Genomic DNA, 97,179 nt, shown 5'->3' on the forward strand with positions numbered 1-97,179 from the left:
ACATTCGCTCTCCTCGCTCGCTGTATTCGCAGCTGGGTGGCTCAAGGCGGAAATGTGCGCCAGCGCACTTGGGTCACCCCCAGCGCAATAGTATGATGTCAGTCCGTCGTTTTTGTTACGCTTGGCGGCCAGTGTGGTCAATTCGTCTGGTGCTGGCCAGAAAGAAAAAAGAATGGCGTTATCATGGGGGTAACGCTTGGCCATAAGCCAGAACGACGGAAGAACAACAAATTAACGGTGTTCACGGTGCCCAACAAGCATCTTGCTACACCAGTGAAGGGGTACGGGGTTCAATGCGGGTTTTATTGACCAAATCCTGGCTGTCGGGGGCTTTTGCGGCTGGCTGTATGCTAGTCGCCAGCAACAACGTACAGGCAGACAATATCTACAAGTACCGCGCTGCGGATGGCACCATCCTGTTCACCGATCAAGCTCAAGAACAGGTGGGCCAACAATACACCCTGCTATCCGTTCGCAAAGGCTGGAGTTACACTCCGCGCGCCCTGTCCAACGCCCAGCGTGACCAGTACGACACCATCATTACCCAGGCGGCTACCCGTTTCCGTGTAGACCCTGCACTGGTCAAAGCCGTTATTCATGCGGAATCGCTGTTCAACCACAACGCCATTTCACGCGTGGGTGCCCAAGGGCTTATGCAGCTGATGCCCGAAACCGCGGCCTACCTGAAAGTCAGTAACCCTTTCGATCCGCGTGCCAATATCACCGGCGGCACGCAGTTCATTGCCTACCTGAAGAACAAGTTTTCTGATCTCGACCATATTCTCGCCGCCTACAATGCCGGCGAAGGCAATGTGCGACGCTATGGCGGCATTCCGCCTTTCAAGGAAACCCAGGCTTACGTGAAGAAAGTGAAACAACTGCGCCAGCGCTATGCACACCAGTTCGTGGCTGAGTTGGGGGAAGAAACGGTGTTTGCGTCACGGTAAGCCGTCCCCACCCCTTCAGTCAGGTCCGTCAACACCAGTGTTGGATTACGCCTTTCAGGCTAATTCAACCTACAAAATACAAAACCAGCGTTTGATCATTGCTGCGTAGGTCTGATTAGCCTAAAGGCGTAATCAGACAACAAACCCAACGCCCATCAAATCTCCACACCCAGCCACTGCCCATCATAATCAATTCGAAACTGCTCGAGCTGATAACTTGATGTCTGGCATTTACCGCTGCGCAGCGAAAACGTTAGCCCATGCCCCGGGCAACGCAATTGATCATTCATGACCGTACAACGGTCGAGCGGAAAGTCCGCATGGGGACAGCGTCGCTGCATCAGCCAGGTGCGACCGTCTTCATGAATCAATAGCAACTCCTTGCGCCCCACGGTAACAGGCAGCCGCAGGCCGTCGTAAAGATCCATGATGCGGATAAGTCGATGAAACATTTGCCCCTCACCGGATTCCGTAACGTAAAAAGCCCGCAGAAGCGGGCTTTTTACTGTGCTGCGAAGCAGCCGGTCGGTCAAGCCGGCATTAGTTGCCGTGCTTTTCCGCCAGATAGAACCAGGTATCCAGCACCGAATCCGGGTTAAGGGAAACAGACGAGATGCCCTGTTCCATCAGCCACTTGGCAAGATCCGGATGGTCTGACGGGCCCTGACCACAAATACCGATGTACTTGCCTTGAGCATTACAGGCGTCGATGGCCATCTTCAGCAGCTTTTTCACCGCCGGATCACGCTCATCGAACAGGTGGCTGACAATACCGGAATCCCGATCCAGGCCCAGCGTCAGCTGAGTCAAATCGTTAGAACCGATGGAGAAGCCGTCGAAGTGCTGCAGGAACTCATCCGCCAGCAAGGCGTTGGTTGGCAGTTCGCACATCATGATGACACGCAGACCGTTCTCGCCTCGCTTAAGACCGTTTTTGCCAAGCAGATCAATAACCTGCTCTGCTTCACCCACCGTGCGTACGAATGGCACCATGAGTTCCACGTTAGTGAAGCCCATCTCATCGCGGACTTTCTTCATGGCACGACATTCGAGTTCAAAGCAGTCGCGGAAGTTTTCGCTGATGTAACGGCTGGCGCCACGGAAGCCCAGCATCGGGTTCTCTTCTTCAGGCTCGTACAGCTTGCCGCCGATCAGGTTGGCGTATTCGTTGGACTTGAAGTCCGACAGACGCACAATCACTTTCTCAGGATGGAAGGCCGCTGCCAGGGTGGAAACGCCCTCAACCAGCTTCTCAACGTAGAAATCGACCGGATCGCCGTAACCGGCAGTCCGCTTGTCTACGTTCTGCTTCACGTCTTTGGGCATGGAGTCGTAGTTCAGCAGCGCCTTGGGGTGCACGCCAATCATACGGTTGATGATGAACTCCAGACGGGCCAAGCCCACACCCTGGTTCGGCAAGCCAGCGAAATCAAAGGCCCGGTCCGGATTACCCACGTTCATCATGATCTTGAACGGCAGTTTGGGCATGGACTGAATGGAGTTACGCTGAATATCAAACTCCAGCTGACCTTCGTAGATCTTGCCGGTGTCGCCCTCTGCACAGGAGGCGGTCACTTCCTGGCCATCTTTAAGAATATCAGTGGCGTCACCGCAGCCAACGATGGCCGGCACACCCAGTTCGCGAGCAATAATAGCCGCGTGACAGGTACGGCCGCCACGGTTGGTAATAATGGCCGCAGCACGCTTCATAACCGGTTCCCAATCCGGGTCGGTCATGTCGGTTACCAGTACGTCTCCAGGCTGAACCTTGTCCATTTCCTTGATGCTGGTTACCACGCGCACCTTACCCGCACCGATGCGTTGGCCTATAGAGCGCCCTTCTACCAGCACCTTACCGGTCTGCTTGAGCAGGTAGCGTTCCATCACGTTCACGTCGGAACGGCTCTTCACGGTCTCCGGGCGAGCCTGAACGATGTACAACTTGCCATCGTCGCCATCCAGCGCCCATTCGATATCCATGGGCATACCGTAGTGTTTCTCGATTTCAATCGCCTGGCGTGACAGGTTTTCGATCTGCTCATCCGTCAGGCAGAAGCGAATGCGCTCATCCTTGTCCACGTCAACGATTTCAACAGACTTGCCCGCGCTGCCTTCAGCGCCATAGATCATTTTCTGCATCTTGCTGCCCAAATTGCGACGCAACACAGCAGGCTTCTTGTTCAGCAGCGTTTTCTTGTGAACGTAGAATTCGTCCGGGTTAACCGCACCCTGTACGACCATCTCGCCCAACCCGTAGGAAGCAGTAATGAAGACTACGTCCTTGAAACCGGATTCAGTATCCATGGAGAACATCACGCCAGCAGCGCCCGTCTCGGAGCGCACCATGCGCTGAACACCGGCGGAGAGAGCTACCAGTTTGTGGTCAAAGCCCTGGTGAACGCGATAGCTGATGGCGCGGTCGTTAAACAGGGAGGCGAATACCTCTTTAACCGCAATCATGACACTATCAACGCCACGGATATTCAGGAAGGTTTCCTGCTGACCGGCGAAAGACGCATCAGGGAGGTCTTCTGCCGTTGCGGAAGAGCGCACGGCCACGGGCAGGTCTGCGTTGCCTTCGCCGATCTGGGCGTATGCATCACGGATAGCCTTGTCCAGCTCAGGCTGGAACGGCGCATCAACCACCCACTGACGGATCTCTTCGCCAGTCTTCGCCAGCGCTACCACATCTTCAACGTCCAGCGCAGACAGCGCTTCGTTGATCTTTTGGGTCAGGTTGTTGTGCTCAAGGAATTCACGGAAGGCTTCAGCGGTAGTAGCAAAACCGCCCGGAACGGAGACACCCGCTGCCGACAGATTGCTGATCATTTCGCCCAGGGATGCGTTCTTGCCGCCTACGTGCTCAACGTCATCTTTACCCAGGTCCTGAAACCAGACTACATATTCCGCCAAGGTCATCTCCTTTTACGTGTTACTGGTTGGTTTGTTGGCCAAAGCAGTGTCGGCACACCTTGTGCCGATAGCGCCATAATGAGTGGCTGCACAAGGTGCCGGATCAAATCGAGCCGACATTCTACTCAAAACCGAAACAGTTTGCCTGCCCCCTCTTTCAGATTTGGCCGGTATTTGGGCATCACTTTGGTCAACACCTTGTACCGCCTCACTCTACTGGCGGACATCACGAGCTATCTCATTGAAAATGAAGAGGTATTCTATCAGGGTAGAATTATTGAGCGCAGTGTAGTGCCTGTGTCTTGCCCGGACAATGCAAGGCATCTCAAACTGCCCGACGGACCGGCCAATGCCGTCAGATAGCACTGGCTGCATAACGACACACCGTCTAGACTGGCTCCATTCAAAACAACGACTTACCGCAGGAGCGGCACTCGAGCCATGAATCACCTGCTCCAGCGCTCATCCAAAGGGCGCAATGAGCGGCACTCCAGCGACCGAGCAATGGGCAAACGTAATGAAACGAAGCGCTTTTTACCTTTCAGACGGCACCGGGATTACCGCAGAGACTCTTGGTCACAGCATGCTGAGCCAGTTTGGGGATATCGAATTTGTGCAAATCACCCTGCCCTTCGTTCAATCCGATGAGCAGACCCGCGAAGCCGTTGCCCGCATCAATAAAGCAGCAGCAGAAGATGGCGCCAAACCTGTCGTCTTCTCAACGCTGGTCAACACCGATCACCGCGCTATTCTGCACAGCTGTGATGCCCTGATCCTCGACCTGTTCGGCGCCTTTCTTCGCCCACTGGAAGACGAGCTCGGCGTGCGCTCCAATCACAAGATTAACCAAAGTCACGCCATCCGCGACGCCGAGTCCTACCGCATTCGTATCAATGCGGTGCATTTTGCCCTGGATAACGATGACGGCGCCCGAACTCGACACTATGATCAAGCCGACATCATTTTGATTGGCGTCTCCCGCTCCGGCAAAACGCCCACCTGCCTCTATCTGGCGCTGCAGTTCGGGCTATTCACCGCCAACTACCCGCTCACCGAAGACGATTTCGACGACCTGCGTCTACCCAAAGCTTTGGTCGAACACAAACACAAACTCTTCGGCCTCACCATCGACGCCGACCGCCTCAGCGCCATTCGCAGTGAGCGCAAAGCCGGCAGCAAATACGCCTCCCCTCGACAATGCGACATGGAATTACGGGCCCTTGAAGCCATGTACAACAAACACAATATTCCGTATTTGGATGCGACAGAGCTGTCTATTGAGGAGATCAGTACGCGAGTTCTGGCCATGAAGGGGTTGCAGCGGCGGTTACAGTAGCGACCAGCATATAAGTTTGTGCCTGAATAAAGCCATAGTTAATCTGACCTAAAGGCTTTAATGTTATGTAGTCAACAAAAATCAAGAAGCCAAGCTGGCAGGAAAACAGGTAAATTGAAGCGCCCTTTCACCACAATATAACGTAGCACATAGAAAAGGCAGCATTGATGTCTTTCAGGGAAAATACCACGACTCCGACGTGAGCTATGGATGAGGGGAGCGCTAAGCACTGCCCCCAAAAGCTCAAATTGCCAATCAAGCCAGCAGGCTTTTAGTTTTCTTTGGCTCTAACAGAAGCGCGAGCTTCCCCAGCAGTTCCTCAAGGGCGCCTCCAAGCCCACAATATTTCCGTTCCTCGCATTTGCATTGCCTGCGATATTACTAACAAAAGCCGTTGTTCTATCACTAATATCAAGTGTAAATGCATCAGGGGCATACATTGCCCAGCCTACGGGGACAGCGTTTGAATAGCCAGGGTACCGTACATCTTCTTTCTGAAAGGACAAACCAAAAAGTGAAGAAGACACGTCAAGCTGATGAACATTAGATAAATTATAAGGCAGTTGATAAGTATTGTTATCCAAAGATGCAACAGAAGTATTCAAGCCAGCGGCAAGCTGGTTAATGATCTTTTGCTCCATCTGACCTTGAATTAACCCTTTGATCAGATTAATTAGCCCAGACGGTAGGCCACTCGAGCGTTCAATCGATAAGGAGTCCACAATTGCTGCCACGGCACCTTCAACGCCACCATGAGTATTACGACCAAGATTCAAATTGGAAATTAATGCCTGACTCCTTCTGTTCCCAAGCACGGATACCGGCGAATTTCTTGTCACTCCATCGAAACTAACTGTGAGATTGCGAAACTCCTCACATATAAAAAGCACGCACGCCTCATCATTATCAAGTCCTAAAGACCTATCAGGCTCATTAAGGCCAAAAACGTTAACGCCTGACCCTCCTAAGCTACCAGGACATGGACCCGTTAAAGGCCCACAGGTAACAGCCACATCCTGAGGGTTTCTTCCCCGCCCCTGTTCCTGTAGGTCAAGTTGAGCATTACCGCTCATAAAACCACTAAAAACATTCAGTGACCCAAAAGACATCGGCCCAGAAACCTGCTCCCCCCCCATGCGAACGCCAACAACTTCACGCAGCGTTGTGCTGCCATCATTCTTAATTGCAAACTGGAAAAAGGGTCTATTGATGATGAAATCTTTTAGTTGATCTTGAATGCTTTTATCAATATTCGTGCCTACGCAAGTTCCATTTCCGCAGTCCCTCAAAAGACCCGGCTTCTGAATGCTCCCTAAAACGGGATTTTGCGTAATGCATTGCCCACTGCTATTTGCGACACACCCCAGAGAAAAATTATCTATATCTAGATCGCAACCATCTGTACCGTTAACACCCCCACAACCAAGCTGAAGCTTGTCAATGTTCATATTGAGCCTCAACTCTGCATCTAATCCCGCCTTATAAAAAGTATATCCATTTGTGAACTCTTTATTCATTTGCAACAGAGCTTGCCCGGTCACGTCAGCCAACTGTTCATCTTTAAGCTCAACCATAGCCTGCACGGCTTGCGAGAACAGCAAAAAAACAAGTGCAAAAAAGCAACCAGAGGAATTTATCGGCAATAATCGGAAGCTGGATTTTATTTTAATTCTCATTAGCAATACCCGAAGATGTTATTCTTAAAGGCCTTAGCCGATATTCGTACTTATTGTTGTTCCAGTGTCAGTGAAGTATAAACTTTCGCTGATGGAATAATCATGGAGCCCAGATTTTTACCGCCGAATTCGAGTCTTCCAATCTCAAGAGGATCACCAGCACCACCACCAGGCTTAGTTGCCAATGCCCCAATATTCAGATTGTTCTCAATGCGCAGTTTTGGTTTACCATCAGCTTCACCAGAAGCCGACAGGAGATCGATTTTCCCGCCACCACCAGCAAGAATGGAGTTAGAAGGAATTTCGATATCGCCTGTAATATCCGCTAAGCGCACATCTACATTCAATTTATTCAAATTGGGTTCGGCAAAGGAAATATAGGTTCCGTCATCATGTCCATGACCGCTACCGGTGTCATTGGAAAAACCATTATTAAGGTTTGCCAAGCTGAGGAAGCCGCCGAAGTTAATCGCATCTCCATTCAATGAAGGGAAAATCTTGAAAACGAATTCGTCCATTTCCAGGTTCATATCAATGTAGCTACCGTAAACCGGAGACTCCATGCGAGGCACATCGCCTCCACCGAACATCCCGCGAAGCTGCAACCGTACTTCATTGGAAGAAAGATTCAGACCGTCCCCAAGGGACACACCGACGCCCATATCATTGGTGGCAAACAGCAAGTCAGCCCCCATCAAACCAATGGCTAGGCCATCAGCGGTTGGGTTGCTCGGGTCGTGATAACTGGTTTGGAAGTCCGTATCGCCGATCATCAGGTGGGTACCATTTTCCCAGCGGGAGCGATCCGGTCTCCCGTTGGCGTCGGCCCCACCCTCTGTCTGGATGGCAGCAACCACATCCATGGTAAATCCGGGGGATCCCGGCGTGGCACCATCTCCTGACTGTGGGTAGAGGTACCAGTTGGTACTAATATCGCCAAGGGTATAGATTAGAGCCCACCCTTCATCAATATTGTTTGCAGCTGAAACACCGTCGCGATAGACGACCTTGGAAGAATAGGCATGAAGACCCCATTCACGATTTATAATCGCAAGCCCTGTGTCTGAAGGCGCAATATCCAGGAGTTCAGTGGGAAGTACCCCGCCCGTTGAGGTGGCGCAAGCCGATGGGGTGCTACCATAGGTGTTGGCACCACCAAAACAGATGCCCCCAACACTTTGATGAGCCGCTGAAACGGTATCCAGTGTTAGATAGCCGAACTCAATATCCTTTCGATTCTGCCCCAAGGTCGTCGGCATACTGATGGGTTGCGTAAATTCCAGATATGATTGCCCCTCATTACCACTATCTTCATATCTGGCTTCGCCAAGAACAAATTGGAAATTATCGGCTAGATCAAAACCCAGTGAAGCCGTCAGGCCTTGTGTGAATGTACCGTCATCCGGTAACCAAGCACCCTGAGGGCGCAGCTGCAAATCAAAGTCCTCGATGCCACCGCGCCAGCCAAACAGGAGCATGGGAATGGATTGCTCATTGAACTGAAACGCCGTCGACGCTCCATTGGCAACATTGGCAAAAACATCAAAAGTGAGATTCAAGTCAGTCCGCGACCCCGGAGCGCTACTCACAACGATTCCGTCAGAGTTTACTCCCACCGTTCCCTGGTGCATGTCAAACAGGAAACCGAAGTTGTCCAATTGCACCTCCGTACTCCCTGCCGGCCCCATTCGATAAAACAGACGACCGGGCTGCCCCATGGTCCATGTATTCGGATCCGGGTCGGTGTTATCAATATCCCCGATGTTAACAATCACACGTGCCTGATCTGCACTGAGTGATGAGTTGGCGAACCCGCCGTCACCAAAAACGGCAAAACGCCCACCCGCATCCAGGGCTACGGCCCCGAATGAACGTGATGTGTCTGTGACAGACAAGCTATCCATCTGCACACGCATCCGGTTCCAGGTCGCATCAAGGCCCAGGCCAGAACGGCCCTCGTTATTGGTGTAGGAATCGATGGCCAATGCAAAATCCAACGCCTGGCTTGCAGCTGTGCCATCCAGATCAATCGGTTTGATCGCAAACTGGTTTGCGTCGACGGCTGTACCACCAATGATCAGATGGTTCTGAAGTGAGTTGCTGTTTGCATCAACTTCACCGTTATCCACTTCCCAGCGGATTTGTTCAGCTGTGATCTCGCCCCCTTGCGGTACTTCCAAGCCGATAGTCACACCATCACGGCCTTGCACAGCGCCCATTTCTTGCTCAGAAAGAACTTCCAATGCGTGAACGTTAGAAGAGATAAACAGCATTGCTGCAAAAACCGCAGGCGGCACGTGCGGCAGGTTGTTATTTTTTTCTGTCTTTAAACACATAGCAATCACCGTGTGGAAAGCAGCTGCCGCCTTAATAACCGTAAAGATAAAAATCGCCACCAAACGCAATTCCCGCTTGGTGACCATTGTTATCCGCAATATTCAGGCCCATAAAGGAGCCATTATTGTTGCCTTCCCAACCATTGCCGCTTGGAACAAGCGCATTGGGTTCTACAGCCAGCCCCTCGAAGTACAGCCCGAAACGCACGTCATTGAACTCAAGCCCATCAGCCGCACCCTCTGGATAGCTCAAGCGAAGACCTGGCATCTCAGCCAATCCTGATGCTGCTGCTCCGGAACAATCCCCGCTGGGCAGTAAACAAGTAGAGCCATCCTGGTCGGTAAATTTAGCCTCATTGAAGTAACCATGATAAGCGGCAGTGCCACCGTGGGAATCACCCAACAAGGATGCGTCAATTGCCAAACGCCGTAGATCAATTGACGCGTGACCGTTTTTAAAGACCAACCACTCGCTCTCGCGATTTTTCAATTGAAGGCCGAAGCGGCAATTCATATTTGCCAGGCTGCTACCACCATTAGGAGTATCACAAATAGACAGGGGGGCACCGAGATCGGCTTCCGCGGGACTACTGTTGTAGTAGTACTGAAAGCTCGCGAGAATCCCTTTCTGCCCTGTAACTGTACCCATCTCTGTGTCATCCATGGCTTCGAGGGCCTGGGCGGGATTCGTGTGCAGGCACAACACCACGGCAAGGACAGCAAAAGCTGGGGGGGCTTTTTCAGGAAAAAGCTCACTCATGCGGAGGAAAAATGAACTGGTCATTAATTAGCCCCCAATGTGGTAATTTTCATGTGGTGAATGCGCATACCTTCGATGCGGGAGATCCCCAGATTGGTGACTGGGGTTGCGGCTGAAGGATTCACAAAATAAATGCCGTTATCGGTTGCTGTAGCAGATGGAAGCCCAGCCCCTGTCGCAATATTGACACTATCAAAATCGCCCCAGCGCACGTAGCCACGGGTATCTTCGTTGGGGCTAGCGATGCTGCCATCTGAATTCAGAGCGCAATCCCCTGTGTTACCGACATCGCCACAATAGAAATTGTTATAAATCTCGGGAATGTCAGGAATTCGAGTTAATTCAATAACGAAATCGCCAGTAGCATCGCCTGAACCATTCCTGACAGCATCCAACGTAAGAGCCTGGTAATGCAAAACGCCAAGAGGCAAGAAGGCATCTACATTTTTGAAATACATGCCTTCAGCATCATCAAAATCCGGAACATTATGAAGCGTATCAGCTAACGCGCCGGTATCTTTTTGTCGAACGGAGAAACGGAAGTCACCGGAAAGCGCGCTTTGGTAGGTAATACCCAAGGTATTATCGGCCGTATTTTCCGTTTGCATGAGCCGCAGAATGGCAGGCTTGCCATCAGCTGTTGTGGGTTTACCATGAATGATCGTTTGGCTTTGCAGGAAATCGGCACAGTCCGCCCCTCCCGACGAGCAGTTTGCTGCACCGATAGCTGCGCTAGGGTCACCGGCTACACGGTCTACCTCCAGCTCGCCCCAGAAACTCCAGCGCCAATCTTCTGTTTGGCTGGGGCCAATCAACTCAAGAATCGTTGGCTTTTCATTGCCTGCAGATCCGTCCAGGTAATTGCCTTGAAAATCGTACCCCTCGTAATCAAAAACACGCAGCACGTAAGGGTCATAGATTGAAGCCATGGCACCGATGCCGTATTGGTTTGGCGTCACACCCGCCCCAAGACTATTGCCGTTACCTAGAGGGCAAGCAAGAAAGGTATTGCCATAGGCGCTGCTTCCACCGCAAGCGCTGGAACCTCCATTAAGCGTGGCATACCAGTCCGTGCCGCCGGGCTGGGCCCCATTTGTCATGGACAACCCATAATAACGTGCGTCGCCTCGCTGCCAGCCAACACCATTCACCCCCGCACCGGTCAATTCAATAAAACTTTCCGGCGCAAATCGCATGCTGAAATTATCAAGTGCAAAGGCAAAGCCCGCCCCCTGCACATCTGACAGAGAGTCATCACTGAGTTCAGTAAGGGCTTGCGCTTGAGCGGCGCCCAAGGTGAGGGTCGCAGCCAACAGCAGGTTGGTCGATTGGAGTCTTGGGCGCACTGTGACCTCGTTTTCTTGTTATTCCAGCCTGATTCTTTCATTGAGTACTTTGGTCAGGTCTGATGATCTTTAGTCACAAGGCTACACAGCGTCAAACCGTATAGCAACACTTGTTAACACAAACGCCACGCAGCGTCGGCATTGTTAATCTATAAATATCAGTAGGTTATATGACGTAAACAAAGCGTCTACCAGCCATATGCATACTTGTACTCTATACCTAGAAAACGCCTTGTTACCAAAGTGCACATATAGTGCCGGAATATCTCGATTGGTTATGTTTCATTCAGCTTGACGGTCAAGGCTGATGGTCCCTGCTCACGGGCAACTGGATAAGGAGCCAGGGCTGCCGGTTTGGTGCAAGGACCCAAGGTGGCCATAGCCCAAGCGTGAAAGTGTCGTATCGCGCCGCGAGGGACGTCATTCGCTACGCTCACCCTACGGTCCGACCTTCTGTCGCTGCTCCGCTGCGCTGCAACAGGCCCGGGTTTATTGCACCAGCATGTGCATAAATTCATGCACTGGCATGGAGGCTAGGGACTGGGGATTATTGCAGGCGCCGAGGATCCGTTCCGCTTTGGCTGGGGGGAAGCAGGTCAGCAAATTCTGATGGAACTTGCTCTTCAGCACGGGCATGCCCTCCTCCCTGCGACGTCGATGCCCTATCGGGTACTCCACCTCTGCCGTATCCGTCTTTGTGCCGTCGCTGAAAAATACCTGTATCGCATTAGCGATGGAGCGCTTTTCCGGGTCCAGGTAATCGCGGGTGTACTCTGCGCTTTCCACGATCTCCATTTTATTCCGCAGCGTGTCGATCATTGAATTCTTGGCGTGGAAGTTGTCTTCGTAGTGGTCGGCACTGAGGCCTCCCATGATCAAGGGCACGGCAATCATGTACTGCAGGCAATGGTCCCTGTCCGCCGGGTTGGCGAGCGGTCCCTCTTTGGAAATGATGCGGATGGCAGATTCATGGGTGGTTACGACAATTTTGTCGATCTCATCCAGGCGATTTTTTACCTCCGGATGCAGCAGTACCGCAGCCTCGCACGCCGTTTGCGCGTGAAACTCGGCCGGGAAGCGAATTTTGAAAAGGATGTTTTCCATCACGTAAGAGCCATAACCGCGCTGGAAGCTGAATTGGCGTTTCTCATCCGGCTTGATGGCCTGGTCCTTGTTAGTCTTGCTGAACAGCACATCGTAGAAGCCCCACTGCGGGGCGGTGAGCGCTCCTGGAATTCCCATTTCGCCACGCAGAGCGATATCGGCGAGGCGTACAGCCCGGCTGGTGGCATCCCCCGCTGCCCAGGATTTTCGTGAGCCGGCATTGGGGGCATGGCGATAAGTACGCAGTGCCTGGCCATCAACCCAGGCATGGGAAACCGCAGACAGCATTTGCTCCCGATTGCCACCCATGAGGTGTGAAACCACCGCGGTGGACGCAACCTTGACCAGCAACACATGATCCAGCCCAACGCGGTTGAAGGAGTTTTCCAGCGCCAGCACGCCCTGAATTTCGTGGGCCTTGATCATCGCTTCCAGAACAGCCTTCATGGTCAATGGCGGCTCACCGTTTGCTACCCGTTTTTGCGAGAGATAATCGGCTACCGCCAGAATGCCGCCCAGGTTATCCGATGGATGCCCCCACTCTGCAGCAAGCCAGGTATCGTTGTAATCCAGCCAGCGGATCATGCAGCCGATGTCCCAGGCCGCTTTTACGGGATCCAAACGATACGGGGTGCCGGGAACCCGAGCGCCATGAGGCACCATGGTGCCCTCCACTATTGGACCAAGGTGTTTGGTGCATTCAGGAAAACGCAGGGCAAGGAGCCCGCAACCGAGGGTGTCGAGCAAGCAATAGTGCGCGGTTTGCCAGGCCTCTTCCGATTCGATGCGGTAATCGCGAACGTAGTCGACAATGTCCTGAATGACTTGGTCGTAATCGGGTCGCAGATTCTGGTCGGCATTGCTGGCCATGGTAGAAGCCTCCCTGGATAGGTTGGCTTTCAGGGTCTCCCCCGGGATGGCAGAGGGTCAAGCATTGAAGGAGGTTAATTGAGCGGCTTTTACAGTTGTAGGCCGGGCTCACCCAAGCGTACAGAGAGGAAAGCCATAACCCAACAGTGGATTTGTCGGATTACGGCTTCAGGCTATACATGAAGTGGCGTTAGCTGTGATGAGGCACGCCTACATCAGATGCTGTCCCCGGGAATGCGAACATTGCCTTCCATCAAAACACGGGCGCTACGGCTCATGCTGGCTTTGGTGGCCGTCCACTGTCCATCGACCTGTTTGGCGCCCGCGCCAACCCGCAGCGTACCCGACGGGTGACCGAAGGTAACGCTGTCGCGCTCGCCACCGCCGGCCGCCAGATTGACCAGGGTGCCCGGCACTGCCGAGGCACTGGCGATGGCAACGGCAGCGGTGCCCATCATGGCGTGGTGCAGCTTGCCCATGGACAGCGCTCGCACCAACAGGTCCACATCCTCTTCACCAATTTGCTTGCCACTGGAGGCGGCGTAGCTCTTGGGCTTGGAGACGAAGGCAATCTTCGGGGTGTGCTGTCGCGCTTCCGCTTCTTCGATGTTGTCGATCAATCCCATGTGCTTGGCACCGTAGGCACGGATCGTTTCAAACCTCTGAAGCGCTTCCTCGTTTTCGTTGATGTCACCCTGCAGCTCGGTACCGGTGTAACCGATATCTTCTGCGTTGACGAAAACGGTAGGAATACCGGCATTGATCATGGTGGCCGGGAAAGAGCCGACGCCCGGGACTTCAAGCTCATCAACTACATTACCGGTGGGGAACATGGCGCCCTCCCCGTCTGCCGGGTCCATAAAGTCCACTTTTACCTCGGCGGCCGGAAAGGTTACGCCGTCCAGTTCAAAATCACCGGTTTCCTGGACTTCACTGTTGGTGATGGGAACATGGGCAATGATGGTTTTCTGGATATTGACCTGCCAGATGCGCACAACGGCAATGCCGTTATCGGGGATACGGTCAGCAGACACCAGGCCGTTATTGATGGCAAAGGCCCCGACGGCGGCGGTCAGGTTGCCACAGTTGCCGCTCCAGTCTACGAAAGGCTTATCGATGGAAACCTGCCCAAACAGATAATCCACATCGTGATCGGCCTTTTCGCTTTTTGCCAGGATCACTGACTTGCTGGTGCTGGACGTGGCGCCCCCCATGCCATCAGTGTGCTTGCCATAAGGATCAGGGCTACCAATCACCCGGAGCAAAATCTTGTCGCGGGCTTCGCCGGGAACCTGTGCCGCTTCAGGCAGATCCGTCAGGCTGAAGAAAACGCCTTTGCTGGTCCCGCCGCGCATGTAGGTGGCGGGAATTTTAATTTGTGGTGCGTGAGCCATGGTATTGCTCCTTAAAAAACCCCGGCGGGATCGCCCGGCGGGGTTGGATGTTCGCGTGCTAGCACACTCCTACAGAAAGTCTGGCTGTGGGAGCTCTCTGTGTCCTTTGGGTATGCCTGCAAGCGAAAAGATCGCCTACAGGCAGGTTTCCACAGGGACTTCGGCCTTAACCCGCTTCCGCCATGAACTCGTTGGCGAATTTTTGCAGGATGCCGCCAGCGGAATACACGGACACTTCTTCCGCCGTATCCAGGCGACACAGCACCGGGATGCGCTCTACGTCACCGTTGGCACGGTGCATTATCAGTGTCAGCTCAGCTCGCGGCGCTGGAGTGCCTTCCACATCAAACGTTTCCGTACCGTCGATGTTCAAGGTGTTGCGCGTTGTCCCTTCCTCGAACTGCAAAGGCATCACGCCCATGCCGATCAGGTTGGTGCGGTGGATCCGTTCGAAACCTTCAGCCACGATGGTTTCCACCCCGGCCAAAGCCACGCCTTTCGCCGCCCAGTCACGGGACGAGCCCTGACCATAATCCGCGCCGGCGATGATGATCAGCGGCTGCTTGCGCTCCATGTAGGTTTCGATAGCTTCCCACATGCGCTTCACTTCACCTTCCGGCTCGACCCGGGCCAGAGACCCCTGAATCACATTGCCATCTTCATCCTTGACCATTTCGTTGAACAGTTTCGGGTTGGCCAGAGTGGCGCGCTGTGCCGTCAGGTGATCGCCACGGTGGGTGGCGTAGGAATTGAAGTCCGCTTCCGGCAGCCCCATTTTATCAAGGTAAGCGCCGGCGGCACTGTCTAGCAGGATCGCGTTGGACGGTGACAGGTGATCCGTGGTGATGTTGTCCGGCAGTACCGCCAGTGGGCGCATGCCTTTCAGTGCACGGGCTTCTGCCATAGTGCCTTCCCAATAAGGGGGCCGACGAATATAAGTAGACTGTGGACGCCAATCGTACAACGGGCTCGCTGCACGCACGCCATCGCCCTTCTTCTCGAACATGGGAATGTAGGTCTTGCGGAACTGTTCCGGCTTCACCGCCGACTTCACGATCGCGTCGATCTCTTCATCAGACGGCCAGATATCCTTGAGCATGATCGGGTTGCCGTCCTGATCGTGACCCAACACATCCTTTTCGATGTCGAAGCGAATGGTGCCAGCGATAGCGTAAGCCACCACCAATGGCGGCGATGCCAGGAACGCCTGTTTGGCGTAAGGGTGAATACGGCCGTCGAAGTTACGGTTGCCAGACAACACCGCAGTGGAATACAGATCCCGTTCGATCACTTCTTTCTGGATTTCAGGATCCAGTGCACCAGACATACCATTACAAGTGGTACAGGCAAAGGCCACCACATCAAAGCCTTGCTGTTGCAGTTCTGGCAGCAACCCGGATTCTTCCAGGTACATTTTTACCGTCTTGGAACCGGGAGCCAGAGAGCTTTTCACCCAAGGCTTGCGCACCAGACCCAGCTTGTTCGCATTACGGGCCAATAAACCCGCCCCAATGATGTTGCGCGGGTTCGAGGTGTTGGTACAGCTGGTGATAGCAGCGATGATGACTGCCCCATCCGGCATCAGGCCCTCTTCCTGCTTCCATTCCTTGGCAATGCCACGGCTGCCCAGCTCGGAGACCGGCAGCAAAGAGTGAGGATTGGAAGGACCGGCCAGGTTACGACCAACGGATGACAGATCGAACGACAGCACGCGTTCGTATTCCACTTCTCTCAAACTGTCAGCCCACAGGCCGGTTTCCCTGGCAAATTTTTCCACCAGTGCAACCTGATCATCTTCACGGCCAGTAAGGCGCAGGTACTCAATGGTCTGATCATCGATAAAGAACATGCCAGCGGTAGCACCGTATTCCGGTGTCATGTTGGCAATAGTGGCGCGATCACCTACGGACAGGCTGTCGGCACCTTCGCCGAAGAATTCCAGGTAGGCACCAACAACACGTTCTTTACGCAGGAACTCGGTCAATGCCAGCACCAGGTCGGTACCGGTGATGCCCGGATGCAGCTTGCCGGTCATCTCAACACCAACGATATCCGGCAGACGCATCATGGACGGGTTACCGAGCATGACGTTTTCAGCTTCCAGACCACCCACGCCTACAGAGATGACGCCAAGCGCATCCACCATGGGGGTGTGGCTGTCAGTGCCCACACAGGTATCCGGGAAGGCCACACCATCGCGCACCTGTACCACAGGAGACATCTTTTCCAGGTTGATCTGGTGCATGATGCCGTTACCCGGCGGGATCACGTCCACGTTATCGAACGCTGTCTTGGTCCAGTTGATAAAGTGAAAACGGTCTTCGTTACGGCGCTCTTCCACCGCGCGGTTCTTCTCGAACGCGCCCTCTTCAAAGCCGGGATGCTCTACCGCGAGGGAGTGATCCACAATCAGCTGCGTTGGCACGACCGGATTGACCTGCGAAGGATCACCGCCTTTTTCAGCAATGGCATCACGCAGGCCTGCCAAATCCACCAACGCGGTCTGGCCAAGAATGTCATGGCAAACCACTCGGGCCGGATACCAGGGGAAATCCAGGTCGCGTTTGCGTTCGATCAGCTGCTTGAGCGCATCGGTCAAATCCTGTGGCGCACAGCGGCGTACCAGCTGTTCTGCCAGAATTCGGGAAGTGTATGGAAGTTTTGCATAGGCCCCAGGCTGGATCGAATCGACCGCCGCACGGGTGTCGAAATAGTCCAGCTCGGTGCCGGGAAGGGTTTTGCGGTATTCGGTGTTCATAGCCTGGGACTCTTTTTGACTGTGCTTTCAGAATGGGCTTGGGATTAGATGAAACTGTGGGAGTCTGCCTGCAAACGAAATCTTTCGTCTGCAGGCAGACTGCCACAAAAGGCTATCAACCTCGCTCTGCGATCGGGGTAACGGCACGCAGTTCTTCACCGGTGTAATCCGCGCTTGGGCGAATAATGCGGTTGTCTGCACGCTGCTCCATTACGTGGCCAGCCCAGCCGGTCAAGCGGCTCATCACAAAGATCGGTGTGAACAGCTTGGTCGGGATGCCCATAAAGAAGTAAGCGGAAGCATGGAAGAAATCGGCGTTACAGAACAGTTTCTTCTCGCGCCACATGACTTCTTCACAACGCACAGAAACCGGATACAGCACGGTATCGCCCACATCCTTGCCCAGCTTTTCCGCCCACTGCTTGATGATGGCGTTACGCGGATCGGACTCGGTGTAGATCGCGTGACCGAAGCCCATGATCTTCTCCTTCCGTTCCAGCATGCCCATCATTTCTTTTTCGGCATGATCCGCATCGGTGAACTTCTCGATCATGTCCATGGCCGCTTCGTTGGCGCCACCGTGCAGCGGGCCGCGCAAAGTACCAATGGCACCTGTGATGCAGCTGTGGATATCAGACAGTGTGGAAGCGCAAACACGGGCAGTGAACGTAGAGGCATTGAACTCATGCTCTGCGTACAGAATCAGCGAAACGTTCATCACACGCTCATGCAGCTCGTTGGGCTTCTCGCCACGCAGCATGTGCAGGAAGTGCGCACCGATAGAGGCATCGCCAGTGTTTTCGTCAATACGCACACCATCGTGGCTGAAGCGATACCAGTAACAGATGATGGACGGGAAACAGGCCAGCATGCGATCGACACAAGCTTCCTGGGTCGGGAAGACACCCATCGTGCTAGTGTCTTCCTGTTCCAGATTGCCCAGCATGGAACAACCCGTCCGGATCACGTCCATGGGGTGAGCCTCTTTCGGGATCTGCTCCAGGACGGTTTTCAGCTCCGCCGGCAGGCTGCGCAGACCTTGCAGCTTGGTCTTGTAGGCATCCAGTTCGGCCTGGGTCGGCAGCGCGCCCTTGAGGATCAGGTGTGCGACTTCTTCAAATTCGCAATTTTCCGCCAAATCCTTAACGTCGTAACCGCGGTAGGTCAGGCCAGAGCCAGAAACACCTACAGTGGAAAGTGCGGTTTTACCGGCTACCTGGCCACGCAGGCCCGCGCCGCCGAGTTTTTTTGCTTCTGCCATGATCTATCTCCTTTTGAATCTTTTGTTCAACCGCCGTGGCGGAATCTTTTCTGTAGGAGCGGCGCTTGGGCCGCGAAGGGCTGGCAACGTTGGTCGCTGGTTCGCGGCTCAAGCGCCGCTCCTACAATGATCGTGTTCGCTTAGCCCTTGCCCTTGGCGAAGAGTGCGTCCAGTTTCTGCTCGTAGTCGTGGTAGTTCAGGAAATCATACAGCTCCATACGTGTCTGCATGATGTCTACCACGTCTTTCTGGTGGCCCTGCTCACGAATGCTCTGATAAACCTGCAAAGCGGCCTTGTTCATGGCCCGGAAGGCGCTCAGCGGGTACAGCACCATATCGGCGCCCGCTTCGGCCAGCTCTTCGCGGCTGAACAGCGGCGTCGCGCCAAATTCGGTTATGTTTGCCAGCAACGGCGCATCGCCCAGGCCTTTCTTGAAGGCTTTATAATCTTCCAGGGTATGTACCGCTTCTGCGAAAATGCCGTCAGCGCCCGCGTCGATACACGCGCGTGCACGCTCAATCGCTGCCTCCAGACCGTCTTTCTGGAATGCATCAGTACGGGCAATGATGAAGAAATCATCGTCCGTCTTGCCATCAACAGCAGCTTTCACCCGGTCGACCATTTCATCCTGGGAAACGATTTCCTTGTTCGGACGGTGACCGCAACGCTTCTGGGCCACCTGGTCTTCCAGATGCACCGCGCCAGCGCCAGCCTTGATCATTTCTTTCACTGTGCGGGAAATGTTGAACGCCCCACCCCAGCCAGTATCAATATCAACCAACAGCGGCGTTTCCACAGCACTGGAGATACGGCGCACGTCTTCCAGCACATCATTCATGCTGGTCATGCCCAGGTCCGGCATACCGTAACTGGCATTGGCCACACCGCCACCGGACAGGTAGATGGCACGATAGCCAACCTGTTCCGCCATCATTGCCGCATAGGCGTTGATGGTTCCCATGATTTGCAGGGGCTTTTCTTCCGCGAGCGCTTTACGGAAGCGGCCGCCGGCGGTCAGGTTTGCTGACATGGCGTTCTCCTAGTTATCCGATTTCAGGTTTTCCGCCTTGTGAGCGGCATATTGGGTTTCGATGTTCTTGCGGGCACTACTGATATGGCGGCGCATCAACAGCTCCGCCATCTCACCATCGCGGGCTTCAATGGCTTCCACGATACGGCGATGTTCGTTAAGGGCTTTTTGCGGGCGATTGGCCACCGAGCTGAACTGATAACGGTACATGCGCACCAGATGGTAAAGCTCACCAATCAGCATCTGGCTGAGGGTCCCGTTATGGCTGCCCTGGATAATGCGGTAGTGAAAATCCAGGTCACCCTCGCGCTGGAAATAGGCGGTGTCCTGTTGCAAATCCTGCTGTTGCTCATGCTGGGCCAGCACGTCATAGAGGCCGCTGACTTCCTCCGCTGACATTTGCTCAGCGGCCAATCGCGCCGCCATGCCTTCGAGCGCTTCGCGTACATGGTAGATTTCGATCAGATCATCAAAACTCAGCGAAGCAACACGGGTACCCACATGGACAACACGCTCAAGCAGCTTGCGGGACTCAAGACGTCGAATGGCCTCGCGGAGTGGGCCACGGCTGACACCGTAACGACCGGCCAGCTCGGTTTCGCTGACTTTGGAACCGGGCGGAATCTCGCCACGCACAATATCGTCCTGCAGGCGGGCAAAAACCCGGTCCGCCAGGGTACGTGCAGATTCTGGTGCAGTAACAGACATAAAACAGCCCGATTGTTGACAATTTCAACGACCGGGCTGGACTTTACGCCCTCACGATAGGGACTTCAAGGGCAATTGTTGACAATGACTGACTTAAACCATCAAGGCGCCAGAGGATCGCAACCACCGCCGGGGGCACCAGCGAAGAACTGGACGGCCCCCTGGGAAATGGCCACCAGCATCTCCTGCTGGTCTTCGGTGAGATCGTTCACATTATTGGTCTCGTCAGGCCCTGGTGCAGGCAAGGCATCAATCCACTCTTTCTGCTGGATATAGGGATAATAGCCATCGACCCAAAGGGCGCGAAGACCAGCATCAAAATTGTCATCCCCGGTACGATACATTGGCGTGCAGGCATCATCGAGATCAACACGCCCCTCGATAGTCACCCCAAAGTTCGCAGTGACATCCGGCTGAGCCGCATCCGGCGCCAACAACAGCGAGATGTTGGCAGAGTTTGAATCAGTCAGCGTGCGGGTAACAAAACCCACCGCCCAGCTGTTGGCTGCACTGGTCGGGCAAGTGCCATCCGCTGGGCCAGCCATGACCACACCGTAATCCGGGCTGGAGATATCGCTAATCACATCCAGGCAGAAAACGGCGCTGCCATAGTAGTCCGCACGAGGCTGTTCGTCCGTTACGCTTTTTGCGTTGATTTCGGCGCGATAGTTACCGCTACCATCCTCCGCTGCCTCAATGTCTAGATTGGCAATTTCGGTACAGTCAGCAGGATCGTCCTGGGACAGACAGGCACGCATCAGGCGTACAGTAAAGGGGCCTGCCAGCGCCAGATCATCGATCACGGTCTCATCTGGCTCAGCCTGGGGCGCGGCTTCCAGCTCACCGGACAACGGCAGATCAACGGCATCGCCAACCAGTGTCCCGGTCAGATTCCCTTCGTCATTACTGGCCAAAGAAGAGGCCTGGCTCGGGTAGTTCAACTCGATATCCGTCTTCCCAACCCCGTTTTCTGGCAAGAAATTATTGTAAACAATCTTGTTGAGAAAACGCCCCTGAACCGCCAGGTCGGTATCACCACCGGGCTCAATAGAAACCACCGAGGCATTTTCGAACTGCAGCTTTTCGTTCACTGCCGTAGACGCAGTAAACGCCACTAGCTCCTGCTTGAAATCCGCCTGAGTAGAGCCTCGTGCGGCCAAACCAAGCCCCATGACTTTACCGTTTGGCAAGATCAGCGGTGGCTGCCCCAAAGCTGTGTCATTGGTCAGGCGACCCGGCAAGTTAATGGTAACGATATCTTCACTTGCGGAAGAGGACGGGTTGTCATCCCGGCAGGTGATAATGAGACAAGATCGAAAGCTGTAGTTACCGGCAGCAGTATAACCATTGGCTCGCTCTACCTTGGCCAGTGGCACATTAGGATCCGGATCCATCCCGGCCAACGAGCCGGAGGTCAATTGTGCATTAACCGCAACAAAGAAGGGATCCCAGTCACTGCGAAAATCGGCGTAAACAGCAGTATCAAGAGGTTGCTCATAGGTCTCGGGGTTATTGTCATAAACCTCATGAGCCGCAGTCGGAATTTCCACGACGTCGGGTGTCGCCGGATCCACATCCAGGCCCTGGATCAACGCAGCCACATTGCGACTCTGAGCGTCAGAGGCGGGTTCCCGGAATGGCGAGTTTTTCAAATCGGCCACCGTGACGGCATAACGGGTATAGGCCTCTTGGCTAGGGAATTCGATGCTGCCCAGAGACAAGTAGTTACCTTCAAACAAGGCGTTACCAATCAGGAACTCCACTCCCTGAGCACCATCAGGACACAACGCATTGAACGCCGGTACGGTGACCACATTCCCGTCGGAATCCACCGACTGCTGGTCCGTCGCCGAGGTAAAGAACACCACATTGGTGCCGGTACAGGTATATCCCAGATTGCTCACATGGGGGCCCGCCAGCTCAATCAGCACATCCCCGCGCGAAGAGGGATCACACCCTGCTCCAGCCGGACATCCCGGCACAGTTGCGTCGGAAAAGTCTTCACCGCCATTACACCCGGCTAGCGCCAGAGAGAGCGTGGTCAGGACAAAAAGAAATCGCATATCGGTTTCCTGTGCATTGCGTGGGGTTCGTTACGCTCTTTAAGGGGCCGTCAGAACCAACTCACCAGCCGTCACCTGTTTCAACCCGTCGGTGCCAGGGCGGTTTTCAAAATAAGGAAGAAAAACAACCAGATAGTATTGACCCGGTTCCCTTTCAACGGTTCCCTGCAAGTAGCCATAGCGGTACCAGGTTTCCGGGTACTTACGGCTGAACGGCTGGTCTACGAGCATGACCGGCAAGCCGTTCTTGTCCAGCCAGAGCAACTCAACAGCGAGATACCCCTGCTTGCGAATAAACGCCATCAGCGATACGCGGCTTACCTCATCAGGGAATGAATAAATTCTGGCCCGGTAAGCGGATTCCCCCACCAGAACGGGAGTGTCTGACCCAAAAGCCAGTAGCGCCTCCTTACCGGATTCCAGACTTTGCGCCTCTTCAAGCAAATGCTGGCAACAATCAGCGCGCAGGGCACGATAAGTTTCCAGGTAGTCACCTGAATCCAGGGTTTCATAAGGCGCCGGCGCCGAGCTGGCGGCCTCTCGTTCAGCCCCCATGTCCAGAGGACGACTCACCAGCTGACCTGTTTCATCCACATAACTGATGAAACGGTCGTTCTCGCGGGCCTCCAGCTCCTGGTCCACCTCGGCGCTGGGGCGGTAGTCTTCCACAGACTCACGATCAGAAGAACCCCTGCTCGGTGTTTTCTGACTGGTGGCAGAATCAGCAGCCACAGCAGAGTCGCTTGATGTACCGGTCTTGCCTGACGTGGTCGGACGCTCGAGAGTAACCAGATTTCCCTGTGCATCCGTGTAGACGTACAGCCCGCCCCCTCCGGGTGCGCGCTGGGGCTCACTTTGACTGATGCTTTGCCCCTGACTCTGGCAGCCGGTCGCCAGCGCCACGAGCAGCAAGATCGGCAGGCGCATCAAAACTTGGTTCTGAATGCCAGGCCGACCATCATGATCCTGGCCTCGGTTTTGATATCCAGCCCGGCATAGGGGTTGTACACCACATTGTCGATACCGGTACAGTTGGCTGCACAGCTGGTATCCGCAGGAATTTCATCCTTGCTGTGAAGCATGCCAATACCCAAGTCGATATCGGTATCCGTGTCCCATTTGTACCCCATCCCCAAGCTGTAATAGCGCGCCTCGTTGATCGGCACCATGGGGCTACGGCGCTCTTCAGGAATCGCCGACGCACGGGGTTCATAGCCTGCACGCAGCTGGATACGGCCAGTCAGGTCATAGGCGGCACCAAAGGCCAGATTCCAGGTGGACTGGAAATTCAGCGGATAACTTAATTGTGTAGACGTGGATCCGGGCGAAAACAAACGCGCCAGACTCAGCACCGCAGAACTGCGGTCGAAGACGATATTAAACGCATCCCACTCCTTGTAGTCTGCCCAAACCGCGTCCACATTGAACTGCAAGCGCTCAGTGGGCTTGATCTTGATACCGGTCTGGAAGGTAGCGGGCATGGTCAAGTCCATACTCACCGAGCCAACTTCTTCACTGCCGATCCGTGAGGGAATCCCCAATACCGCCAACGCCAGTGCGCCTGTAGCAGAACTACCGATACCATTAACGGTTTCCTGGGTCGCATTGGAATAGGAAATCTTGTAATCCCCTTTCATGTGCGTCTTCGCTTCAGAGCGCCACACCGCCCCCCAGGCAAACCGATCGTTCGGCTCCCACAACACACCCAGGTTATAGGAGGGACTGAATCGCTGATCCATGGAGACTTCCAGTGACGCCAGGTTCTTGAAAGGCCCCAGCCCTTCATCCGGATTACAGATCCCGAACAAAATCAGATCCAGTGCGATATTGGACTCACCAGCAAAGGGCGCACAAATACTTTCATCAATCACCCGGGCAAAGCCCAATAATTCATTGGGCGCGCGGAAATCCTGCTCCAGCGCAATGGCCTGGTAACTCATGCCGATGGATGCACCAATAGAGAGTTCGTCATTGACCTGGTAGGCCACTGAAGGAGACAAGTAGGTAATACGCTCAAGCGCCACACGCTCGCCCATATAGTTACCGACATCATCTTCATCACGGTAGAAACCGGCCGCCATCGGCAAATATGTAGCCGTACCGAAAGTGAACTTGGACCCTGCCGGGCGAATGGAAAATGCCGGTAGCGGCCCGGCGATCAGTGGCCCGGGGGGCAAATCCACCGTATCGTTAATAAACGGAACATACAGCGATATCCCCTCTACCGAGCTGGTGGCCGTCTTGAAGCTACGGCAATAGTCCACGCCATCGTCCGGCACATCATCACAGACCACGGGATCATCGGAGAAGCCAAAGACATTGTAATCTGGTGGCGCAGAGAATTCAGATTCCAGAGAGAAATCGGCGCCGACAAACTGCAGATCCACACGCCGACCGTCCAGCCGAGCCAGGCCCGCAGGATTAAAATGGATAGACATGACCCCAGGCGGATCCGCGGTGACAGCATGCCCCATACTCATTGCCTTCACATCAATAGCAATGTTGTTGGCTAACTGCGCATGAGCAGAAACGGCCAAAAAACCTGCCACCAGGACGAGAATACGCACGCCGAGCCCTTTATTCTTGTTGTTCATGGCTAGCCCCTTCCAACTGCTTATCACGGCTTATGCCCCGGGTTTCAGGCCTGAAAAATCAATCGGCAAAGAAAGTCCAAGCAGCACATCAGGGGAATCTTCCGTCAAGCCGAAGCCGAAACTGAGGTTGACGATGCGGTTGCTGGAAGTTCGAAGCCCCAACGAGGTATTGATAACACTGGAGGTGGAGTCTTCCGATGCCGCCGTATAATCCTCGAAGAGAAAATTGGTTTCGAAGTTATACGACTGCTGATAACTCGCACTCAGCGACACCTCATAGGACAGCGAATACGCCAGACCCATGGAAAAGTTAACGCTGTCGCCAGGTTGCACTTCATTGAGAATCTCGCCACCCCGAACCTGGTTTAGCCCGGTCGCATCAAACGCATAGGTATAACCGAGCGAACCGAACAGCACGACCGGATCGATCACCTTGCTGGCGCTGACCCCTGCCCCCACAGAATAATAACCAGAGCCGCTGGACACCTCTTCATTCACGTTGATGTCATAGGGGCTATCGCCAGTAGGCGTGCTCAGCGTCGTATACAGAGTGGTATTCATGGCCCCCGGTTTCACCGGGAAGGGCTGATAACGCAGACTGAAAGACACATCCCCCAGTGCAGCCTGGGAGACATCTTTCTGCGTGTCATATTTGTAGGATACGGGCAGACGGGTGTTGAACGTCAGGTTATTCCAGATACCGTAATCCAGCGACAGCGCTGAAGAAAATGCATGCTGCGCATCCTGCTCAATACGAAAACGGCTGATGTCGCCGGTATTTTCGTCAATGGCAATGTCGATTCGGTCATCACGGTAGTAGTTGTAATTGGCCGAAAAATTCAGCGACATTTCGCCACTGGGAAGCAGTGAGTATTGCTTCTCGGCCGCCTGGAAGACCTCTTCCAGGTTTTTTTCCTGGGTCACGTCCTCGTCAGTGGTCTGCAGGGCTTCTCGGGCTTCGTCAACCTCAGCGGCCCAGGCAACATGGTGCGCCAACAAGAGTGCGGCCATGGCTGCCACCTTCCCAGACATCATTTTCATGCAAGCCTTCCTTTATTATGTTTGTTATACGCCACTGCAGGCTGTTGTTATTGGCGGAAGTAGGTTCGTGTCGGCACGTTGATGACCCTCTTCTCCCCGTCATCCTCTGTGATCTGAACCCGGGTTAGTGTGCTGGCCTTATCTGCCCAATTCTCAATCGGTGCGGTAAACACCGGAAACACATCAAACGCCAAACGATTAATGGTGCGCTCATCAAGCAAGCGCAGATCATAATCGGTGAGCTCCAGGCCATCCTGGGGCTCAAAACCGTTCGGGAACACGATGAACAACACGTTTTGGTCCCAGACTTCCTGGAATTTCGTTTCCGTAAAACTGATATTTCCCAGCGCCGGATCCGCCACATAAATATGACCATCCTGGTACTTTTTGAGCACGACGAAGTGTTTGAATCCGCCGTAGGCAATCGGAACAATAGCGGGGTGATCCAGAGACTGAATGTCGGACATTTCCGCCCGAAAACCACCACTGGGGTGGCCCAGTGCCGTGGCCAGACGCTTCATGTCGAGCAGAGAGAAACCGCGGCGCTCCACAATCTTGTCGGTTTCACCAAAGCGCAGCAGGCCTTCCATAATCTGGCGCTCCTGGAACTGCCGTCCCAGATACTGGTTGAGCACGGTGGTCAACGCTGCCGAGCCACAGGAATAGTCATACGCCTGTCGCGTCACGTTGTGGTAGCGGAACTCGGATACCGGTTTCACCACGAGATCACGCTCGCGTAAGGACACCGGTTGAGTCGGGTGTTCATAGTAGATTTCGCCCTTCTGCGGGGGCTTGATCACTACAGCCTCATTGGCGGCGAAGTAAATAAGCGCCACACCCAGCATGGAAGTCAGCATCTATGCAATCCAGCGTTATTGTTATTGTTTGTTTCTTATAGTGGCAGACATGTTAACCACGTCACCCAAGACTGGCAACCATGTTGATTCGCCCGAGGGGCAGACGGCTGGGCTAAACTGTCACCCTCCTGTATACATTAGTCGTGATTAATCGCTCCGCACGAAAAAGCACTCACCTGCCAAGCAAAAAAGCAGGCAACAACAGAGATTAACCTTAATCACTTCCACCCAAAGCTCGAAAAGTGCGTGCAGGACAGGCACCCACTCTTTGCATCTCACTGTTTTGCTGTTCCACGAAGCGGCGAAACTCCAGATTCACCGTGCGTTATCTACAAAAAAAATATGCCCAGGTTTTCACCTGGGCATATTTCATTTATGCAAAAAACACAGTTCTGACTGGCTTGTTACTTGCCGCCGATGCGCAAAGTAGTGCCATTCAGGTTCAGCCCTACAATCTCGATATCACCCAATGGGTTGGTAGATTCAGCACCCAGGCGTTGATTTTCGATACGCATATCAACACCACCTGCGTCACCCAGGGTGGTAAGAGCAACGACTAGGCCATCGTTTACTACATCCACATTGGCAGCGACCGTCAGATCTGCATTACCATTATTTTTAATTGCCAAGCTGTCAAAGAGAATACCGACATCCTCACCGGGTGTAGTTGGCACCGCATTAGCATCAAGAAGACCGCCATTAGTGACAGTAATACCATTGGTAATCGTGGTATCCAGCGCGATCATGGCGCCTTGAACTTCATTACCCAACTGGATGTTTAGGTTAGTTGCGCCAAGAGTAATGGTGCTGCTCTTGAGAATAGTGTTCGACTGAGTCCCGGCGACAATACCCCAAGCGCCAGTATCACGATCAGAGTCGGCAACAGAAAGATCGCCAGTTACGATTTCAATGTTGTTAGGCAGGCTTACACCTACGTTCAATACGCCAGCGCCGCTGTTACCGTCAGCATCGATTTCGATCCCAATTTCACCGCCATTGGTGTTGATCGCCATACCCTCAATAACGATCGCGCCAGAGTCGCCAGTCAGGCTAGAGCCAGTCAAACCATCTTTATCGTGAACGTAAACATCCAAGTTAAGGTTATTGGTGGTGATACCGATATTGATACCATCCTGACCGGTCACACCGGACAGTGCCTCATCCTGCATCGGCTCGAGAGCCAGGGCGCTCATCGGCGCGACGGCTACAGCGGCAGCCAGAGCAAGTTTCTTGAAATTCATATTGTTCTCCTCGTGTGCACAACGTTTTTTGTAATGCTTATGTGCGCCCCAGTCTTCGCAGAGCACACAGTTACGTTAACACAACAGTTACAAAAACAAATATGCCCGTTACAAAACGTTCGCGGCGCCAAAGCCAAAGCCAAGTCACTGTAATTATTCATCTTTCTTCTTTTCTAGAACAAGCGTAACAGGTTGGCCTGACTGGGACTGGCAGCCCCTTTTGTTACAACTGTTACCCTCAGTAACAGGAATGGGCATCGTTGCGTTACAGGGTTAGACTAGCCGCCTCACTTGATTCTGGCAGCCCATGACATACCGTTGCGTTTTTCAATCTGAAGGCGGCTTACGCTGGCTTGGCGAACCTGATGCGATACTGACAGCCCGGTCACTGGCAGAGCTTCAGCACTTGCGGGTCCGCGTGGAGCAAGCGTTGGCGGGAGAATATCGCTTCGCCGCAGGCGTGTTGCCCTATGAAGTCGGCTCCGTATTACAAGGGCTACCTGCCGCTCCTTTCACCGCCTGGGCATACCTGTATAAGGAAGCACCTGCGACACAACCTGACGGCACACTCACTGATACCGACGATTTTTCCCTCGCCGCGCCCTTTCAGGCTGAGCAAGACAGGCAGGCATACCTGAGCAACCTTGCCCGGATTCAGTCGTACCTTCAGGCCGGTGATTGTTACCAGGTGAACCTGGCGCAACGCTTTTCTGCTGTTTTCAGTGGTTCGCCCCTCAGCGCCTGGCTGGCATTACAACAGGCCCACCCTGCCCCGCACAGCTGCTATTTCGACACGGGCAACGGACACAGCGTGTTTGGTGTTTCACCGGAACGCTTTCTCTCTATTAAGGGCAGGAAAGTGGTGACTGAACCCATCAAAGGCTCACGCCCGCGCGGGCACTCACCCGATGAGGATGACCGGTTCGCGGCCGAGCTGCAGGCCAACCCCAAGGATCAGGCTGAAAATTTGATGATTGTGGACCTGCTCCGTAATGATCTGGGCATTAGCTGTGAATCCGGCAGCATCCAGGCATCCCCGCTTTTCGAACTTCGCCGGTTCAGTAATGTGCAGCACCTGGTGAGCACGATCACCGGCACACTAAAAGCCGATGTCACCCCTTTGCAGGCCCTGTTCAGTGCTTTTCCGGGCGGCTCGATCACCGGGGCGCCCAAGAAACGGGCCATGGAGATTATTGCCGAGCTGGAGCCCGTACCCCGCGGGGCTTATTGCGGCAGCTTCTTCTGGATGGATGACCTGGGCAATCTGGACAGCAATATACTGATTCGCACGCTACAAACCGAGGGCGACAGGCTCTATTGTCACGGCGGAGGAGGCATTGTGTTCGACTCGATACCCGAGGCGGAGTACGAAGAGAGCCGCTTCAAGGTTGCCAAGCTGATGGGCGCCCTGGAGGACAGGTTTCTGTAGCGGCCACAACAAGCAGTCAACACGCCAAACAGCCCCGCCTCACCAACGGAAAAGCCGCACCCAAAACTGGGGGCGGCTTTTCATTTTCAGGACTAACACACTCACTTCGCGTTGCTGCATGAAGCGTGTTGCGTGCAGCGTGCCCTAAAGCGGAATATCCCGCTCGCTGGCTTTGATGATCTCTTTCTTGAGGTCATCATAGCTGTGTACCGCCGGGAACTGCGGAAATTCGGCGATCACATTATCCGGGGCGTGGAACAGGATGCCCTGCTCGGCTTCACCCAGCATCGTGGTGTCGTTGTAGGAATCACCGGCGGAAATCACCCGGTAGTTCAGGCTGTGGAACGCAATAACCGAGGCCCGCTTCGGGTCCTTCTGGCGCAGTTTGTAGTCGGTGATCCGGCCTTTCTCGTCCACTTCCAGGCGGTGGCAGAACAGGGTCGGCCAGCCCAGCTTCTTCATCAACGGCTTGGCGAACTCATAGAAAGTGTCCGAAAGGATGATCAGCTGGAAGTTTTCGCGGGCCCATTCGACGAATTCCTTGGCGCCCTCCATCGGGTCCAGCGTATCGATCACTGCCTGGATGTCGGGCAGGCCGTAGCCATGCTCATCCAGAATCTTCAGGCGCATACGCATGAGTTCGTCGTAGTCCGGAATATCCCGGGTGGTGGCACGCAGTTCATCGATGCCGGTTTTTTCAGCGAAGTTGATCCAGATTTCAGGGATCAGCACCCCTTCCAGGTCCAGGCACAACAATTCCACGGTGTTTCCCCTTTGGGTTGATAAGGCGCGCACAATGTAGCCGCGCCCCGGGGGCTTTGCAACGGGGGAGCTAGGGCATACACATTGTGAACGGGAGGGGTTTACGGGAGGCGGTGCATATTGGGGAGCATCTAAAACGCCTCACCCACTCTGATTTCTGCGGGATGTTAGCGTCGAAATATTAGCGGATAGGTAGCTCTATGCCCTCGAACAAGGCCTCTCTTTCCTCCCGGTTGGGGGCCTTTATGGCAGCTTCTACCAACTCTCTGCTCAGATGAGGGGCGAATGCTTCCAGGAAATCGTACATGAAGCCCCGCAGGAAGGTGCCCTTGCGGAAACCGATACGTGTGGTGCTGGACTCAAACAGGTGGCTGGCATCCAGTGCCACCAGCCCTTTGTCTTCCACCGCATCCACCGCCATGTGAGCGATAATCCCCACGCCCATCCCCAGGCGGACATAGGTTTTGATCACGTCGGCATCTGCCGCAGTGAACACCACCTTCGGGTCCAGGCCTTTATCCACGAAGGCATCATCCAGTTTGCTGCGCCCGGTGAAGCCGAATACGTAGGTCACAATCGGGTATTCGGCCAGCGCTTCCAGCGTCAGCGGGTGCACGTCGGTGAGTGGATGCCCTTCCGGTACCACCACAGTCCGGTTCCAGCGATAACAGGGCATCATGATCAGATCGGAAAACAGATCCAGAGCCTCGGTGGCAATGGCAAAATCCACACTACCGTTGGCCGCCATCTCGGAGATCTGCATGGGCGTACCCTGATGCATATGTAACGACACATCCGGAAAAAGCCCGGTGAACTGGTGGATAACAGGCGGTAAGGCATAGCGCGCCTGGGTGTGGGTGGTGGCGATGCTGAGTTCACCACGGGATTCGTCACGAAACTCCTGGGAGACACGACGAATGGATTCCGTTTGCTGCAGGATTTCACCGGCAATCTGCAGGATCGCCTGCCCGGCTGGGGTAATATGGGTAAGGTGCTTGCCGCTACGGGCGAAGACCTCTACGCCCAGCTCGTCTTCGAGCATGCGAATTTGTTTGCTGATACCGGGCTGCGAGGTGTAAAGCGCCGCTGCGGTGGCTGACACATTCAGGTCGTGGCGGGCCACTTCCCAGATGTAGCGTAGTTGCTGCAGTTTCATCCCTGCCTCCGCATTGAAACCGTAATCGGTTATAAGAATATAATCGATTATTCATTCAACGCATAGATAACCGCGTTTACTGCTGTGCCGTCAAGTCTGTCTCAGCCTGTGAACCAGGTACAGCCTTTACTGTTCCCCCGCTTTCTTTTGATTGGAAATACCATGGGGCACGTGGCCTGCCGCCACATGTTCGGCCGCAGACTCACAGTGGCCCTGTTGGTCATCAAAGAACACATCCGCCCCAAAGGCACGCAAGAACTCCCCTTTGGATAACCCGCCCAGGAACAGGCTTTCATCCAGGCGAATATCCCAGTCCCGCAAGGTGCGCACCACTCGCTCATGGGCGGGGGCCCCCCGGGCCGTCACCAGGGCGGTACGGATTGGGCACTCTTCCACCGGAAAGCTGTTTTGTAACTGATGCAGTGCCGCCAGAAACGGCTTGAAGGGTCCGCCATTCATTGGCTTTCTGGCGGACTGGCGCTCATTCTCTGTAAAAGCTTCAAGCCCGGCGTTCTGAAAAATCTGTTCCGACTCATCGGAAAACAACACCGCATCACCATCGAAGGCGATACGTAAAATGCCATCCGGGCGCTGGCATTGGCCGCCGGACAGGATCGTCGCCGCCGCATAGCCTGCTTCCAGTACCTGCTGCACATCACCTGGGTCCGTGGACAAAAACAGATGGGCTCCGAAGGCCGAGACATAGCGGTGTGGACTCTCGCCACTGGCAAACGCCGCACGGGTAATCGGCAGCCCATAGTGGGCAATGGAATTGAACACCCGCAGCCCGGTATCGGAGCTGTTGCGCGACAAAAGTATGACTTCGACCCGCCCCTTGCCCTTCTCCAAATCATTAATGGCCAGGAGCTTTTGAACCAAGGGAAAGGCATCGCCCGGTTCCAGCAAATCATCTTCGTGCTGTACCTGGTAATCCTGAAAGGCTTCCAGGCCCTCCTCCAGATAAACCCGGTGACTGTCAGAAAGATTGAACAAGGCCCGTGAGCTGATCGCGATGACTAACTTGCCATCGAAGGTTACTGGCATAATTCCTATCTCAACCGGTGAGTATGTAAGCCAGTATCCTGTCCTGCTGCTGAAACCGCAACGGCATGGAGGTATAGCGGATGCTTCACCTGACCTGTTGGAACATTGCGGGACCGACAAGTGCCAGGAACACCTGGTGAAACCGGCTCCCCTCTCCTCTTTCGTTCAGAGATATTTACCCATACAGCTTTGCTTCAAGCATCCCGCGTGGAACCTGCCGCTACCCGATAATTGATCAATGGTTGTTCAACGTTCATATGTGGCATAAAGTTGCAACGGCAAGTGCGTTGATCTGGGCCATCGCTCATCCCGAGCCGGTTGGCCATTAACGAAATAATCCGTAGGGGAAAGGGAGTCATCCATGGCTGCTAGCAAGGTGAAAGATACCGTCGAGGAACTTCAGGCTCAGATTCGCAAGCTGGCTGAGCGCTTCGACAAGGAACGTGAGAAGCAGATCGCACAGTTGGAAAAGCAACTGGATAAAGTGCGTGACAGCCTCAATCAGCAACTGAAGCGCCAGCGCGAATATTTCGCCAAGCTGGAAAAGCTCCAGGCCGAATACCGTGAAAAGGCCACTACCACCGTCAAGCGTCAGCTCGACCGCGCCCGCAAAACGGCAGACGACACCCGCAAGCAAGTGGATGATTCAGAAGCTCGCAAGCGTATTCTGGAAACCGAAGTCAAGGTTCTCAAAGCCACCGCCAAGCAGGCCCACAGCCTGGCCCGCGTGATTGGCCAATATGAAAAAGACCTGGAAAAGCGCGCCAAGGAAATCGAGCGCAAGGTAGCGCCCAAGAAAGCAGCGAGCAAAAAAGCCCCTGCCAAGAAAAAGGCCGCAGCCAAGAAAGCGCCCGCAAAAAAGGCGGCTACCAAGAAAGCACCGGCCAAAAAGAAAGCCACTGCCAAGAAAGCAGCGGTAAAGAAGGCCCCCGCTAAGAAGGCAGCGGCCAGGAAGGCTCCAGCCAAAAAGGCGCCCGGAGCATCCTGATTTTGGCACCATAAAAAAACCGCCTACATGGCGGTTTTTTTATGGCTATTCGCTGGAAAAGAAGCATTCACTCCATTGATTGCTACCGGGAGCCAGCCGTACCGAGCAATGGCTCCATACCCGCCAGATAACGGATTTGATGCTGATCCGTATCACCGACCAGTTCACGCAAATTCGAATAGGTGCGCAACCCGATACGGTAAGCCTGCCCCGCTCGCTGGCAACTCACCACTTCAGCGGAAACACGCCGCAGGATCATGCCTGGAGAATAAAGATCAAGCTGCAAAACCCTGCCATTGCTGAACTTGATTGGGGAAGTGAGGCCGATACCGTAGCGGTTATAGTCCAACGCCTTGGCCCGGGTCATGAAACGCCACCCTCCGAACAGCCGATGGCGATAAATGTCGATACGCATTTGCGTGTTGATTCGTGCCAGCTTGCGGCGGTTTGCGCCGCGCGTTTCCCTGCTATCCATCATCGAACCGTATAAGCATGTTGTCGAAGTAATTGACCACCGCCTTCCTGGCGTTGGTATCCATCGCTGTCAGCCCCTTGTATGTCGCCGAGGCCGCAGCTTTACATATTGTAACACGAGCAGCAGACACAAGGGCACGATTTACCCGACCCAGTCGTAAACAAGAAACCGAGTTATCCATAAAATGCACCACGGCACCGTCATTAATGCTTTGCATCACACTCAATAATGGCTCTATCTGCCCCTCACCTTGCTGATACTCAAGAAACACCATGGACGCCTTTTCCGCCACCGCCGGTTCCAGTGGATATGCCGCGTAAACCCTACCGTTGAGGGTTTTTCTCAGCCTCTGGAAATAACCGGCCAGCGCTTGCTGCTCCGCCACCGTGGTATTACGAATCAGGCGCCCGACCAGACTATCAGCAGCCCGGTTAATAACCTTCATTGCCCCCAGAATCAGACGCGCAGCCGCTCCCTGAGCATTCGCGGCTTCGATGGGGCCCTTGAAGTAAACGGTTAACACAACATCAACAAACCGAGAGACCAACACCTCCAGCTCCACCACATGGGAGACTGCCGGCTCGCTCTCACATTTCACCAGATATGCATCAATGGCATCGCGCAGAGGAGCCGGGGCGGGAAAGGCGACGTGCAGGGTATTTTCATCCATACTTGAGAGACCGTATTAATAAAGGAGCCTCTGAATAACTCCTTGCGTACTCAGTCTTTCAGAGGCTCATACAAACATCGGGGCAGATGAACAGGCCTTTGTATCTGGCCATCCTGAAACACAACTGTCAGCAATGACGTGCACAGTTATGTCATGTGGCCCATCTTGGCTTGCCAGGAAGACACCGGAAAGCACATGGCGGTTTCACCGCCCCCAACAGAGCAGGAACACAGGGAAAGTGGCGAATCATACTGGAATATTCACGCCGGGACGGCTGCTCTACTGCCTGGCTTTCATGGCGTACCAGCCATTGGCTGCCCAGCAGCCCTTTCCCCTCGAATTGCGCCCCGCAGAGGGCACCTACCGGGTAGTGGTAAATGGCATTCCTGTGGGCCTTAACGCCACCATTCGCCTGGAAAAAGCCGAACCCGGCTACCGGCTGCATTTCACCGCCCAGAACCGGCTGTTCAGCCACGAAGAAAGCGCCCATTTCGACTGGCATAACTGCGAAGCCACCCCCTACCACTATGAACATGCCAGTGCCGGCTTCGGTATGCAGCGAGGCGGTGAAATCCGTTTCGACTGGGAAACAGGCCAAGCCCTGGGCAGTAAAGCCACCTACGCACTGGCAACGGACACTCTGGATGCGCTCAGTGTCGCCATGGTGGCACGCTGCCACATGGCCAACGGCGATGCTGCCTTCAGTTATGCCGTCGCCGAGCCGGATGGGATGACCGACTACCACTATGCATCATTGGGCACGGATTCACTGGAAACGCCAGCGGGCACCTGGCAGGCAACAGGTCTGGAGCGGGATTACGCAGAGCGGGGCCGCCATTCCGAATTCTGGGCCGCCCGGGAACTGGATTATTTCATGGTACGAATGGATCACCGGGAAAACCCTTTCATCCGCGGCCGTATCGAACTGACCGATTTTCGCTACCTGGATGAGCCTGACAGCAACACCGAACGCCAGGACGGCAACACCGTTACCAGCCGCTGAACGGCCTCGCCAACAACCGCAGCCTGCTCCTCTTCCAGCTGCCAACGGTAATTGTCCTGATTATAACGGGCCCGAGCGGTCAGCCCCTGGCGAACCTCTCCCCGATCAAACTGCTGGCAGGTCTCTGCAAACTGATGGACTGCCGCCACATCCACTTTCGGGGAAATATCCGCCGGCAGGCTGTCCAGCAAGGCACTGATGCGAATGGCCGCCTCACTCAGCTCGACCTGCTTCTGATCAATCGCGCGGCAGAGCACCTCAAGGCTATCGAGTATCTGCGTATATTGCGCTGCATTGCGATCCTGCTCCGCCAGCATGAGGGCCTTGCGATGACGAACCATCCAGCCCTTCCAGATCAGCAAACCAAGCACGGAGCCAATCAACAGTCCGATCACGATTGCCAGTACTATCTGCCCGGCCATGGTCATATCGGGTTCTCCTGGAAGACACTATCGGGCCGCTCGGGACCGCGCGCCTCCATCAATAATTTACGTTGCCATCAGGCCGGCGGTCACCTTTCTGATGCACAGTATGGAAATGACAAAATATACTTCATGAACAACGCATCTGCGCAGCGTCATCATGATTGAAAATTGCCGGTCATCACGCCATTGTACGTTCCACTGAGCGAACGTTCACACTATTCTCCGGAGGCCGATTGAACGCTGACCTGCCCGGGTGGCTCGCGCCACTGGCCCAACAACTGGAACCCTGGCTGCCGGCCCTGACCATCACCGGGGTGATCATGGCCGCGGCCTCACTGGTGGCCTTGCCCTGGTTCCTCGTGCGAATACCGGAAAACTATTTTACCCAGGCCTATTCGCCGCACCAAAACCGGGGAGTGGTTGCCTGGCTGGTGTGGCTGTTGCGCAACCTGTTGGCGATTTTATTACTGGTCGCCGGCATCCTCATGCTGATCCTTCCCGGGCAGGGCCTGCTAACCATTTTGATCGCCATCATGACAAGCACTTTTCCGGGGAAATACCGTTTGGAACGCGCTATTATGCGCCGCCCCGGGGTCTTCCGGGCCGCAAACTGGATCAGGGCCCGGTACCATCGCCGCCCGCTGGAACACCCGGACGCATTCAAGGAGTCCTCCCATGGCCATTACCCCAACGGTTAATAGCGCCGCCATTCGCTGGCACGGCGATCGCCTGCAGTTACTGGATCAACGCCACCTGCCAACGGAAACCCTGTGGCTGGATATTCTCGACAGCCAGCAAGCGGCAGACGCCATTCGCGATATGGTTGTGCGAGGTGCTCCGGCCATCGGCATCACCGCCGCCTACGGGCTCGCGCTGGAAGCCCAACGGTTGGGCGAGAGCGCTACCTTGGCCTCGCTACAGAATGCCATTGCCTGCCTGGCAGCCAGCCGCCCAACAGCCGTCAACCTGTTCTGGGCACTGGAACGATTGCAACGTGTGGCCGGCGACCTTCAGGGCAACGCCTTGTGCCAGGCGTTAACGGACGACGCGGAGAGCATTCACCGCGAAGACCTGGCCGCCAACCAGGCCATGGGCGAATTTGGGGCCGACCTGCTCCCTGATGGCGCCACCGTTTACACCCACTGCAACACCGGCGCCCTGGCCACCGGCGGGCATGGCACCGCCTTGGGCATCATTCGTAGCGCCTGGGCCCGTCAGCAGCTCTCCGGCGTCTATGCCGGCGAAACCCGGCCCTGGTTGCAAGGCAGCCGCCTGACCAGCTGGGAACTGCTCAATGACGGCATTCCCGTGACGCTGGTTGCCGATAGCTGCGCTGGCCAACTTATGCAACAAGGAAAAGTGCAGGCGGTTATCGTCGGTGCCGACCGCATCACCGCCAACGGTGATACCGCCAACAAGATCGGCACCTATAACCTGGCCGTACTGGCGCAGCACCACCAGATTCCTTTCATTGTTGCTGCCCCCGTTTCCACACTGGACTCTGCCCTGCCCGATGGCAGTCACATCGTGATTGAACAGCGTGATGGCAGCGAAGTGCGTGCCATTCAAGGCAAGCCGGTGGCCCCGGATAACTGCCCGGTGTACAACCCCGCTTTCGATGTCACCCCGGCGGCGCTGATCACCGCCATCGTCACCGAACAGGGCGTCATCCATCACCCGAATACTGAAAAGCTCAAGGCCCACCTGAGCCAGGTCAAGGATCGCCGCCATGACTGATCGCCCCTACTCCACCAGCGCATTCCGTGACGCCGCCCGCGCCCTGGCCGCCACCGGGCAACGCATTTATGCCAATGGCTGGTCCCCGGCCACCAGCAGTAATTACTCCCAGCGCCTGAATCCAGACTTTGCCGCCGTAACGCAATCCGGCAAGGACAAGGGCCTGCTCCGCGAAACCGACATCATGGCCGTAAACATGAATGGCCAACCGGCTTCCGTCGGCAAACCCTCGGCCGAAACCCTGCTGCATACCCAGCTTTACCGCTTTGATGCCGATATTCAGGCAGTGCTGCATACGCACAGTCATGCCTCCACCGTGCTGACCATGCACTGGCCCGCCAACAGCATTACGCTGGAAGGCTATGAGCTGCTCAAAGCCCTGGAAGGAATCACCACCCATGACAGCCGGCTGACCATTCCCGTCTTTGAGAACACCCAGGATATCGCCGCCCTTGCCGCCCAGGTGGACAAGGAAATGCGCGCCGGTCATATCAGCCATGCCTATCTGATCCGTGGTCATGGCCTGTACACCTGGGCGCAGGACCTGCCGGCCTGCTACCGTCAACTGGAAGCACTGGAAACCCTGCTGGCCATTGAGCTGGAGTGCCGTCGCCTGCGAGGTTGCTGACGCAGCCGGCAAGACGATCTGACAGAACGCGCAAAAGAGAACTGATAGAGAGAAGATGCCATGCACAGCGAACTGAAAGTCTTTTCTGACCAGGCACCTGAGGTGCTGGAACAACACCACAGCGACAAGGCTGCCATGGCCCGGGTGCTGGCCAGCGCCGGTGTCCGCTACGAACAATGGCAAGCCAACCAGCCGTTATCCGAAAGCCCTCAGCAGAGCGAAGTAATTCAGGCGTATCAGGCAGACATTGACCGACTGATCGCCGATGAAGGCTACCAGACGGTGGATGTGGTCAGCATGGTTCCGGACCACCCCGACAAAGCCGCCTTCCGGCAAAAGTTTCTGGAAGAACATCGACACAGCGAAGATGAAGTGCGCTTTTTCGTGGAAGGCCAGGGACTGTTCACCTTGCACATCAATGGCAAGGTCTACGAAGTGTTGTGCACCAAAGGTGACCTGATCAGTGTCCCCGCCAACACCCCGCACTGGTTTGACATGGGCCCCGCCCCCCGTTTTGTTGCCATTCGTCTGTTCAATAACCCGGATGGCTGGGTGGCCAACTTTACCGGCAGCGACATTGCCCAGCGCTTCAACCGGCTGGATTGAGCAACACCGTCCCACCCACAGCAGGGTCAATATTTATGATCAACGCCATCATCACTGACATCGAAGGCACCACCAGTAGTATCGCGTTTGTGAAAGACGTGCTGTTCCCCTACGCCGCCAAACAGTTTCCTGCCTTTCTGGATACCAACTGGAACGAAGAGGCCGTGCAGAAACAGATTCTGGCCGCCGAAGCCGAAGCTGGCGAAGCCCTTGGCAGCCCGGCGCAAGCCAGCGACTTGTTCTGCCGCTGGATAGAAGAAGACCGCAAGGCCACACCCTTAAAAGCCCTGCAGGGCATGATCTGGAAAGCGGGTTACGAGAACGGTGACTACACTGCCCACATGTACCCGGACACCGCCCCTGCCCTGAAAAAATGGCACGACAGCGGTCTGGCCCTGTATGTGTATTCCTCCGGCTCCATTGCTGCCCAGAAACTGTTCTTCGGCTACAGTGATGCCGGCGACCTTACTGGTCTGCTATCCGGCTATTTCGATACCACCACTGGCCCCAAACAGTCCGCAGACAGTTATCGGAAGATTCAGCAAGCCATTGGCCATCCTGCCAACACCCTGCTGTTCTTGTCCGATATCGAAGCCGAGCTGGATGCCGCCGCCAAAGCGGGTTTACACACCTGCCTGCTGGACCGCGAACAAGCCGGGCTGCAAAGCCGCCACCCGGTGGTCAGTGATTTCAATCACATCAACCTGCCTTAGCCCCTGATTGGACAGGATCCTGGCAACGCCACACCACAAACTTGGCGTTGCTGCCCAATACCGTCACCGACCCGAACCGGCGCGACAACACCTTGTGATACCCCAGATGGCGATTACCGATAACCCGTAATTCGCCACCCGGAGCCAAGGCACGCGCCGCCTGATTGAACAAGCGCCGGGCCACATGATCACCGACCACGTGTCCGTCATGAAAAGGCGGGTTCAACAGGATGCAGTCGAAATCATTCTCCAGACCCAGCAAGCCATCACCATGGTGAAACTGGCATTGCGCTTCTGGAAAATAACGCGACACATTGTCACGGGCGCTTTCCAGTGCCAGCCAGGATTCATCACAAAACGTCATTTCAGCGCTGGGGCTGGCCTGCAATGCGGCCAGGCCGATCACCCCGTTGCCGCACCCCAAATCCACCACTCGGGAACCTGCCGCCAACGACTGTGGCAGATGATCCAGGAAGAACCGCGCACCAATATCCAGTTGCTGCTGGGCGAACACGCCGGCATGCACGGTTAATTGCCAGTCCCCTGCTTCCACTTTGCTGGGGTAGCTGGTGTCAGCCAGAACCTGTCCCGGGGTCTGTGCACTGAACAAACGGGCTTTCTTCCAGCCGTACTCGGCACGACCGTTACCCAGATAACGTTGCAGCAATGACACCAGCTGCCGCGGCAAGTGCTTGTCCATGCCCGCCAACCACACAGGGACACCCTGTGGAAGATGTTGGCTCAGCCAGTGCAGCTGCCACTCCAGCAGCGCAACCGACTTGGGGACACGCATAATCACTTGATCTGGAGTCTGGCCCAGCGCGTCAAAAGGCCACAGAAACCGGATTCCCTGCAGGCTGTTATCCTCGCCATTGGCCAGAGCGGCCGCCTGGGCCATGAAGGAATCACCACTGCTTTCCACCACTGCCCCCCCCGCCGAGGCCGCTTGCTGTAACGCCAATGCCAGTGCGCCCTGCTGATCATTCAGCACCAGGGTTGTTGCGCCGGCCTTTGCGGCTTCATCTGCTTCCGATACAGGCAGGCCGCGTTCTGCCAACGTGTTGAGCAGGTACAGATCCGCATTGTCCCAGGCCTGTAACGTCTCGTTTCTCCGACGAGGCCAACGCTGTAATGCAAGTTGGCCCCAAGGGTGATGAAAAGGTGTCATTCGCGTTCTGTATCCATGGTGAAATGCATGCGGGGGCGCATTTTGCCCGCTGATTGCAGGATTGGCCAGAAACTGCGCAACCACGCGTCCCCGCCGCATTTAGGTATGGCATTTTCTGAATTGGCTGCTAGAATGCGCAGCCATCGGAGTATAGCTCAGCTTGGTAGAGTACTACGTTCGGGACGTAGGGGTCGCAGGTTCGAATCCTGCTACTCCGACCAAATAAACCCCTGACATGAAGGGGTAACAAAAAGGCCGCGAAAGCGGCCTTTTTTGTGTCTGGCGGTGGGGTCTCTGTGCCCTTGGGCAACCACGACCTATACGCGGTGTTCGCTCGCTTGTAGGTTGAATTCACCCAAGGGTACAGAGAGCCTGACAAGCGTAATCCAACACTCACAGTGAAACGCTTTCAACACCAACGAGGGTTGCGCCACTTACCCTTCAGCCAAACGCGGATTCAACGTATAGCTCACCGTCAGGCTGGCCTGATCCAGTGCATGCGACTTGATCTGTTCAGCCAGTGCAGCACCGCTCAGATCCTTGCCCTCCGGCAGCGTGTCCACATCCAGTGCATAGACCGTAAAGACATAGCGGTGCACTGTGCTGTCATTCCACGGCGGACAAGGGCCGTCGTAACCGAAGTACTGACCTTCCATGTCTGCGTCACCCGCAAACCAGCCCGTGTAGTCATTAAGCCCATGGCGCTGCCCGTCCGGCGCCGCCGGGCCGCGTTTTCCTTTCGGGGTGACGCTGTCGCAATGGCTGCCTTCGCGAATTTCACTCTGGTCCGCAGGAATGTTGAACAAGGTCCAATGGTAAAAATCTACCCGCGGCAGGCTGGCCGGCACTTCCCGGTCTTCCTGGTTTACATCATCGGCCGCACTGGGCGCGTCCGGGTCCAGGCACACCACCGCAAAGGAGCGCGTCCCTTCCGGGGCTCCCTTCCAGGCCAGATGCGGGTTGATGTTGCTCGACAGGGATACATGGGTATCCGGGTCGATCACCGCAAAGGCAAATTTTTCCGGAATCGGTGCCTGGTCGGTGAGGCTGTTGCTAAGTAACTGCATCGGTAAGCTCTCCTTGTTGCACTACATGCATACTCTATCAGGCATGCGGGTGATAACGGGGAATTCAAGTTGCCGGATGCTCTGCCCGTGGAACACTAAGCGGTCAATCGACTAATCGTCGGCCATCAGGGGAAACTGCGCCAGCGGCTGATAGCTCGGAAACGGCTCGCCCAACTCACTGCGGTACAACATCAACGTATTGACGGGTAGCACCCAGTCTCCAATGGCCTTGAAAGGCGTCTGCGTCGGCCCCGGTTTGGCCAGCGTAATATGGGGGCGAAACGGCCGCGCCTCCGGCGAGAAACCGTAGCCCTGAAGACACAACCAAAGGTCATGGTGTAGCTGCTTGAGCGCCGGGCACGCGGCACCGGTCAGCGCCATAAACGGGCCCTGCTCCCGGGGAAACGGCTCACAACGGTTGAGCAACTGCTGAAACGGTGGATTCCCGCCAGCGAGCTCTGTCAGCGAGCCATGCAGCTGGCTCAAAGCCGATGGGGTCTGCTCCCCCAGGAACGCCAGTGTCAGGTGCAGGTTGGCTATGGGGGTCGCTCGGCCCATGCTGTGGGACAATGTCACACACTGGTCTGCCAGTGCGTCAGTGACCGGAATCCCGATAAAACAGCGCATGTGTCCTCTTTGACCTCCCAGTCGATGGCATGGCGTCCCGACAGGGACAGCGGTAGAATGCCGCCCCGGCTGGCCGGAACCCTGAACGTATTCGGATTAGAGCTTCGCAGCTCAGGCTATCAGCTCGGCCACTATGCGAACATGACAACAAACACGCTCTGCGTGCCGAACAGTCTGACCGTTTTCTCTTCAGCCCCTTCACACCTTCACCCGCGGACGCCGCCCAATGAAAGATCAACCACTAAAGGGTGCCTTGCTGCTGATACTCGGGGAAGGCCTGCTGGCGGTAATGGCTGCCATGATCAAGCACTTGTCTGATCACCTCGACACCGAAGTCATCGTGTTTGCCCGTAACCTTTTCGGACTGATGTTCCTGCTACCGATTATCGCCACTCGCGGCGGCTTTGGGCAGTTGCGAACCCGCTTTGTGCATCTGCACCTGATCCGTGCTTTCACCGGCGTCAGTGCCATGTTTTGTTTCTTTTACGCCATTGGGCATATTGCCTTGGCAGAGGCCGTACTGGTCAAAATGACGGTGCCGTTTTTCCTGCCGGTCATCGCCTGGCTATGGCTCAGTGAACGGATTGGATTACATACCTGGCTGGCCATCATCGCCGGTTTTATCGGCGTTGCCATCATTATGCGCGCCGGCCAGGGTCACATTGACCCGGTGATGTGGGTGGCCCTGGCCGGCGCGGCCATCATGAGCATTGCCAAAGTCAGCATCCGGCGCATGGCGGTTTCCGAGCCCGCCCAGCGGGTAGTGTTCTACTTTGCTCTGTTTGCCACGCTGTTTTCATCCCTGCCTTTGCTGTGGGCCACCACCCTGCCTGCGGGTACCGATTACCTCTGGCTTCTCGCCATCGGCCTGGTGGCCACCGGCGGACAATACGCCATGACCACCGCCTACCAGATTGCCCGGCCCGGCCAGGTCGGTGTCTACAATTACTCCTCCGTAATCTGGGCGGCATTGCTTGGCTGGATGTTCTGGGGGGAAACCCTGGTGCTGACTACCGTTCTTGGCACCTTACTGATCGTGGCCGCCGGGATCTGGAATCTCAAGTCCCGTTAGGAAACCCGCTCAGATTCGAAAAATGGCCCATTCAGAAGGCTATTTTCGCTGCATATCCCCTATGCTTGGCCCAGCTTGGGCAAGGCAGTCTCCTTTTCGCTTCCCCACACAGGGAAAACGAAAAGAGCCTTGAAGGTGACGCCATACAACGGAGAGTTCGGCATGAAACCGAAGCACCTGTTTCTTTTTATTTTGTGTACTTTCTTTTTGAATGGCTGCGAAGACGCAGCACGCTGGGCCTATGACAATGGCCTGAGCATGGAGAAAAGCCGCGCCGGTCTGGAAGACCAGACCCTGACAACGGCGGACGGCATCGAGTGGCATCTGCTTGCCAGTGAGCAAAACAGTAACGACACCACCGACAAAGAAGCCGTATTACTGATCCACGGCTTCAGCGCGGATTCCAGCAACTGGATTCGCTTTGCCAACGAACTGGAAGGTGACTTCTTTTTTGTCATCCCGGACCTGCCAGGCCATGGCGAAACCACCCGCACACTCAATCTGGATTACACCATGGGTGCCCAGGCAACACGCCTGCTAACGCTGATGGGTGCGCTCGATATCCAACAGTTTCATGTGGCCGGCAATTCCATGGGCGGCGCCATTTCCCTGGCTATCGCCCAACAGGCGCCAGAGCGCGTGCTTTCCATGGGCCTGGTGGACTCTGCTGGCCTGACTCGCCAGACCGAGGAATTCAAAAATGTTCTCGCCAAGAGTGAGAGCAACCCACTGATCCCGCACAAGGCTGAACAATTCCAGACCACATTGAAATGGGCCATGGAAGAACCGCCTTACATGCCCGGATTTTTTATCGACATCATGGGGCAAAAAAAAGCGGAGAACGCGGATGTGGCTGAAAAAGTATGGGGGGATCTGATGGACGATCCAGGCATGGGGCTCGAGGACAAGAATGTGCTGCCCACTATTCAAACACCGACCCTGGTACTCTGGGGGCGCGAAGACCGCTTGCTTGGCGTGGATAATGTGGCTGCCTTTCTCGAGGAATTACCACAATCCCGCGCGGTGATTCTTGACGGCATTGGCCATGTCCCCATGGCTGAAGCACCCGGCAAAAGCGCCGATGCCTTCCGTGCCTTCTGGCGCGAAGCACGCCCCTGAAATACTGCTGCCCCCAGCTGATCAACCTCCGCCGGCGCGCTGCTCCGGCGGAGTCCAGTCAAACGGCACCTGATAACTCATCAGGAAACCACCCAGCGTAATCAGCACCCGGGAAATGCCAATATAGGAATCGGGAATACTGATGCGCTCTTCCCGGAACCGGTTCATCAATTCGCCCATGGCGCCTATCGGCCCCTGTTCATTGAGGCGGTCAGTCAGAACATAGAGCGCCAGCTCTTTCAGGGTTTCCGGGCTACCACCCTTGAATCCGGCTTGCACGAAAAGCTCACCGATATCCACCGGCCCCTCAAAGCCCATCAAACCATATAGCAGACGGGAGTAACGGCGCACCTCATCGGCGGTGAGCACCCCGATCGCGCCATAATCCAGAATCACCACCTGCTCGTCTTCATTCACCAGAAAGTTGCCTGGATGCGGATCTGCCTGGTAGACGCCAAACCGGGTGACCTGCTGAAGATAGCTGGTCAACAACACCCCCAGCAGATCCTGGGCTTTTTCAGAGTGGGCATCCAGGTAATTACGCAACCGCTGCCCGCCTTCCCAGCTGGTCACCAACACCGTCTCACCGCACAAACCCTCAATGATATCCGGGATGCGAATGCGTTCGTGATGGGGCTGGCGGGAAAAACGCAACGTGTTCGCGGCTTCGTTGCGGAAATCCAGCTCCATGGCCGTCATGATCAGCAACTGCTCAATGGCCTGCTGCAGGTCGAATTCACGAAAGGTGGGGGCCACCAGCGCCGCCACTGCCTGAAAGACTTTGGCATCTTGCTCAAAGACTTTCTTCACACCCGGCAAACGCACCTTGATGGCAACCTCACGGCCATCCTTGAGCTGTGCGCGGTGTACCTGAGCAATGGACGCCACCGCCACTGGTGTTTCATCGAGCCAGGTAAATTGCTCACGCCAGTCACTGCCCCAGGAACGTCGCAGTCTTTTTTCAATCAACGGGAAAGGAACAGGTTGGGCATCATTCTGCAGCTGCTGGAATGCTTCGATATATTCCAGCGGCAACACATCAGGTCGACAGCTGAAAAATTGGGCGGCCTTGACCCAGAAAGCCCCATTGCGACGGCACAGTGCCACCAGAATTCGTGCCCCGCGACGATGGCAAGCAGTCTTATCCTCACTGCGCAGACTGGACGCATACACCGCCCCGATTCTGGCCACCGCAGCAACAGCACGAATATACCGCGAACGCCCGGCAGCCAGACCGCCCAGGCCCACGATGCCTTTTCTGATCATTCTGTTTTTGTCACTCGTATCGCCATTCCTGCATTATGCCTGTGATTTCATACTTGAATCACAGGGGGCTTGACCGTACTGTTTCCAAACTTTGCCGCTGGTGAACAATTATGTCAGGAACAGTTATACGTGCTGGAGACCCCCATACCATTCGCACTCGCGGCATTACCCTGCTGCGTTCCGGCCACAAGGAAGTCCGCCGGCTGAAACGGGCCAACCACACGCCATCAATTCACGGTAATAAAGTGTGGAATTCCAGCTACCTGATCATGGATCACCTGACCAAACGGAAGCTGTCCGCTGATGAGCATTTGATGGATATCGGCTGCGGCTGGGGACCGCTGTCCATTTTCACGGCAAAACGCTTTGGCTGCCGGGTGACCGCGGTGGATGCGGACCCGGACGTGTACCCCTATCTGGATTTGCATGCCAGCATCAACAAGGTGGATGTTACGCCGCTCCAGGCCCGCTTCGAGAAGCTGACACAGGCCCGGCTGGCTGATGTGGATATCGTCGCCGGTGCGGATATCTGTTTCTGGGATGAACTAACCCCGGTGCTCTATAACCTGATTCGCCGCAGCCTGCGCGCTGGCGTCAAACAAATCATCATTGCCGACCCGGGCCGCTCCCCGTTCTACGCCCTGGCGGAGAAATGCGAAGCCGGTAAGCTCAACAGCCGCGTGGTAGAGCGCCGCACGAAAACCCCCAGAGCCTTGTGCGCGGATCTGTTAATCATCGACAATTGAATTTTCCCGCCTCGCCACCATGTTCTTTCCACGGACCATGGAAGTGACAGGATTATGACTGACAACGATAGCGCCCATCCCCATACCGACAAACCCAATGCTGAGAATAGTGAATCGCACGCCGGCGGTCTTGCTGTACCAAACCACACGCCGCCCCAGCGCATTTACCTGATCCCGGTCAAACACCGGCCCTTTATGCCGGGGCTGGTGCAGCCAGTGATGCTCGACAAAGAACGCTGGCAGCAAACCCTGGAGCGGGTCAGCCAGACGCCGCACCAGTCTCTGGGGCTGGTGTACGTGGGGGAAAAGAACCCGGACTCGGTAACCGCCGAGGATTTTCCCGAGTTCGGCTGTCTGGTAAAAGTCCATGCCCTCAATGAAGAAAACGACCAGTTTCAGCTGGTTGCCCAAGGTACCGCGCGCTTTCGCATTAACAGCTGGTTAAACCGAAAACACCCGTTTATGGCGGATGTAAGCTACCCGGAGCCCCGCGCCGAAGCCGATGAAACCATCCGCGCCTACGGAATGGCGATCATCAACACCATCAAGGAATTGCTGCCGCTTAACCCGCTCTACAACGAAGGGCTGCGCCACTACCTGCAAAATTTCTCGCCCAGCGAACCCTCGCCACTTACCGATTTTGCCGCCGCACTCACCAGTGCCAACGGTGTAGAGCTGCAAACCATTCTGGAAACTGTGCCGCTGAAGCCGCGCATGGAGAAAGTCCTCACACTGGTAAAAAAGGAGCTTGAGGTTGCCCGGCTGCAAAGCGAAATTTCCGACGAGGTCAACGAGAAGGTCAGCCAGCATCAGCGCGAATTCTTTCTCCGCGAACAGCTGAAAATCATTCAGCGTGAACTGGGCCTGAGCAAGGACGACAAGACCGCCGAAGCAGATGCCTTCCGTGAACGCATGGAAGCCCTCTCGCCCCCGGAGCCGGTACAAAAACGCTTCGACGATGAATTACAGAAACTGTCCGTGCTGGAAACCGGCTCACCAGAGTATGGCGTAACCCGTAACTACCTGGACTGGCTGACCAGCGTCCCCTGGGGCCAGTACAGCGATGACAATCTGGACCTGGGCCATGCCCAGAAAGTGCTCGGCGAACACCACAGCGGGCTGGATGATGTGAAAGACCGCATCATCGAATTTCTCGCCGTGGGCGCCCTGCGCGGTGAAGTGAAGGGCTCCATCATTCTGCTGGTGGGGCCGCCTGGCGTGGGCAAGACCAGTATCGGCAAGTCCATCGCCGATGCCCTGGATCGCCAGTTCTACCGGTTCAGCCTGGGCGGCATGCGCGACGAAGCAGAAATCAAAGGCCACCGGCGCACCTACATCGGCGCCATGCCCGGCAAACTGGTCCAGGCGTTGAAAGAAACCGGCACCAGCAACCCCGTAATCATGCTTGATGAAGTCGACAAGCTGGGACAATCGTTTCAGGGCGATCCGGCTTCCGCACTTCTGGAAGTACTCGACCCGGAACAAAATCAGGACTTCCTGGATCATTATCTGGATGAACGCCTGGACCTGAGCCACGCCCTGTTTATCTGTACGGCCAACACCTTGGACAGCATTCCCGGCCCCCTGCTCGATCGCATGGAAGTGATCCGTCTCTCTGGTTATATCACCGAAGAGAAAGTGGCCATCGCCCGGCAACACCTGTGGCCTCGCTCCCTGGAGCGGGCCGGCGTCAAACCGGGGCAGCTGCGCATCAGCGACAGCGCCCTGCGTCATGTCGTGGAAGGCTATGCCCGTGAAGCCGGGGTACGAAACCTGGAAAAGCAACTCAACAAGATCATCCGCAAAGCTGCGGTGAAACTGTTGGCTGGCGAGAAGAAGCTCAGCATCTCCGGCAAGAACCTGACCGATTTCCTCGGCCAACCGTATTTCCAGACAGAGAAAACCCAACGCGGTGTGGGTGTTGTTACCGGGCTCGCGTGGACCGCCATGGGCGGCGCCACCTTGTCCATTGAAGCCAATCAGGTACACAGCAAACAACGAGGCTTCAAGCTCACCGGGCAACTGGGCGATGTGATGAAAGAATCCGCCGAGATCGCCTACAGCTACGTGGCGAGCAATCTGTCGCAGTTCTCTCTGAACCCGGAGCAGCTCGACGAGGCCTTCCTGCATCTGCATGTTCCTGAAGGGGCAACGCCTAAAGACGGACCCAGCGCTGGCGTCACCATGGCCACAGCCCTGCTTTCCCTGCTGATGAAAAAGCGGGTGCCCCGCAAAGTTGCCATGACCGGGGAGCTGACGCTCACTGGGCAAGTATTGGCGGTTGGCGGCATTCGCGAAAAAGTCATCGCAGCCCGTCGCGTGGGTATCAAGGAAGTCATTCTTCCGGAAGCCTGTCGCCGGGATTTTGATGAACTGCCCGACTACCTGAAACAGGGACTCACCGTCCATTTTGCCGAGCAGTACAGCGATGTCTTCCGCACCCTCTGGCGCTGAGAGCGCTCCCTACTACATCGTCCCCCTGTGCCATGAGCGCGTGGGGACGCTGTACCGGGATGACCATATTCTGCTGATCAATAAACCCGCTTACCTGCTAAGCGTGCCCGGCCGTGCAGCGGAGAATAAGGACTGCGCTGTGCGCCGATTGCAGGCGCAGTATCCGGACATTCGACTGGTACACCGCCTGGACCTGGACACCTCCGGCATCATGGTGTTTGCGCTCACTGCCCAGGCGCAAAGCCGATTGAGCCGGTTATTCCAGCTTCGTACCGTACAGAAACGCTACCAGGCCGTTGTGCATGGCCTTGTGGAGCATGACAACGGCAAGATCGAACTGCCGTTGATTGCGGACTGGCCAAATCGTCCCTTGCAGAAGGTGTGTCACGAGACCGGCAAGAATGCATTGACGCACTATCGCGTGCTGGAACGGGATATTCCGGGTAACCGGACTCGCCTGCTACTCAGCCCGGTGACCGGTCGCAGCCACCAGCTGCGTATTCACTGCCGGGAACTTGGCCACCCGATCATTGGCTGCGACATGTACGCGCCACCAGACGTTGAAGCGCTCAGCCCGCGTTTACTGCTGCATGCAGAATGGCTGGCGTTTAATCACCCCATAACGGGCCTGTGGCAGGAGTTCACTTCTCCTTGCCCGTTTTGAGGCTCAACACGCACCGTGTTTCATTCAACCGCGGATACGGCCTTGACGATTCAGGTCCACTCGTCCCCGTAATCGTGGAACAGCTCGTCACCCGCCTTGATTTTTTTCAGCGCGACCACTGTTAAATCATCGTAATAGGCCACATTGGCGTGCTTGTTGTGGTTGATGTAACGCAAATCGCACAACACGCGGTAGCGCTCCTCACCCTCATCATCCAGCCACAACACATAAGGCCCGCTGCCCTTGGCGCGCTTTACCCGGCACTGGCCCAGTTCCGTGTTACGGACAATGTCCCGGCGGGCAAAAAGGCCGCGCCCGTGTACCTGGCTGTCGCGCACTTCAACCAGATCATCGCGTAAATAGTGTTCAGACATGTTTGCGCTTTACCTTGCAGTGATTGCCATGGCATCTTGCCAGAAAACCGATAATGCTGTTAAGACAGCCTAACGAGCCAACTCGTCGTTTTACCGGCCGTGTGTTGCAGCCATGCGACAGTGCGTCCGGACAGGGCACCACGCCCAGCTTACAGGGATAATGTTGTGAACCTTCTGCACACGGGTAAAGATCTACTGCGCATGAATGAGCTGGCGGCAATCCTGCTCAAATACGGGTTTGCCGACGTGATTCGGCGGCTGGGGCTTTCCACCCCGGTAGAGCATGCAGGCAAACTGGTTCGCAGTAGCATGAAGCCAGACATGCTGCGCATGGGCACCGCAGAACGCCTGCGTCACGCCATGGAAGAAATGGGCCCGACCTTCGTCAAGCTCGGCCAGGTGCTGGCAACCCGGGTGGACATGTTCCCCATGGACTGGATTGCCGAATTTGAAAAACTGCAAGACCAGGCCCAGGCAGTGCCATTCGAATCGCTTAAGAGCGACATCGAGTCGGCGTTGGGAAAACCCGTCGATGCTCTCTTCGCGCGAATTGATCCGAGCCCTATTGGTGTGGCCTCCATCGGTCAGGTGCATAGCGCGCTGACTCGTCGTGGTCAGAAAGTCGTACTGAAAGTTCAAAAGCCCGGCATTCGCGACAAAATTGATTCAGACCTGCGCTTACTTGATCAACTAGCAAAACTGGCCGCCGACAATTCCGTTGAACTACGACGCTACCGCCCCGTGGAACTGGTGCGCGAATTCAAACGGTCGCTGACACGGGAACTGGATTTCACCATTGAAGGGCGTAACGCGGACCGTATCCGTAAAAACCTACGGCAGTTCAAATGGCTGCAGATTCCCAAAGTGTATTGGGACCTCTCTTCGCCAACCGTGCAAGTACAGCAACATGTCGAGGGCATTCCGGCAAAAGCCGTGGAACGTCTAAACGAAGCCGGGCTGGACCGGGAGTTAATCGCACGCCGAGGCGCACTGGCAGCCTGGAAAATGGCCCTGGAAGACGGCTTTTTCCATGCCGACCCGCACCCGGGAAACTTCATCATCATGCCGGGAAACCGGATTGCCATGCTGGATTTCGGCATGGTCGGCAAACTCAGCCACAGCCGCCGCGAACAAATTCTGCAAATTACCCGCGCAGTGGTACTGCGCGAAGCGGAACAGTGCGCTGGCGTCCTCTCCGGCTGGTCTGACGGCCAACCCATCAAGTTCGACCAGCTGGTGTCCGACGTAGAAGACGTGATCAGCCAGTACCACGGCGTGTCTATTTCCCAGTTGGACATCACCGCCCTGCTCAACGACATCACCGCCCTGGTCCGCAATCACAACCTGGTCTTACCCAGCGATATCGCCCTGTTTATCAAGGCCATCATTACCCTTGAGGGCTTTGGCCGGCTGCTGAATCCGAATTTCGACCTGATGAGCGAAGCCGAGCCCCTGCTCAAACGCATGATCCGCACACGTTATTCCCCGGTGCGGCTCGCCAAAAGCCTGAGCCTTCGTGCACTCGACGTGGTCGACAAGGTTTATGCACCGCCACCGGTACCGGGCCAGGCCTCTCCCGGTGAGGCGGGCATTGATCCCCGGCATCTGGAACGGTTGATCACGCGGATTGAACGTGGCCAGTACAGACAGGTCCAAACCCTGTTGGTGACTGGAGGATTGCTGGCCGGCGCCATCATGTTGAGCGGCCGGGTACCCCCTGCCCCTTGGGGAATTTCGGTGTTTGGCTTTATTATCTTTCTCTCAAGTGCCGGCTGGGCTGGCTGGTTAATGTTCGTGTCCCGACGTTTCCTGCGGGAATGGGAGTAAAATAGACGATGACGTTGCGTAAATTTCTCACCTTTGGCGTACTGGCCGGAAGCCTGGCTGCCTGTGCCACCTCGCCGCTGGGTCGCCAGCAGTTTCTGTTGTTGCCCGCCGACCAGATGGATGAAATGGGTGTCACCGCCTATTCCCAGATGAAAGAGGAGAAACCGCTAAGCAGCAGCCAGCAGCAGACGGCTTATGTCCGCTGTGTGACCACGGCGATCACCTCCACCCTGGATGGCTCCCAGCAATGGGAAGTCAACCTCTTCCAGGACGACAGTGCCAACGCCTTTGCTCTTCCCGGCGGCAAGATTGGAGTCAATACCGGCTTGCTGAAAGTGGCCAATAACCAGAGTCAGCTCGCCACCGTGATTGGCCATGAAATCGGCCATGTGCAGGCACAGCACTCCAACGAGCGCATGTCTCTGCAATACGCCACCCAGAGTGGCATGCAGGTGCTGGGCGCACTGGCTGGCGAAGACAGTGCCACCAAGCAAGGCGTGCTGGCGGCCCTCGGGGTCGGTGCCGAGTATGGCCTGGCCTTGCCCTTCAGCCGCAAGCATGAAGCTGAAGCGGATATCATTGGGCTGCAGTTGATGGCTCAAGCCGGTTTTGACCCCAGGCAGAGTGTCTCCCTGTGGCAGAACATGAGTGCCAATAACGGCAACGAGCCACCGGAGTTCATGTCCACCCACCCCTCCAACAGCACCCGCATTAATGGCCTGGAAGCGCGCATCCCGGAAGTGATGCCGCTTTATAACCAGGCGAAAGCCGCGGGGCGGAACCCGCAGTGTGGGTAAAGAATAGCGGCGAGCTGCTAGCAACGAGTAAAGAACAAGATCCATAAAAGCAAAAAACGCAGCTCAAGGCTGCGTTTTTTGCTTTTTCTAGAAGCTAGAGACTAGAAGCTCATAGCTGTTAGCTGTAATACGCGTTATCCGTCACCGAGTGGTCGGTTTTATCACGCACCCCGGTGAGCTCAGGAATCCGCTCCTGCAGGGTTTTCTCTACACCGTCACGCAAGGTCACATCCACGACGGAACAGCCTTGGCAACCACCACCGAATTCCAGCACCGCCACATTATCCTCGGTGAGCTCGAGCAGCTGTACACTGCCCCCGTGCGCCGCGAGATTCGGGTTGATCTCCGCGTACAACACGTAATTGATCTTCTCTTCGATGGTGGCGTCTTCACTGATATCCGGCACCCGTGACTTGGGCGCGCGGAAGGTCAGCTGCCCACCCATGCTGTCTTTCTTGTAGTCGATAACCGCGTCTTCCAGGTAACGGACGCTCTTACCCTCGATCCAGGCATGAAATCCTTCATAGTCGTAGCGAACATCGCTTTCTTCCTGTTCGCCCTCCGGGCAATAGGCCATACAGCATTCCGCGTGCGGGGTGCCGGGGCGCTCGACAAAGATACGCACACCAATCTCGGCCTGATCCTGCTTGCTCAGCAAGTCACGCAAGTAATCCTGGGCGGTTTCGGTAATGTCGATCAACTGCTCTGCCATCATGATTCCTGGTCGGTATGAATGAGCCCATACGCAATAAAAGGCGCAATAGGTAAAGGCAGCGACGTGCGCCTGCCTCATTTCCTGACTATTTTAGTCAGGTACTCACCAGTTGCAATGGCGACACCACATACACAATTCAAGTCTGGTCCTGTGGTGCTGTCGCCAGGCGGCTGTCAGGAGTACAATATGCCACCCGGTGCCCCGCCCTGGCTCTACACACGGCGCGCCACAGACATCCAACGTTTAGCCTTCAGCCAAAACACAGGATTATTCATGTCAGACCAACACCCCGCACAGGATCAGGCGCAGCAGCCGGATCACAGCAAGCCGACACTCTGGCAGACCATTCACAGCATTCTGGCCGGTTTGCTCGGTGTTCAAAGCAGCAAGAACCGCGAACGGGACTTTACCAAGGGCGATGCGGGCAACTTTATTGGTGTCTATGTGGTACTGGTTGCGGCCTTGGTGATCGGCATGGTGGTAACTGTGAATCTGGTGCTGGACGCGGCCGCTAAATAGCTCTGTGTAATAGAGATATGCCAAGATATTTCTTTTCACTATAAGGGCGCTTTGCTAGAGTGCCGCTCTGCCCCCTCCGGGAGCAACGCTTACCTATTGAATTTTAAGCATTTAAGGACGGTGATACAGTCCCATGTACGTCTATCAGGAATACGATCAACGGTTGCTGGAAGAGCGGGTGGCGCAGTATCGCGACCAGACCCGCCGTTTTCTCGCCAATGAGCTCAGCGAAGACGAGTTTCTCGCCCTTCGCCTGCAAAACGGCCTCTACATTCAGCGTTATGCGCCCATGCTGCGTATTTCCGTTCCTTATGGCCTGTTGGCAAGCCGCCAGCTGCGCCGCCTGGCGCATATCGTGCGGACCTATGACAAAGGCTTCTGCCATGTCAGCACCCGTCAGAACATCCAGCTGAACTGGCCTTCCGTTGAAGAAGTGCCGGATATTCTGGCGGAACTGGCCGACGTACAGATGCATGCCATTCAGACCAGTGGTAACTGCATCCGCAATATCACCACCGACGAATTCGCCGGCGTTAATCCCAAAGAGATTGAAGACCCACGCCCCTGGTGCGAAATCATTCGCCAGTGGTCCACGTTCAATCCGGAATTCGCCTACTTGCCGCGTAAATTCAAGATTGCCGTTAACGCCGTACCGGACGCTGACCCGGCCCTGATCGGTGTCCACGATATCGGTGTGCAACTGGTACACGGTGCCGACGGCGAAACCGGTTTCCAGGTATGGGCCGGCGGCGGCCTGGGCCGTACTCCCATGACCGGTGCGGTCATCGGTGAATTTGTTCCATGGCAGGATCTGCTCGCTTACCTCGAATCCATTCTGCGCGTCTACAACAAGTACGGTAACCGCGACAACAAGTACAAGGCGCGTATCAAGATTCTGGTGAAAGCCCTCGGCGCGGAGAAATACCGCGAACTGGTGGAGCAGGAATTCGCCGAGCTGAAAGGCGGCGAGATGACCCTGACCGCCGAAGAAGTCGCACGCATCAAGGGCTGCTTCACCGCCCCGGATTACCAAAGCGCCGACACGGCCGCCCTGGACGCCAAACTGGCCGAAGACAAAGCATTCAGCCGCTGGTTCCACACCAATACCCGTGCGCACAAGCAGGCTGGCTACCGGGCCGTCACCCTGACGCTCAAGCGCACCGGTCGTGTACCCGGCGACATCAGCGACGAGCAACTGGAAGCGGTCGCCGACCTGGCAGACCAGTACAGCTTTGGCGAACTTCGTAACAGCCACCAGCAGAACATGGTGCTGTCCGACGTTGCTGCCAACGATCTGTATGATCTGTGGAAAGCTCTGGATGCCCTCGGTTTTGCGACACCGAACCTGGGTCTGCTCACCGATATTGTGGCCTGCCCCGGTGGTGATCTGTGCGCGCTGGCAAATGCCAAGTCGATCCCCATTGCCGAATCCATTCAACGCCGTTTCGATGATGTGGATTACGTCCACGATCTGGGCCCGCTGGATTTGAATATTTCCGGCTGCATGAATGCCTGTGGCCACCACCACATCGGTCACATCGGCATCCTTGGTGTGGACAAGAAAGGCAAGGAATTCTACCAGGTTACTCTGGGTGGTCGCGGCGACAAACTGTCTCGCGTGGGCGAGAAAATGGGCCCCTCTTTCGAGTCCGAAGAAATCACCGATGTGGTAGAGAAAATCATCAAGCTCTACGTGGAAAAGCGTCTGGAGAACGAGCCGTTTATCGACACCTACGAGCGTATTGGCATGGACCCGTTCAAGGAGCGCATCTATGGGTAAGGTAATCATTGATGGCGCCATCGTGGACAACCAGTGGCAACGCCTTGAAGGTGATGCTCTGGAGGCAGAGTTGCCCGGCGGCAAGATCATTGTGCCGCTGGCCTACTGGCAGGCCCACCGTGATGCGCTACTTACTCGTGGCGATGTGGCCGTGTGGCTGGCGCCGGGCGAAGAACCGAAAGACCTGGAAGACGACCTGGCAGCCCTGCCCTTGGTCGCCATCCACTTCCCGGCGTTCAAAGACGGCCGCGGGTATTCCTATGCGCGCGAGCTGCGCACCCGTTACAACTTCAAGGGTGAAGTTCGCGCCACCGGGGATGTGCTCCGTGACCAGCTCTTCTACATGACCCGTTGCGGCTTCAACGCGTTCGAAGTGCGCGAAGACCGCAGCATCGAAGAAGCACTGGAAGGTTTGAAAGATTTCAGCGTCACCTATCAAGGGGACGTCAACGAACCGCGCCCTCTATATCGGCGCGGTTAGATTTTAAACCGCTTCGGGCACCATGAAAACGCCGCTGCCGCTTTACAGCCAGCGGCGTTTTCGCATCCATACCAGCACCCCCACACTGATTACCCCAATCCCTGCTGTAAACCACCAGAAACCCGCAGGGTCTTCAACACCAGGAAGGCCTCCCACGTTGATGCCGAACAGGCCAGTAAGAAAGCCCAACGGCAAAAACAACGCGGAGATCATCGCCAGCAGATACATGCGATCGTTGATGGCTTCGTTCTGCACGGAGAAAACTTCTTCCTGCAACAAGGTCGCATGCTCACGGGCCGCATCCAGATCTTCCAGCAGACGCTGTAGACGGTCCCCCGCTTCGCGAAGCAGCAAGGCATCACCTCCGGTGAACATGGCTTCGTTCTGCAATTTGATCAGCGCTTCCCGTTGCGGCGCGAAGAAGCGGCGCAACGTGATAGAACGGCGGCGAATCTGGCTGAGGCGCGGGGTCAGGCTAATGGTTGGGGCCTCCTCGATGGACAACGCACAATCTTCCACCTCAGACTCCAGGCTTTCGATCACGTCTTCCATTCGCCAGATCAATTGATCAACCAGCCGGGTCACCAGCCCTGGAATAGCAACCACCCCCTCGCCAGCATCGAGTTCTTCCTGCACGGTCACCAGCGACAGCAGCGTTCGCTTCTGAGTGCTGATCAAGCCTTGAGGCCCGACCCACAACCGCAAGGCGATCATGTCTTCGGGCCTCGCGCCTGGATGCAAATTGACCCCGCGCAGATACACCAGCAGGCCACCCGCTACTTCTGTGGCACGCGGTCGCGTTTCCGTGGCGGTGAGCGCCGTAATAACCATTGCCGGAATGGACTGCTGTTCAAGCCACTGTTCGCTTTGTGGCTGCGTATAGTCCAGATGCACCCAGTATGGGGATGTTTCGGATAACCGCGCCTGCGCATCAAAACCGGTAGCGCCACCCTGCCCATCCAGTGTCAGGGCTATTTTAAGCCAGTGAGATTCGTTCATAAGCGTCCTTTTCACTCACCACTGCATAACATATTGCCACGCTACACAGCATGCGTTAGCGGACAAAAGCGCACAAATAAAAAAGCGCGGATAAACCGCGCTTTTACGTTCTGTCTGGCCTGCTCTAGTCAGTCGCTATTGCGGGAGTTTCACGACAACCCGTCCACGAACGCCCCCGGCAAGAATGCGATCCACCCACTCGACCACACCGCCAAGATCCGTTTCATCGGCTTCAAGAAGCGCCAGGTTCTTCGGCATCCACTCATCGGCCAACAGTTGCCACATTTGCTGCTTGATCTCACAGGGCAGCTCAACGCTGTCGACACCCAGCAGATTGACACCGCGCAGAATAAACGGAAAAACCGTCATCTCCAGTTTTGGCGAACCTGCAAGCCCGCAGCAAGTAGCACTGCCACCGTACTTGAGCCCCTTGAGGGCAGCAGCGAGCATTTCACCACCGACACAATCCACCGCACCGGCCCATTGCTCTTTGGCCATCGGTTTGGCCGCACTGTCCAGGAAAGTTTGGCGATCTATGATCCGTGCAGCCCCCAGATCCGTGAGCCATGCGCTGGCATCCGCCTTACCGCTGACGGCAACCACTTCAAATCCCAGCTTGGCCAGAATTGCCACGCAGACACTGCCCACGCCGCCAGTCGCTCCCGTCACTACTACCGGTCCCTGATCCGGATTAACGCCCGTATCAAGCAGCGACTCAACGCTCAGTGCTGCCGTTAACCCAGCGGTGCCCAAGAGCATGGCATCACGAGGCGCCAGGCCATCCGGCAGCGGCACCAGCCATTCAGCAGGCACGCGGATATACTCTGCGTAGCCGCCATCAGTGTTCATACCCAGGTCGTAACCCGTGCAAATCACCGCATCGCCCACACTAAAAGGACCATCGCTGGCCTCTTCCACCACGCCGACGGCATCAATGCCTGGCGTATGCGGAAACTGACGGGTGACCCCCTTGTTGCCGGTGGCTGACAGCGCATCCTTGTAGTTCAGTGACGACCACTGCACCCGTACCAATACACCACCTTCGCCCAATTCGCTCAGCTCGCGCTCTACCAGCGAGTTGCTATAGCCGGTATCAGTCTCGCGGGTTTGTAATGCCTGAAATCTCATGGGCTACTCCTCTGCGGTGTTGGGTAAAGTGTTGGGTAGAAGCCAGGTTAATGAATCTGGCGCTGACTACCTCGATGCCAGAATTTCTCCAGCACTCTGTGTACAGTCGCCTCCAAGGAAAAACCGAGCTTCTCACCCAGCTTGCGTTTGGCTTCCCACTGTACCTGGTAGAGCGTTTGGCTGTCTTTGCGCAGTTGTAACAGCTCATCACTGGTCATGATTTCATCAACCAGGCCCAGTTCCTTTGCTTGGGTGCCGAACCAGTGCTCACCAGTAGCCACCTTGTCCAGATCCAGGCCACGGCGGTTGTCACGGACAAATCCCTTGAACAACTGATGGGTATCTTCCAGCTCTTCCTGAAACTTGGCCCGGCCTTTTTCGGTATTTTCACCCAGCATGGTCATGGTGCGTTTGTATTCACCGGCGGTCATCAGCTCCACATCAATATCGTTTTTCTTGAGCAAACGATGGAAATTCGGGATCTGCGCGACCACACCAATAGAGCCGATAATCGCAAAAGGCGCTGCCACAATACGATCCGCAATGCAGGCCATCATATAACCCCCGCTGGCGGCCACCTGATCCACAGCGATGGTCAGCTTGATCCCCTGATTGCGAATTCGACGCAGTTGTGAGGATGCCAGCCCATAGCTGTGCACCAAACCACCGGGGCTTTCCAGCCGCACCAGCACTTCGTCATCCTGGCTGGCGACCTGCAGAACGGCGGTAATTTCACGGCGCAGGTGATCTACACCGCTTGCCTGAACGTCGCCATTGAAATCGAGCACAAACAGACGCGGCAGGATCTTGTCCTCAGTGCCGGCTTTCTTCTTCTGTTTAGCCTCAAGCTTTTCCTGTTTGCGCTTGGCCTTGTCGGCCTTTTTACGCTGAGCCTCAGGAATGATTTCCGCTTCCAGGGACTCCTTCAGGTCATCGAACTCATCATTGAGATGGCGAACTTTCAATTCGCCATCTTGATCGCCCTTGCCGCGATTACGCGACGCTGCCGCCGCAATGCCGCCCAAAATAAACAAAATCGCCACTACAAGGGTGGCGACTTTGGCCAGAAACATGCCGTATTCCATTAAAAACGCGATCACAGTCTATCTACTCTCCAGGGGATCCAGCGCGCGGCGCCAGTAATTCACGGAAATTAAACTCCGGTTGATTCTACATAAGCCGGAGCCATTGGGGTAATCAGCGGGGAATAAAGACGGGCAAAGAGGCTTTGCCCCGGACAGGAAGAGTGCCGCCAACCTGGCGGGCGGCGGCAGGAGAATCAGTCCCAACCAGAAATGGCTTGCTGGGCGCTTCCATTCATGGGGCGGGCCACCAGCCCGGTAGGCCCCACATTGACCTCAAACAAGGCACCATCCGCCATGGGCAGATAAGCCGCGCTACCGTAGCGGGCATCAATAATCAGGCTCCAGCCTTCTTTTGCCAGTAACCACACATCCAGACCAACCGGATCGCGATGCAGGCTATAAACGGTACGTTCGCGGGAGCGCTCATCTTCCAGGGCGTAATAACGCCCCTGGATACGGTCCAATTGATAACCCGGCTTCAGGCCCAGCAGGCTGAAAGGCATCTTCCACTTGATCACGCGGGCATCCAGTTGCCATTGATCGCCTTTCAACCGGAAGTCTTCAGCGCTACCGTCTGTGCGGGTGACTGTAGCAATAAAGGACTGATCACCGGATTCGCGAAAGCTGACTGTGGCCACCGAGACTTCCTGGGCATATTCCTTGTAGCCGTAGAGGTTCAGCGCAAAGACACTCATATAAATGGCCAACACCACCAGCAACAGCCCAGCGGTGCCTTTCAGCCATTGCAGCACCCACTTCTGGCGCAGCAATACCCAGGCGCCCAGCAAAACGAACAGAAGACTGAAAGCGATAAGCACCAGGGGTGCCAGGGTGTAGTTCATACTCAAATCCTTCTAGAAACGGGCTATCCATTGGTCAATCAGTGAGCGGGCAATACTGCCCGGCGGCGGCACCATGGGAAGGTCCTGATAATGGAACCAGGCGGCATCAACGATTTCATCGTCATCGATGCGAATCTCCCCGCCCGCGTATTCCGCCATGAAACCCAGCATCAGGGAATGCGGAAACGGCCACGACTGACTATTCAGGTACTGTAAATTCTTCACTGATATGCCGCTTTCTTCCATGACCTCCCGTGCCAACGCTTGCTCCGCTGTTTCTCCCGCCTCCATAAATCCGGCCAGGCAGGAATAAAACCCCTCGGGGAAACGGGCAGAGCGTCCCAGCAACGCATGCTCACCATCAGTAACCAGCGTGATGATGCAGGGAGTAATCCGTGGGTACTGGAAATAGCCGCAGCCCGCACAGGTCATCGCCAAATCACGGGGATGTGGCTCTGTGGGTGAGCCGCAGCGACTACAAAAACGGTGATTCTGCCGCCAGCTCAAAAACTGCAGGGCCCGGCTGGCCATGGAAAATTCGGCATCGCTGAATGTCGTGCCGATCAGGCGGCGCAGTGGTACGCGCTGTAACTGGCCGTCATCGAATTCATGGCGGGACAACTCGCAGACATAACAGGGCTGGCCGGACAGAAAACCCAGAAAATGGTAATCCGGGTGCTGACGAAGCCACTTGGCGGGCAGTTCCGGGAACTGCCAGTCCGCCTGGCTGGAAATCATTACATCCTGTTCATGGATGACATAGCAGCGCGCACTATCGGCGTCTTGGGGTTCCGGGCTGGAAAGATCAATCATGGCGGTCTCATGCGACGTTGTTCATGCGGCGAAAACTCAGGCGACTTTTGACACCGGAAAGCCTAATGCATTCATGCTTTCCTCAGCCACCTCCAGCACGCCGTCACCAATGGGTTTCTGCTCTTCCATGCTTTCCAGGTAGTAATCCACTCCGGTCAGGGCATCCGCAAGGGTTTCCATGTTTTCCCGGGTAGGCACCTGATCACCGCCAAGCAACCGGTTGCTGATGTATTTGTGGCACGCCTCGGTAACCGCTTTGGCCCGATCCAGTTCCAGGAACATCAAGCCGCCCGCAATCGAGGCGAACGTGCCCGGCAGGTTGGACAGATGCATGGCATCCCAGTTGTTATCCATGAACGAGGAAATAGACCGCTTGGCCAACGCCAAGCCGGCGCGGCACTCACCCACCACTGTCATACGGGCGTCGTCCAGTTGGTAGAGGGATATATTGGTATTGTTGGCCGTACGATGGACATCATCTTCCGGGCTGATGCTGCGCTCCAGGCCCGCCACCACGTTCTCCACGATCAGAAGATCATCGACCAGGCCATGGAACGCCTCACCTTCCACATTCTGATCAGGCGCCCATTGGGACACTTCCCTGGCCCGCAGTTTGATCGCCCGCGATTCGTCGTCCTTGTTGATCATGTCCAGGGTGCTACCCAGACGATTCAGGCTGGCGGCGACCGATTGGTAATTGGTGTCGGCAACGCCCTGGGAAGCCAAATCCAGGCTTTCCTTCAAATCCGCAATTTCATCTCGCATGGCGCTGGCCACAGAGCGGATCACCGAGCCGCTCGCGCCGGTCATCAGTGCCAGCTCGCGCTGCAAGACGGTATCGCTGACTTCGGACTTCAGACCAAACGCCTGCTTCACATCGCCAATGGTTCCGCTGTCTTCAGCAGATAACGAGACGATAAACAGGCTCTCCTTGATCAGCAGCAACGGCGCCTCTTCCGTCACCGCCTGATCGCCATCATAGACCAGCTTCTTGAGCTGGCGATCGTATTGGGACAACAGGGCCTTGCGAGCCGGGGTGATGGCCATTTGGTCGCAATACATGGCCGTCAGCACCGACTGGGCCACCCACAGGAAACGGCTCAAACCGCATTGGCCTGCCGCCCGATCCAGACGCACCAGCGCCCGGGCCATCAATTTGAGATTAGTGGCATTATTCTGCCCACGAAGAACACCCAGTAGCCCAACCTGATACATATGACGTAAACGACGGGCCAGATCTGACAACTCGCTAACCGACATCTCTCGCTGGGGCGCTTCAGGCGTGCGCTGACGGGACAGATCAGCACTGAAGAAATGGCTTTCCTGAATCAGCCCCTTTCCACCAGAACGGCGCAACTCATTGATACCACCGATCAACAAGGCAGGCAGTGTTCGGTTCTTCAGCTGCACATAATCGAAATAGCGGGTCAGCAGGACAATCGCATTGCTCAGCGCCTGGATGCGGGCGTCAGACACTTTGTCCTGTAGCTCCCGCGCGGCCAGGGCCATTTCTTCACTCATTAAGGCTGCCGCAGGCAGCTCAACCACTTGGCAGATACCGCGAAGCTGCTGAAAGGCTTGCGCACAATGCTGCAACTCATCCTGACGACTACGGTCATCCGAGAACGCTTCAAGCTGGTTTTCGGCTTCCGTCAGGGTGGTATCTATCGCTTCCTTGAGAAAAGTCAGGGAGGTGGTATTTGTTATGGCAACCATGGACTCTCCGCAAGCACCAAACTGTTATTATCATCGGGTTCGTTCCGTTAGGTGCGCAAACCCCCGGATACGCCCGCAATCAACATAATAGGATTGTAAAACAAGGCGCATCAACTTTTGCACGTCATCAAAGACTGCGTCAACTTTCATTTGTAAGCAACTGATTTATTGATGATTTGTTAACCTGCCCACACTCCTTTCCCACACCGAGGCTGGCTGTGCTGTATGCGCCACGGGCAGCCACGTCAATCCCTCCATTGATCTAAGACAAATTGCCCCCTGTTTGCACTGTACTGGGGCATGGCAAGTCCTTATCATTGCCGCGCCCGTATTCCATGCACTGCGGGCGCTCTTTCCCATTTGCCGTTCAGCAGGAACCCGTCATGTCAGCCACGCTAGGCCGCGCCTTTATTCAGAACTTCCTGGGGCAGGCCCCCGCCTGGTACAAGTACACCATCGTTGCCTTCCTGCTGATCAACCCCCTGGTGGCCCTGGCACTGGGCCCCGTAACGGCAGGCTGGCTGCTGCTTGCCGAGTTCATTTTCACCCTGGCCATGGCGCTCAAGTGCTATCCCCTGCAACCCGGCGGCCTACTGGCCATTGAAGCCGTCATGATCGGCCTCACCTCCGCCGACACCGTCCTGCACAAGGTGGTAGGCAATATCGAAGTGATGTTGCTGCTGATTTTCATGGTCGCGGGCATTTTCTTCCTGAAAGACCTGCTGCTGTTCATGTTCACCCGTCTCCTGCTGGGCGTGAAATCCAAGGTAACCCTGAGCCTGCTGTTCTGTGCCGCCGCCGCCCTGCTCTCGGCCTTTCTTGACGCACTGACCGTGACCGCCGTAGTCATTGCCGTGTGCACCGGCTTCTATGGCATTTACCACAAGGTGGCCTCCGGCAAGACGTTCCAGCAGAAACACGACCATGGCGATGATACCTCCGTTGAAGAACTGCACCGCGAAGACCTGCGCCGGTTCCGCTCTTTTCTGCGCAGCTTGCTCATGCACGCGGCGGTGGGCACCGCACTGGGTGGCGTCTGCACCTTGGTGGGCGAGCCGCAGAACCTGTTGATTGCCAACAAAGCGGGCTGGGAATTCGGTGAGTTCTTCCTTCGCATGGCTCCCATCACCCTGCCGGTACTGGCGATGGGCCTGTTGACCTGTGTGTTTCTGGAAATCAGCGGCAGCTTTGGTTACGGCGAAGACATCCCCGAAAAAGTTCGCGGCATCATGCGTCAGTACGCCCTGGAGCAAGACCGTAAACGCACCCCGCAAAACCGGGCCGCACTGGTCATTCAAGCCATTACCGCCGTGTGGCTGGTGGTCGCTCTGGCAACCCACGCCGCTTCTGTTGGGCTGGTCGGGCTCACCGTCATCATTCTGGCCACCTCCTTCACCGGGATCATCGAAGAGCACCGCCTGGGGGCCGCCTTCGAAGAAGCTCTGCCTTTCACCGCCTTGCTCACGGTGTTCTTCGCCGTGGTGGCGGTCATTGCGGACCAACAGCTATTCGCACCAGTCATTGAATATGTACTGACCCTGGACAAACAGGTTCAAGGGCCCGCCTTCTACATGGCCAATGGTGTACTGTCGGCGGTGTCCGACAACGTCTTTGTGGCCACGGTCTATGTCGATGAAGTGGGTCAGGCGCTACTCAAGAACGAAATTGACCGGGATACGTTCGATCTGCTGGCCGTTGCCATCAACACCGGTACCAATATCCCGTCGGTGGCGACCCCCAACGGCCAAGCCGCGTTTCTGTTCCTGCTCACCTCGGCGCTGGCGCCGCTGGTGCGGCTCTCCTACGGGCGCATGGTGGTGATGGCGCTGCCTTACACTCTGGTCATGTCGGTGACTGGCCTGATCATGACCGCCACCGCCCTTGAGCCGGCCACCAACTACATGTACGACAATGGCTGGATTCAACACCACCAGGTAGACGATCTTCAGGACACACCGGTCATCCCGGGGCACTGATCTGCCCCGGCTTTACCGGCATAAAGGGACTATTCGGAGAAAGGAGGCAACAGGCCGAAGGTGCCGCGCTAGCGGCATGGCCTGTCCAGACGCTGCTGTTTGTTGTAACTGCTACTGCAATGGCGTATCCGTGTCGCTCTCTGTCAGGTTCTGCCAAACCGTAGGCTCTCCATTCTTTCCCGCAATGGCAGTCAACTTGTCCCTGTGGCGCTGTATTTCACTTTCGTTGGCGCGCACCACGGAAAGCGGCGAGCGCTCCCCGCTCAAGCGTCTGATCGCCTCTGCAGCCGCCTCACCACCCTGCTCACTGCTATCACCACCGCCTGAAAACAGGCGGGTCTGCCCGCCGGTCATAGCCAGGTAAACGTCCGCCAGAATTTCCGCATCCAGCAAGGCGCCGTGCAACTCTCGATGGCCGTTTTCAACGAAATAACGACGGCACAACGCGTCCAGGTTATTTTTCTGTCCCGGATGTTTCTGGCGAGCCATTACCAGGGTATCCAGCACCCCACAACGCTGCTCAATGGTCCCATACCGTGCGCCAAGCCGGCGCAACTCATGATTAAGGAAACCCACATCAAAGGGCGCGTTATGGATAACCAGCTCCGCCCCGTCGACAAAAGCCAGAAATTCGTCCACCACTTTGTCGAAGGTAGGCTTGTCCGCCAGAAACTCGGTGCTGATGCCATGGACCGCCAGCGCGCCAGCATCGATTTCCCGTTCAGGGTTCAGATAAAGGTGCAGGTTATTGCCGGTCAGGCGGCGATTCTCCATCTCCACGCAACCAATTTCGATCACCCGGTGCCCGTCATTGGGCTCCAGGCCGGTAGTTTCCGTATCCAGTACAACCTGACGCATTAGCCTGCTCGCCCTTGCTGTTTCATTTCATCAATACCCCGGTTGGCCAACGCATCGGCCCGTTCATTGCCCGGGTGGCCACTGTGGCCCTTGACCCACTGCCAATCGATTTCGTGGCGCTGCACCGCTGCATCGAGACGCTGCCACAGATCCACATTCTTCACCGGCTGCTTCGAGGCCGTTTTCCAGCCACGCTTTTTCCAGTTCGCCATCCACTGGGTGATGCCGTCCATGACGTATTTGGAGTCCGTCGTCAGTACCACCTGACAGGGAGCATTGAGGGTCTCCAGGGCCACGATGGCGGCCATTAGCTCCATGCGGTTGTTAGTGGTCTCCGGCTCACCACCGAATAATTCCTTCTCCTTGTCACCGTAAAGGAGAATGGCGCCCCAGCCACCCGGGCCGGGATTACCGCGACACGCGCCGTCGGTATAGATAATCACGTTCTTCAAAGACTCAAGACTCCCTGTTCTGCTGGCCCCAGCGGGCCACCGGTACCGGCACCACGGTATTGCGTGGCACCTTGCGTTGTCGTGTGGCCAACGGACGCACTACGCCGGCCCGTTTTCTTGCCACCAGAAGGTATGTATTGCCGTGACGCGGCCAGAGGAAACGGCCCAGCCAGTCCAGCAGGCGCACCCGGCTACGGCCACGATCGGACAGCGGCATAGTATAGAAGCCACTGGCCATGCCATCGACCTCAAATCCCAGAACCTGCAACCAGTCGGTTAACCTGTTGGGGCGATAATAGCGCCCCATCCACCCCGGAGACTTCCACCAGAGCAGCCACCGGGCCAGCCCCATCACACTGACGGGATGAAACCCGATGATCGCCATCTTGCCGCCCGGCGCCATGCAGCGCGACGCTTCACGCAGTGCCTGATGAGGGTCCGCGGCAAAATCCATGGTGTGGTGCAGCAACAGCACATCCACACTGCTTTTCGCGATCGGCAACAGATCCAGCCGCGACTGCAGTTTCACCCCGGTAAAACCAGGCGGTGCAATACTGGTTTGCCAGCGCAGCGGCGATTCCGACAGGAAATCACGGCCGCCGCCGGCGTAAATCGCCACCGCGCGCTGCCCCGCCTGGCTGCGCAGCCACTCGGTCAGCATGGCTTTTTCTTCGCTCAACAAGGCCTGCCCGGGCTCACTGTCGAGCCATTCATCGAAACCCCTTCCCAATTCGCCGGAGGAAGCATTGAACGAGATACGGTTGAGTGGAGGTAGCTGCATAACGGACAATCTCTTGATCCATGAATGCGTGAGCCGGATGATGAAGCACCGAAACAGGTGCCAACTGACCTGCTTACAGACAGGAGCGTACCACGACATGACAGCCAGCCCTATCGCTATCCCCGCCTTCAATGACAACTATATCTGGGCATTTCATCAACAGGATCAATGTGTTGTCGTCGATCCCGGCGACGCCGAACCAGTGGAACGCTACCTGAGCGAAAACGGGCTGTCCCTGTCCGCCCTGCTGATCACTCACCACCACCCCGACCATGTAGGCGGTATCGCAGCATTGATCAAAGACCGGGATATTCCCGTGTACGGCCCCGCGGCGGAATCCATTCCAGCCATGAGCCACCCGCTGCGCGACGGCGATACCGTCACCCCCGCCGGTACCGACCTTGCATTCTCTGTCATCGCCGTACCGGGCCACACCCTGGGCCATATCGCCTTTTTCAACGCGGCACAGGGCTGGCTATTCTGCGGTGACACCCTCTTTGCCGGCGGCTGTGGCCGTCTGTTCGAAGGCACGCCGGAGCAAATGCTCCACTCACTTCGGCGCCTGGCCGCCCTGCCTGATAGTACTCAGGTGTTCTGTGCCCACGAATACACCCAGGCCAACCTGACCTTCGCCGCCGCCGTCACCCCGGAAGACGCCGCCGTGCAGGCGCGCTTGCAGGCCGTCATCGATTTGCGCCAAAAAGGTAAAATCTCACTGCCTTCCACCCTCGCGGAAGAAAAAGCGACCAACCCGTTTTTACGCAGTGATGACAAAGACTTGAAAGATTCCTGTCAGCGCCACGAGCCAGAATGCGGGGATTCAGATATGCAGTGTTTTGCGGCCTTGCGTCGCTGGAAGGACAACTTTTAGCGCCTCGTCCTTGCCGTGCCGCCTATCCGTCGCCAGAATGCATGAAATTTTTAGCGTTACTCCATGATTATGAAAAAAATTATTCCTTTAGCCTTTTTTCTCGGGCTGGGGGTTCTTGGTGGTTGTGCAACCAATAAGACCCTTGAAGATCTCCCCCCCATGCCGGCAGCAGAGCCTTCCGTGGATGACGTCAACCTGGCCAACGGCATGGACGAACCCGACCCGGTAGAGGATGTCAAAAAGCAGACGACGGACAACGATGATCTGTGGATACGTCTGCGTGCTGGTTACGGGCTGGATCTGACCATCGAAAATGACCGGATTCGCGTACAGCGCGACTGGTACGCACGCCATCCGCAGTATTTCACCCGCGTCACCACCCGCTCCGAGCGTTACCTGCATTACATCATCGAACAGGCCGAAGCCCGCGACATGCCGTTGGAGCTGGCGCTACTGCCCATCGTCGAGAGTGCGTTTGATCCCTTCGCCTATTCCCACGGCCGCGCCGCCGGACCCTGGCAGTTTATTCCCTCCACCGGTGACTATTTCGGCATGCAGCGCACCTGGTGGGAAGACCAGCGCCGCGACATTCTCAAGTCCACCAACGCCGCGCTGGATTACCTGCAGAAACTGTCCAACCGTTTTGATGGCGACTGGCTGTTGGCCCTGGCCTCCTACAACGCTGGTGGCGGCACCGTGTCCCGCGCCATCCGCCGTAACGAAGAAGCCGGTAAACCCACCAATTTCTGGAACCTGAATCTGCCCCGCGAAACCACCGCCTACGTGCCCAAACTGCTCGCCATCGCACAGATTGTGGCGGACCCGCAGGCCTACGGTGTGACCCTTCATCCCATCGCCAATGAGCCCTACTTCGCCACGGTGAACACCGGGGGACAGATCGACCTGGCTCAAGCCGCGCGTCTGGCAGACATCTCCGTGGAAGAGCTCTACCTGCTCAACCCGTCCTACAACCGCTGGGCAACGTCACCGGATGGCCCTTTCCGGCTACTGGTACCCGTCGACCGGGCCGAACGGTTCCAGGCCAAACTCGCCGACTTGCCCAAGGATCAGCGCATGCAGTGGGCCCGTTACGAAATTCGTCCCGGCGATAACCTCGGCGCCATTGCACGTGAGTACCGCACCACACCGCAGGTGCTGCGCAGCATCAACCACCTCAAGAACAACACCATCATCGCTGGCCGCACCCTGCTGATTCCGGGGCCATCCTCATCCAGCGATGACTACAGCCTTAGCGCGGAAGCACGGCTTGCCAAAAAGCAGTCGAAACAACCCAAGGGGCGCCACCGCGTCAACTACACGGTGCAGTCCGGCGATACACTGTGGGAAATCGCGCGCCGCCATAAAGTCGGTGTACCAGAGCTGGCAAAGTGGAATGGCATGGCCCCCAAGGACAGCCTGCGTGTGGGCCAGAGCCTGGCGGTCTGGACCAAAGGCAGCCTTGCAGCCAGCCCGGCCAATGTGCCTGCTGCCAGCAATCCCAATATGGTGCGTAAAGTCCGCTATGCGGTTCGCAACGGTGATTCCTTGTATGCCATTGCCGACCGCTTTAATGTATCGGTCAACGATATAAAAAGCTGGAACAACAGTGTAGCCAGCAATCGATACATACAACCCGGGCAACGGCTGACACTCTACGTTGATATTCGCCAAACGCACTAAACTTACCTTTGCCCTGCTGGGCCTGTTGCTCGGCGTGGTCTGCCACGCCGAGCCTACTCGCAGCCACGGTTACCACCCGTTCGGCACTCTCAAGTATTCCGCTGATTTTCAACACCTTGACTACGTCAACCCGGATGCCCCCAAAGGCGGCACCTTGCGGTTATTCGGCCAAGGCACTTTCGACAGCCTGAACCCCTATATTCTCAAAGGCCGCAGCCCCGCGGACACCCCCGGGATCCAGATGTACGGGGTCACTGAAATCGCCGACAGTCTGCTGATGGGCAGCCAACCGCATAATCCGCTTGGTGACGAAGCCGGCGCGGCCTACGGTCTGATTGCCGAGTGGCTCGAATACCCGGAAGACCGCAGCTGGTGCACCTTTTATATCCGTGAAGAGGCACAATTCCACGACGGCCACCCGATTCGCGCCGACGATGTCGTCTTTTCGGTAAATACCCTGCGCGAAAAAGGCCACCCGGAGTTCACCCTGCGCCTGGCTGATATCGCCAGCGTGGAAGCCATTGACCCGCAAACGGTAAAATTCACCTTTCACCGGGGTCGCCGCGACCTGCCCCTGATGGCCGGCGCCATTCCTATTTTGCCCCGTCATTATTGGCAAAAACATGACTTTGAAAGTGCTTCACTCACGCCGCCACTTTCCAGCGGCCCCTACCAGGTCACCGAGGTGGATGCCGGCCGCAAGCTCACCTTTAGCCGGGTAAAGGATTACTGGGCCAAAGACCTGCCGGTCAACCGTGGACGTTATAATTTCGATACCGTGGAATTCGAGTTCTACCGCGATGCTGACGTGGGTTTCGAAGCCTTCAAGGCTGGCGGCTACGATTTACACTACGATTACAGCTCCAAACACTGGGCCACCGCTTATGCGTTCTCCGCCCTGGAAGATGGGAAAGTGAAACGCGCCGAAGTGCCTCATCAAATTCCCCGGCCGGTGCAGGCTTTTTTCTTCAATACTCGCCGCGCGCCTTTCAATGACATCAATGTCCGCCGCGCTGCCAGCCTGCTGTTTGACTTCGAATGGTCCAACAAGAACCTGTTCAGCGGCGCCTATCAACGCACCCAAAGCTGGTTCCCCAACAGCGATTACCGGGCATCAACACCGGCTCCGGAAACAGAAAAGACTTTATTGTCCCCGTTTCTTGATCAGCTTCCTGACAATTATTTCAACGCTGACATCAGCCCACCGGTAAACGATGGTAGCGGCCAGATACGCCACCGCATGCGCGAAGCCCTGGCACTACTGAAAGAAAGTGGCTGGCGGCTCGAAGGCCAGACCCTGGTCAATGCGCAGGGTAAGCCGTTGCAATTCACCGTTCTGAATTACCATAATCCGGGCATTTACCGCATTCTCGCCCCCTGGTTTCGCAACCTTAAACGTTTAGGCATCGATGCCCAGTACCGGGAAATCGACCCGGCTGCCTACAAACAGCGGTTGGACAGCTTTGATTACGATGTGGTGCTGTTTGTGCTACCGATTCAGGCCTATCCAGGCCCTGAGCTGAAAGATTACTTCCTTTCTGACAGCGCCAAGGTGGTAGGCAGCCGCAACCTGGCCGGCATTCGTAACCCGGTGGTGGATTTTCTGGTCGACCACGCCCTCAGCACCGACAACGAGGCAGACTACAAGCTAAGCTTGCAAGCACTCGACCGGATGTTGCGCTACCAGCAATACGGGGTCCTGAACTACTATATCAGCACACACCGCATTGCCTGGTGGGACAAGTTTGCCCGCCCCCCGGAACCAATCCCCTATGGACTGGGTCTGGACACTTGGTGGGTTAAAAAATAACAAGGAGTTTTTATGGCCGTTAACCGCAGCCTTTTGCGCGGGCTATTGGTGGGCTTGTGCTGTTTTTCCGCCCTGGCGCAGGCCGACGTTCATCACAGCCATGCCATCGCCATGCACGGCGACCCAAAGTACCCGGCAAATTTTCAGCACCTGGATTATGTGAACCCTGACGCCCCGAAAGGGGGAAAACTGCGCCGCCACGTCATCGGCACCTTCGACAGCCTGAACCCTTTCGTGCCGAAGGGTACCGCTGCAGCCGGGATAGGCTCTCTCGTTTACGACACGCTGACCACCCGCGCCGAAGATGAACCCTTCACCCAGTACGGTTTGCTGGCTGACACCATCGAATGGCCCGAAGACCGAAGCTGGGTGCGCTTCCATCTTAACCCCAAAGCCACGTTCAGTGATGGCGAGCCAGTACAGGCCAGTGATGTGGTGTGGACATTCAACACACTCATTAACGACGGCGCGCCCTTCTACAGTTTTTATTACAGCGGCGTGGACCACGTCACCGCCGACGACGCACGTACTGTCACCTTTCATTTCAAACCCGGTGATAACCGCGAATTGGCACTGATTATTGGCCAGCTACCGGTGCTTCCCGAGCATGTCTGGAAGAACCGGAAATTTACCAGCGCAGGCCTGGAAAAGCCCATTGGATCCGGCCCCTACGCCGTAGGTAACGTTGATACGGGCAAGCGAATCACTTACCAACGACGCAAGGATTACTGGGCAAAAGATTTGCCCATCATGCGTGGTCGCAATAATTTCGATACCGTTTCCTTCGATTATTTTCTGGATGACACCGTTGCCCTGCAGGCCTTCAAGCGAGGGGATTACGACTGGCGCTTTGAAGTAAGCTCAAAAAACTGGGCCACCAGCTATAAGGGCCCGGCCTTCGATAAAGGCGAACTGGTAAAAGAAGAAATTCCCCATTCCAACCCCGCCGGCATGCAAGGCATCGTCTACAACCTGCGCAACCCCCTGTTTCAGGAGAAGGCGCTGCGTGAAGCCATGACCTTCGCACTGGATTTTGAATGGTCCAACGCCAACCTGTTTTATGGGCAGTACAATCGCACACGCAGCTACTTCCAGAACTCCGACATGGCTGCCACCGGCCTGCCCTCCGATGCGGAATTGAAACTGCTTGAACCATTGCGCGACGAAATTCCCGAGCGGGTTTTCACGGAAAGCTATGAACCGCCGAAAAGTGATGGCAGCGGCCGCCCCCGTGCCAACCTGGCCCGGGCCCAGACACTCTTGAAGAAAGCCGGCTACCAGATCAAAGACGGCCAGCTCCATACTCCAGACGGCGCTCCGGTGAGTTTTCAGATCATGCTGCACCAGCCCGCATTTGAACGTATTCTCCTGCCGTTCGCCCGAAACCTGAAAGCGCTTGGCATCGATGCTCAGGTGGTCAAAGTGGACACCAGTCAATACGTGGAACGCATTCGTAATTTCAACTTCGACATGGTGGTCAGTTCGTTTGCCCAATCGTCCTCACCCGGCAACGAACAGCTGGAGTACTGGGGCAGCGATGCCGCTGAGGACCCCAGCAGCCGTAACATCATCGGTATTCAGAATCCTGCCGTGGACACTCTGGTCAACGCCATTGTCACCGCCACTACCCGGGATGAGCTGATTACCGCCTGCCGTGCCCTGGACCGGGTGCTGCAATGGAATTTCTACGTGATCCCCAACTGGTATGCCGATCATCATCGTTTGTCATACCGAAGCCGCCTGAAACATCCATCCCTGCCTGAATACGTAGGCATTGATGGCGCAATCGACACCTGGTGGGACAGCAACGCGCAATGATGCGACTTTATATTGCCAAACGGTTGTTGCTGATCATCCCCACCTTGTTCGGCATTCTGCTGCTGAATTTTGTCGTGGTTCAGGCCGCCCCGGGCGGCCCCGTAGAAAAGACACTCGCGGAATTACAGGGCATCGGCGGCGGTGCCGGCGGCAGTTTCGCCGGCGGCAGCGTGGACACGCTCAGCAGCGGCGGTGACTATCGTGGCTCCAAGGGCCTGCCGCCAGAATTGGTGGAGCGAATTCAGAAACTCTATGGTTTTGACAAGCCTGCGCCAGAGCGTTTCTGGCTCATGGTGAAAAGCTATCTGACATTTGATTTCGGTGAATCCTACTACCGCGATCGCTCCGTGACCGAACTGATTGTAGAGCGCATTCCAGTATCACTGTCGCTGGGGCTATGGAGCACCTTGATTGCCTATATGGTGTCGATCCCTCTAGGCATCCGTAAAGCAGTAAAAGATGGCTCACGCTTCGACATCTGGAGCAGCACGGCCATCGTTGTCGGCTTCGCCATTCCCAGCTTCCTGCTGGGTATTCTGCTCATCGTCCTCTTCGCCGGCGGCTCCTACTTCGAGTGGTTCCCCTTGCGCGGCCTGACGTCTGACAACGTCGATCAACTGAGTCTGATTGGTCAGGTCGCCGACTACCTGTGGCATATCACCCTGCCGACACTGGCCATCGTCGCTGGCAGCTTTGCCACCCTGACCATGCTGACCAAAAATTCCTTTATGGATGAGATTCGCAAGCAGTATGTGCAAACTGCCCGGGCCAAAGGGCTTAGCGAAAAACAGGTGCTCTATGGTCATGTCTTTCGCAATGCCATGCTGATCATCATTGCCGGTTTCCCCGCCGCTTTCGTGGGCATGTTCTTCACCGGGGTGCTGCTTATCGAGTTTATTTTCTCACTCGACGGGCTCGGCCTGTTGGGCTTTGAGTCCGTGATCAACCGGGACTACCCCGTCGTGTTTGGCACCCTTTTCATTTTCACCCTGATCGGGTTGCTGCTGAAGCTGGTCAGCGATCTGACTTACATGTGGGTCGATCCACGCATTGATTTCGAACGGAGGCAGAGCTGATGGCCTTCCGTAACCCGTTAATGCGCAACCCGGTCTGGCAACGCCAATGGCAGGCGTTTCGTTCCAACAAACGCGGCTATTGGGCGCTGTGGATCTTTGTCACGCTGTTCGTGCTCAGCCTTGGTGCCGAACTGATTGCCAACGAAAAACCCTTGCTGGTCAGCTACGACAATGATCTCTATGTTCCCGTCTTCAACACCTACCCGGAAACCACTTTCGGCGGTTTTTTCGAATCGGAAACCAACTACCGCGATCCCGTGGTCAAGGATTTGATCAACGACAAGGGGTGGATGATATGGCCGCCCATTCGCTACAGCTACAACACCATCAACTATGACCTGACCGTGCCAGCACCCGCACCACCCTCAGCAGAAAACTGGCTGGGTACGGACGACCAGGGTCGCGATGTACTGGCCGGGCTGATTTACGGCTTCCGTATTTCCGTTCTGTTCGGTTTGGTGCTGACCATTCTCTCCAGCCTCGTCGGCATCATCGTCGGTGCCATCCAGGGCTATTACGGCGGCTGGCTGGATCTTTCCGGCCAGCGGTTTCTGGAAATCTGGTCCAGCATGCCTACGCTTTACCTGATCATTATTATTTCCAGCTTCGTGGTACCCAGCTTCTGGACGCTGTTGGTCATTTTGCTACTGTTTTCCTGGATGGCGCTGGTGGATCTGGTGCGCGCGGAATTCCTGCGTTGCCGCAACATGGACTATGTGCGCGCCGCCCACGCCATGGGCGTACGCACACCGGTCATCATGTTCCGCCATATGCTCCCCAATGCCATGGTGGCCACCCTGACCTTCCTGCCATTTATTCTGAACAGTGCCGTAGTCACACTCACCTCGCTGGATTTCATTGGTTTCGGCATGCCGCCGGACGCTCCCTCCCTGGGTCGGCTGGTAGGCCAGGGCAAGGCGAATCTGCATGCCCCGTGGCTGGGCATCAGCGTGTTTGCCACGCTCACACTAATGCTGACCCTGCTGGTGTTTATCGGTGAAGCCATTCGTGATGCGTTCGACACAAGGAAGTTTCTGCAATGAGTCTGCTGCGCATAGAAGGGCTGAGTATCCGCTTTGCCGATCAGCTTGCTGTCGATGACATGTCGCTGGAACTCCATCCCGGGCGAATGTTGGCGTTAGTGGGGGAATCCGGTTCTGGCAAATCGCTTACGGCCCTGTCTGTGATGGACCTGTTACCCGAAAACGCGAGTTGGCAGGCAGACAGCCTGCAACTGGACGATACGGACCTGCAAACGCTTAACACTGAACAGAAACGCAAACTGCGCGGCGGTTGCATCGGGATGATTTTCCAGGAGCCGCTGACGGCCCTGAACCCCTTGCACACAGTGGAAAAACAGATCAGTGAAAGTCTGTTCGTGCATCAGGGCATGAGCAAAAAGCGCGCCCGCGAGCGTTGCCTGTCGCTGCTTGAGCAGGTCGAACTACCCGCTACACCGGACATGCTGGACCGCTATCCGCACCAACTCAGTGGGGGCCAGCGCCAGCGTGTCATGATCGCCATGGCCCTGGCCAATGAACCACAGATCCTGATTGCCGATGAGCCCACCACCGCTCTCGATGTGACCGTACAGGAAACCATTCTCGACCTGATTAAACGGCTGCAGAAAGAACTTAACCTTTCCATTCTGTTGATCAGTCATGACCTGGGCGTTGTGAGCCGTTTTGCTGAAGATATCGTGGTCATGCATAACGGCAAACGGGTGGAAGCTGGCCCCACGCATACCGTGCTGAATTCCCCCCAGGAAGACTACACCCGCCACCTGATTAACGCGGAGCCCCAGGGCCGCCTGGAGCCGCTACCCGATGACACTCCTGTGCTACTCAAAGCCCGAGGCATGGCCGTGACGTTCAAAGGTAAACGCCGCGCCCTCTTCTCACCGCCCCCGCTGCTCCACGCGGTGGATCAAATTGATCTGACACTGCGCCGCGGCGAGACCCTCGGCATTGTTGGCGAGTCCGGCTCGGGCAAGTCCACATTGGCTCTGGCCCTTTTGCGATTGATCCAGAGTGACGGTGAAATTGACATGGATGGCACGGACATTCGTGCCCTTTCCCGTTCTGGTTTACGACAATGGCGCAGCCGTTTCCAGGTGGTCTTCCAGGACCCCTACGGTAGCCTGAACCCGCGCATGACCGTGGGCCAGATTGTTGCTGAAGGCCTTGCTGTGCACGCTCCCACCCTGGGCGCCACAGAAAGGGAAGAACGGGTCTGCCGAATTATCGAAGAAGTGGGCCTGCCCACTAACGTGCGCCACCGTTACCCCCATGAGTTTTCCGGCGGCCAGCGACAGCGAATCGCCATCGCCAGAGCGCTAATCATGGAACCGGAACTGCTGGTGCTGGATGAACCCACCTCGGCGCTGGACCGCAGCGTTCAGCACCAGATCCTGGAGTTGCTCAAATCCTTGCAGGCACGCCGAGGACTCAGTTACCTGTTTATCAGCCACGACCTCAAGGTCATCCGGGCTATCTGCCACCGTGTGCTGGTCATGAAAGACGGCAAGACAGTGGAGCACGGTGATACGCAAGCCGTATTCGACAACCCGCAGCAGCCCTATACCCACAAACTCATGGCTGCCGCCTTTGCCCGCAACAGGAAACAGACGGTTGCACTTTGATCGACTGTGGGCGGGCGTAATAGCACGGTAAATTGCCTATACTTGCCCAAAATGGCTAACCGTTGAACCTTGAACAGCACGTCTGCTCGTGCGTCAAAGCGTGCAACGATCAACTTTTAACTCAAAAGCACATCGAGGACGAACATGGGATTTCTTGCAGGCAAGCGCTACCTGATTGTCGGTGTCGCCAGCGACCGCTCCATTGCCACCGGTATTGCCGAAGCCATGCACCGCGAAGGTGCCGAACTGGCTTTCACTTACCAAAACGACAAACTGAAAAGCCGCGTTCTTAAAGCTGCAGAACGCTATGGCAGCAGCGAGGCCATGTGCTTCCCTTGTGATGTGACCAGCGACGCGGATATTGATGCTGTTTTTGCTGAGCTGGGTAAACAGTGGGACGGGCTAGACGGTATCGTTCACGCAGTGGGTTTCGCCCCTGCTACAGAGCTGGACGGTAACTTTGTGGATGTGGCCACCCGCGAGGGTTTCCAGATTGCCCACGACATCTCCAGCTATAGCTTCGTGGCACTGGCCAAGGCAGGCAAAAGCATGCTGGCCGGCCGCAATGGCGCCCTGCTCACCCTTACCTACCACGCTGCCCGCCAGTCTGTGCCCAACTACAATGTGATGGGCATGGCCAAGGCCAGCCTGGAGGCGTCCGTGCGTTATCTCGCTGCAAGCATGGGCCCTGACGGTGTCCGTGTGAACGGCATCTCTGCCGGTCCAATTCGCACCCTGGCGGCCTCTGGCATCAAGAAATTCCGCAGCATGCTCGACTACAATGCCGCCAAGGCACCTCTGCGCCGTAACGTCACCATCGAGGAAGTGGGCAATACTGCGGCATTCCTCTGCTCGGACCTGGCCTCTGGCATTACCGGCGAGATCACCTATGTAGACGCTGGTGCAAGCACGGTATCCATGCCGTTTGAACTGGAGCTTTAACGCCTCCATGCAAGCGTGTCGCTAGCTAGCCGACGAAGAGTAATCACGCCGCCGGCCATGCATCAAGCGATAGTGTTTTGACATAGAAAAAGCCCACCAGATGGTGGGCTTTTTCTATGAGCTGAACGCCGCAGGGAGACTACTCTCCCTGGTTGGCGCTCAGTCGAGAGGGATGCAATTCCACATCGCCTTCATCGCGCAACAGGGCAACCACCTGACGGAAATTGCGCTGCCCTTCCACATTGGCAAGTTCAACCAATGCCGCCTGCTGCTGGGCATCACTCAACGGTTCGGCATTACCGTCGGCAACGCGAGTCACCTGGTAAGCCACCACAGAGCCGTCACCCAGACGGGTCAGCGCCACAGGAGAGGCCTCCCCTTCTTCGAAGCGCGGCGCACCGAATGCACCGTTGACCACTTCCATGGACGGTTCTGCACCACCACGCTGCAGGCCTTCCTGCTCTTCAACTTCTACCTCGAACAGGTCCGCCACTGCCGCCAGATCAGCACCATCATCAATGGATTTCTGTGCGTCTTCGGTAAGCTGCTGGACCTTGTCCATGGCGTGCTCACCTTTGAGGCGTTCACGAATAGCGAAAGAGACTTCCTCAAGCGGCATCGGTTCAGGAGACTTGTTCTCTGCGATGCGTACAGCGATATAACGGGTCGGATCAACCTCAATCAGATCACTGTTGTGCCCCTGTTCGCGCACCTGATCAGAATTCAGCGCTTGTTGCACCTGAGGCAGGGACAATGGTGCATCAGCCGCCGCCAGGTCGACCCAGTCGGTGGTGACCACAGACGTGCCCACCTGCTCTGCCGGACTCTGCAGATCAGCATGTTCGTAGAGCAGCTCTTCCAGCTTCGCCACATCGTCATTCAACAACGCTTCCGCACGGGCTTTTTTCAGGTCAGTGCGGATTTGATCCGACAGCTCAGCCAGCGACGGCAAGTCACGCGCGGCCTCCTCCTGAGTCACCTTGATCAGGTGAACCCCGGCGTCCGTTACCACAGGCGCAGAGACGGTGCCAGAAGCCAGCTCGGCAATGGCGTCTTCCATTTCTTCAGGCAAGGCCCCCTTGGAAACCACACCCAGATCACCACCGGACTGGGCGCTGCCTGAGTCGTCGGAGTACTGGGCAGCAGCATCTGCAAAGGACTCACCACCGGCAATGGCTTTCGCCGCTTCACGGGCACGGACTTTCGCCTGCTCAAGATCCCGATCACCGTTCACTTCGATGAGAATATGTGACACTTGGCGTGGTGCGTCACCGGCACCCGCTTCTTCCATGATGGATTTACGGACGTCGTATTCCGCCTTCACATCCTCATCAGTGACGCTAACCTGATCGGCATACTTGTCCGCGGACAGTTCAACGTAAGACACCTTGAACTCTTCAGGGCGCATGAATTCACCCTGATTCTCGTCATAGAAGGCTTTGACCTCTTCATCTGACACGCTGAACTGCTTGCGCAGCGAGTTGATATCCAGTTGCGCATAACGGATATCGCGGGACTGTTCGCCCAGACGGCGCTGTTCGTTCAGCTCGGAAGGAAGCGAAAAGTCCGTCTGCATGAAGCCCGCACGGAACTGCTCCTTGATCATGTCCTGACGCAACCCCTGGATGTAACTCTGCGGGTTCATCCCACGGGCGCGCAGTTCACGCTCGAACCGCTGTTCGGAAAACTTGCCGTCTTCCTGGAACAGCGGCACCTTGTAAATATCGGCAGCAACCTGTTGTTCACTGAACACCATGCTGGATTGTTCTGCTGCGGCCAGAATCAGTTGCTCGTTGACGATGCCATCCAGCACCATTTCCGGACGCACAAATGAATCCAGCAATGCAGGATTCATATTCGGGCTTTGCTCGCGAAGCATGTTACGAACCCGCTCTACCCGCTGGTTCACAACACTACGTGTGATCTTGCTGCCTTCCACTTCAGCTACCACGTCGCCTGTGCTTCCGCCGACAAAGTAGCCGTAAAAGCCGGAAATCACGAAAGGAAGAATGATTGCGGCAAGCAGGACCTTGCCCACGGGACCGCGGACAAACCGTCTGAACTCCTGCATGAAATTACTCCGTAGGGATACTCTCGAAATTCGATCTTATTATTCAGAACCGGCGGATGACTGCAGGTTCCCTTAAATGCAAAAAAGCGTACCCCTTACGAGTACGCTTTCTCAAACTGGCGGAGCGGACGGGACTCGAACCCGCGACCCCCGGCGTGACAGGCCGGTATTCTAACCAGCTGAACTACCGCTCCTGCAAACAGTTTAGTTCACCGCGTCTTTCAGTGCCTTACCGGCTTTGAAGCCCGGTACGTTGGCAGCGGCGATCTTGATGGTCTGGCCAGTTTGCGGGTTGCGGCCATCGCGAGCTTCACGACGCTTCACAGCAAAAGTACCAAAACCTACCAGAGAAACGCTGTCACCTTTTTTCAGGGCGCCAGTTACCGCTTCCAAAGTAGAATCCAGAGCGCGACCAGCGTCGGCTTTGGAAATATCCGCGCTAGCGGCAATCGCATCAATCAACTCTGACTTATTCACAAAGTTCCCCTTTCTCTATTTTCCCGGTTTTATGGTCGAGGCGTGATGCACTCTCCTTATGCGAAGCCGCCTTTATACCAACGGGTATCAGGGGCGTCAAGAAAGGAGAAGCACGATCTCACCCAAGTTAAAACAATTGAAAAACCATACAGATCAACAATTTAAAAAGGTTTAAATGTGATCCGTTAATGTGTACTAGGACGTTTGCTACCTTCCTGGTTTTTCTCTTCTGCCAGCGCTAAATCCTCTTCCAGCTCCGCTTCGGAAAGCGGATTTGGTTGATGAGTCAGTGCCACATCAAGTACCTGGTCAATCCATTTTACTGGTCGAATGTCCAAGGACGCCTTGATATTGTCGGGGATCTCCTTGAGGTCCCTCTCATTTTCTTCCGGAATCAATACCGTCTTGATTCCGCCGCGATGGGCAGCCAACAGCTTTTCCTTAAGGCCGCCAATCGGCAGCACCTGCCCACGCAGGGTAATTTCACCGGTCATGGCCACATCCGCACGCACCGGAATACCGGTCAACACAGACACCATGGCCGTACACATACCTACGCCGGCACTGGGCCCATCTTTCGGGGTTGCCCCTTCCGGCACATGCATGTGCAGGTCGTTTCGATCCAGGGCCCGGCGGCGAATGCCCAGGGTCCCTGCACGGCTTTTCACTACCGTCCACGCAGCCTGGATAGATTCCTGCATTACATCACCCAGAGAGCCGGTAGAAATCACCCGCCCTTTGCCCGGCGTGGAAACACTTTCAATCGTGAGCAGCTCACCGCCCACAGAAGTCCATGCAAGGCCGGTTACCTGACCGATCTGATCCTGCTCTTCAGCACGACCAAAGCTGAACTTGCGCACACCGAGATAATGCTCGACCAGCTCTTCACTCATGGTGACCGTTTTCGTTTCACCAGTGAGCAAATGTTCTTTTACCACCTTGCGGCAAATTTTGCTGATTTCGCGCTCCAGCCCACGCACGCCAGCCTCTCGGCTGTAATGGCGAACGATGTACCGTAACACGGCTTCATCAAATAACAGCTCATCTTTTTTCAAGCCGTTGTTTTTGATTTGCTTGGGGATCAGGTACTGCAGCGCAATATTAACCTTCTCTTCCTCGGTATAACCGGGAAGACGGATTACTTCCATGCGGTCCAGCAATGGCGCCGGAATATTCATGGAATTGGATGTGCAAATGAACAGGGTTTCGGACAGGTTATAGTCCACTTCCAGGTAATGATCGCTGAACGTATCGTTCTGTTCCGGGTCCAGCACTTCCAGCAGTGCAGACGCAGGATCACCCCGGTTATCCATGCCCATTTTGTCGACTTCATCGAACAAAAACAGCGGGTTACGGACGCCCACCTTGGACAGTTTCTGGATAACCTTACCCGGCAAGGAGCCGATATAAGTCCGGCGATGACCGCGTATTTCCGCCTCATCACGGACACCACCCAACGCCATGCGAACGAACTTGCGATTGGTGGCGCTGGCGATGGATTGCCCCAATGAGGTCTTGCCTACCCCTGGCGGTCCAACCAGACACAACACCGGCCCTTTCACCTTGCCGACCCGACTCTGTACGGCCAAAAATTCCAGCACGCGATCTTTTACGTCTTCCAGACCGTAGTGATCCCGGTCCAGTACTTCCTTGGCGTAATTCAGATCATGACGTACCCGGCTGCGCTTTTTCCACGGCACCGAGGTCATCCAATCCAGATAGCCGCGCACAACCGTGGCTTCCGCCGACATGGGGGACATCATCTTGAGCTTGTTCAGCTCTGCCTGAGCCTTGTCACGGGCCTCTTTGGGCATGCCCGCGCCGTCGATTTTCTTTTCCAGATCGTCCAGGTCATTACCGCTGTCTTCCAGATCACCCAGCTCTTTCTGGATGGCTTTCATCTGTTCGTTCAGATAATACTCGCGCTGGCTTTTCTCCATCTGCTTTTTCACCCGGCCACGAATGCGCTTTTCCACTTTCAGCACATCAATGTCGGATTCCATCAGCGCGATCAGGTGTTCCACACGCTCGCGCACGTCCACCATTTCCAGCACGTCCTGCTTCTCTTCCAGCTTGAGCTGCAGGTGCGCGGCAATGGTGTCGGCCAAGCGGCTGACTTCGTCGATGGAAGAAACGGAGCCGGTCACTTCCGGCGCCACTTTCTTGGAGAGTTTGACGTAATCCTCGAACTGACCCTGCAGGGAGCGAGACAGCGCATCCTGCTCGCTTTCGTCCGGGAGCCCTTCTTCCAGCTCGCGTACATCAGCAACAGCGCCTTCTTCACCAAATTCAGCCTTGGCCACATGGGCACGCTGACCGCCTTCGACCAGCACCTTCACGGTACCGTCCGGCAGCTTGAGCAATTGCAGGATGGTTGAAATCGTGCCGACCCGGTAGATATCGTCTACACCCGGATCGTCGTCGGAGGCATTACGCTGGGCGACCAGCATGATCTGCTTGTCAGCTGCCATGGCAGCTTCAAGAGCCGCAATGGACTTTTCCCGGCCGACAAACAGCGGGATAACCATGTGCGGGTACACCACTACATCACGTAGCGGTAAAAGCGGAATATCTTTCAGCACGTATTGCCTCTATGACTTAGGTGTAAGCAGGACAGACCCGGACCATGCCCGGATCTCAATCCGGTGCCACCTTGGAAGACTGCTCGTTGTTTTCGTAAATCAACAACGGTTCGGATTCACCCTTGATGGTCGGGCTATCAATCACCACCTTGGCCACGCTATCCATGGACGGCACCTGGTACATGGTATCGAGCAATACGCCCTCGAGGATCGAGCGCAAGCCGCGAGCGCCGGTCTTGCGTACCATGGCCTTGTTGGCAATCGCACGCAGAGCATCGTCGCGGAAATCCAGCTCCACCCCCTCCATTTCAAACAGACGCGCATATTGCTTGGTCAGCGCATTGCGCGGTTCGGTGAGAATCTGGATCAGCGCTTCTTCGCTCAGCTCTTCCAGCGTCGCGATCACTGGCAAACGCCCAATGAACTCGGGAATCAGGCCATACTTGACCAGATCTTCCGGCTCCACATCGACCAACAGCTCGCCCAGATTGCGGGCATTGTCCTTGCTCTTCACCTCGGCGGAGAAACCAATGCCGCCCTTCTCGGAGCGCTCACGGATCACCTTGTCGAGACCGGCAAAGGCACCGCCACAGATAAACAGCATGTTGGAGGTGTCTACCTGCAGGAATTCCTGTTGCGGATGCTTGCGGCCACCCTGAGGGGGCACAGACGCCACGGTGCCTTCGATCAACTTCAACAGTGCCTGCTGCACGCCTTCACCGCTCACGTCACGAGTGATGGAGGGGTTGTCGGACTTGCGGGAAATCTTGTCGATTTCATCAATATAAACAATGCCGCGCTGGGCCTTGTCCACATCGTAGTCACATTTCTGCAGCAGTTTCTGGATAATGTTTTCCACGTCCTCACCGACATAACCGGCTTCGGTGAGCGTGGTGGCATCAGCGATGGTGAACGGTACATTGAGCAGACGCGCCAAGGTCTCGGCCAGCAGGGTCTTACCGCTACCGGTAGGCCCAATAAGCAAAATATTGCTTTTTCCGAGCTCAACTTCGTCACGGCCTTTGCCGCCGCTACGCAAACGCTTGTAGTGGTTGTACACCGCCACAGCCAGCACCTTCTTGGCGCGCTCCTGGCCGATCACGTACTCATCAAGGGTGTCCTTGATCTCGTTCGGCTTGGGCAGGCGCTCGCCAGCCGTATCGCTGGTGTCTTCCTGCACTTCCTCGCGGATAATGTCGTTACACAGATCCACGCATTCGTCGCAGATAAAGACCGAGGGCCCCGCAATCAGTTTGCGGACCTCATGCTGGCTTTTGCCGCAGAAGGAGCAATACAGCAGTTTGCCGTCGTCGCCCTTGCCAGTGGAATCGGTCATCGAATTGCCTCTAAACCTGTGTATTTGCTTTGAAGATGCAGGGTAGCCCGGTGTTTTTCAAGCCCGCCGGGCCGCTCTGCCGTTCCGTTAGGACACTTTTTGTACGAACAGGCCCTATTTAAACAGGACGTTGGCTCAACACCGCGTCAATGATGCCGTATTCCTTCGCTTCGTCGGCACTCATGAAGTTGTCACGGTCGGTGTCTTTTTCCAGCTGCTCGATGGGCTGGCCGGTATGGTGAGCCAGCAAGCTGTTGAGCTGCCCTTTGATTTTCAGGATTTCCTTGGCATGAATTTCAATGTCTGACGCCTGGCCCTGAAAGCCACCCAGCGGCTGGTGGATCATCACCCGTGCATTGGGCAGTGCAAAACGTTTGCCGGTGGCCCCGGCGGTAAGCAGGAAGGCCCCCATGCTGGCCGCCTGGCCTACACACATGGTGGACACATCCGGCTTGATGAACTGCATAGTGTCGTAGATGGACATGCCAGCGGTAACCGAGCCACCCGGGCTGTTGATGTACAGGTGGATATCCTTGTCCGGGTTCTCGGACTCAAGGAACAGCATCTGTGCCACGATCAGGTTGGCCATGTGATCTTCCACCTGGCCAATCATGAAGATCACCCGCTCTTTCAGAAGACGGGAGTAGATATCGAAAGAACGTTCCCCACGGGCGGTCTGCTCGATAACGACCGGTACCAGCCCCAGATTCGTCGGATCCTTGATCAGCTGGCTCATTTCCGGAGTAAGCGAGTTAATACGGCTCAAGTCGATCATGTAGCGCTTTCCTTCTCGTCGATCGTCCGTGGACGTTCTCAACTGTTTATTGATGCCGGAGGTCAACAACCGGCATGTACCTAGCGTTGTCTTGGGGGCCAGAAGGCCGGAATACAAGGCAAGCAAGGCGAATAGGTCTTCAGGCATCTTATGACGGCACTTGGGGGGCGTCTATAAAAGTGGGCGGGAGAGGGGTTCAAGTGCACAATTCTTGCGCAAATTGCACATAAATAACGCAAAACGGGGCCCGAAGGCCCCGTTTTGAAGGTCAAACCGAAGGATTAAATCAGCCTTCCGCTTGCTCGCGCGGCTTCACTGCGTCCTGGTAAGGCATGGCTTTTTCTTCCACCTTGGCGCTTTCCAGCACCAGGTCGACCACCTGCTCTTCAAGGACTGCGCCTTCAATCTGCTGCAGCTGCTGCGGATTGCTGTAGACCCAGCTCACCACTTCTTCCGGTTTTTCGTACTGCTCGGCAATCTCTTCAACGCGGGCTTTTACCTTGTCGGCATCTGCCTTGATTTCGTTCTTGTCGAGGATGGCACGCACCACCAGACCCAGACGCACAGAGCGCTCGGCCTGCTCTTTGAACAGGTCATCCGGCAGGATGGAAGGATCAAACTGCTGGCCACCACCAAACTGCTGCATCATCTGCTGACGCATGCGCTGGATTTCCTGGGTGACCAGAGCTGCCGGCAGATCAAACTCATGCAGGTTCACCAACCCGTCCATGGCCTGCTCTTTCACCTTGCTGGTGATGGCATTCTTGAGCTCACGCTCCATGTTCTTGCGCACTTCAGCCTTGAACTTGGTTTCATCACCATCGTCCACACCAAAGCCTTTCATGAACTCGGCGTCCACTTCCGGCAGCGCCTTGCCTTCTACCTTGTTCACCTTGATCTGGAACACGACTGACTGACCTTTAAGCTCTTCAGACTGATAGTCTTCCGGGAAAGTCACGTCGATTTCTTTTTCGTCACCGGCTTTCATGCCAACGATGCCGTCTTCAAAGCCCGGGATCATCTGACCAGAGCCCAGCTCCAGGTTCTGACCTTCGGCGGTGCCGCCTTCGAACGCTTCACCGTCTTTCAGGCCTTTAAAGTCGATGTTAACGCGGTCGCCGGTTTCGCTGGCACGGTCTACATCGGCAAACTCCGCACGTTGCTGGCGCAGGGTTTCGATCATGGTGTCCACGTCGGCATCGGTCACGTCGGACTGGGGCTTTTCCACTTCGATGGTATCGAACGCGGCCAGTTCAACCTCCGGGTACACCTCGAAGGTGGCCACGAATTCCAGATCCTTGCCGGCTTCGTTGGTCTTGGCTTCGAAACCAGGCATGCCTGCGGGCTGCAGTTTTTCCTGCTCCACCGCCTCGATGAAGGCTTCACGCATGACGTCAGCCAGCACTTCGTTACGCACGGCCCCGCCAAAGCGACGCTTCACTTCACGCATGGGCACTTTACCCGGGCGGAAACCGTCCAGACGGATGGTTTTCTGGGCTTCCTGCAGCTTGCCTTCTACTGCCACATCCACTTTTTCCGCGGGTACACCCACCGTCACACGGCGCTCAAGACCTGAAGTCGTTTCAACAGAAACCTGCATAACATCCTCTTTAAAAAAGACTTTTATCTCTGCCCGCCGCCGAAATAACGCGAAGACGGCCTAATGAAGGGCGCAGATTATAATCAAAGGGAGCTTCGCTGCCTACAGTCTGCCTGTAGCGCAGCTCCTGAAGCTCATACGAAAAAGCCTCCGGGGATCTATCCNGGAGGCTTTTAAAATGGGGTGACTGATGGGGCTCGAACCCACGACCGCCGGAATCACAATCCGGAGCTCTACCAACTGAGCTACAATCACCATAAAACTGTCTGCTTTCTTCCTGTCCTGCCTGGCGCGCCTGGCAGGACTCGAACCTGCAACCGACGGCTTAGAAGGCCGTTGCTCTATCCGGTTGAGCTACAGGCGCTTGCAGGTTATCGCCATCAAGCCAACTGGTCGGGGTGGAGGGATTCGAACCCCCGACATCCTGCTCCCAAAGCAGGCGCGCTACCAGGCTGCGCTACACCCCGTCTCATAAAGCAAAGTTAGCAACTAAGCTCGAAAGCGAGGCGCGCATAATACTCGGCACCCCCATAAGCGTCAACGGGGTTTGACGCAAAAAAATGTCTAACGTTCAGATTTTAGGCAACTTTTGCGTCCATTTTTTGCGCGCAGTGCCTGCGCATGCGAGAATCGCGCCGTTCACGGCTACCCCGGCTGGCTGTCATTAGCGCATCCCGCCGAGCCGCACCTCCTAATATGTAGTCAATTTCAGAGAGACCGCCCACATGACCGCCCAGATTCTTGATGGCAAAACCCTGGCCCAGCAGTTTGAACAGGAGATGCGCCTGCGTGTCGACACCCTGAAAGCCAAGGCCAACGGCCGTACGCCGATTCTTGCCACCATTCTGGTGGGTGCTGACCCTGCCTCCGCCACCTATGTAAAGATGAAAGGCAACGCCTGCCAGCGTGTTGGCATGGAATCCGTGGCCATCGAGCTCAGTGAAGACACCACCACAGAACAGCTACTGGCCAAGATTGACGAACTGAATAGCAACCCCGATGTACACGGCATTTTGTTGCAACACCCGGTCCCCGCCCAGATCGACGAGCGCGCCTGTTTCGACGCTATCAGCCTGGAAAAAGATGTGGACGGCGTCACCTGCCTCGGGTTTGGCCGCATGAGCATGGGTGAAGCCGCCTACGGTTGCGCCACGCCCAAGGGCATCATGCGGTTGCTGGAGCACCATCAGGTGGAGCTGGAAGGCAAACATGCCGTCGTGGTGGGTCGCAGCGCGATTCTGGGCAAACCCATGGCCATGATGCTGCTCGAAGCCAATGCCACCGTCACCATTTGCCACAGCCGCACCCAGGACCTGCCGGCCCTGGTGAAGCAGGCAGACATTGTTGTTGGCGCCGTGGGCAAACCGGAATTCATCAAGGCGGACTGGATCAAGGATGGCGCAGTGGTAGTCGATGCTGGCTTTCACCCGCAAAAGTGCGGGGATATTGAACTGGCGCCGCTGGTTGATCGCGTGGCCGCCTATACACCGGTCCCAGGCGGGGTCGGGCCGATGACGATCAACACCCTGATCTTCCAGACGCTGCAATCCGGCGAAAAAGCCTTCGGCTGAAAGCCAACCGGGGCGCCTCAGGCGCCCTACTCTTCCCTACTTCCCCCATCACGCCCTCATCATCTTTGCCCCGTGCGCTGTCATAAAATCGTCAATATCCACCACTGACAGGCTGAGTTAGCATCCCTGATGCTGCAGTGATTTTCTCGTTGCAGTCGCCCCATTGAGGCAGACTAAGGAGAGCACCATGTCAGGGAAGTTCGAGATCGACAAAGCCAGCAATGACCAGTTCATCTTTCGTCTGAAAGCCGGTAACGGCGAGATCATCCTCGCCAGCGAGCAATACACCACCAAGTCCGCCTGCGAGAACGGCATCGATTCGGTACGCAAGAACAGCACCGATGATGACAACTTCGAACGCAAGGTCGCCAAGGACGAACGGCACTATTTCGTCCTCAAGGCCGCCAACCACCAGGTGATTGGACAAAGCCAGATGTACAAGAGCGCCGACGGCATGGAAAACGGCATTGCATCCGTTGCAGCCAATGCACCCACCGCCGTTTTGGTCGACCTGACCTGAAAGTGCTCGCAATAAAAAAGGCCGCACTCAGGCATCCGAGTGCGGCCTTTTTTGTTTTCAGTGCTACGCAACGATCAATAGCCGATGATCCATGCCAGCGTGCGACTCAGGCCTCCTTCGGCCAGGACTCACGCAGGCCCACGGTCTGATTGAACACCAGCCGCTCTTCGGTGCTGTCCTGATCCACACAGAAATAGCCTTCGCGCTCAAACTGGTAACGGGTTTCCGCCAGCGCACCGCGCAGACCCGGCTCTACCCAACATTCATCCAGGACAGTCAGGGACTCAGGATTGATATGCGTCAAGAAGCTCTGCCCTTCTTCCAGCCCCTTGCCAGGGTTGGCTGCGCTGAACAAGCGGTCATACAGGCGCACTTCGCAGGGCAGCCCTTTTACCGCGCTGACCCAATGGATCACCCCACGCATCTTGCCCTGGTCCTCGGCATTTTCCGGGTTCTTGCCCAGGGTGTCCGGATCATAGGTGCAACGCACTTCCACGATCTCGCCCTGTGCATCGCGCACCACATCCGTTGCACGCACCACATAGCCATAACGCAACCGCACCCGATCACCCAACACCAGACGCTTGAACTTCTTGTTGGCCTCTTCCCGAAAATCCTCACGGTCGATATACACTTCCCGGGTCATCGGCACCTGCCGGGTGCCCATGGATTCATTCTGGGGGTGCACCGGCGCAATCAATGACTCTTCCTTACCCTCTTCCCAGTTCTCGATGACCACTTTCAGCGGATTCATCACGCACATGGCCCGTGGAGCATACTGGTTCAAGTCATCACGGATCGCCGCTTCCAGCATTCCCATGTCCACCACCGAATCCGCACGGCTTACCCCCACCGACTCACAAAAGGTACGAATAGAAGCCGGGGTGTAACCACGGCGACGCAACCCGGAGATGGTCGGCATGCGCGGGTCATTCCAGCCATCCACGTGCCCTTCATCCACCAACTGCTTGAGCTTGCGCTTGCTGGTCACTGTGTAATTCAGGTTCAACCGGGCAAATTCATACTGGCGGGGACTGGCCGGTACAGCGGTATTCTCCACTACCCAATCATAAAAGGGACGATGATCTTCGAATTCCAGCGTACACAGGCTGTGGGTAATGCCTTCAATGGCATCCGACAGCGGGTGCGTGAAGTCATACATGGGGTAGATGACCCACTTGTCACCGGTCTGGTGGTGGGTCTTCTTGCGGATCCGGTAGAGGATCGGGTCACGCAGGCTGATATTCGGGCTCTGCATGTCGATTTTCGCGCGCAGCACCGCCTCGCCTTCGTCCAGCTTGTTGTCGCGCATCTGCTCGAACAACGCCAGGTTTTCATCCACAGACCGGTCACGGTAAGGGCTCGGCTTGCCGGGCGTGGTGAAATTACCGCGGTATTCAGCGATTTCCGTCGGGCTCAGGCTGTCCACATAGGCCAGGCCTTTCTCGATCAGGCCCACCGCCAGATCATACAGCTGGTCAAAGTAGTTACTGGCAAAGCGCTCTTCACCGTTCCACTGGACCCCCAGCCACTGCACATCCTGCTTGATGGACTGGATGTACTCGTCCTCTTCCTTCTCCGGGTTGGTATCGTCGAAGCGCAGATTACAGCTACCGCCATAGCTTTCCGCAATACCGAAGTTGAGGCAGATAGATTTCGCATGGCCGATATGCAGGTAACCGTTGGGCTCCGGCGGAAAACGGGTAGCCACCTGGCCGTCATTTTTACCTTCTGCGAGGTCACGGTCGATGATCTGTCTGATAAAATTGCTTGGCGCTTTCGTTTCGCTCATTGCCTGGGCCAGTCCGGATAGAGATACGGTAAATGGGTACGGTGAAAATGAAGGTGCGCTAGTGTACTGTAGCCCCCCCAACAGTCAAAGACTCAGGGCCCCTCTGCACGCAAAATAGGCGTTAACTGACGGGTCCGACCCTGCGGAGAAACATCAATGAAAGTGTTGCTGACAACAACTTACGGCAAAATCACCCTGCAACTGGACGCAGAGAAAGCGCCGGGAACCACCGAGAACTTCGTGCAATACGTCAAGGAAGGCCACTTTGATGGCACCATCTTCCACCGCGTTATCAGCAATTTCATGATCCAGGGTGGTGGTTTCACCGAAGACATGCAGCAAAAGCCCACCCGCGCACCGATCCAGAATGAAGCGGGCAATGGCCTGTCCAACAAGGCCGGCACCATTGCCATGGCGCGCACCCCGGACCCGCATTCCGCCTCGGCCCAGTTCTTCATCAACGTAGCCGACAACCACTTCCTGGACAAGGAACGCAGCCAGGATGGCTGGGGTTATGCCGTATTCGGCGCCGTGTCTGACGGCATGGACGTGGTGGAAAAAATCCGCAATGTCGCCACCGGCAACAGCGGCGGTCATCAGGATGTACCAGCAGAACCGGTACTGATCGAATCCGCCGAGCTGATTGAGGACTAATCGCCATGCGCCTTGCTGCTGCCCTGCTCGCTCTGCTTCCTGGTCTGTTGCTGGCCAACCCGGTGGTCCGCCTGGACACCACCGCTGGCCCGGTGACCATCGAGCTGTATGAAGACAAAGCCCCGAAAAGTGTCGCCAACTTTCTTCAATATGTGGACAGTGGCTTCTACAACGGCACCCAGTTTCACCGTGTTATTAGCGGTTTCATGATTCAGGGTGGCGGCTTTGACCAGAGCGGGCAGCGCAAGGCCACGCGCGAGCCCATTCAGAACGAGGCCGACAACGGCCTCAAAAACAAGCGCGGTACTCTGGCGATGGCGCGCACCAGCAACCCGCACTCAGCCACCGCCCAGTTCTTTATAAATCTGGTAGACAACCGCAATCTGGATTTCACCGGCAAGAACACTCGCGGCTGGGGCTATACCGTTTTCGGAGCGGTTACTGACGGCATGAATGTGGTCGACAATATCGCTCGCGAACCCACCACCAGCCAGCGCCTTAACGGCATGATGGCCCGCGATGTCCCGGAAGTACCGATTCTGATTACCAAGGCCTACCGCCTGGAAGATGACAGCGCGCCGGCTAAACAGGCGAACGAAGAGAAGGACGCTCAATAGTCATGAGTTACACCCTTTTCATCTCTGATCTGCACCTGGATCCGGCACGCCCTGAGCATCTGGATGCCCTGAAAAAACTGCTGGAAAAACATGCCGGCAAAGCCGGTGCCCTGTATGTACTGGGTGACCTTTTCGAAGCCTGGATCGGCGACGATGATGACACCCCATTCAATCTCGATGCCATCGCCGCCTTCCGTCAGTTCTCCGACAGCGGCAGCAAGCTCTACTTCATGCACGGCAACCGGGATTTCATGCTCGGCAACGATTTCGCCGCAGCCTGCGGCGGCAGCCTGCTTAACGAAGGCACCGTCGTCGACCTCTACGGCACCGACGCAATCCTGATGCACGGCGATAGTCTGTGTACCCTGGACACCGCCTACCAACAGTTCCGCACCATGGCCCGCAATCCACAGTGGCAACAGGGTATGCTTGCCAAGCCGCTGGAAGAACGGCGCATGATCGCCCAGGGCATGCGCATGCAAAGCCAGGGCAACAATGCCAACAAGGCCGAAAACATCATGGATGTCACCCCGGAAGAAGTGGTCCGGGAAATGCAAGAAGCCGGAGTAAAGCACTTGATCCACGGCCACACCCACCGCCCTGACGTCCACGACGTAGCCTTGCCAGACGGCACCGGCAAGCGCTGGGTGCTGGGTGACTGGGGCAAGCTGGGCTGGCAGATCATTGCCGACAGTGAAGAAGGGCTAAAACTGGAAAGCTTTGAAATTAATTAATAATGAATAGTTAACAATTAATAACTCGCGACTCAGCTTTGTCTTTTTCAAACGCAAGAGGCCGCGTCCATAGGTTGGGCGCGGCCTCTTGCGTTTAAACCATCACAACTGTTACTCGCGCAACTATTAATTATTCATTATTAACGATTAATTACCTCTCGGCGTTCCCGAATGAAACCGGAACTCATCATCCGGTGTTTCAATCAGTTCCTGCTCTACCGCCTTGAAGAAATCCACCCGTTCAGCGATCAGCCCCTGCGCATATTGCTCGGCCAGTTTCAGATAATCCTCAAAGTGTCGCGACTCACTCTTCAACAAATAACGGTAATAACGCCCCAGCTCTTCATCCACATGGGGAGCCAGAGCGGCAAACCGCTCACAGCTGCGCGCCTCAATCAACGAGCCCACAATCATGGTATCCACCAGACGGCCGGGTTCGGACGTGCGTATATGCTGGCGTAACCCCTTGGCGTAACGTGCCGGTGTCATATGATCGTACTGCACGCCACGCGCCCGCATCAGCTGCACCACCTGCTCAAAATGCAGCAGCTCCTCCCGAGCCAGTTGGCTCAGCGTATCCAGTAGCTCGGGGCGATCCACATAACGAAACATCAGGTTTATCGCTGTGCTGGCTGCTTTCTTTTCGCAGTGAGCATGGTCAATGAGCAGGATATCCGGGTTCTGCAACGCCCAGTCGACCCAGGCAGGTGGCGTCACACAGGGGAGAAAATCGCGGATGTGGGAAATATCGTGCATGGGGTTCTCGCTGGCTCAAGGTAACCCATCCGCAGACAGGCGCCGGCATTATAGCGTTTTTGTACGCAATCTCACCCGCACCGCTGGTGCTCACCCGTCGCGCCCGTATACTGTCGCGCCATGGGCAGAAAAACACATCCACGCGTACAACGGGCAAAGGGACAAGCGGCCATCATCGCATTGCGACTGCTGGGCACCCTGCCTTTTGCCATCAATCGGGCGATCGCCACCGCCGTCGGCACCTTGCTGGCCTGCCTGCCCACTCAGGCCTTAAAAGTCAGCAAAACCAATTTGGCGCTCTGCTACCCGACCCTCACTGAAAAAGAGCGGAACCGGCTGGCACGCCAATCACTCATTGAAAGCATCAAGAACACTTTTGAAATTGCCCTGTTCTGGCGCCACCCTGCCCAAGGCCTGAAGCAAGTAGTGGCGGTTGACGGTGACGCCCCGCTTCGCCAGGCCGTGCTGGATGGCAAACCCATCATGATTCTCGCGCCGCACCTGGGCTGCTGGGAAGTTCTGAATTTCTGGCTGGCCACCGAATTTGGTTTACACGCCATGTTTGCTCCCTCTGGCCTGCCGGAAGTCGACGACCTGGTCCGCAGTGGCCGGGAGCATTTTGGCTCCACCATGTATCCGACCACCGCCCGCGGCGTGGCGGGATTGGTCAGGGCCATGAAGAAAGGCGCACTGACTGCCATTCTCCCGGATCAGGTCCCCGATCGCCGCAGCGGCCGGCATGCACCTTTCTATGGGCAGCCAGCATACACCGGCACCCTCTCCTGCAAGCTGATTCGCCAGACAGGGGCAGTCACGTTTATGGCCTGGGCCCGCCGTCTGCCAGGCACCCAGGGCTACGAAATACGGGTCCGCCCGGCCGACCCCGCCGTGAAGGATGACGACCTGGACACGGCGCTGACCGCGATGAACCGTTCAATCGAGCAGCTTATCAACGAATCACCGAGCCAATACCTGTGGAGCTACAAACGCTTCCGCCGCCCACCGGCCGGGGTCAACACGCCTTACTAGCCTTGTATCCCCACGGTTTCAGTGATTACGAGTATTCACGCCATGAATGGCTGCAATACGGGTTTGGCTTAACAATTGATGCCCATTCCGCTATACTCCGCGCGCAATTCCAACCCCCAGTAACACCCTAAAAGACTGATTTCCAAAAGAAATCAGCCAAGACGACGATGAGGGAAACGCTGTGCTAGAAGCCTATCGCAAACATGTAGAAGAGCGCGCCGCTGAAGGTGTACCGCCGAAGCCGCTTACCGAACAGCAGGTTGCCGACCTGGTAGAACTGCTGAAGAACCCGCCGGCTGGCGAAGAAGAATTTATCCAGGACCTGTTCGTCAACCGCGTTCCGCCGGGTGTGGATCAGGCCGCTTATGTAAAGGCCGCTTTCCTGACCGCGATTGTGAAAGGTGAAGCCAGCTCCCCTCTGATCGACAAGAAGCGTGCTGTGCAGCTGCTGGGCACCATGCAAGGTGGCTACAACGTGGCCCCGCTGATCGAAGCGCTCGACGATGCCGAGCTGGTTGACGAAGCCGCCGAGCAACTCAAGCACACTTTGCTGGTTTTTGATGCATTCCACGACGTGGAAGACAAAATGAAAGCCGGCAACGCCAAAGCCAAGGAAGTGATTGAATCCTGGGCGGAAGGCGAATGGTTCACCAAGCGTGCCGACCTGGCCGAAAAAATGACCTTGTCTGTCTTCAAGGTTACCGGTGAAACCAACACCGACGACCTGTCCCCCGCACAGGACGCCTGGAGCCGCCCGGATATCCCGCTGCACGGCAATGCCATGCTGAAAAATGCGCGTGAAGGTATCACTCCGGAAAAAGACGGCGAAATCGGCCCACTGAGCCAGATGGACGAGCTGAAGAAAAAAGGCCACCCGGTTGCCTACGTAGGCGACGTTGTGGGTACCGGTTCTTCCCGTAAATCTGCTACCAACTCCGTACTGTGGCACTTCGGTGACGACATTCCGTTCGTACCGAACAAGCGCGCCGGCGGCGTCTGCATCGGCGGCAAGATCGCTCCGATCTTCTTCAACACCATGGAAGATTCCGGCGCCCTGCCCTTCGAGTGCGACGTATCCAAAATGAACACCGGTGACGTGATCGACGTTTACCCGTTCGCAGGCAAGGTCGAAAAAGACGGCGAAGTGACCGCTGAATTCGACCTGCGTTCACAAGTCCTGCTGGACGAAGTCCGTGCCGGCGGCCGTATCAACCTGATCATCGGTCGCGGCCTGACCACCAAGGCTCGCGAAGCGCTGGGTCTGGCACCGTCCGAACTGTTCCGCAAGCCGGAACAGCCGGGTGATTCTGACAAGGGCTTCACTCTGGCCCAGAAAATGGTCGGCAAGGCCTGCGGCATGGACGGTGTTCGCCCCGGCATGTACTGCGAGCCGAAGATGACCACCGTAGGTTCCCAGGACACCACTGGCCCGATGACCCGTGACGAGCTGAAAGATCTGGCTTGCCTGGGCTTCCAGGCCGACCTGGTGATGCAATCTTTCTGTCACACCGCCGCTTACCCCAAGCCGGTTGACGTGGAAACCCAGCACACCCTGCCCGACTTCATCATGAACCGTGGCGGTGTTTCCCTCCGTCCGGGCGACGGCATCATCCACTCCTGGCTGAACCGTATGCTGCTGCCGGATACCGTTGGTACCGGTGGTGACTCCCACACCCGTTTCCCAATGGGCATTTCCTTCCCGGCCGGCTCTGGTCTGGTTGCGTTCGCTGCTGCCACCGGCGTTATGCCACTGGACATGCCGGAATCAGTTCTGGTTCGCTTCAAGGGTAAACGCCAGCCGGGCATCACCCTGCGTGACCTGGTACACGCCATCCCCATGCAGGCCATCAAAGACGGCCACCTGACCGTTGCCAAAGCAGGCAAGGTCAACGTCTTCTCCGGTCGCGTACTGGAAATTGAAGGCCTTGATGACCTGACCGTTGAACAGGCATTCGAGCTGTCTGACGCGTCCGCCGAGCGTTCCGCTGCGGGCTGCACCATCACCCTGTCCGAAGACAGCGTGACTGAGTACCTGAAGTCCAACATCACCATGCTCAAATGGATGATTGCCAACGGTTACGGCGATGCCCGTACCATTGAGCGTCGCATCAACGGCATGGAAGAGTGGCTGGCCAACCCGAGCCTGATGCGTGCCGACGCCGATGCCGAGTACCACACCGTCATCGAAATCGACATGGACCAGATCAACGAGCCGGTACTGTGCTGCCCGAACGACCCGGACGATGCCAAAACCCTGTCCGACGTGGCTGGCGCCAAGATCGACGAAGTGTTCATCGGTTCCTGCATGACCAACATCGGTCACTTCCGTGCTGCGGGCAAGCTGCTCCAGAAAGTGGAAAGCGGCACCATGCCGACCCGTCTATGGATCGCTCCGCCGACCAAGATGGATCAGCACCAGCTTACCGAAGAAGGCTACTACAACATCTTCGGCAGCGCCGGTGCGCGCACCGAGATGCCAGGCTGCTCCCTGTGCATGGGTAACCAGGCTCGCATCGCGCCGAAGTCCACTGCGGTATCCACCTCCACCCGTAACTTCCCGAACCGTCTGGGTCAGGGTGCGGATGTGTACCTGGCATCGGCTGAGCTGGCGTCTGTGGCGTCCATCCTC

84 protein-coding genes and 5 tRNA genes (1 of these 89 cut by a window edge) are annotated in these 97,179 nt (G+C 56.1%); 37 read left to right on the forward strand and 52 right to left on the reverse strand.

All coding sequences use genetic code 11. The annotated features are described in order from the left end of the window. On the reverse strand, positions 1–4 hold the 5' portion of the coding sequence (locus tag CL546_RS00870) for an FMN-binding glutamate synthase family protein (RefSeq protein WP_290492403.1). The gene continues 1,571 nt to the left of window position 1, outside the view; only the first 4 of its 1,575 coding nucleotides appear in the window; it begins with the start codon at positions 2–4; the stop codon falls past the left edge of the window. Positions 5–347: 343 nt separating this feature from the next. Between CL546_RS00870 and CL546_RS00875 the strand changes: the two genes are divergently transcribed. Further along, a complete protein-coding gene (locus CL546_RS00875; protein ID WP_290492404.1) occupies positions 348–947 on the forward strand; it encodes a lytic transglycosylase domain-containing protein in 600 nt (199 codons plus the stop codon). A 155-nt stretch (positions 948–1,102) separates the two neighbouring features. Here the strand turns inward: CL546_RS00875 and CL546_RS00880 are convergent, their stop codons facing one another. Then, a complete protein-coding gene (locus CL546_RS00880; RefSeq protein ID WP_290492405.1) occupies positions 1,103–1,399 on the reverse strand; it encodes a Rieske (2Fe-2S) protein in 297 nt (98 codons plus the stop codon). A gap of 88 nt (positions 1,400–1,487) precedes the next feature. Then, positions 1,488–3,866: a phosphoenolpyruvate synthase gene (gene ppsA / locus CL546_RS00885; protein ID WP_366603286.1), complete on the reverse strand. Its 2,379-nt coding sequence runs from the start codon at positions 3,864–3,866 to the stop codon at positions 1,488–1,490. A gap of 511 nt (positions 3,867–4,377) precedes the next feature. On the opposite strand from ppsA, the gene ppsR reads away from it, so the two are divergent. Then, a complete protein-coding gene (gene ppsR, locus CL546_RS00890) occupies positions 4,378–5,196 on the forward strand; it encodes a posphoenolpyruvate synthetase regulatory kinase/phosphorylase PpsR (protein WP_290492407.1) in 819 nt (272 codons plus the stop codon). 287 nt (positions 5,197–5,483) lie between these two features. Here the strand turns inward: ppsR and CL546_RS00895 are convergent, their stop codons facing one another. The 16 genes from CL546_RS00895 to filA form a co-directional block, all read right to left on the reverse strand. Further along, positions 5,484–6,872, reverse strand: a complete 1,389-nt coding sequence (locus CL546_RS00895; RefSeq protein ID WP_290492408.1) for a hypothetical protein — start codon at positions 6,870–6,872, stop codon at positions 5,484–5,486. A gap of 50 nt (positions 6,873–6,922) precedes the next feature. Beyond that, the gene (locus CL546_RS00900) at positions 6,923–9,295 is read right to left on the reverse strand and encodes a DUF6160 family protein (RefSeq protein ID WP_290492409.1); all 2,373 of its coding nucleotides are present in this window, start codon (positions 9,293–9,295) and stop codon (positions 6,923–6,925) included. Beyond that, a complete protein-coding gene (locus CL546_RS00905) occupies positions 9,240–9,992 on the reverse strand; it encodes a hypothetical protein (RefSeq protein WP_290492410.1) in 753 nt (250 codons plus the stop codon). Before CL546_RS00905 ends, CL546_RS00900 begins: the two co-directional genes overlap by 56 nt. Further along, the gene (locus CL546_RS00910; RefSeq protein ID WP_290492411.1) at positions 9,992–11,314 is read right to left on the reverse strand and encodes a hypothetical protein; all 1,323 of its coding nucleotides are present in this window, start codon (positions 11,312–11,314) and stop codon (positions 9,992–9,994) included. Before CL546_RS00910 ends, CL546_RS00905 begins: the two co-directional genes overlap by 1 nt. Before the next feature lie 489 nt (positions 11,315–11,803). Continuing rightward, a complete protein-coding gene (locus CL546_RS00915; protein ID WP_290492412.1) occupies positions 11,804–13,288 on the reverse strand; it encodes a bifunctional 2-methylcitrate dehydratase/aconitate hydratase in 1,485 nt (494 codons plus the stop codon). Positions 13,289–13,503: 215 nt separating this feature from the next. Next, positions 13,504–14,682 carry a 2-methylaconitate cis-trans isomerase PrpF gene (gene prpF / locus CL546_RS00920; RefSeq protein ID WP_290492413.1) on the reverse strand — a complete coding sequence of 393 codons (1,179 nt, stop codon included), beginning with the start codon at positions 14,680–14,682 and terminating at the stop codon, positions 13,504–13,506. Positions 14,683–14,848: 166 nt separating this feature from the next. Continuing rightward, positions 14,849–17,440 carry a Fe/S-dependent 2-methylisocitrate dehydratase AcnD gene (acnD, locus tag CL546_RS00925; protein ID WP_290492414.1) on the reverse strand — a complete coding sequence of 864 codons (2,592 nt, stop codon included), beginning with the start codon at positions 17,438–17,440 and terminating at the stop codon, positions 14,849–14,851. Positions 17,441–17,555: 115 nt separating this feature from the next. Then, positions 17,556–18,701 (reverse strand): bifunctional 2-methylcitrate synthase/citrate synthase, encoded by a 1,146-nt coding sequence (gene prpC / locus CL546_RS00930; protein WP_290492415.1) that lies wholly within the window; start codon positions 18,699–18,701, stop codon positions 17,556–17,558. A gap of 140 nt (positions 18,702–18,841) precedes the next feature. Continuing rightward, positions 18,842–19,732, reverse strand: coding sequence for a methylisocitrate lyase (prpB, locus tag CL546_RS00935; protein WP_290492416.1), 891 nt, complete (start codon positions 19,730–19,732; stop codon positions 18,842–18,844). A gap of 9 nt (positions 19,733–19,741) precedes the next feature. After that, positions 19,742–20,440: a GntR family transcriptional regulator gene (locus tag CL546_RS00940; protein ID WP_290492417.1), complete on the reverse strand. Its 699-nt coding sequence runs from the start codon at positions 20,438–20,440 to the stop codon at positions 19,742–19,744. Positions 20,441–20,541: 101 nt separating this feature from the next. Further along, positions 20,542–22,503 carry a hypothetical protein gene (locus CL546_RS00945; protein WP_290492418.1) on the reverse strand — a complete coding sequence of 654 codons (1,962 nt, stop codon included), beginning with the start codon at positions 22,501–22,503 and terminating at the stop codon, positions 20,542–20,544. 39 nt (positions 22,504–22,542) lie between these two features. After that, positions 22,543–23,430: a hypothetical protein gene (locus CL546_RS00950; RefSeq protein ID WP_290492419.1), complete on the reverse strand. Its 888-nt coding sequence runs from the start codon at positions 23,428–23,430 to the stop codon at positions 22,543–22,545. Continuing rightward, positions 23,430–25,097, reverse strand: coding sequence for an OmpP1/FadL family transporter (locus CL546_RS00955; RefSeq protein ID WP_290492420.1), 1,668 nt, complete (start codon positions 25,095–25,097; stop codon positions 23,430–23,432). The genes CL546_RS00950 and CL546_RS00955 overlap by 1 nt, the downstream gene beginning before the upstream one ends. Positions 25,098–25,127: 30 nt before the next feature. Beyond that, positions 25,128–26,138, reverse strand: a complete 1,011-nt coding sequence (locus CL546_RS00960) for a transporter family protein (RefSeq protein WP_290492421.1) — start codon at positions 26,136–26,138, stop codon at positions 25,128–25,130. A gap of 47 nt (positions 26,139–26,185) precedes the next feature. Further along, positions 26,186–26,995, reverse strand: a complete 810-nt coding sequence (locus CL546_RS00965; protein ID WP_290492422.1) for a C39 family peptidase — start codon at positions 26,993–26,995, stop codon at positions 26,186–26,188. Between the two features lie 404 nt (positions 26,996–27,399). After that, a complete protein-coding gene (filA, locus tag CL546_RS00970) occupies positions 27,400–28,236 on the reverse strand; it encodes a putative pilus system protein FilA (protein WP_290492423.1) in 837 nt (278 codons plus the stop codon). A 307-nt stretch (positions 28,237–28,543) separates the two neighbouring features. On the opposite strand from filA, the gene CL546_RS00975 reads away from it, so the two are divergent. Further along, positions 28,544–29,665, forward strand: coding sequence for an anthranilate synthase component I family protein (locus CL546_RS00975; RefSeq protein WP_290492424.1), 1,122 nt, complete (start codon positions 28,544–28,546; stop codon positions 29,663–29,665). Positions 29,666–29,809: 144 nt separating this feature from the next. Here CL546_RS00975 and thrH read toward each other — a convergent pair whose 3' ends face one another. The 3 genes from thrH to CL546_RS00990 all read right to left on the reverse strand — a co-directional run bounded on the left by thrH (position 29,810) and on the right by CL546_RS00990 (position 32,627). Further along, positions 29,810–30,427, reverse strand: a complete 618-nt coding sequence (thrH, locus tag CL546_RS00980; RefSeq protein WP_290492425.1) for a bifunctional phosphoserine phosphatase/homoserine phosphotransferase ThrH — start codon at positions 30,425–30,427, stop codon at positions 29,810–29,812. A gap of 181 nt (positions 30,428–30,608) precedes the next feature. After that, entirely contained in the window at positions 30,609–31,583 is a 975-nt protein-coding gene (gene cysB, locus CL546_RS00985) for an HTH-type transcriptional regulator CysB (protein WP_290492426.1), read from the reverse strand. Between the two features lie 126 nt (positions 31,584–31,709). Next, the gene (locus CL546_RS00990; protein ID WP_290492427.1) at positions 31,710–32,627 is read right to left on the reverse strand and encodes a 5'-nucleotidase; all 918 of its coding nucleotides are present in this window, start codon (positions 32,625–32,627) and stop codon (positions 31,710–31,712) included. Positions 32,628–32,988: 361 nt separating this feature from the next. Here CL546_RS00990 and CL546_RS00995 point away from each other — a divergent pair, with 361 nt between their 5' ends. After that, positions 32,989–33,615, forward strand: a complete 627-nt coding sequence (locus tag CL546_RS00995) for a hypothetical protein (protein WP_290492428.1) — start codon at positions 32,989–32,991, stop codon at positions 33,613–33,615. Positions 33,616–33,697: 82 nt separating this feature from the next. On the opposite strand, the gene CL546_RS01000 is transcribed toward CL546_RS00995, so the two are convergent. Both CL546_RS01000 and CL546_RS01005 read right to left on the reverse strand, forming a co-directional pair. Continuing rightward, the gene (locus CL546_RS01000) at positions 33,698–34,030 is read right to left on the reverse strand and encodes a PilZ domain-containing protein (protein WP_290492429.1); all 333 of its coding nucleotides are present in this window, start codon (positions 34,028–34,030) and stop codon (positions 33,698–33,700) included. Between the two features lie 52 nt (positions 34,031–34,082). Next, positions 34,083–34,760, reverse strand: a complete 678-nt coding sequence (locus CL546_RS01005) for a hypothetical protein (RefSeq protein WP_290492430.1) — start codon at positions 34,758–34,760, stop codon at positions 34,083–34,085. A 238-nt stretch (positions 34,761–34,998) separates the two neighbouring features. On the opposite strand from CL546_RS01005, the gene CL546_RS01010 reads away from it, so the two are divergent. Then, complete coding sequence (locus tag CL546_RS01010; protein ID WP_290492431.1) at positions 34,999–35,763, forward strand: DUF3108 domain-containing protein; 765 nt, start codon at positions 34,999–35,001, stop codon at positions 35,761–35,763. Here CL546_RS01010 and CL546_RS01015 read toward each other — a convergent pair. After that, positions 35,700–36,191 carry a DUF2489 domain-containing protein gene (locus CL546_RS01015; protein WP_290492432.1) on the reverse strand — a complete coding sequence of 164 codons (492 nt, stop codon included), beginning with the start codon at positions 36,189–36,191 and terminating at the stop codon, positions 35,700–35,702. The two genes, CL546_RS01010 and CL546_RS01015, sit on opposite strands and share 64 nt — an antisense overlap. 230 nt (positions 36,192–36,421) lie before the next feature. On the opposite strand from CL546_RS01015, the gene CL546_RS01020 reads away from it, so the two are divergent. From CL546_RS01020 to mtnC, 5 genes are read left to right on the forward strand one after another with little or no spacing between them, the layout of a single operon-like run. Next, on the forward strand, positions 36,422–36,886 hold the full coding sequence (locus CL546_RS01020; RefSeq protein WP_290492433.1) for a PGPGW domain-containing protein: 465 nt from the start codon (positions 36,422–36,424) through the stop codon (positions 36,884–36,886). Beyond that, positions 36,864–37,925, forward strand: coding sequence for an S-methyl-5-thioribose-1-phosphate isomerase (mtnA, locus tag CL546_RS01025; RefSeq protein ID WP_290492434.1), 1,062 nt, complete (start codon positions 36,864–36,866; stop codon positions 37,923–37,925). Before CL546_RS01020 ends, mtnA begins: the two co-directional genes overlap by 23 nt. Beyond that, positions 37,918–38,553 (forward strand): methylthioribulose 1-phosphate dehydratase, encoded by a 636-nt coding sequence (locus tag CL546_RS01030; protein WP_290492435.1) that lies wholly within the window; start codon positions 37,918–37,920, stop codon positions 38,551–38,553. Before mtnA ends, CL546_RS01030 begins: the two co-directional genes overlap by 8 nt. Positions 38,554–38,613: 60 nt before the next feature. Further along, the gene (locus CL546_RS01035) at positions 38,614–39,159 is read left to right on the forward strand and encodes a 1,2-dihydroxy-3-keto-5-methylthiopentene dioxygenase (RefSeq protein ID WP_290492436.1); all 546 of its coding nucleotides are present in this window, start codon (positions 38,614–38,616) and stop codon (positions 39,157–39,159) included. A gap of 35 nt (positions 39,160–39,194) precedes the next feature. Continuing rightward, a complete protein-coding gene (gene mtnC / locus CL546_RS01040; RefSeq protein ID WP_290492437.1) occupies positions 39,195–39,872 on the forward strand; it encodes an acireductone synthase in 678 nt (225 codons plus the stop codon). Here mtnC and CL546_RS01045 read toward each other — a convergent pair. Further along, positions 39,859–41,040, reverse strand: coding sequence for a class I SAM-dependent methyltransferase (locus CL546_RS01045; protein WP_290492438.1), 1,182 nt, complete (start codon positions 41,038–41,040; stop codon positions 39,859–39,861). The two genes, mtnC and CL546_RS01045, sit on opposite strands and share 14 nt — an antisense overlap. A gap of 144 nt (positions 41,041–41,184) precedes the next feature. Between CL546_RS01045 and CL546_RS01050 the strand changes: the two genes are divergently transcribed. Beyond that, positions 41,185–41,261, forward strand: a tRNA-Pro gene (locus tag CL546_RS01050). A gap of 213 nt (positions 41,262–41,474) precedes the next feature. Here CL546_RS01050 and CL546_RS01055 read toward each other — a convergent pair. Together CL546_RS01055 and thpR are read right to left on the reverse strand one after the other, a co-directional pair. Further along, positions 41,475–42,107, reverse strand: a complete 633-nt coding sequence (locus CL546_RS01055; protein WP_290492439.1) for a YbhB/YbcL family Raf kinase inhibitor-like protein — start codon at positions 42,105–42,107, stop codon at positions 41,475–41,477. A gap of 111 nt (positions 42,108–42,218) precedes the next feature. After that, the gene (thpR, locus tag CL546_RS01060) at positions 42,219–42,734 is read right to left on the reverse strand and encodes an RNA 2',3'-cyclic phosphodiesterase (RefSeq protein WP_290492440.1); all 516 of its coding nucleotides are present in this window, start codon (positions 42,732–42,734) and stop codon (positions 42,219–42,221) included. Between the two features lie 226 nt (positions 42,735–42,960). On the opposite strand from thpR, the gene CL546_RS01065 reads away from it, so the two are divergent. Beyond that, the gene (locus CL546_RS01065; RefSeq protein ID WP_290492441.1) at positions 42,961–43,806 is read left to right on the forward strand and encodes a DMT family transporter; all 846 of its coding nucleotides are present in this window, start codon (positions 42,961–42,963) and stop codon (positions 43,804–43,806) included. Between the two features lie 162 nt (positions 43,807–43,968). Beyond that, a complete protein-coding gene (locus CL546_RS01070) occupies positions 43,969–44,925 on the forward strand; it encodes an alpha/beta fold hydrolase (RefSeq protein ID WP_290492442.1) in 957 nt (318 codons plus the stop codon). A 21-nt stretch (positions 44,926–44,946) separates the two neighbouring features. Here CL546_RS01070 and CL546_RS01075 read toward each other — a convergent pair whose 3' ends face one another. Then, positions 44,947–46,191 carry an ABC1 kinase family protein gene (locus CL546_RS01075; RefSeq protein ID WP_290492443.1) on the reverse strand — a complete coding sequence of 415 codons (1,245 nt, stop codon included), beginning with the start codon at positions 46,189–46,191 and terminating at the stop codon, positions 44,947–44,949. A gap of 110 nt (positions 46,192–46,301) precedes the next feature. On the opposite strand from CL546_RS01075, the gene CL546_RS01080 reads away from it, so the two are divergent. Genes CL546_RS01080 through CL546_RS01090 form a run of 3 tightly spaced genes read left to right on the forward strand, consistent with a single transcriptional unit; the run spans position 46,302 to position 50,055 of the window. After that, the gene (locus CL546_RS01080; protein WP_290492444.1) at positions 46,302–46,937 is read left to right on the forward strand and encodes a class I SAM-dependent methyltransferase; all 636 of its coding nucleotides are present in this window, start codon (positions 46,302–46,304) and stop codon (positions 46,935–46,937) included. A 54-nt stretch (positions 46,938–46,991) separates the two neighbouring features. After that, positions 46,992–49,391: an endopeptidase La gene (gene lon, locus CL546_RS01085; RefSeq protein WP_290492445.1), complete on the forward strand. Its 2,400-nt coding sequence runs from the start codon at positions 46,992–46,994 to the stop codon at positions 49,389–49,391. Further along, positions 49,366–50,055: a pseudouridine synthase gene (locus CL546_RS01090; RefSeq protein WP_290492446.1), complete on the forward strand. Its 690-nt coding sequence runs from the start codon at positions 49,366–49,368 to the stop codon at positions 50,053–50,055. The genes lon (CL546_RS01085) and CL546_RS01090 overlap by 26 nt, the downstream gene beginning before the upstream one ends. Before the next feature lie 50 nt (positions 50,056–50,105). Here CL546_RS01090 and CL546_RS01095 read toward each other — a convergent pair whose 3' ends face one another. After that, positions 50,106–50,429 carry an SET domain-containing protein gene (locus CL546_RS01095; protein ID WP_290492447.1) on the reverse strand — a complete coding sequence of 108 codons (324 nt, stop codon included), beginning with the start codon at positions 50,427–50,429 and terminating at the stop codon, positions 50,106–50,108. 165 nt (positions 50,430–50,594) lie between these two features. Here CL546_RS01095 and CL546_RS01100 point away from each other — a divergent pair, with 165 nt between their 5' ends. Beyond that, positions 50,595–52,256 carry an AarF/UbiB family protein gene (locus CL546_RS01100; RefSeq protein WP_290492448.1) on the forward strand — a complete coding sequence of 554 codons (1,662 nt, stop codon included), beginning with the start codon at positions 50,595–50,597 and terminating at the stop codon, positions 52,254–52,256. A gap of 8 nt (positions 52,257–52,264) precedes the next feature. Next, positions 52,265–53,053, forward strand: coding sequence for a M48 family metallopeptidase (locus CL546_RS01105; protein ID WP_290492449.1), 789 nt, complete (start codon positions 52,265–52,267; stop codon positions 53,051–53,053). 118 nt (positions 53,054–53,171) lie between these two features. On the opposite strand, the gene nfuA is transcribed toward CL546_RS01105, so the two are convergent. After that, positions 53,172–53,768: a Fe-S biogenesis protein NfuA gene (gene nfuA / locus CL546_RS01110; RefSeq protein WP_290492450.1), complete on the reverse strand. Its 597-nt coding sequence runs from the start codon at positions 53,766–53,768 to the stop codon at positions 53,172–53,174. Positions 53,769–54,041: 273 nt separating this feature from the next. Here nfuA and CL546_RS01115 point away from each other — a divergent pair, with 273 nt between their 5' ends. From CL546_RS01115 to CL546_RS01125, 3 genes are all read left to right on the forward strand, one after another. Further along, entirely contained in the window at positions 54,042–54,287 is a 246-nt protein-coding gene (locus CL546_RS01115; RefSeq protein ID WP_290492451.1) for a DUF2970 domain-containing protein, read from the forward strand. Between the two features lie 133 nt (positions 54,288–54,420). Next, entirely contained in the window at positions 54,421–56,067 is a 1,647-nt protein-coding gene (locus CL546_RS01120) for a nitrite/sulfite reductase (protein WP_290492452.1), read from the forward strand. Continuing rightward, the gene (locus CL546_RS01125) at positions 56,060–56,548 is read left to right on the forward strand and encodes a DUF934 domain-containing protein (RefSeq protein WP_290492453.1); all 489 of its coding nucleotides are present in this window, start codon (positions 56,060–56,062) and stop codon (positions 56,546–56,548) included. The genes CL546_RS01120 and CL546_RS01125 overlap by 8 nt, the downstream gene beginning before the upstream one ends. A gap of 42 nt (positions 56,549–56,590) precedes the next feature. On the opposite strand, the gene CL546_RS01130 is transcribed toward CL546_RS01125, so the two are convergent. The 6 genes from CL546_RS01130 to CL546_RS01155 form a co-directional block, all read right to left on the reverse strand. After that, the gene (locus CL546_RS01130; protein WP_290492454.1) at positions 56,591–57,547 is read right to left on the reverse strand and encodes a zinc transporter ZntB; all 957 of its coding nucleotides are present in this window, start codon (positions 57,545–57,547) and stop codon (positions 56,591–56,593) included. A 135-nt stretch (positions 57,548–57,682) separates the two neighbouring features. Continuing rightward, complete coding sequence (locus CL546_RS01135) at positions 57,683–58,675, reverse strand: YhdH/YhfP family quinone oxidoreductase (RefSeq protein ID WP_290492455.1); 993 nt, start codon at positions 58,673–58,675, stop codon at positions 57,683–57,685. A gap of 47 nt (positions 58,676–58,722) precedes the next feature. Then, positions 58,723–59,775 (reverse strand): protease SohB, encoded by a 1,053-nt coding sequence (gene sohB / locus CL546_RS01140; protein ID WP_290492456.1) that lies wholly within the window; start codon positions 59,773–59,775, stop codon positions 58,723–58,725. A 179-nt stretch (positions 59,776–59,954) separates the two neighbouring features. After that, the gene (locus CL546_RS01145) at positions 59,955–60,602 is read right to left on the reverse strand and encodes a hypothetical protein (protein ID WP_007150156.1); all 648 of its coding nucleotides are present in this window, start codon (positions 60,600–60,602) and stop codon (positions 59,955–59,957) included. 12 nt (positions 60,603–60,614) lie between these two features. Further along, positions 60,615–61,415 (reverse strand): NAD(+) diphosphatase, encoded by an 801-nt coding sequence (gene nudC / locus CL546_RS01150; protein WP_007151048.1) that lies wholly within the window; start codon positions 61,413–61,415, stop codon positions 60,615–60,617. Between the two features lie 36 nt (positions 61,416–61,451). Further along, a complete protein-coding gene (locus CL546_RS01155; RefSeq protein WP_290492459.1) occupies positions 61,452–63,131 on the reverse strand; it encodes a hypothetical protein in 1,680 nt (559 codons plus the stop codon). Between the two features lie 383 nt (positions 63,132–63,514). Between CL546_RS01155 and nhaB the strand changes: the two genes are divergently transcribed. After that, entirely contained in the window at positions 63,515–65,107 is a 1,593-nt protein-coding gene (gene nhaB, locus CL546_RS01160; RefSeq protein WP_290492461.1) for a sodium/proton antiporter NhaB, read from the forward strand. Between the two features lie 111 nt (positions 65,108–65,218). Here the strand turns inward: nhaB and dnaQ are convergent, their stop codons facing one another. From dnaQ to CL546_RS01175, 3 genes are read right to left on the reverse strand one after another with little or no spacing between them, the layout of a single operon-like run. Beyond that, the gene (dnaQ, locus tag CL546_RS01165) at positions 65,219–65,965 is read right to left on the reverse strand and encodes a DNA polymerase III subunit epsilon (RefSeq protein WP_290492462.1); all 747 of its coding nucleotides are present in this window, start codon (positions 65,963–65,965) and stop codon (positions 65,219–65,221) included. Beyond that, entirely contained in the window at positions 65,965–66,417 is a 453-nt protein-coding gene (gene rnhA, locus CL546_RS01170) for a ribonuclease HI (protein WP_007148484.1), read from the reverse strand. The genes dnaQ and rnhA overlap by 1 nt, the downstream gene beginning before the upstream one ends. A gap of 4 nt (positions 66,418–66,421) precedes the next feature. Then, positions 66,422–67,198, reverse strand: coding sequence for a class I SAM-dependent methyltransferase (locus CL546_RS01175; RefSeq protein ID WP_007150104.1), 777 nt, complete (start codon positions 67,196–67,198; stop codon positions 66,422–66,424). A gap of 97 nt (positions 67,199–67,295) precedes the next feature. Between CL546_RS01175 and gloB the strand changes: the two genes are divergently transcribed. From gloB to CL546_RS01215, 8 genes are all read left to right on the forward strand, one after another. Beyond that, positions 67,296–68,069: a hydroxyacylglutathione hydrolase gene (gloB, locus tag CL546_RS01180; protein ID WP_290492469.1), complete on the forward strand. Its 774-nt coding sequence runs from the start codon at positions 67,296–67,298 to the stop codon at positions 68,067–68,069. 69 nt (positions 68,070–68,138) lie between these two features. Further along, positions 68,139–69,749, forward strand: a complete 1,611-nt coding sequence (locus tag CL546_RS01185) for a lytic transglycosylase (RefSeq protein ID WP_463671024.1) — start codon at positions 68,139–68,141, stop codon at positions 69,747–69,749. Further along, complete coding sequence (locus CL546_RS01190; RefSeq protein WP_290492472.1) at positions 69,727–71,559, forward strand: extracellular solute-binding protein; 1,833 nt, start codon at positions 69,727–69,729, stop codon at positions 71,557–71,559. Before CL546_RS01185 ends, CL546_RS01190 begins: the two co-directional genes overlap by 23 nt. Positions 71,560–71,571: 12 nt before the next feature. Then, positions 71,572–73,377 carry an extracellular solute-binding protein gene (locus CL546_RS01195; protein WP_290492474.1) on the forward strand — a complete coding sequence of 602 codons (1,806 nt, stop codon included), beginning with the start codon at positions 71,572–71,574 and terminating at the stop codon, positions 73,375–73,377. Continuing rightward, complete coding sequence (locus CL546_RS01200; RefSeq protein WP_290492476.1) at positions 73,374–74,453, forward strand: microcin C ABC transporter permease YejB; 1,080 nt, start codon at positions 73,374–73,376, stop codon at positions 74,451–74,453. Before CL546_RS01195 ends, CL546_RS01200 begins: the two co-directional genes overlap by 4 nt. Further along, positions 74,453–75,496, forward strand: a complete 1,044-nt coding sequence (locus CL546_RS01205; protein ID WP_290492478.1) for an ABC transporter permease — start codon at positions 74,453–74,455, stop codon at positions 75,494–75,496. The genes CL546_RS01200 and CL546_RS01205 overlap by 1 nt, the downstream gene beginning before the upstream one ends. Further along, entirely contained in the window at positions 75,493–77,094 is a 1,602-nt protein-coding gene (locus CL546_RS01210) for an ABC transporter ATP-binding protein (RefSeq protein WP_290492479.1), read from the forward strand. Before CL546_RS01205 ends, CL546_RS01210 begins: the two co-directional genes overlap by 4 nt. 144 nt (positions 77,095–77,238) lie before the next feature. Further along, positions 77,239–78,036: an enoyl-ACP reductase FabI gene (locus tag CL546_RS01215; RefSeq protein WP_290492480.1), complete on the forward strand. Its 798-nt coding sequence runs from the start codon at positions 77,239–77,241 to the stop codon at positions 78,034–78,036. 139 nt (positions 78,037–78,175) lie between these two features. On the opposite strand, the gene CL546_RS01220 is transcribed toward CL546_RS01215, so the two are convergent. The 10 genes from CL546_RS01220 to CL546_RS01265 form a co-directional block, all read right to left on the reverse strand. Continuing rightward, positions 78,176–80,107, reverse strand: coding sequence for a SurA N-terminal domain-containing protein (locus CL546_RS01220; RefSeq protein ID WP_290492482.1), 1,932 nt, complete (start codon positions 80,105–80,107; stop codon positions 78,176–78,178). A gap of 117 nt (positions 80,108–80,224) precedes the next feature. Further along, positions 80,225–80,301 (reverse strand) — tRNA-Asp (locus CL546_RS01225). Positions 80,302–80,311: 10 nt separating this feature from the next. Beyond that, positions 80,312–80,584, reverse strand: coding sequence for an HU family DNA-binding protein (locus CL546_RS01230; protein ID WP_039925990.1), 273 nt, complete (start codon positions 80,582–80,584; stop codon positions 80,312–80,314). Between the two features lie 185 nt (positions 80,585–80,769). After that, on the reverse strand, positions 80,770–83,166 hold the full coding sequence (gene lon / locus CL546_RS01235; RefSeq protein ID WP_290492485.1) for an endopeptidase La: 2,397 nt from the start codon (positions 83,164–83,166) through the stop codon (positions 80,770–80,772). 55 nt (positions 83,167–83,221) lie between these two features. After that, positions 83,222–84,502 (reverse strand): ATP-dependent Clp protease ATP-binding subunit ClpX, encoded by a 1,281-nt coding sequence (gene clpX, locus CL546_RS01240; RefSeq protein WP_290492487.1) that lies wholly within the window; start codon positions 84,500–84,502, stop codon positions 83,222–83,224. Positions 84,503–84,620: 118 nt separating this feature from the next. Next, positions 84,621–85,277: an ATP-dependent Clp endopeptidase proteolytic subunit ClpP gene (gene clpP / locus CL546_RS01245; RefSeq protein ID WP_039925993.1), complete on the reverse strand. Its 657-nt coding sequence runs from the start codon at positions 85,275–85,277 to the stop codon at positions 84,621–84,623. 286 nt (positions 85,278–85,563) lie between these two features. Then, positions 85,564–86,877 carry a trigger factor gene (gene tig / locus CL546_RS01250; RefSeq protein WP_290492490.1) on the reverse strand — a complete coding sequence of 438 codons (1,314 nt, stop codon included), beginning with the start codon at positions 86,875–86,877 and terminating at the stop codon, positions 85,564–85,566. A 179-nt stretch (positions 86,878–87,056) separates the two neighbouring features. Beyond that, a tRNA-His gene (locus tag CL546_RS01255) sits at positions 87,057–87,132 on the reverse strand. A 32-nt stretch (positions 87,133–87,164) separates the two neighbouring features. Continuing rightward, positions 87,165–87,241: transfer RNA gene (locus CL546_RS01260), tRNA-Arg, on the reverse strand. A 26-nt stretch (positions 87,242–87,267) separates the two neighbouring features. Beyond that, positions 87,268–87,344 (reverse strand) — tRNA-Pro (locus CL546_RS01265). A gap of 258 nt (positions 87,345–87,602) precedes the next feature. Between CL546_RS01265 and folD the strand changes: the two genes are divergently transcribed. Both folD and CL546_RS01275 read left to right on the forward strand, forming a co-directional pair. Beyond that, positions 87,603–88,448 (forward strand): bifunctional methylenetetrahydrofolate dehydrogenase/methenyltetrahydrofolate cyclohydrolase FolD, encoded by an 846-nt coding sequence (gene folD, locus CL546_RS01270; protein ID WP_290492492.1) that lies wholly within the window; start codon positions 87,603–87,605, stop codon positions 88,446–88,448. 187 nt (positions 88,449–88,635) lie between these two features. Continuing rightward, positions 88,636–88,968, forward strand: a complete 333-nt coding sequence (locus CL546_RS01275; protein ID WP_290492494.1) for a YegP family protein — start codon at positions 88,636–88,638, stop codon at positions 88,966–88,968. Positions 88,969–89,074: 106 nt separating this feature from the next. Here CL546_RS01275 and CL546_RS01280 read toward each other — a convergent pair whose 3' ends face one another. Further along, positions 89,075–90,760, reverse strand: coding sequence for a glutamine--tRNA ligase/YqeY domain fusion protein (locus CL546_RS01280; RefSeq protein WP_290492495.1), 1,686 nt, complete (start codon positions 90,758–90,760; stop codon positions 89,075–89,077). 156 nt (positions 90,761–90,916) lie between these two features. Here CL546_RS01280 and CL546_RS01285 point away from each other — a divergent pair, with 156 nt between their 5' ends. The 3 genes from CL546_RS01285 to CL546_RS01295 are packed head-to-tail and all read left to right on the forward strand — an operon-like array spanning position 90,917 to position 92,765. After that, positions 90,917–91,414 (forward strand): peptidylprolyl isomerase, encoded by a 498-nt coding sequence (locus CL546_RS01285; RefSeq protein ID WP_007151150.1) that lies wholly within the window; start codon positions 90,917–90,919, stop codon positions 91,412–91,414. A 5-nt stretch (positions 91,415–91,419) separates the two neighbouring features. Then, complete coding sequence (locus CL546_RS01290; RefSeq protein ID WP_290492497.1) at positions 91,420–92,031, forward strand: peptidylprolyl isomerase; 612 nt, start codon at positions 91,420–91,422, stop codon at positions 92,029–92,031. 2 nt (positions 92,032–92,033) lie between these two features. Further along, positions 92,034–92,765 carry a UDP-2,3-diacylglucosamine diphosphatase gene (locus tag CL546_RS01295; protein ID WP_290492499.1) on the forward strand — a complete coding sequence of 244 codons (732 nt, stop codon included), beginning with the start codon at positions 92,034–92,036 and terminating at the stop codon, positions 92,763–92,765. A 147-nt stretch (positions 92,766–92,912) separates the two neighbouring features. On the opposite strand, the gene CL546_RS01300 is transcribed toward CL546_RS01295, so the two are convergent. After that, positions 92,913–93,521 carry a MiaE family protein gene (locus CL546_RS01300; protein ID WP_290492500.1) on the reverse strand — a complete coding sequence of 203 codons (609 nt, stop codon included), beginning with the start codon at positions 93,519–93,521 and terminating at the stop codon, positions 92,913–92,915. 120 nt (positions 93,522–93,641) lie between these two features. Here CL546_RS01300 and CL546_RS01305 point away from each other — a divergent pair, with 120 nt between their 5' ends. Both CL546_RS01305 and acnB read left to right on the forward strand, forming a co-directional pair. Next, positions 93,642–94,550: a lysophospholipid acyltransferase family protein gene (locus CL546_RS01305; RefSeq protein ID WP_290492501.1), complete on the forward strand. Its 909-nt coding sequence runs from the start codon at positions 93,642–93,644 to the stop codon at positions 94,548–94,550. Between the two features lie 181 nt (positions 94,551–94,731). After that, on the forward strand, positions 94,732–97,179 hold a 2,448-nt coding region (acnB, locus tag CL546_RS01310), incomplete at its 3' end, for a bifunctional aconitate hydratase 2/2-methylisocitrate dehydratase (RefSeq protein WP_290492502.1).

The organism is Alcanivorax sp. (genome assembly GCF_002726155.1).
GTDB lineage: Bacteria > Pseudomonadota > Gammaproteobacteria > Pseudomonadales > Alcanivoracaceae > Alcanivorax.

Coding starts and splice junctions, on each gene's coding strand:
- CL546_RS00875 (WP_290492404.1), top strand. CDS start 348: ATGCTAGTCGCCAGCAACAACGTACAGGCAGACAATATCTACAAGTAC.
- prpF (WP_290492413.1), bottom strand. CDS start 14,682: ATGGCTCACGCACCACAAATTAAAATTCCCGCCACCTACATGCGCGGC.
- CL546_RS01210 (WP_290492479.1), top strand. CDS start 75,493: ATGAGTCTGCTGCGCATAGAAGGGCTGAGTATCCGCTTTGCCGATCAG.
- CL546_RS00945 (WP_290492418.1), bottom strand. CDS start 22,503: ATGCGATTTCTTTTTGTCCTGACCACGCTCTCTCTGGCGCTAGCCGGG.
- CL546_RS01280 (WP_290492495.1), bottom strand. CDS start 90,760: ATGAGCGAAACGAAAGCGCCAAGCAATTTTATCAGACAGATCATCGAC.
- CL546_RS00900 (WP_290492409.1), bottom strand. CDS start 9,295: ATGGTCACCAAGCGGGAATTGCGTTTGGTGGCGATTTTTATCTTTACG.
- prpB (WP_290492416.1), bottom strand. CDS start 19,732: ATGTCAGCAAACCTGACCGCCGGCGGCCGCTTCCGTAAAGCGCTCGCG.
- prpC (WP_290492415.1), bottom strand. CDS start 18,701: ATGGCAGAAGCAAAAAAACTCGGCGGCGCGGGCCTGCGTGGCCAGGTA.
- CL546_RS00880 (WP_290492405.1), bottom strand. CDS start 1,399: ATGTTTCATCGACTTATCCGCATCATGGATCTTTACGACGGCCTGCGG.
- nhaB (WP_290492461.1), top strand. CDS start 63,515: ATGTCAGCCACGCTAGGCCGCGCCTTTATTCAGAACTTCCTGGGGCAG.
- CL546_RS00965 (WP_290492422.1), bottom strand. CDS start 26,995: ATGCTGACTTCCATGCTGGGTGTGGCGCTTATTTACTTCGCCGCCAAT.
- CL546_RS01145 (WP_007150156.1), bottom strand. CDS start 60,602: ATGAACTACACCCTGGCACCCCTGGTGCTTATCGCTTTCAGTCTTCTG.
- CL546_RS01065 (WP_290492441.1), top strand. CDS start 42,961: ATGAAAGATCAACCACTAAAGGGTGCCTTGCTGCTGATACTCGGGGAA.
- CL546_RS01215 (WP_290492480.1), top strand. CDS start 77,239: ATGGGATTTCTTGCAGGCAAGCGCTACCTGATTGTCGGTGTCGCCAGC.
- CL546_RS00990 (WP_290492427.1), bottom strand. CDS start 32,627: ATGCCAGTAACCTTCGATGGCAAGTTAGTCATCGCGATCAGCTCACGG.
- mtnA (WP_290492434.1), top strand. CDS start 36,864: ATGGCCATTACCCCAACGGTTAATAGCGCCGCCATTCGCTGGCACGGC.
- CL546_RS01295 (WP_290492499.1), top strand. CDS start 92,034: ATGAGTTACACCCTTTTCATCTCTGATCTGCACCTGGATCCGGCACGC.
- CL546_RS00960 (WP_290492421.1), bottom strand. CDS start 26,138: ATGAAAATGATGTCTGGGAAGGTGGCAGCCATGGCCGCACTCTTGTTG.
- CL546_RS01000 (WP_290492429.1), bottom strand. CDS start 34,030: ATGCGTATCGACATTTATCGCCATCGGCTGTTCGGAGGGTGGCGTTTC.
- clpX (WP_290492487.1), bottom strand. CDS start 84,502: ATGACCGATTCCACTGGCAAGGGCGACGACGGCAAACTGCTGTATTGC.
- CL546_RS00895 (WP_290492408.1), bottom strand. CDS start 6,872: ATGAGAATTAAAATAAAATCCAGCTTCCGATTATTGCCGATAAATTCC.
- CL546_RS01115 (WP_290492451.1), top strand. CDS start 54,042: ATGTCAGACCAACACCCCGCACAGGATCAGGCGCAGCAGCCGGATCAC.
- CL546_RS01300 (WP_290492500.1), bottom strand. CDS start 93,521: ATGCACGATATTTCCCACATCCGCGATTTTCTCCCCTGTGTGACGCCA.
- lon (WP_290492445.1), top strand. CDS start 46,992: ATGACTGACAACGATAGCGCCCATCCCCATACCGACAAACCCAATGCT.
- CL546_RS01105 (WP_290492449.1), top strand. CDS start 52,265: ATGACGTTGCGTAAATTTCTCACCTTTGGCGTACTGGCCGGAAGCCTG.
- CL546_RS01080 (WP_290492444.1), top strand. CDS start 46,302: ATGTCAGGAACAGTTATACGTGCTGGAGACCCCCATACCATTCGCACT.
- CL546_RS01075 (WP_290492443.1), bottom strand. CDS start 46,191: ATGATCAGAAAAGGCATCGTGGGCCTGGGCGGTCTGGCTGCCGGGCGT.
- CL546_RS00905 (WP_290492410.1), bottom strand. CDS start 9,992: ATGACCAGTTCATTTTTCCTCCGCATGAGTGAGCTTTTTCCTGAAAAA.
- CL546_RS00955 (WP_290492420.1), bottom strand. CDS start 25,097: ATGAACAACAAGAATAAAGGGCTCGGCGTGCGTATTCTCGTCCTGGTG.
- CL546_RS01275 (WP_290492494.1), top strand. CDS start 88,636: ATGTCAGGGAAGTTCGAGATCGACAAAGCCAGCAATGACCAGTTCATC.
- CL546_RS01055 (WP_290492439.1), bottom strand. CDS start 42,107: ATGCAGTTACTTAGCAACAGCCTCACCGACCAGGCACCGATTCCGGAA.
- CL546_RS01290 (WP_290492497.1), top strand. CDS start 91,420: ATGCGCCTTGCTGCTGCCCTGCTCGCTCTGCTTCCTGGTCTGTTGCTG.
- CL546_RS01175 (WP_007150104.1), bottom strand. CDS start 67,198: ATGCAGCTACCTCCACTCAACCGTATCTCGTTCAATGCTTCCTCCGGC.
- CL546_RS01195 (WP_290492474.1), top strand. CDS start 71,572: ATGGCCGTTAACCGCAGCCTTTTGCGCGGGCTATTGGTGGGCTTGTGC.
- CL546_RS01030 (WP_290492435.1), top strand. CDS start 37,918: ATGACTGATCGCCCCTACTCCACCAGCGCATTCCGTGACGCCGCCCGC.
- CL546_RS00950 (WP_290492419.1), bottom strand. CDS start 23,430: ATGCGCCTGCCGATCTTGCTGCTCGTGGCGCTGGCGACCGGCTGCCAG.
- filA (WP_290492423.1), bottom strand. CDS start 28,236: ATGAATTTCAAGAAACTTGCTCTGGCTGCCGCTGTAGCCGTCGCGCCG.
- CL546_RS01095 (WP_290492447.1), bottom strand. CDS start 50,429: ATGTCTGAACACTATTTACGCGATGATCTGGTTGAAGTGCGCGACAGC.
- CL546_RS01015 (WP_290492432.1), bottom strand. CDS start 36,191: ATGACCATGGCCGGGCAGATAGTACTGGCAATCGTGATCGGACTGTTG.
- cysB (WP_290492426.1), bottom strand. CDS start 31,583: ATGAAACTGCAGCAACTACGCTACATCTGGGAAGTGGCCCGCCACGAC.
- tig (WP_290492490.1), bottom strand. CDS start 86,877: ATGCAGGTTTCTGTTGAAACGACTTCAGGTCTTGAGCGCCGTGTGACG.
- CL546_RS01305 (WP_290492501.1), top strand. CDS start 93,642: ATGGGCAGAAAAACACATCCACGCGTACAACGGGCAAAGGGACAAGCG.
- dnaQ (WP_290492462.1), bottom strand. CDS start 65,965: ATGCGTCAGGTTGTACTGGATACGGAAACTACCGGCCTGGAGCCCAAT.
- CL546_RS01120 (WP_290492452.1), top strand. CDS start 54,421: ATGTACGTCTATCAGGAATACGATCAACGGTTGCTGGAAGAGCGGGTG.
- CL546_RS01005 (WP_290492430.1), bottom strand. CDS start 34,760: ATGGATGAAAATACCCTGCACGTCGCCTTTCCCGCCCCGGCTCCTCTG.
- nudC (WP_007151048.1), bottom strand. CDS start 61,415: ATGATTGATCTTTCCAGCCCGGAACCCCAAGACGCCGATAGTGCGCGC.
- thpR (WP_290492440.1), bottom strand. CDS start 42,734: ATGCGCTGTTTTATCGGGATTCCGGTCACTGACGCACTGGCAGACCAG.
- nfuA (WP_290492450.1), bottom strand. CDS start 53,768: ATGATGGCAGAGCAGTTGATCGACATTACCGAAACCGCCCAGGATTAC.
- ppsR (WP_290492407.1), top strand. CDS start 4,378: ATGAAACGAAGCGCTTTTTACCTTTCAGACGGCACCGGGATTACCGCA.
- clpP (WP_039925993.1), bottom strand. CDS start 85,277: ATGATCGACTTGAGCCGTATTAACTCGCTTACTCCGGAAATGAGCCAG.
- CL546_RS01185 (WP_463671024.1), top strand. CDS start 68,139: ATGAAAAAAATTATTCCTTTAGCCTTTTTTCTCGGGCTGGGGGTTCTT.
- mtnC (WP_290492437.1), top strand. CDS start 39,195: ATGATCAACGCCATCATCACTGACATCGAAGGCACCACCAGTAGTATC.
- CL546_RS01205 (WP_290492478.1), top strand. CDS start 74,453: ATGGCCTTCCGTAACCCGTTAATGCGCAACCCGGTCTGGCAACGCCAA.
- CL546_RS01125 (WP_290492453.1), top strand. CDS start 56,060: ATGGGTAAGGTAATCATTGATGGCGCCATCGTGGACAACCAGTGGCAA.
- CL546_RS01285 (WP_007151150.1), top strand. CDS start 90,917: ATGAAAGTGTTGCTGACAACAACTTACGGCAAAATCACCCTGCAACTG.
- gloB (WP_290492469.1), top strand. CDS start 67,296: ATGACAGCCAGCCCTATCGCTATCCCCGCCTTCAATGACAACTATATC.
- CL546_RS01045 (WP_290492438.1), bottom strand. CDS start 41,040: ATGACACCTTTTCATCACCCTTGGGGCCAACTTGCATTACAGCGTTGG.
- CL546_RS01200 (WP_290492476.1), top strand. CDS start 73,374: ATGATGCGACTTTATATTGCCAAACGGTTGTTGCTGATCATCCCCACC.
- ppsA (WP_366603286.1), bottom strand. CDS start 3,866: ATGACCTTGGCGGAATATGTAGTCTGGTTTCAGGACCTGGGTAAAGAT.
- CL546_RS00995 (WP_290492428.1), top strand. CDS start 32,989: ATGGCTGCTAGCAAGGTGAAAGATACCGTCGAGGAACTTCAGGCTCAG.
- CL546_RS01090 (WP_290492446.1), top strand. CDS start 49,366: ATGTCTTCCGCACCCTCTGGCGCTGAGAGCGCTCCCTACTACATCGTC.
- CL546_RS00915 (WP_290492412.1), bottom strand. CDS start 13,288: ATGGCCAGCAATGCCGACCAGAATCTGCGACCCGATTACGACCAAGTC.
- CL546_RS01035 (WP_290492436.1), top strand. CDS start 38,614: ATGCACAGCGAACTGAAAGTCTTTTCTGACCAGGCACCTGAGGTGCTG.
- folD (WP_290492492.1), top strand. CDS start 87,603: ATGACCGCCCAGATTCTTGATGGCAAAACCCTGGCCCAGCAGTTTGAA.
- CL546_RS01220 (WP_290492482.1), bottom strand. CDS start 80,107: ATGCAGGAGTTCAGACGGTTTGTCCGCGGTCCCGTGGGCAAGGTCCTG.
- CL546_RS00940 (WP_290492417.1), bottom strand. CDS start 20,440: ATGTCTGTTACTGCACCAGAATCTGCACGTACCCTGGCGGACCGGGTT.
- acnD (WP_290492414.1), bottom strand. CDS start 17,440: ATGAACACCGAATACCGCAAAACCCTTCCCGGCACCGAGCTGGACTAT.
- CL546_RS01155 (WP_290492459.1), bottom strand. CDS start 63,131: ATGGTTGCCATAACAAATACCACCTCCCTGACTTTTCTCAAGGAAGCG.
- CL546_RS00975 (WP_290492424.1), top strand. CDS start 28,544: ATGACATACCGTTGCGTTTTTCAATCTGAAGGCGGCTTACGCTGGCTT.
- CL546_RS01070 (WP_290492442.1), top strand. CDS start 43,969: ATGAAACCGAAGCACCTGTTTCTTTTTATTTTGTGTACTTTCTTTTTG.
- CL546_RS01130 (WP_290492454.1), bottom strand. CDS start 57,547: ATGAACGAATCTCACTGGCTTAAAATAGCCCTGACACTGGATGGGCAG.
- CL546_RS01135 (WP_290492455.1), bottom strand. CDS start 58,675: ATGAGATTTCAGGCATTACAAACCCGCGAGACTGATACCGGCTATAGC.